General features: G+C 44.3%; 105 protein-coding genes, 4 tRNA genes, 1 pseudogene and 1 riboswitch (1 of these 111 cut by a window edge). Of the genes and pseudogenes, 32 read left to right on the forward strand and 78 right to left on the reverse strand.

What is annotated here, in order from left to right; genetic code table 11:
* Positions 1 to 135 precede the first annotated feature (135 nt).
* The 5 genes from NSQ37_RS04390 (at position 136) to NSQ37_RS04410 (ending at position 3,780) form a co-directional block, all read left to right on the forward strand.
* A complete protein-coding gene (locus tag NSQ37_RS04390; RefSeq protein ID WP_012118837.1) occupies positions 136 to 1,047 on the forward strand; it encodes an ABC transporter ATP-binding protein in 912 nt (303 codons plus the stop codon).
* Complete coding sequence (locus NSQ37_RS04395) at positions 1,044 to 1,802, forward strand: ABC transporter permease (RefSeq protein WP_012118838.1); 759 nt, start codon at positions 1,044 to 1,046, stop codon at positions 1,800 to 1,802. Before NSQ37_RS04390 ends, NSQ37_RS04395 begins: the two co-directional genes overlap by 4 nt.
* 16 nt (positions 1,803 to 1,818) lie before the next feature.
* Positions 1,819 to 2,553 carry an ABC transporter permease gene (locus NSQ37_RS04400; protein WP_012118839.1) on the forward strand — a complete coding sequence of 245 codons (735 nt, stop codon included), beginning with the start codon at positions 1,819 to 1,821 and terminating at the stop codon, positions 2,551 to 2,553.
* A 280-nt stretch (positions 2,554 to 2,833) separates the two neighbouring features.
* Positions 2,834 to 3,040 (forward strand): plantaricin C family lantibiotic, encoded by a 207-nt coding sequence (locus tag NSQ37_RS04405; RefSeq protein WP_029325769.1) that lies wholly within the window; start codon positions 2,834 to 2,836, stop codon positions 3,038 to 3,040.
* Between the two features lie 98 nt (positions 3,041 to 3,138).
* Complete coding sequence (locus tag NSQ37_RS04410; protein WP_007614849.1) at positions 3,139 to 3,780, forward strand: response regulator transcription factor; 642 nt, start codon at positions 3,139 to 3,141, stop codon at positions 3,778 to 3,780.
* A 48-nt stretch (positions 3,781 to 3,828) separates the two neighbouring features.
* Here the strand turns inward: NSQ37_RS04410 and NSQ37_RS04415 are convergent, their stop codons facing one another.
* On the reverse strand, positions 3,829 to 4,413 hold the full coding sequence (locus NSQ37_RS04415) for a flavoprotein (protein WP_042635634.1): 585 nt from the start codon (positions 4,411 to 4,413) through the stop codon (positions 3,829 to 3,831).
* A gap of 210 nt (positions 4,414 to 4,623) precedes the next feature.
* On the opposite strand from NSQ37_RS04415, the gene NSQ37_RS04420 reads away from it, so the two are divergent.
* Positions 4,624 to 7,812, forward strand: coding sequence for a type 2 lanthipeptide synthetase LanM family protein (locus NSQ37_RS04420; RefSeq protein ID WP_341123297.1), 3,189 nt, complete (start codon positions 4,624 to 4,626; stop codon positions 7,810 to 7,812).
* A 51-nt stretch (positions 7,813 to 7,863) separates the two neighbouring features.
* A complete protein-coding gene (locus tag NSQ37_RS04425) occupies positions 7,864 to 10,056 on the forward strand; it encodes a peptidase domain-containing ABC transporter (protein WP_042635636.1) in 2,193 nt (730 codons plus the stop codon).
* 291 nt (positions 10,057 to 10,347) lie between these two features.
* Here the strand turns inward: NSQ37_RS04425 and fba are convergent, their stop codons facing one another.
* The 10 genes from fba to iolA form a co-directional block, all read right to left on the reverse strand.
* Entirely contained in the window at positions 10,348 to 11,220 is an 873-nt protein-coding gene (gene fba / locus NSQ37_RS04430) for a class II fructose-1,6-bisphosphate aldolase (RefSeq protein WP_012118840.1), read from the reverse strand.
* Between the two features lie 2 nt (positions 11,221 to 11,222).
* Complete coding sequence (gene iolI / locus NSQ37_RS04435; protein ID WP_341123300.1) at positions 11,223 to 12,065, reverse strand: 2-keto-myo-inositol isomerase; 843 nt, start codon at positions 12,063 to 12,065, stop codon at positions 11,223 to 11,225.
* An 87-nt stretch (positions 12,066 to 12,152) separates the two neighbouring features.
* Entirely contained in the window at positions 12,153 to 13,022 is an 870-nt protein-coding gene (locus NSQ37_RS04440; RefSeq protein ID WP_032867913.1) for a sugar phosphate isomerase/epimerase family protein, read from the reverse strand.
* A gap of 19 nt (positions 13,023 to 13,041) precedes the next feature.
* Entirely contained in the window at positions 13,042 to 14,076 is a 1,035-nt protein-coding gene (locus NSQ37_RS04445) for a Gfo/Idh/MocA family protein (RefSeq protein ID WP_020958069.1), read from the reverse strand.
* Between the two features lie 22 nt (positions 14,077 to 14,098).
* A complete protein-coding gene (locus NSQ37_RS04450) occupies positions 14,099 to 15,394 on the reverse strand; it encodes an MFS transporter (protein ID WP_060562325.1) in 1,296 nt (431 codons plus the stop codon).
* Positions 15,395 to 15,406: 12 nt separating this feature from the next.
* Complete coding sequence (gene iolE / locus NSQ37_RS04455; RefSeq protein ID WP_012118844.1) at positions 15,407 to 16,303, reverse strand: myo-inosose-2 dehydratase; 897 nt, start codon at positions 16,301 to 16,303, stop codon at positions 15,407 to 15,409.
* Between the two features lie 15 nt (positions 16,304 to 16,318).
* Positions 16,319 to 18,232, reverse strand: a complete 1,914-nt coding sequence (iolD, locus tag NSQ37_RS04460; RefSeq protein WP_326365136.1) for a 3D-(3,5/4)-trihydroxycyclohexane-1,2-dione acylhydrolase (decyclizing) — start codon at positions 18,230 to 18,232, stop codon at positions 16,319 to 16,321.
* A 24-nt stretch (positions 18,233 to 18,256) separates the two neighbouring features.
* Positions 18,257 to 19,249 (reverse strand): 5-dehydro-2-deoxygluconokinase, encoded by a 993-nt coding sequence (gene iolC, locus NSQ37_RS04465; RefSeq protein ID WP_265450983.1) that lies wholly within the window; start codon positions 19,247 to 19,249, stop codon positions 18,257 to 18,259.
* Between the two features lie 23 nt (positions 19,250 to 19,272).
* Positions 19,273 to 20,088 carry a 5-deoxy-glucuronate isomerase gene (gene iolB / locus NSQ37_RS04470; protein WP_012118847.1) on the reverse strand — a complete coding sequence of 272 codons (816 nt, stop codon included), beginning with the start codon at positions 20,086 to 20,088 and terminating at the stop codon, positions 19,273 to 19,275.
* A gap of 73 nt (positions 20,089 to 20,161) precedes the next feature.
* Complete coding sequence (gene iolA / locus NSQ37_RS04475; RefSeq protein WP_124692651.1) at positions 20,162 to 21,625, reverse strand: methylmalonate-semialdehyde dehydrogenase; 1,464 nt, start codon at positions 21,623 to 21,625, stop codon at positions 20,162 to 20,164.
* Between the two features lie 444 nt (positions 21,626 to 22,069).
* Here iolA and NSQ37_RS04480 point away from each other — a divergent pair, with 444 nt between their 5' ends.
* From NSQ37_RS04480 to NSQ37_RS04490, 3 genes are all read left to right on the forward strand, one after another.
* Complete coding sequence (locus NSQ37_RS04480) at positions 22,070 to 22,825, forward strand: DeoR/GlpR family DNA-binding transcription regulator (RefSeq protein ID WP_007614879.1); 756 nt, start codon at positions 22,070 to 22,072, stop codon at positions 22,823 to 22,825.
* 77 nt (positions 22,826 to 22,902) lie between these two features.
* The gene (locus NSQ37_RS04485; RefSeq protein ID WP_007407843.1) at positions 22,903 to 23,835 is read left to right on the forward strand and encodes an aldo/keto reductase; all 933 of its coding nucleotides are present in this window, start codon (positions 22,903 to 22,905) and stop codon (positions 23,833 to 23,835) included.
* A gap of 119 nt (positions 23,836 to 23,954) precedes the next feature.
* Positions 23,955 to 25,343 (forward strand): sugar porter family MFS transporter, encoded by a 1,389-nt coding sequence (locus NSQ37_RS04490; RefSeq protein ID WP_032869301.1) that lies wholly within the window; start codon positions 23,955 to 23,957, stop codon positions 25,341 to 25,343.
* Positions 25,344 to 25,385: 42 nt separating this feature from the next.
* On the opposite strand, the gene htpG is transcribed toward NSQ37_RS04490, so the two are convergent.
* Positions 25,386 to 27,266 (reverse strand): molecular chaperone HtpG, encoded by a 1,881-nt coding sequence (gene htpG, locus NSQ37_RS04495; RefSeq protein WP_025285538.1) that lies wholly within the window; start codon positions 27,264 to 27,266, stop codon positions 25,386 to 25,388.
* A gap of 171 nt (positions 27,267 to 27,437) precedes the next feature.
* A complete protein-coding gene (locus NSQ37_RS04500) occupies positions 27,438 to 27,686 on the reverse strand; it encodes a hypothetical protein (protein WP_327943498.1) in 249 nt (82 codons plus the stop codon).
* 128 nt (positions 27,687 to 27,814) lie between these two features.
* On the opposite strand from NSQ37_RS04500, the gene NSQ37_RS04505 reads away from it, so the two are divergent.
* Positions 27,815 to 28,636 carry an SDR family oxidoreductase gene (locus NSQ37_RS04505; protein ID WP_007407847.1) on the forward strand — a complete coding sequence of 274 codons (822 nt, stop codon included), beginning with the start codon at positions 27,815 to 27,817 and terminating at the stop codon, positions 28,634 to 28,636.
* Between the two features lie 56 nt (positions 28,637 to 28,692).
* Here NSQ37_RS04505 and NSQ37_RS04510 read toward each other — a convergent pair whose 3' ends face one another.
* From NSQ37_RS04510 to NSQ37_RS04525, 4 genes are all read right to left on the reverse strand, one after another.
* Complete coding sequence (locus NSQ37_RS04510) at positions 28,693 to 29,292, reverse strand: response regulator transcription factor (RefSeq protein WP_007614886.1); 600 nt, start codon at positions 29,290 to 29,292, stop codon at positions 28,693 to 28,695.
* Positions 29,289 to 30,425, reverse strand: coding sequence for a sensor histidine kinase (locus NSQ37_RS04515; RefSeq protein ID WP_025285539.1), 1,137 nt, complete (start codon positions 30,423 to 30,425; stop codon positions 29,289 to 29,291). Before NSQ37_RS04515 ends, NSQ37_RS04510 begins: the two co-directional genes overlap by 4 nt.
* Before the next feature lie 118 nt (positions 30,426 to 30,543).
* Positions 30,544 to 31,593, reverse strand: coding sequence for a fatty acid desaturase (locus tag NSQ37_RS04520; protein WP_012118854.1), 1,050 nt, complete (start codon positions 31,591 to 31,593; stop codon positions 30,544 to 30,546).
* A 247-nt stretch (positions 31,594 to 31,840) separates the two neighbouring features.
* Entirely contained in the window at positions 31,841 to 32,998 is a 1,158-nt protein-coding gene (locus tag NSQ37_RS04525) for a TetR/AcrR family transcriptional regulator (protein WP_136396738.1), read from the reverse strand.
* Between the two features lie 141 nt (positions 32,999 to 33,139).
* Here NSQ37_RS04525 and NSQ37_RS04530 point away from each other — a divergent pair, with 141 nt between their 5' ends.
* On the forward strand, positions 33,140 to 34,477 hold the full coding sequence (locus NSQ37_RS04530; RefSeq protein WP_341123307.1) for an aldehyde dehydrogenase family protein: 1,338 nt from the start codon (positions 33,140 to 33,142) through the stop codon (positions 34,475 to 34,477).
* Between the two features lie 37 nt (positions 34,478 to 34,514).
* On the opposite strand, the gene NSQ37_RS04535 is transcribed toward NSQ37_RS04530, so the two are convergent.
* Together NSQ37_RS04535 and NSQ37_RS04540 are read right to left on the reverse strand one after the other, a co-directional pair.
* Positions 34,515 to 35,735, reverse strand: coding sequence for an outer membrane protein assembly factor BamB family protein (locus NSQ37_RS04535; protein ID WP_341124659.1), 1,221 nt, complete (start codon positions 35,733 to 35,735; stop codon positions 34,515 to 34,517).
* 130 nt (positions 35,736 to 35,865) lie between these two features.
* Complete coding sequence (locus NSQ37_RS04540; RefSeq protein WP_015240917.1) at positions 35,866 to 36,285, reverse strand: DUF5391 family protein; 420 nt, start codon at positions 36,283 to 36,285, stop codon at positions 35,866 to 35,868.
* A gap of 142 nt (positions 36,286 to 36,427) precedes the next feature.
* Here NSQ37_RS04540 and NSQ37_RS04545 point away from each other — a divergent pair, with 142 nt between their 5' ends.
* The 3 genes from NSQ37_RS04545 (at position 36,428) to NSQ37_RS04555 (ending at position 38,509) form a co-directional block, all read left to right on the forward strand.
* A complete protein-coding gene (locus tag NSQ37_RS04545; RefSeq protein ID WP_015240918.1) occupies positions 36,428 to 36,739 on the forward strand; it encodes an ArsR/SmtB family transcription factor in 312 nt (103 codons plus the stop codon).
* 78 nt (positions 36,740 to 36,817) lie between these two features.
* Positions 36,818 to 37,984, forward strand: a complete 1,167-nt coding sequence (locus tag NSQ37_RS04550; RefSeq protein ID WP_053573879.1) for an MFS transporter — start codon at positions 36,818 to 36,820, stop codon at positions 37,982 to 37,984.
* A 69-nt stretch (positions 37,985 to 38,053) separates the two neighbouring features.
* Positions 38,054 to 38,509, forward strand: coding sequence for an RDD family protein (locus NSQ37_RS04555; RefSeq protein WP_014419310.1), 456 nt, complete (start codon positions 38,054 to 38,056; stop codon positions 38,507 to 38,509).
* A 36-nt stretch (positions 38,510 to 38,545) separates the two neighbouring features.
* On the opposite strand, the gene NSQ37_RS04560 is transcribed toward NSQ37_RS04555, so the two are convergent.
* Positions 38,546 to 39,232, reverse strand: coding sequence for a VOC family protein (locus tag NSQ37_RS04560; protein ID WP_038460492.1), 687 nt, complete (start codon positions 39,230 to 39,232; stop codon positions 38,546 to 38,548).
* A gap of 298 nt (positions 39,233 to 39,530) precedes the next feature.
* Here NSQ37_RS04560 and ahpC point away from each other — a divergent pair, with 298 nt between their 5' ends.
* Together ahpC and ahpF are read left to right on the forward strand one after the other, a co-directional pair.
* On the forward strand, positions 39,531 to 40,094 hold the full coding sequence (ahpC, locus tag NSQ37_RS04565; protein ID WP_004393188.1) for an alkyl hydroperoxide reductase subunit C: 564 nt from the start codon (positions 39,531 to 39,533) through the stop codon (positions 40,092 to 40,094).
* Positions 40,095 to 40,107: 13 nt separating this feature from the next.
* Positions 40,108 to 41,637 carry an alkyl hydroperoxide reductase subunit F gene (gene ahpF / locus NSQ37_RS04570; RefSeq protein WP_341123311.1) on the forward strand — a complete coding sequence of 510 codons (1,530 nt, stop codon included), beginning with the start codon at positions 40,108 to 40,110 and terminating at the stop codon, positions 41,635 to 41,637.
* A 44-nt stretch (positions 41,638 to 41,681) separates the two neighbouring features.
* On the opposite strand, the gene NSQ37_RS04575 is transcribed toward ahpF, so the two are convergent.
* A complete protein-coding gene (locus NSQ37_RS04575) occupies positions 41,682 to 42,914 on the reverse strand; it encodes a Fic family protein (protein ID WP_341123312.1) in 1,233 nt (410 codons plus the stop codon).
* A gap of 139 nt (positions 42,915 to 43,053) precedes the next feature.
* Positions 43,054 to 44,400, reverse strand: a complete 1,347-nt coding sequence (locus NSQ37_RS04580) for an amino acid permease (protein WP_007614904.1) — start codon at positions 44,398 to 44,400, stop codon at positions 43,054 to 43,056.
* Between the two features lie 145 nt (positions 44,401 to 44,545).
* A riboswitch (glycine riboswitch) is annotated at positions 44,546 to 44,626 on the reverse strand.
* A gap of 298 nt (positions 44,627 to 44,924) precedes the next feature.
* Between NSQ37_RS04580 and fbp the strand changes: the two genes are divergently transcribed.
* Positions 44,925 to 46,850 carry a fructose-1,6-bisphosphatase gene (gene fbp / locus NSQ37_RS04585; protein ID WP_012118863.1) on the forward strand — a complete coding sequence of 642 codons (1,926 nt, stop codon included), beginning with the start codon at positions 44,925 to 44,927 and terminating at the stop codon, positions 46,848 to 46,850.
* Positions 46,851 to 46,889: 39 nt separating this feature from the next.
* On the opposite strand, the gene NSQ37_RS04590 is transcribed toward fbp, so the two are convergent.
* The 6 genes from NSQ37_RS04590 to NSQ37_RS04615 all read right to left on the reverse strand — a co-directional run bounded on the left by NSQ37_RS04590 (position 46,890) and on the right by NSQ37_RS04615 (position 53,224).
* Positions 46,890 to 47,348 (reverse strand): (2Fe-2S)-binding protein, encoded by a 459-nt coding sequence (locus NSQ37_RS04590; RefSeq protein ID WP_015418586.1) that lies wholly within the window; start codon positions 47,346 to 47,348, stop codon positions 46,890 to 46,892.
* On the reverse strand, positions 47,341 to 48,183 hold the full coding sequence (locus tag NSQ37_RS04595; protein WP_168984713.1) for an FAD binding domain-containing protein: 843 nt from the start codon (positions 48,181 to 48,183) through the stop codon (positions 47,341 to 47,343). The genes NSQ37_RS04590 and NSQ37_RS04595 overlap by 8 nt, the downstream gene beginning before the upstream one ends.
* A complete protein-coding gene (locus NSQ37_RS04600) occupies positions 48,170 to 50,500 on the reverse strand; it encodes a xanthine dehydrogenase family protein molybdopterin-binding subunit (RefSeq protein ID WP_326365134.1) in 2,331 nt (776 codons plus the stop codon). Before NSQ37_RS04600 ends, NSQ37_RS04595 begins: the two co-directional genes overlap by 14 nt.
* A gap of 5 nt (positions 50,501 to 50,505) precedes the next feature.
* Positions 50,506 to 51,126 (reverse strand): NTP transferase domain-containing protein, encoded by a 621-nt coding sequence (locus NSQ37_RS04605; protein WP_326254505.1) that lies wholly within the window; start codon positions 51,124 to 51,126, stop codon positions 50,506 to 50,508.
* Complete coding sequence (locus tag NSQ37_RS04610) at positions 51,123 to 52,139, reverse strand: XdhC family protein (protein ID WP_326365133.1); 1,017 nt, start codon at positions 52,137 to 52,139, stop codon at positions 51,123 to 51,125. The genes NSQ37_RS04605 and NSQ37_RS04610 overlap by 4 nt, the downstream gene beginning before the upstream one ends.
* A gap of 68 nt (positions 52,140 to 52,207) precedes the next feature.
* Positions 52,208 to 53,224, reverse strand: coding sequence for an FUSC family protein (locus NSQ37_RS04615; RefSeq protein WP_043020870.1), 1,017 nt, complete (start codon positions 53,222 to 53,224; stop codon positions 52,208 to 52,210).
* 344 nt (positions 53,225 to 53,568) lie between these two features.
* On the opposite strand from NSQ37_RS04615, the gene NSQ37_RS04620 reads away from it, so the two are divergent.
* Together NSQ37_RS04620 and NSQ37_RS04625 are read left to right on the forward strand one after the other, a co-directional pair.
* On the forward strand, positions 53,569 to 54,123 hold the full coding sequence (locus tag NSQ37_RS04620) for a hypothetical protein (protein WP_059367470.1): 555 nt from the start codon (positions 53,569 to 53,571) through the stop codon (positions 54,121 to 54,123).
* Positions 54,124 to 54,181: 58 nt separating this feature from the next.
* Positions 54,182 to 54,343 (forward strand): hypothetical protein, encoded by a 162-nt coding sequence (locus NSQ37_RS04625; RefSeq protein WP_004393168.1) that lies wholly within the window; start codon positions 54,182 to 54,184, stop codon positions 54,341 to 54,343.
* A gap of 418 nt (positions 54,344 to 54,761) precedes the next feature.
* Here the strand turns inward: NSQ37_RS04625 and NSQ37_RS04630 are convergent, their stop codons facing one another.
* The 3 genes from NSQ37_RS04630 to NSQ37_RS04640 form a co-directional block, all read right to left on the reverse strand.
* On the reverse strand, positions 54,762 to 57,854 hold the full coding sequence (locus tag NSQ37_RS04630) for a DEAD/DEAH box helicase (RefSeq protein WP_341123316.1): 3,093 nt from the start codon (positions 57,852 to 57,854) through the stop codon (positions 54,762 to 54,764).
* A gap of 361 nt (positions 57,855 to 58,215) precedes the next feature.
* The gene (locus NSQ37_RS04635; RefSeq protein WP_253612714.1) at positions 58,216 to 59,751 is read right to left on the reverse strand and encodes a caspase family protein; all 1,536 of its coding nucleotides are present in this window, start codon (positions 59,749 to 59,751) and stop codon (positions 58,216 to 58,218) included.
* Between the two features lie 90 nt (positions 59,752 to 59,841).
* Complete coding sequence (locus tag NSQ37_RS04640) at positions 59,842 to 61,134, reverse strand: reverse transcriptase domain-containing protein (protein ID WP_119001982.1); 1,293 nt, start codon at positions 61,132 to 61,134, stop codon at positions 59,842 to 59,844.
* 484 nt (positions 61,135 to 61,618) lie between these two features.
* Here NSQ37_RS04640 and NSQ37_RS04645 point away from each other — a divergent pair, with 484 nt between their 5' ends.
* Positions 61,619 to 62,656, forward strand: a complete 1,038-nt coding sequence (locus tag NSQ37_RS04645; RefSeq protein WP_253612713.1) for a hypothetical protein — start codon at positions 61,619 to 61,621, stop codon at positions 62,654 to 62,656.
* A 136-nt stretch (positions 62,657 to 62,792) separates the two neighbouring features.
* Here the strand turns inward: NSQ37_RS04645 and rlmH are convergent, their stop codons facing one another.
* From rlmH to NSQ37_RS04670, 5 genes are all read right to left on the reverse strand, one after another.
* Complete coding sequence (gene rlmH / locus NSQ37_RS04650) at positions 62,793 to 63,272, reverse strand: 23S rRNA (pseudouridine(1915)-N(3))-methyltransferase RlmH (RefSeq protein ID WP_013354196.1); 480 nt, start codon at positions 63,270 to 63,272, stop codon at positions 62,793 to 62,795.
* An 80-nt stretch (positions 63,273 to 63,352) separates the two neighbouring features.
* Positions 63,353 to 63,523, reverse strand: a complete 171-nt coding sequence (locus tag NSQ37_RS04655; RefSeq protein ID WP_004393147.1) for a CxxH/CxxC protein — start codon at positions 63,521 to 63,523, stop codon at positions 63,353 to 63,355.
* Between the two features lie 153 nt (positions 63,524 to 63,676).
* Positions 63,677 to 63,847 (reverse strand): hypothetical protein, encoded by a 171-nt coding sequence (locus tag NSQ37_RS04660; protein ID WP_162839609.1) that lies wholly within the window; start codon positions 63,845 to 63,847, stop codon positions 63,677 to 63,679.
* 267 nt (positions 63,848 to 64,114) lie between these two features.
* Positions 64,115 to 65,278 carry a hypothetical protein gene (locus NSQ37_RS04665; RefSeq protein WP_253612712.1) on the reverse strand — a complete coding sequence of 388 codons (1,164 nt, stop codon included), beginning with the start codon at positions 65,276 to 65,278 and terminating at the stop codon, positions 64,115 to 64,117.
* A gap of 10 nt (positions 65,279 to 65,288) precedes the next feature.
* Positions 65,289 to 66,038 (reverse strand): YiiX/YebB-like N1pC/P60 family cysteine hydrolase, encoded by a 750-nt coding sequence (locus tag NSQ37_RS04670; protein ID WP_015240940.1) that lies wholly within the window; start codon positions 66,036 to 66,038, stop codon positions 65,289 to 65,291.
* A gap of 182 nt (positions 66,039 to 66,220) precedes the next feature.
* Between NSQ37_RS04670 and NSQ37_RS04675 the strand changes: the two genes are divergently transcribed.
* Positions 66,221 to 67,201, forward strand: a complete 981-nt coding sequence (locus tag NSQ37_RS04675) for an aldo/keto reductase (protein WP_015240941.1) — start codon at positions 66,221 to 66,223, stop codon at positions 67,199 to 67,201.
* Positions 67,202 to 67,230: 29 nt separating this feature from the next.
* Here NSQ37_RS04675 and NSQ37_RS04680 read toward each other — a convergent pair whose 3' ends face one another.
* From NSQ37_RS04680 to NSQ37_RS04715, 8 genes are all read right to left on the reverse strand, one after another.
* Complete coding sequence (locus NSQ37_RS04680) at positions 67,231 to 67,704, reverse strand: GNAT family N-acetyltransferase (protein WP_015418601.1); 474 nt, start codon at positions 67,702 to 67,704, stop codon at positions 67,231 to 67,233.
* Positions 67,705 to 67,751: 47 nt separating this feature from the next.
* Entirely contained in the window at positions 67,752 to 67,886 is a 135-nt protein-coding gene (locus NSQ37_RS04685) for a hypothetical protein (protein WP_007407881.1), read from the reverse strand.
* Positions 67,873 to 68,988 carry a response regulator aspartate phosphatase gene (locus tag NSQ37_RS04690; protein ID WP_341123322.1) on the reverse strand — a complete coding sequence of 372 codons (1,116 nt, stop codon included), beginning with the start codon at positions 68,986 to 68,988 and terminating at the stop codon, positions 67,873 to 67,875. Before NSQ37_RS04690 ends, NSQ37_RS04685 begins: the two co-directional genes overlap by 14 nt.
* Positions 68,989 to 69,118: 130 nt before the next feature.
* A complete protein-coding gene (rocF, locus tag NSQ37_RS04695) occupies positions 69,119 to 70,009 on the reverse strand; it encodes an arginase (protein ID WP_007407883.1) in 891 nt (296 codons plus the stop codon).
* A 73-nt stretch (positions 70,010 to 70,082) separates the two neighbouring features.
* A complete protein-coding gene (locus tag NSQ37_RS04700) occupies positions 70,083 to 71,483 on the reverse strand; it encodes an amino acid permease (RefSeq protein WP_020958097.1) in 1,401 nt (466 codons plus the stop codon).
* Positions 71,484 to 71,706: 223 nt separating this feature from the next.
* A complete protein-coding gene (locus tag NSQ37_RS04705; protein WP_025650081.1) occupies positions 71,707 to 72,912 on the reverse strand; it encodes an ornithine--oxo-acid transaminase in 1,206 nt (401 codons plus the stop codon).
* A 229-nt stretch (positions 72,913 to 73,141) separates the two neighbouring features.
* Positions 73,142 to 73,777, reverse strand: a complete 636-nt coding sequence (locus NSQ37_RS04710) for an SdpI family protein (protein WP_341123327.1) — start codon at positions 73,775 to 73,777, stop codon at positions 73,142 to 73,144.
* Positions 73,774 to 74,061, reverse strand: a complete 288-nt coding sequence (locus NSQ37_RS04715) for an autorepressor SdpR family transcription factor (RefSeq protein ID WP_015240946.1) — start codon at positions 74,059 to 74,061, stop codon at positions 73,774 to 73,776. The genes NSQ37_RS04710 and NSQ37_RS04715 overlap by 4 nt, the downstream gene beginning before the upstream one ends.
* A gap of 175 nt (positions 74,062 to 74,236) precedes the next feature.
* Between NSQ37_RS04715 and NSQ37_RS04720 the strand changes: the two genes are divergently transcribed.
* Positions 74,237 to 75,652 carry a sigma-54 interaction domain-containing protein gene (locus tag NSQ37_RS04720; RefSeq protein ID WP_051483355.1) on the forward strand — a complete coding sequence of 472 codons (1,416 nt, stop codon included), beginning with the start codon at positions 74,237 to 74,239 and terminating at the stop codon, positions 75,650 to 75,652.
* A 41-nt stretch (positions 75,653 to 75,693) separates the two neighbouring features.
* Here NSQ37_RS04720 and NSQ37_RS04725 read toward each other — a convergent pair whose 3' ends face one another.
* The 20 genes from NSQ37_RS04725 to dnaB form a co-directional block, all read right to left on the reverse strand.
* A complete protein-coding gene (locus NSQ37_RS04725) occupies positions 75,694 to 76,413 on the reverse strand; it encodes a cupin-like domain-containing protein (RefSeq protein WP_025285562.1) in 720 nt (239 codons plus the stop codon).
* Positions 76,414 to 76,426: 13 nt separating this feature from the next.
* Positions 76,427 to 78,052 carry an ABC-F family ATP-binding cassette domain-containing protein gene (locus tag NSQ37_RS04730; RefSeq protein ID WP_072589768.1) on the reverse strand — a complete coding sequence of 542 codons (1,626 nt, stop codon included), beginning with the start codon at positions 78,050 to 78,052 and terminating at the stop codon, positions 76,427 to 76,429.
* Positions 78,053 to 78,079: 27 nt separating this feature from the next.
* On the reverse strand, positions 78,080 to 79,270 hold the full coding sequence (locus NSQ37_RS04735) for an MFS transporter (RefSeq protein ID WP_014306161.1): 1,191 nt from the start codon (positions 79,268 to 79,270) through the stop codon (positions 78,080 to 78,082).
* A gap of 18 nt (positions 79,271 to 79,288) precedes the next feature.
* The gene (locus tag NSQ37_RS04740) at positions 79,289 to 80,611 is read right to left on the reverse strand and encodes an ABC transporter substrate-binding protein (protein WP_031379193.1); all 1,323 of its coding nucleotides are present in this window, start codon (positions 80,609 to 80,611) and stop codon (positions 79,289 to 79,291) included.
* A complete protein-coding gene (locus NSQ37_RS04745; protein ID WP_167340962.1) occupies positions 80,608 to 81,615 on the reverse strand; it encodes a ThiF family adenylyltransferase in 1,008 nt (335 codons plus the stop codon). Before NSQ37_RS04745 ends, NSQ37_RS04740 begins: the two co-directional genes overlap by 4 nt.
* A 231-nt stretch (positions 81,616 to 81,846) precedes the next feature.
* The gene (locus NSQ37_RS04750) at positions 81,847 to 83,265 is read right to left on the reverse strand and encodes a sensor histidine kinase (protein WP_326365131.1); all 1,419 of its coding nucleotides are present in this window, start codon (positions 83,263 to 83,265) and stop codon (positions 81,847 to 81,849) included.
* On the reverse strand, positions 83,262 to 83,471 hold the full coding sequence (locus tag NSQ37_RS04755) for a winged helix-turn-helix domain-containing protein (RefSeq protein ID WP_015418611.1): 210 nt from the start codon (positions 83,469 to 83,471) through the stop codon (positions 83,262 to 83,264). Before NSQ37_RS04755 ends, NSQ37_RS04750 begins: the two co-directional genes overlap by 4 nt.
* A 452-nt stretch (positions 83,472 to 83,923) precedes the next feature.
* A complete protein-coding gene (locus NSQ37_RS04760) occupies positions 83,924 to 85,120 on the reverse strand; it encodes a S1C family serine protease (protein ID WP_007614967.1) in 1,197 nt (398 codons plus the stop codon).
* An 86-nt stretch (positions 85,121 to 85,206) separates the two neighbouring features.
* Positions 85,207 to 86,001 (reverse strand): MBL fold metallo-hydrolase, encoded by a 795-nt coding sequence (locus tag NSQ37_RS04765; RefSeq protein ID WP_007407895.1) that lies wholly within the window; start codon positions 85,999 to 86,001, stop codon positions 85,207 to 85,209.
* Positions 86,002 to 86,015: 14 nt separating this feature from the next.
* A complete protein-coding gene (locus NSQ37_RS04770; protein WP_012118893.1) occupies positions 86,016 to 86,855 on the reverse strand; it encodes a two-component system regulatory protein YycI in 840 nt (279 codons plus the stop codon).
* A complete protein-coding gene (gene yycH / locus NSQ37_RS04775) occupies positions 86,842 to 88,200 on the reverse strand; it encodes a two-component system activity regulator YycH (protein WP_160242471.1) in 1,359 nt (452 codons plus the stop codon). Before yycH ends, NSQ37_RS04770 begins: the two co-directional genes overlap by 14 nt.
* Positions 88,190 to 90,025 carry a cell wall metabolism sensor histidine kinase WalK gene (gene walK, locus NSQ37_RS04780; RefSeq protein WP_004393106.1) on the reverse strand — a complete coding sequence of 612 codons (1,836 nt, stop codon included), beginning with the start codon at positions 90,023 to 90,025 and terminating at the stop codon, positions 88,190 to 88,192. The genes yycH and walK overlap by 11 nt, the downstream gene beginning before the upstream one ends.
* A 6-nt stretch (positions 90,026 to 90,031) precedes the next feature.
* Positions 90,032 to 90,739, reverse strand: coding sequence for a cell wall metabolism DNA-binding response regulator WalR (walR, locus tag NSQ37_RS04785; protein ID WP_004393104.1), 708 nt, complete (start codon positions 90,737 to 90,739; stop codon positions 90,032 to 90,034).
* 337 nt (positions 90,740 to 91,076) lie between these two features.
* Positions 91,077 to 91,149: transfer RNA gene (locus NSQ37_RS04790), tRNA-Phe, on the reverse strand.
* A 36-nt stretch (positions 91,150 to 91,185) separates the two neighbouring features.
* Positions 91,186 to 91,262: transfer RNA gene (locus NSQ37_RS04795), tRNA-Asp, on the reverse strand.
* Positions 91,263 to 91,346: 84 nt separating this feature from the next.
* Positions 91,347 to 91,418, reverse strand: a tRNA-Glu gene (locus NSQ37_RS04800).
* Positions 91,419 to 91,426: 8 nt separating this feature from the next.
* Positions 91,427 to 91,502 (reverse strand) — tRNA-Lys (locus NSQ37_RS04805).
* A 202-nt stretch (positions 91,503 to 91,704) separates the two neighbouring features.
* Positions 91,705 to 92,997: an adenylosuccinate synthase gene (purA, locus tag NSQ37_RS04810; RefSeq protein WP_012118894.1), complete on the reverse strand. Its 1,293-nt coding sequence runs from the start codon at positions 92,995 to 92,997 to the stop codon at positions 91,705 to 91,707.
* A 238-nt stretch (positions 92,998 to 93,235) separates the two neighbouring features.
* Positions 93,236 to 93,649: a VOC family protein gene (locus NSQ37_RS04815; RefSeq protein ID WP_099567238.1), complete on the reverse strand. Its 414-nt coding sequence runs from the start codon at positions 93,647 to 93,649 to the stop codon at positions 93,236 to 93,238.
* Positions 93,650 to 93,766: 117 nt separating this feature from the next.
* On the reverse strand, positions 93,767 to 95,131 hold the full coding sequence (dnaB, locus tag NSQ37_RS04820; RefSeq protein ID WP_004393100.1) for a replicative DNA helicase: 1,365 nt from the start codon (positions 95,129 to 95,131) through the stop codon (positions 93,767 to 93,769).
* Positions 95,132 to 95,301: 170 nt separating this feature from the next.
* Between dnaB and NSQ37_RS04825 the strand changes: the two genes are divergently transcribed.
* Positions 95,302 to 95,499, forward strand: a complete 198-nt coding sequence (locus NSQ37_RS04825) for a DUF2188 domain-containing protein (RefSeq protein WP_025285570.1) — start codon at positions 95,302 to 95,304, stop codon at positions 95,497 to 95,499.
* 30 nt (positions 95,500 to 95,529) lie between these two features.
* Here NSQ37_RS04825 and NSQ37_RS04830 read toward each other — a convergent pair whose 3' ends face one another.
* A complete protein-coding gene (locus tag NSQ37_RS04830; protein ID WP_015418617.1) occupies positions 95,530 to 95,739 on the reverse strand; it encodes a hypothetical protein in 210 nt (69 codons plus the stop codon).
* 118 nt (positions 95,740 to 95,857) lie between these two features.
* Here NSQ37_RS04830 and NSQ37_RS04835 point away from each other — a divergent pair, with 118 nt between their 5' ends.
* The gene (locus NSQ37_RS04835) at positions 95,858 to 96,001 is read left to right on the forward strand and encodes a YycC family protein (protein ID WP_007407902.1); all 144 of its coding nucleotides are present in this window, start codon (positions 95,858 to 95,860) and stop codon (positions 95,999 to 96,001) included.
* Positions 96,002 to 96,086: 85 nt separating this feature from the next.
* Positions 96,087 to 96,338 (forward strand): annotated as a pseudogene (locus NSQ37_RS04840) (hypothetical protein); the annotation flags it as partial.
* Between the two features lie 79 nt (positions 96,339 to 96,417).
* Here NSQ37_RS04840 and NSQ37_RS04845 read toward each other — a convergent pair.
* The 10 genes from NSQ37_RS04845 to NSQ37_RS04890 form a co-directional block, all read right to left on the reverse strand.
* The gene (locus NSQ37_RS04845) at positions 96,418 to 97,710 is read right to left on the reverse strand and encodes a glycosyltransferase family 4 protein (protein ID WP_099567240.1); all 1,293 of its coding nucleotides are present in this window, start codon (positions 97,708 to 97,710) and stop codon (positions 96,418 to 96,420) included.
* A 22-nt stretch (positions 97,711 to 97,732) separates the two neighbouring features.
* Entirely contained in the window at positions 97,733 to 98,788 is a 1,056-nt protein-coding gene (locus NSQ37_RS04850) for a phosphotransferase (RefSeq protein WP_099567241.1), read from the reverse strand.
* Positions 98,781 to 99,968 carry a carboxylate--amine ligase gene (locus tag NSQ37_RS04855; RefSeq protein WP_007614989.1) on the reverse strand — a complete coding sequence of 396 codons (1,188 nt, stop codon included), beginning with the start codon at positions 99,966 to 99,968 and terminating at the stop codon, positions 98,781 to 98,783. The genes NSQ37_RS04850 and NSQ37_RS04855 overlap by 8 nt, the downstream gene beginning before the upstream one ends.
* Positions 99,958 to 101,292 carry a glycosyltransferase family 4 protein gene (locus tag NSQ37_RS04860; RefSeq protein WP_099567242.1) on the reverse strand — a complete coding sequence of 445 codons (1,335 nt, stop codon included), beginning with the start codon at positions 101,290 to 101,292 and terminating at the stop codon, positions 99,958 to 99,960. Before NSQ37_RS04860 ends, NSQ37_RS04855 begins: the two co-directional genes overlap by 11 nt.
* Positions 101,289 to 101,945: a PIG-L deacetylase family protein gene (locus tag NSQ37_RS04865; RefSeq protein ID WP_341123334.1), complete on the reverse strand. Its 657-nt coding sequence runs from the start codon at positions 101,943 to 101,945 to the stop codon at positions 101,289 to 101,291. Before NSQ37_RS04865 ends, NSQ37_RS04860 begins: the two co-directional genes overlap by 4 nt.
* Before the next feature lie 87 nt (positions 101,946 to 102,032).
* The gene (locus NSQ37_RS04870; protein WP_341123335.1) at positions 102,033 to 102,731 is read right to left on the reverse strand and encodes a kinase; all 699 of its coding nucleotides are present in this window, start codon (positions 102,729 to 102,731) and stop codon (positions 102,033 to 102,035) included.
* Positions 102,732 to 102,737: 6 nt separating this feature from the next.
* Positions 102,738 to 103,187 carry a 50S ribosomal protein L9 gene (gene rplI / locus NSQ37_RS04875; RefSeq protein WP_004393063.1) on the reverse strand — a complete coding sequence of 150 codons (450 nt, stop codon included), beginning with the start codon at positions 103,185 to 103,187 and terminating at the stop codon, positions 102,738 to 102,740.
* On the reverse strand, positions 103,184 to 105,163 hold the full coding sequence (locus NSQ37_RS04880; protein WP_012118906.1) for a DHH family phosphoesterase: 1,980 nt from the start codon (positions 105,161 to 105,163) through the stop codon (positions 103,184 to 103,186). Before NSQ37_RS04880 ends, rplI begins: the two co-directional genes overlap by 4 nt.
* Before the next feature lie 30 nt (positions 105,164 to 105,193).
* Positions 105,194 to 106,129 carry a YybS family protein gene (locus NSQ37_RS04885; protein WP_138093482.1) on the reverse strand — a complete coding sequence of 312 codons (936 nt, stop codon included), beginning with the start codon at positions 106,127 to 106,129 and terminating at the stop codon, positions 105,194 to 105,196.
* Positions 106,130 to 106,372: 243 nt separating this feature from the next.
* A complete protein-coding gene (locus NSQ37_RS04890) occupies positions 106,373 to 106,525 on the reverse strand; it encodes a hypothetical protein (protein WP_004393059.1) in 153 nt (50 codons plus the stop codon).
* 133 nt (positions 106,526 to 106,658) lie between these two features.
* Here NSQ37_RS04890 and NSQ37_RS04895 point away from each other — a divergent pair, with 133 nt between their 5' ends.
* Complete coding sequence (locus NSQ37_RS04895; protein WP_007407913.1) at positions 106,659 to 107,144, forward strand: spore coat protein; 486 nt, start codon at positions 106,659 to 106,661, stop codon at positions 107,142 to 107,144.
* Positions 107,145 to 107,180: 36 nt separating this feature from the next.
* Here NSQ37_RS04895 and NSQ37_RS04900 read toward each other — a convergent pair whose 3' ends face one another.
* Positions 107,181 to 107,552, reverse strand: coding sequence for a winged helix-turn-helix transcriptional regulator (locus NSQ37_RS04900; protein WP_007615010.1), 372 nt, complete (start codon positions 107,550 to 107,552; stop codon positions 107,181 to 107,183).
* A gap of 206 nt (positions 107,553 to 107,758) precedes the next feature.
* On the opposite strand from NSQ37_RS04900, the gene NSQ37_RS04905 reads away from it, so the two are divergent.
* The 5 genes from NSQ37_RS04905 (at position 107,759) to NSQ37_RS04925 (ending at position 113,916) form a co-directional block, all read left to right on the forward strand.
* Complete coding sequence (locus tag NSQ37_RS04905; RefSeq protein WP_004393053.1) at positions 107,759 to 108,688, forward strand: manganese-dependent inorganic pyrophosphatase; 930 nt, start codon at positions 107,759 to 107,761, stop codon at positions 108,686 to 108,688.
* A gap of 182 nt (positions 108,689 to 108,870) precedes the next feature.
* Positions 108,871 to 109,788, forward strand: coding sequence for a DMT family transporter (locus tag NSQ37_RS04910; protein WP_282996349.1), 918 nt, complete (start codon positions 108,871 to 108,873; stop codon positions 109,786 to 109,788).
* A gap of 346 nt (positions 109,789 to 110,134) precedes the next feature.
* The gene (locus NSQ37_RS04915; RefSeq protein WP_039063877.1) at positions 110,135 to 111,556 is read left to right on the forward strand and encodes a glycoside hydrolase family 68 protein; all 1,422 of its coding nucleotides are present in this window, start codon (positions 110,135 to 110,137) and stop codon (positions 111,554 to 111,556) included.
* A 61-nt stretch (positions 111,557 to 111,617) separates the two neighbouring features.
* Positions 111,618 to 113,174 carry a glycoside hydrolase family 32 protein gene (locus NSQ37_RS04920; RefSeq protein WP_151280997.1) on the forward strand — a complete coding sequence of 519 codons (1,557 nt, stop codon included), beginning with the start codon at positions 111,618 to 111,620 and terminating at the stop codon, positions 113,172 to 113,174.
* Positions 113,175 to 113,253: 79 nt separating this feature from the next.
* Entirely contained in the window at positions 113,254 to 113,916 is a 663-nt protein-coding gene (locus NSQ37_RS04925) for a GntR family transcriptional regulator (RefSeq protein WP_007409865.1), read from the forward strand.
* Between the two features lie 77 nt (positions 113,917 to 113,993).
* On the opposite strand, the gene NSQ37_RS04930 is transcribed toward NSQ37_RS04925, so the two are convergent.
* Both NSQ37_RS04930 and NSQ37_RS04935 read right to left on the reverse strand, forming a co-directional pair.
* Positions 113,994 to 114,503, reverse strand: coding sequence for a DinB family protein (locus NSQ37_RS04930; protein WP_012118912.1), 510 nt, complete (start codon positions 114,501 to 114,503; stop codon positions 113,994 to 113,996).
* Positions 114,504 to 114,553: 50 nt separating this feature from the next.
* A protein-coding gene (locus tag NSQ37_RS04935; RefSeq protein ID WP_069006968.1) for an MFS transporter crosses the window boundary here: on the reverse strand, positions 114,554 to 115,343 show its 3' portion. Its footprint extends 428 nt past the window's final position; only the last 790 of its 1,218 coding nucleotides appear in the window; its start codon lies beyond the right edge, outside the window — the gene reads right to left on this strand; it ends in the stop codon at positions 114,554 to 114,556.

The raw sequence follows: 115,343 nt of genomic DNA on the forward strand, positions 1-115,343 counted from the left end.
TTCGACCTTGATATTCAGGTATCAATATAACTACATACAGAAAATAAACCAGGGATGTCGTTAAGTGAATGTTTAGGAAGAGTTTCGTTTGTGTTTAAAGAACATCGCTTATGATAAAAGTGAGGTGAGAGACAAATGAATGATCAAATAGTGGTAACACACGATCTAACTAAAAAGTATAAAAAGCATACTTCAGTTGATGGATTAAACTTAAGGATTAGGCGCGGCGAAATTTATGGTTTTCTTGGACCGAATGGTGCTGGTAAAACAACAACCATCCGAATGTTATTAGGTTTAATTAAACCAACAAAAGGAAACATCGAAATCTTTGGCCAAAACCTAAACAAGAATCGTTTGCAGATATTGCAAAGAATCGGGTCACTGGTAGAATCTCCAACTTATTATGGTAATTTAACAGCTTACGAAAACTTAGAAGCTGTTAGGAGGTTACGAGGACTTCCGGAACAACGAGTCAATGAAGTATTGGAAACTGTAAGGTTATCTAAAGTAGCAAATCGACTGACTAAGGAGTATTCCCTTGGAATGAAACAACGTTTGGGAATTGCAGTTGCCCTGTTAAGCAGTCCTGATTTATTAATTCTGGATGAACCGACAAACGGTTTAGATCCATCCGGTATCCAAGAAATAAGAGAGCTAATTAAAGAATTGCCTAAATCGGGAATGAGTGTTATTGTATCCAGCCACTTATTGAGTGAAATAGATCAAATGGCTACTCAGGTGGGGATTATTAACAATGGAAGGATGATTTTCCAGGACTCGATTGCAAGTTTACATCAAAAACGAAAACCACTATTAAAAGTCGGTGTTAGTGACGTAATCGAAGCAAAAACAATACTAAACAGGAAAGGATTAAAGGTTGATTTACAAAAAAATTATTTGTGGCTGTCTCAAACAGAACCGGAATTTGTTTCAGAAATCAATTCCATACTTCTTCATTCAGGGCTGTCTGTATTTCGACTTGAAGAAAAGACACGATCGCTTGAGGATATTTTTTTAGAATTAACTGGTACAGAGGGAAGTCTATGAAAAAGTTATTATGGGCAGATCAATTAAAACTGAAACGTTCGTCGTTATTGATTGTAGTCTTATTGGTTCCCTTACTCATTATAGCATATGAGTTGGTAAATCTTACTTATCGATCTGAATACGTGGAAAAACAAGCTGAAATGTTCCATGCTGGATCAATGTGGATGTATTTACTGTATGATAACAGTTTGTTATTTGGTCTGGGTTTTCCATTAGCCGCAACACTTTCTGCGTCAATAATAGCAAATATAGAACATCAAGCAAACGGATGGAAGCAAACCCTTTCTTTTCCCGTATCTAGAATGCGAATTTATGTAAGTAAATTTATTTGCTTAGTAGTCAGTTTATTTATTTCGTCAACAATCTTCTTGCTCGGCATGGTACTGCTAGGCAAACTGGTAGGATTCGAAGGTAGTGTACCTTGGGGACTTTTGTTTGGAGATAGTTACAGCATGTTAGTTACAGTACTGCCTATAATGGCATTCCAGATATGGTTATCTATGGTGTTTAGCAACCAAGCATTCTCAATTCTTGTAGGATCAATATCATCTATAATGGGTTTGTTTTTGGCAGCTGCTCAATCAACGAGATGGTTTCCGCTGGCTTATCCTAGTCAATCTTCGACAGTCATTCTGCAGTATGAAGGTATAGGATATAACCCAGATCTTTCATCTTACCTTTGCATTAGCCTTTTCTTAGGGATAATTATATTATTTCTAGGCTCTATTCATTTTGCTAAACGGGATGCTTTGTAAAAAGGAGGCGAAATACTTGAAAAACATTTTATTTGTAGAACGTTTAAAGCTTAAGCGATCAAAGTTATGGATCATCTATTTATTAGGGCCTTTGTTAGGTGTATCCCTGGCATACACGAACTTTATTAAAAACTATAACCTTTTTATGAATCCTGGAGACAATCCCTGGGTAGAGGCTTGGACACAAGTTGCCTTATTTATGGGCCCTTTTGTATTGCCTATCGTAGTGGGAATTTTCGCCGCCCTTGTTTGCAGGGGGGAACATGTAGGAGGCGGTTGGAAACAGCTTCTAGCCTTACCAGTCAAACACTCAGATATCTTTCTGGGAAAGTTTCTAACAGTGGTCCGCATGATATTCATTAGTATGTTCATTTTAATCCTCTTATTTATTGGATTCGGTTATATGTTAGGCATAAGCGGGAGTCTTCCTTTACTTACAATTCTAGGTTATGGAATTAGAGGGATCTTAGCTTGTTTACCATTAATTTTATTGCAGCTTATTGTTTCAATTAGGTCTAAAACATTTGGCATACCACTCGCTGTTAGCATTGTTTTTACATTACCGGCCATTATTATTGCCAGTACACCATTAGGTCAAGTATATCCATGGACACAACCTATGTTAGCAATGTCACCCGAAGATGAATCACCGATTCAATCAAACTTCCTATTTTACTCAATTATGGTAATAACATGTCTCGGTCTCCTGGTTTACGGAATAAGAAATTTTACTAAACGCGACCTTACGTAGGGTATATGCGGTACTTATGAGAATTCGAGACAAGGTAAACTAATTTGACTAGCGCTATGTAAAACAGAAATTTATATGAAGGTAAGACTAAATCTTTTTGGTTGTATTCTTTGAAACTAAACGACTAATGGGAAAGGTGATGTTTCAAAGCATAAGACATAAGAAATATAAAGATATCTTAAGACTCTTTATTTAAACATTTTTTACATTTAATAATATCTCTTCCATTTTTTTGATTATGAGTTAATATAATACTATACTTAGTAAGGGGGTGAATACAATGAGTCAAGAAGCTATCATTCGTTCATGGAAAGATCCTTTTTCCCGTGAAAATTCTACACAAAATCCAGCTGGTAACCCATTCAGTGAGCTGAAAGAAGCACAAATGGATAAGTTAGTAGGTGCGGGAGACATGGAAGCAGCATGTACTTTTACATTGCCTGGTGGCGGCGGTGTTTGTACTCTAACTTCTGAATGTATTTGCTAATTTGATTTATATAGGCTGTTTCCCTTCAGAAGGAACAGCCTATATTTTATTATAATATGAACTATTAGAAAATTCTTAAAAAACAGGAGGGTAAATCATTGGGGAAAACTCTCGTTTGTTCAGAAAATAGCTATTTCCAAGCATATATGAATCATTTATTAACGCCAGATAGTAATGAAATAATAAATGTTAACACATTGGATGAATTAAAACAAATAATATCCAAAGAAAATTTTTCCTCTGTAATCATCGATACTTGCCACCCTAATGATCTAGTGTTGCAACTGATAAAATCGATATCTTGCCCAGTCATAATACTTAACTCCTTAGAAACTAACGTTTCCGATTATAACCCTGGTCCAATATTAAATCAAATAAATAATGTTTCAACCCTAAAACATAATGTTTTTCAATTGTCTTTCACAACTTTTTTCGACGTTGGAAAGCATTGTATTTGGAAAAAGAATGAATATATCCCTCTAGCAATACAAGAATTTAAAATTTTATATTTGCTTTATTTAAATTCAAATAAAATAGTATGTTCTGAAGAACTTATTGAATATGCTGACCTTACTGGTAGGTCAAGTCTTTATGTACACATTAGTTCTCTTAGAGAAAAAGTAGAGGATAACCCTGGAGATCCAAAGATTCTTCAAACAAAGTTTGGAAAAGGGTACCTCTTATCAGACAGTACATATATTTGTCTTGAAAAAAAAGCAGACTCAAAAAATGTCGTGTGAAAAGGATGACCCAAAAATCATTTTAAAATGACTTTTGAGTCATCCCATTTATGTTAGTGAGGGGTGTTTTGTTCTTTCTTTAAACCCTTTTTCTAATGCTAATAAAGCTTTGTCGGGTGTAATTAGACCACGATTAGGTTTTCTTGTACCCGTCGCAATCTCAAACGCCATAATTTCAACTGGGTCAATAACAATATGCCCATCTTTTCTTAATTGTTCAATATTCCTGGAAACAACTGTTTTATTCCACATTAAATCGTTCATATTTGGAAAGAAAATAGTGTTATGTGGATGAGCTAATACAGTAGTTGCAACTAAATTCATTGCTACACCATTAGCAGTTTGTCCTAAGATGTTCGCCGTAGCTGGAATAATGCAATATATGTCCGCCCAACGGCCAATTTCTACGTGGCTATGTCTTTTTCCGTTTTCCCCATGTTCTGAGTATACATGGTCACAAAAATAAGAAACAGTATGAGCTGGAATAAGGTCTTCCGCTGTTTTTGTCATAACAACCCTTATTTCCTTAAAGAAGCTTTTAAAATATAAGAGATACGAGGAGATGCCGACAGATGAGATTGATCCGCAAATCCCGATCAATAACTTTTTATCTTTTAATATTGAAATACTCATTTTTTCTCCCCCTGTAAATTTTAAACAATCATACTACATAATTATTCTTTTTGTGGTGTTTATTCCAAATATTAAATATTCTTAATAAACACATATAAAATAAACCTAAACTTCTTTTAAAATTCTTTTAACTTTTAAATGGCCCTGCTATATTTATGGATAATTAAGGAATCTTAATTGTTCAAATTTATTAAAAATGAGGTGTTCAATATGCATACAAAATTCAAACGGAATTCGGTATGGAATAGGTCTTCTTCGTTAAGTGAAAGAAAAGTAAGGCGTTCACTCAATACTAATTGGGATGAACTAACAAACAGACGCTTCGAAAGATGGAAAAGCCTTGTTGAAAGTGATGAGGGGATTCGAATTGAGGATGTATTAGCCACTCAAAATATTGACGAAGAAACTCTAAGGCATACTATCAATGCAAAAGAAGTGGAATTTATTAATGAAGGTGATCATCAAGGATGGCTTGAAATTATTCAGCTAGTTGATGAACAATCCTATAAAGATGTAAATATAGAAGTTAGAAAAGATATTCTCTTCTTTAGTTTTATAGAACCATTTTTAAAAATAGCAAGAGGCAAATTAGAGGAAGTATTATATTCTCACTCTAATAAATCTCTGATAAAGGAAGAACTTAGTCCGTCGGTAATTGATGATTTACTTAATAATCTTGGTGAAACTTTATCAGCTATAAGTAGTCGGATATTAATATTGGAGTTAAATGTAGCAAGGGTATCAGGAAAGCTGAGGGGTGAAACTTCTGAAGAACGAGCCTCTTATTTCAATCAAGCCCTTTTAAATGACCCGACATATGTTCGATCAATTCGAGAAGAATACATAGTTTTAACAAGGCTGTTAGCAACAAAAACAATGTATTGGATTCAAAATACTTCTGATCTCCTTGTAAGATTTCATCAGGATAAAGGGATATTAGAGTCTGAGTTTAGTAATGGTCAAAAATTAGGGAAAATTATTTCCATCGATACAGGAAGTGGCGTCTCAGACACTCATAACAAAGGAAAAACAGTCGCCATTTTAAACTTTGAAACTGGAATTAAAATTGTGTATAAGCCTCGTTCATTAGAAATAGACGTAAAATTTAATAAGTTTGTAAATTATCTAAATGGTAAAAATTTAAGTTTTGACTTGAAAACTGTACACACACTTAACAAAAAATCTTATGGATGGACGCAATTTATCTCTTATAAAGAATGTCAGGAAGAGCTGCAAATTGGAAAGTTTTATTGGCGTATTGGAAGTTATTTGGCTATCTTATATGCAATGAATGCGGTAGATTTTCATATGCAAAATTTAATTGCTGATGGAGAATATCCTATTTTAGTTGATTTAGAATCTTTATTTCATAATAATTCTACGTATACAGATACCAGTGCTTTTAGTCGCGCACAAGAACATATTGAACGGTCAGTTTTGCGAATTGGGTTATTACCGAGAAAAATAAATAGTAAAGCTGGATTTGAAGGAATTGACCTTAGTGCATTAGGTGCACAAGAAGGACAAGTATCTCCGCATAAAACCAGTACAATAGTTGATCGAGATAAAGATACAGTCAGGATAGAAGAAAAAAACTTTCCAATTCCAGTTAGTCAGCATAGACCTATGCTGCATGGACAAATCATTAATACTGTTGCTTACGAAGGAGATATTATAAAAGGATTTGAAGAAACCTACTTCCTTTTCATGAAATATAAACAAGACATGCTCGAACAAATAGATTCTTTTAAAGGGGTTACTGTAAGACAAATATTGCGTGGTACATCTCGCTATGCAAACCTTCTGAAAATAAGTTTACATCCAGATTTCATGAGAGACGGCTTAGATCGTGAAATGATTTTGGATAAATTGTGGCTAGATACAAAATTGAATCCACGATTGAACCAAGTTGTAAATAGTGAAAAGGAAGGCTTATTCCTTGGGGATATCCCATATTTCACAAGTAATCCTGAATCTACAAATATGTGGGATTCCAACGGTCGAAAAATCAACAATTTTTTTAAAACATCTGCCTTAAATGAGACAAAGGAAAAAATAAATGAAATGAATGAAAGTGACTGTCATGAACAAGTAAGCTTTATAAAAACAGCTATTTTAGTAATTAAGGATTCTTATCGTAAACATAAAGTATTTGATATAAATCCTCGATTACACGTTTTTAACCCAAAAGATTTTTTTCAAGAAGCTATTAAAATCGGAGACTTTCTTGCTAGTAGGGCGATTGAAGGTGAACAGTTAGATGGACAAGAGGATGTATCTTGGATCGGATCGTTTGTTGACAATCAACGAGAGGATCAATTCAAGATTTCGGCTGCAAATAGTTCATTATACGAGGGTGTAGGAGGTATTTCTCTCTTCCTTGCTTATTTAGGTCGCCTCTCTAACAATGAAAAATACACCAAACTATCTAAAAAAGCTTTAGTGGCAGTACATAAAAATATGTCTGCATCTAGTGATTTAGGTGCCTTTGGGGGAATTGCTTCTTACCTTTATTTGTTGGATCATTTATCAAAGTTATGGAATGATGAACAACTATTGAAAAACGAACTTCATTCTGCCCTCAACAAATTAGATTCTTTGATCGAAAGGGATGAAAACAACGATATTTTAACAGGGGTGGCTGGGACAGCAGTTATTTTAATAAATTTGTTTAAACGGTATAAAGAAGAACAAATCTTAAACTTGATTACAAAATGCGGAAATCGTCTTATTCAAAATATAAACGTTATGGAAAAGGGGGTTGGATGGAAAGTCCCGGCAAACCCAACGCCAGCCTCCGGATTTGCTCATGGTGCCTCAGGAATTATATGGGCTCTTTATGAGATTTACGCAATTACTGAGCAAACTGTATTTAAAAAGGTAGCTGAAAAAGCGTTAGAATTTGAAAGAACTTTGTTTATTCCAGAAAAAAACAATTGGGCAGATATTAAACTTGAAAACGGACAGTTTCGAAATGATAATTTTGTTGCTTGGTGTAATGGCGCAGCAGGCATAGGATTAAGTAGGATATTGATCCTGCCACACAATCAAAATGAATTGATAAAAGATGAAGCACATGTCGCAATTAATACAACCCTAAAATATGGTTTTGAACATGATCATTCTTTATGCCATGGTGATTTAGGTAATCTGGACATCCTTATGTACGCAGCGGAAAACTTTAATAAAAAGTTAAGCGTAAATGTAACAGAACTAAGCCATAAAATTTTAAATGACATAAAGCTCAGAGGATGGTTAACTGGATTTGAAAAAAATAACGAATCCCCATCCTTAATGATGGGGTATGCAGGTATAGGACTTGGATTGCTTAAGATTTTTGCACCGACTGAAGTACCATCAGTTTTGAGACTCCAATCACCTTTAGAGCTAAAATTGTAAAATTAAAATGAGCCTTACTTTGTTAAGGCTCTATTTCTGAGGAGTGATCCAATGAGAAGAAGAGTTCCTCTAGTAAGACAAATGGGACAATATGAGTGCGGGCCCGCCTGCCTCACCATGATTTTAAGTTATTATGGGAGTACTATATCTCTAAATAAAATAAGTGAACAATGTGATGCCCAAAGAAATGGCGTATCTGTATCCATTTTAAAATCAGTATCAGAATATTATGGGCTTAACTGCAAAGTATACCAAGTTTCATTTAAAGATTTAAAAAAACATATCAATTCATATCTTCCCTGCATCATATTTTGGGATGAACGGCACTTTGTGGTTTTAGAACAGATTAAAAAAGGTCTTTTTCATATAATTGACCCCAACAGAGGAAAATTGAAATTATCCGAAGCAGAATTTAAAAGACATTATAGCAAGGTAATCTTGACTTTTAAAAAGTCAGATAAATTTAAAGAGACGATGCCATCACCCGCAGCAAAGTATTATTTACGTTATATAGTTAAAAGCCGTACTATTGTTTCACTTATCATTCTCTTTTCACTGATCACACAAGTAGTCTTCTTAGCCGTTCCTTTTTTAATTAAATATTTAGTGGATCATTCTTTAATAAGTAAATCAACAAATTCTTTTCTATTTTTAGGAATTGTAGTCATCATAGCAGTTTTTATATTGGGACTTGTTATGTTTATCCGCAATTATTTCACAATTAAACTTCAAGCTATTATAAGTAAAAGCATCTCAAACGATTTTGTGGAACATTTATTAAAATTACCTCTCGATTTTTATGAAAATCGAACAACCGGTGATATTGCAATGAGAGTAAGTAACATTTCCATGATAAGGGAGATTATAGCTAAGAATGGAGCAACAATAGTACTAGATATTATTACTTTGATTTCATTTTTTATTGCTATGTTAACTCAATCATTTAAACTTGCATTTTTTGCTATTGGATTGGCAATTATTCAATTCTTACTAATGATGATTTTGATTCCAAGAATAAAAATTTTAATCCATAATGACTTATCAATTCAAACAACTACACAAAGTTTTTTGGTGGAAGCTCTAAGAGCTATCACTTTTATTAAATCAAATGGTTTAGATCATTCTATCCTAACAAAGTGGTCAAATTACTATGATAAACAAATCGAAGCATTTTCAAAGCGTTACCACTTAGACGCTATAATGGATAGCATAAGTGTAAGCATCCGATATTGTGCACCCCTACTCTTATTATGGTTTGGATCAAAAGAAGTTATCACCGGAAATTTAACACTCGGAAGCTTATTAGGGTTTAGCAGCTTAGGAACATCTTTCTTGTTGCCGATTGCTTCTTTAATAACAAGCATGCAACAATTTCAATTGGTCGGTGACACTTTTGAACGAATGCAAGATGTTATGGAAACTGAGCCCGAACAAATCAACCAAACTTCAATAATTGAAACTGAACTATCAAAACAAGATATAAAACTTGAAAATGTCACATTTACACATCATAGCTTACATATTCTTGAAGAAGTTTCATTAAACATTAAGTCAGGTACTAAATTAGCTCTCGTAGGCCGTACAGGTAGTGGAAAGACAACTTTATCAAGAATTATACTGGGGTTATACAAACCCACTAAGGGAAAAGTATTTTATGGTGAACACGACTTGAAGAATTTAAACCTTTACGAGCTCCGAAAACAAATGGGTGTCGTATTACAAGAAAGCTTTCTTTTCAATGATACTATTGCAAACAATATAGCTGGATTTAAAAGCTTATCTCAAGATAAAATTGAACAAGCAGCAAAGAGAGTGCAGTTACATGAAGATATAATAAGAATGCCAATGGGATATAACACAATTATCGGGGAAAATGGCAGTATGTTATCAGGAGGGCAGCGTCAGCGCATAGCAATAGCAAGAGCTATCGTCGATAACCCTTCTGTAGTCATTTTAGATGAAATAACAAGTAACTTGGATACATTGACAGAGCATAAAATTGACGAATACTTTGCAAAATCAAATATTACCCGTATTGTAATAACTCATCGTCTTTTAAGCAGCCAAGACTCTGATTTAATAGTGGTATTAGATCAAGGAAAAATAGTCGAAAAAGGAACACATCAAGAGTTATTAGAGAAAAAGGGATATTATTATGACTTATGGATAAAACAAGTAGGGGATAGACAGAAAGCTACGCTGCAAAAGCCCTTTTTCCTCAATGAGCCAACTGGCAAAACTTGAGGCCGCTGACTTTATTTTATTTCAATAACGCGTGCTATACCCTTTATCTCCATGTCCGCAGATTATAATTTGAAAGACTGAAACAAAACAAGCCAGAGCAATCCCCCATTTAGAAAAAATCTTGCCGCTGTCGAACATAATCATGTGTTTATCAATGACTTTGACACCATCTATCTTTACAAATCCGCTCTCAGTCAGCAACAGGTTGATTTGATTGTGATACTTTGGTGAAACGCGAGAAGGACATAAACGGAAAGACGAAAGCACTCACGATGTTGTGAGTGCTTTTCATCAGCCGACCTGCTGTTTTACGGCTTTACCGGCTGATCCGAACTCTCTCATTTTGCTTCGCACTGTCTCTTCCACGGCTTCAATGCCGGGTGTCATGTAGCCGCGCGGTTCGTACAGATCACCGTTTTTCTGAAACATGCGGCGTGTTTCGTCTGTCCAGGCGACCATACATTCCGTGTTGATATTGATTTTCGCGTGGCCGAGCGTGATGGCTTTTTTGATCTGTTCCTGCGGAATCCCGGATGCTCCGTGAAGAACGAGAGGAATATCAGTCATGCGGGAGATAGCCTCCATTTCTTTAAATCCGAGATTCGGTTCACCTTGATATTTGCCGTGGACGGAGCCGAGGGCGGCGGCCAGCGCGTCGATATTGGTTTCTTTGACGATCCGCTCACATTCGGCGACATCGGCATAGCGGACCCCGCCGACCAGCCCGTCTTCCATGCCGCCGACCGTGCCGACTTCTGCTTCTACTGAGACGCCGTGCTTAGCGGCATAATCGGCGACTTCTTTTGTCATCGCGATGTTCTCATCAATCGGATGATGGGAGCCGTCAATCATCACTGAGCTGAATCCGGCGTCAATGGCCTGTCTGCAGCGTTCCGCACTGCTTCCGTGATCAAGATGGAGCACGACGGGAACGGTAATCGCCATTTCTTCCATTAACGCGCCGACCATGGCGGAAATCGTTTTAAATCCGCCTAAATAGTCGACCAGACGATCGGAAGCCGCGGCGATGACCGGCGATTGCTCCTTTTGCGCCGCCTGCAGAATCGCCTTCGTCCATTGGAGGCCGTTGATATTAAATTGGCCGACTGCATAATGCTCCCGTTTCGCTTCTGCAAGAAGATGTTTCATGGTAACAAAAGCCATGTTCACGCCTCCTTCATGAAGTATTTTGATACGACGGCTTCCGTTGTTTCCTTTGCCTTTTTGATCGTTTCCTCCGCAGTCAACTTATAATATTCAGGTCTGAACAGCTCTACGGAGACAACATCATTGAATCCGATTTCTTTTAACGCTGACAGATGGGCGTCTAAGTCAATCGCACCCTGCCCAGGCCAGACGCGGTCTTCATCCGTTAAAAAGCCGATCGGGAAGTCTTCTGTATCGTCGATATGATAGATGAAAATTTTCTTTCCGTCCGCCTGCTTCAAACTCTCAATATTGGAGCCCATCGCGTGGAAATGGAAGCTGTCAAACACCAGTCCGACATTATCGCGGCCGACAGCGTTCACGATGTCATACGCCTGTTCAAATGTATTGACCGTACATTGCGGGTGGCCGACAAATTCAAGGGCAATGTTTATGCCGTACGGCTCCGCGATGTCCGAAAGCTCAGTCAGCACCTCTATGCTGCTCTTTTTGATCTCTTCTTTCAAGATTTTCCGCTCTGTCACAAGCGGCACGGCCACTACATATTTCACGCCGAGCGTCCTGCAGGTTTCCATCATGCTTTTGAATTCCGAAATGATCTCCCTATAGCCCTTCTCATCACGGTTGTTGAAGAAAACCAGTGCGTTCAGGGCAAGCGGTTTAATGTGATGGGTTCGAAAATATTCCGCCAGATCGGCCAGTGAATGGTCTTTTAAGTATTCCGGCAGCTTATCCATTGTGCGGATTTCAATATAATCATAGCCGTGCTTTTCGCACAGTTCTAAATCCTGTTTCAGGTTTGAATTCTCCAGCGTAGTCGCTTCATTAAAGCAAAGTTTCATGTCAGCCTCTCCCATCCGCGTTTTCGATATGAAGGGAGTCCGGCTGAAGGGCTTGTTTGCCCCGCTCCGCCGAACTCCATACTCAGCTTATGCCATGCCTAATTCTTCCTTTAATTTCTTAAGCGTGGTCCGGCTTGATTCATCCGCTCTTTCGCCGACCCAAGCAAAAACGGCGTTCGTCGCAATTCCGTCGAATTTCATCTCTCTCATCTTTCTGAAAATCGTCTCAAAATCAACCTCGCCTTGCCCGATGTCCAAATGCTGGTGAACCGTTACTTTCGCGTCAGGCGGGTTGACGATGTAGCGCAGGCCATGCGCCGCTTTATGATTAAAAGTATCTGCAAATAAAACATGTGTGAGGCGGTCGCCGGCTTCATCAAACATGGTCGCAATATCGCCTTTTCCGTCATCATAGAAGAACGTATGCGCAGTCGAGTAGACAAGATTGATCCAATCCTTGTCAAGCGCGCGGATCATATCCATCGCCCCTTTGTGCGTTTCGATAAAATCGTATGGATGAGCCTGCAGATTGAGTTTAACGCCTTCTCTTTCAAAGACGGGCAGCAGTTCATCCATGGATTTGATAAATTTTTCTTCACTTGTCAACGGATCATATTTTGAACCGCTGAATTCACTGTTCATCAAATCCACTTCAAGTTCAACCGCAATTTCGATCGCCCGTTTCCAGTTGCGCACGGCGGCCTGACGACGGTCTTCATCAGGACCCGCCCAGTGGTAAAGCGGAAGAAGAGAAGACAGCTTCACACCTGTATCTTTTAAAAGGCGCTTCAATTGTTTGATTTTTGCTGAATCGACTTTCGGATATTTATAGAAAGGACAAAAATCCTCGCGCGGAGACAGTTCGATATATTCGTATCCGAGTTCCGCCGTTTTATAGACCATTTCTTCTAACGTTAAATCATCGCGGTACATGGATGGATCTAAGGCCAGTTTCATTTCTCTCACTCCCGATCTATTATTTGTTCACAGTCGTAAATGATTGGTAGAATGCCGGTTTCTCTTGCAGCGCCACAGGCTCTTTCTGCCCGGATTCCTGAGCTTTTACGCACGCATCAGTTGTCACCGCGGCAATATAACCGTCCCATGCCGTCGGACCGCTGACTTCGCCTTTATTCCGGATCGAATCAATGAAGTCTTGAATTTCCACATCATACGCAGCCACAAATCGGCGCTGCCAGTCCATCAGGATATCGGTGCTGAATTTCCCTTCTTTTCTCAAGCTGATGCTTGACGGTTCCGGAAGCTTGATAACGCCGTCTTCCCCGACGATTTCACATTGAATGTCGTAGCCGTATTTACAGTTCACGTAGATTTCGGCATTGATAACGATGCCGCCTTTTGTTTCGATGATGACCATCTGCGGATCTTTCAGATGCGGCAGCGCATTTTTTGATTTCTTCGGATAGATCACCTGTACGGATTCATAGTCGTCATTGACGAGCCAGTGGAGGACATCAATTTCATGAACGAGCGTATCGACGACTGCCATGTCCGTTGAATAATTGGATGCGACTGTCGGGTTGCGGTGCGCACAGTGAATCATCAGCGGCTCGCCGACCACGCGGTTGTCAATCGCTTCTTTCAGCTGAACGTAACCGCTGTCATACCTGCGCATGAAACCTACCTGCACCAATCGTTTTCCCGTCTTCATTTCTTCCTCGACAATGCGCATACAGCCTTCTGCCGTTGTCGCAAGCGGCTTTTCACAAAACACGTGCTTGCCGTGCTGAATCGCTTTCAAAACGCTGGACTCGTGAGCCGGGCCCCAGCTTGTCACTAAGACGGCATCCACATTTTCAGCAGCGAGGAGGCTGTCGTCATCAGGATAAACGGAGGCGTTCAAATTGAAATCCTGAACGGTCTGCTGCGCGGCCTCCTGATTCACATCTGTGACAGCGGTAATTTCCGCTCCGGACAGCTTATTTGTGATGCGGTTGATGTGCTCTTTTCCGATAGCACCAGTTCCGATAACACCTATACGTAAATTCATTGATCGCCACTCCTTCTGATAATCAAATAATGGTTCTCGTCTTTCTTTTCTCGCTGCCGTCCTGAGGAGCGCCGTACAGTTCCTCCTGTATTTGTTCAAGCGACTTGCCGGACGTATTCGGTGCGAAAACAAGCCCGATGATCATACTGGCCGTCACACATATGAGCAGAATACCGGCCATAAAACCGATGCCGAATTGTGACATGATGACCGGCACAAATAAACTCCAAATTCCGATTGAAATACGGACGAGAAAGAACATGAGCCCTTGTGCTGACGCTCTGTGTTCTGTCGGGAACAGCTCGCTTGCCCACAGCTGGTAGTTCGCCTGCTGGCCGGCTCCGTTATTGATGCCGATCGCTAAAACAAACAAAAGCAGCATCGGGAGCCCCTGAAACGGCAGTAAAAACAGCGACCAGCCGACAACGGCCATACATGCGCAGATTCCGAACACCGTTTTCCGATATTTATCTGCGAAAGGCATGAAGATACAGGCGACGCCGAGCCCGGTGAAGATAAACAGGGCCATCTGCAGAATGTTGGCCGTATTTGCGGATACGCCGCCGACCTGCTGGTAGATGTACGGCATGAAGAATCCCATGACGCCCGCGGCGAGATTCCATACGAGAAACACACCCATTAAAAACAAAATGTTCTTGAAAAATTTCGGCTGAAGCAGGTCAAAATAAGATGTTTTTTTCACGGCGGCAGGCCGATCTTCACTGTTTTTCCAGGCATCCGACTCAGGTAAACGCTTTCTTATCACATATGTGATCAGGGCGATCACCAATAGATGCGCAAAGACAATTTTATTTCCTAAAAGCCCGAGGTCACCGACCAAAACGGATAACAGCAGAACCACAACGGCTCCTGCGGCCCACGCCACCTGCGCCACTCCGCAATGCCTCGCCCGGTTTTTCTCAGGGGCGTTTTCCGCGATAATGGTCCAGGAAGCCGTAATATCCGCGCCTACAGAAATCCCGATAATCATGTATCCGCATAACAGCATGGGAAAGTTGAATCCAAACAAAACCAAACAAATTCCTAAGGCGTAGACGAGCATACTGTTTGTGTATACAGCTTTTCGGCCGACCTTATCAGCCAAATACCCGCCGAGCAGCGCTCCGATGGCCGCTGATATCGCGTTTGCGCTGAAGGCGCCGAGCAATCCGATCTGGCTGTCGGACAGCTTCAAGTAGCTGACCCACATAGATAAACCCGCTGATCCTGCCACGATGGAACCTGCATCAATGTAATTTGCTAATGCTGCGGCGATGGTCCTTTTGCTGAAAGCTGATTCCGCCTTGGCACTATTCATATAAGTCCCCCTCTAATTTGCAGGATCAAGCAGTTCACTGTCGATGTACTTTCTTGCAATCAGCGCGTACTCAAGCGGATTGGCGACTGCCGGGTCTTGTTCGGCTTCGATGACGATCCAGCCTGAATAATCATGACGGACGAGCGTTCGGTATACTTCGGTAAAATCGATGCATCCGTCGCCGGGAACCGTAAAAATGCCCTGTAAAAACGACTGCCTGAATGACTTGCCTTCCTGTCTGCACCGCTCCATAATGTCAAACCGCGCGTCCTTGAAATGAACGTGTCTGATCCGATCCATATGCTTGTTGAGAATCGTCATATAGTCTCCGTCCGAGATATAGGCATGGCCGGTATCATAAAGTAAATGGACATACCGCGGGTCCGTTCCATCCATCAGCCGGTCAACTTCTTCCGCCGTCTGGACGCCTGTGCCGAGATGATGATGAAACGTGAGGTCCAGCCCGTATTCGCCAGCGATTTTCCCGAGACGGTTCAAGCCTTGGCACAGCGTATCCCATTCTTCATCTGAGAAGTGCGGTTTTTCCTTAAATACATCAATGTCCAAGCCCTGAACGCTGTACGTCTGTTCAGAAACGATGGCGACATCCGCTCCGACTTTCTGCAAATAATCACAGTGTTCTGTAAATTGTTCAGCCATTTTTTCAATACCGTCTTGTATGATAAAGCTGCTGAACCATTTCCCCGCAATCCGCAAGTTTCGGAGAGCCAGCTCTTTATTGAGGACGGAGGGTTCAGGGAAAAACCCTCCCACTTCCGTACCTTGAAAGCCGGCGACAACAATATCGCTTAACAAATGCTGCAGCGTATTCCCGGCTCCGATTTCCGGCATATCGTCATTGCGCCACCCAATGGGAGCGATGCCCCACAGAATATCTTGTTTGCCCATCGTGATGCCTCCCCTCTAGTACTGCTTTGCAGACTTCAGCTTCGTCTCTTTCGCTTCGTATGCCCGCTGAACGCTTTCCTGCTCCGACACTTCCGCCACGCCGACATGCCACCAGCTGTCATAGCCGTCCGTCATCGTTTTCGGCAGAACCTTCATTTCAATTAAAGTGGATACGTCTTGCGTTTTCGCATCTTCAAGCGCCGCTTTCAGTTCTTCAACCGTATTGGCTCTGTATGTTTTAGTGCCGTAGCCCTCTGCCACCTTCGCGTAATCAACGTTTAAAATCTGATTGTCCTCTGTGCGGAACTCGCAGAAATAACTGCCGCTCCCGTGATCCATCTGCAGGTTGTTGATACAGCCGAATCCGGAGTTGTCAAAAAGCAGGACATTGATTTTTTTGTTATATTGAAGCGCGGTAATCAGCTCTGAGTGCAGCATCAGAAAGCTTCCGTCGCCGACGAGTGAATAGACTTCTTTGTCGGGATGGGCCAGCTTGAGGCCGAGCGTGCCTGATACTTCATACCCCATGCAGGAATAGCCGTACTCGAGGTGGTACGTATTCGGGACATTGGAATGCCACAGCCGCTGCAGATCCCCCGGAAGAGATCCCGCCGAGCTGATGACGACGCTGTCTTCAGGAATCGTGTCATTGATGGTCAACAGCGCCGTTGTCTGCGGCAGCTCAGTCTCGAGCGCGTCGGCATACTCGTTTAACACATCCTGTGAGAAATGGTTTTTAATTTCCGGTTTGAACGCGTCACGTGTAAAAGTGACCTTTCCGAGCCGGTCCCGTTCAGCAAGCCATTCATCTTTCCAGTCTTTAATCGCCGTGCCGAATGCACTTTTATATCCGTCTAATAAGCCGTGCAGCCTGCCGAGCGTCACTTTCGCATCGGCTACGACCTGAAACGCGTCAAGCTTGTAAGCCTGCATGCGGCTGACGTTGATATTCAAAAATTTTGCTTTGTCAAAATCAAACGCCGTTTTCGAGGATGTCGCAAAGTCCGTGTACCGTGTGCCGACACCGATGATCAGATCAGCCTGGCGGGCGGCTTTGTTTGCGGCGAGTGTGCCCGTGATGCCCATGCCGCCCAGATTGTTGGCGAAATCGGCTTCAACCGTTGACTTGCCGGCCTGCGTTTCGACAAGCGGAATGCCGTATGTTTCAGAAAGCGCGATTAATTCCTCACGCGCGCCGGAGTACTTCGCGCCGCCGCCCACTAAAATGACGGGACGGCTGCTCTCCTTAATTCTTTCCGCGGCGCCTTTCAGTTCACGCTCGCTCGGCTGCATCCGGTCAATGTAATGAACGCGTTTTTCAAAGAAGCTTTCATCAAAATCAAATGCTTCTCCCTCTACATCCTGAGAAATGCAGATGGTCGCCGGACCCGCTTTTGCCGGATCTGTCATCACTTCAAACGCCCGGATTAAGCTGCTCATCAGCTGCTCGGGGCGGGTGATGCGATCCCAATAGCGGGACACGGGCTTTAACGCATCGTTTGTTGTGACGGCGGCACTGTATTCCTGCTCCACCTGCTGAAGCACCGGGTCAGGCTGCCTCGTCGCAAAGGTATCGGCCGGAAGCAGCAGCACCGGGATATTATTGGCCAGCGCCGTACCCGCGGCAGCCGTCAAGTTAGCGGCACCCGGACCGACCGATGTCGATACCGCGTAAATTTTTCTTCTCAGCATCTGCTTGCTGTATGCCATCGCGGCATGCGCCATGCCTTGTTCGTTTTTGCCTTGATAGACTTTCAGGTGCCCGGCGTCCTGCTCAAGCGCCTGCCCGATCCCCAACACATTTCCGTGGCCGAAAATCGTGAAGATGCCCTCAACGAACGGCTCTTCTTTTCCGTCAACATGAATGTACTGCCGGTTCAAGAATTGAATCAGCGCTTGTGCTGTCGTTAAGCGAATTGTCTTACCCACAAACGATCCCACCTTTTATACGTTCTATTTACCGTTAAGACTGTGCTGCGCTTCAATCAGTTCGATGATTTCACCGGCAGCCGGCATTGCTTCTGAGGAGCTGTGTTTGCTGACGACGATGGAAGCGGAAGCGCTCCCGTATTTTAAAGCCGTTTCAATATCCCGGCCGCTGACAAGTCCGTAGATGAAGGCTGACGCATAGGAATCACCCGCTCCGAAGGTCTTCAGCACCTTTGTTTTATAGGCATGCGCCCGGAAAACTTCTCCCGATCTGCTGTATGCGTATGATCCGTCAACGCCGTGCTTAATGACGACAAGATCGGCGGAATGCGCAAACAAATGGCGGACCGTTTCATCGTTATTTCCGCCGCTACGGTTTTCCATTACGTCAAATTCGTCACGCGTACCGATGATGATATCGGATTGTTCCGCCACCAGCGTGTAGTACACGGCTGTTTCTTCTGCCGATTGCCATGTATACGGACGGTAGTCGAGCTCAAACACGACTTTTACGTCATGTTTTTTTGCGATATGCACCGCTTTTAAGACGGCTTCGCGCGACGGGCTTTTCGCAAGCGCCGTGCCTGATACGAGCAGCATTTTCGCGTTTGCGATGTAGCCTTCATTGACTTCGGACGGCTCAAGATACAAATCCGCCACGTCATCCCGGTACATCAGAATGCTGCACTCTTCGGGACTGAGAATTTCGGTAAAAGCGAGCCCGGCTTTGCGCCCTTCTCTGTCAACGGTCATTTGTGACGTATCAACGCCCTTTCCCTGCATATAAGAAACGATGAATCTGCCGTGCTGATCGTCCGGGATTTTGCCGATAAAACCGGCTTTTAATCCGAGCTTGGCGCTGCCGATCGCAATATTTGCCGGGGAGCCGCCGACATATTTAGAAAACGTCATCGTTTCTTCCATCGGCCGGTTGTATTCCGCAGCGTTCAAATCAATACACGCGCGTCCGATCGCGACAATATCAAACTCTTTTTCTTCATTAAATGTATATTTCATCGTTATCTGCCACTCCTCACTTGTTAGCGTTCCAGGATCCATTCATGGGCCGGATCATTATGAAACTTCCATTTTCGTGTCGGTCCCGCCATTACATTCAGGTAGTAAGAGGTATACCCGTCCGGAACACCAACCGGGTGATAGCCCGCCGGCACGATGACAACGTTTTCATTTTCTGCGGTCATCGTCTCGTCAATCGAGCGGTCGTCCGTGTACACACGCTGGAAGACAAAACCCTGCGGCGGGTCTGTTTCATGGTAATAGGTTTCTTCTAAAAAGGATTCAGCCGGCAGATTGTCTTGGTCATGTTTATGAGGCGGATAGCTCGACCAGTTGCCGCTGTCCGTGTATACTTCAACAACGAGAAGGCTGTTTGCCGATGGATCTGAATCGGGGAGAATATTATGAACGGTTCGTTTGTTTGCCAGCTTGCCGCGATGTTCCACACCGTTGTCTTCCGCTTTAATCAGCTTTGTCGGAAGCTGGTGTTCGGACGGAGAATAGCACAGCGCGACCCTCGCCCCGCTGACCGCTGTGATTTCAAAAGAGCGGTCATTGGACACATAAACGCTGTCCGTCGGTTTTCTTTCAAATACGCTTTCACGGGTGCCGATGCTTTCAAATGTCTGATCATAATCAGTGACGGTGATTTTTCCCGTTACCGCAACGATGCAGCACTCCGTCTTTTTCAAATCTTCTGTATATGCGGAACCGGGAGTGAGGTCAACGACTTTAAATCCGACGTATTTGAGGTCTGAATTGGCTGAAGTGACGTCATGTATGATGTTCACGCCTTGAGAAATCTCATCGGCCTGCGGTTTGCGCAGCAAATGACTCATGTTTATTCCTCCTTAATGGATGGTAAAAGAAAACCCGGACGGAATCACAAAGCCGTCCGGGCCGGCTGTCAGATCAATTGAAGTCAGGAGACGGGTATCGTGCCGTCACGACTTTTTTACGTGTATAGAAGTCGACGCTGTCTTTTCCGTTTGCGTGCAATGTGCCGAAGAAAGAAGACTTCCAGCCAGAGAACGGGAAGAATGCCATCGGCGCCGGCACGCCAAGGTTGATGCCGAGCATTCCCGCGTCAATATTCTCACGGAAGTAGCGGATCGCATTCGCATTTGAAGTGAACAGACACGCGCCGTTCGCAAATTCAGACTGGTTGGCGATGTCCACCGCTTCTTTTAAGTTTTTCACGCGGATGACCGACAGAACGGGCGCAAAGATTTCATCTTTCCAGATCGTCATATCCGTCGTCACGTTGTCAAAAATCGTCGGTCCGACGAAATAGCCGTCTTCCGTAGCGTTTTCACGCCCGTCACAAAGAAGTCTCGCTCCTTCTTCGATGCCTTTTTCAATATAGCTGTGCGTGCGTTTTTTGTTGTCCTCGCGGATGACCGGGCCCAAGAATACGCCGTCATCCAGTCCGTTTCCGATCTTGATGTCCGCTGCTTTTTCCTGTAATTTCGAAATAAACTCATCGGCGATTCCCTCTTCAACCGTCACAACCGCGCATGCCATGCAGCGCTCTCCTGCCGAACCGAATGCCGCGCCGATAATGTTTGTCACCGTATCTTCAAGGTGGGCGTCATTCAGCACGATCGTGTGGTTTTTCGCGCCCGTTAACGCTTGCACGCGCTTCAAATGTTCGCTGCCTTTTTTGAAAACATACTCGCCGACAGGTTTTGAACCGACGAATGAGATGGCTTTAATCTCCGGATGTTCAAGAACGCCGTTTACGACGTCATGCGCGCCGTGCACGACATTGAAGACGCCCTTCGGAAGGCCGGCCTGTTCAAACAGCTCTGCCAGTTTTTCCGTTAACAGCGGCGTGCGCTCAGACGGCTTCAGAATGAACGTATTTCCTAACGAAATCGCCATCGGGAACATCCAGCACGGGACCATCATCGGGAAGTTGAACGGTGCGATACCGCCGACCACCCCGATCGGATAGCGGTAGTTCGCCGCCTCTACATCCGTCGCGATGGAGGCAAGTGAATCGCCCATCATGAGTGACGGCGCGCCCGCTGCGAATTCGACGTTTTCAATTCCGCGTCCCACTTCACCGAGTGCTTCCGTCGTGTTTTTACCGTTTTCCAAAGTAATCAGACGGGCAAGCTCTTCTTTGTTCTGCTGGAGAAGCTGCTGATAGTTAAATAGAATTCTCGCACGGCGCGGCACTGCCGTCTTTGACCATGTTTGAAATGCCTCTGACGCTGAGCGGACGGCGTATTCCACATCCTCCCGCGTAGAAATCGGAACCTGGCACATCACTTCTTTTGTAGCCGGATTGATAACGTCTTCATATTGATCTGTCTTACTTTCAACCCATTCACCATTGATGTAGTTTTTCAGTTTTCTGATCTCTGCCATTCTCATTGCCTCCTTAAATAGTAAACATCCTGTTCAGCTGGATAATAACGGATGAATATATTCATCTTTTACATATAAAAGACATGAATTAAACGCTTACAAATGCTAAAATGATGGTGACTCCCAATCTTTCCATGTAAAAGTTGGTCATGTGCCGGAAAAAGCAAACGGTTACATCTTTCACTTTTGATTTTACAGGTTATGTTTTGGTCATTTCTTGGTTACATTGTAAGCCCAACACCTCTTCAAGTCAATCTAAAAAATCAAAATTTTTTCATTATTTTTATCATACTTTTTTTGATCGGGAAAACAGGAACTTGGAGAACCGTGTCGAATCGGAGGGGATGATCCCTCTTTTTTATCATTTGTTAAGTAACTATTGATTAACTTCTGGTGTTTATTATATATTTTAATTACTTTAAGAATTCTAGAAGGAGTTTTTTTATGAAACTGATGCGGATTCAGGAGATGGAAGAATACATTCTCAAACACGGAGCCACTTCGCTGGATGAGCTGTGCGAGGTATTCAACGTCTCTAAAAACACGGTCAGACGCGATATTAATAAGCTTGCGGAAAAAGGGGTTATCAAAAAGGTATACGGCGGCGTGACGTCAGCCGAAAAATCTGTGCTCGTCCCTTTTGAAAACCGCACCATTCAACATCAGGATGAAAAAATCAAAATCGCCCGCTATGCGTCACGGTTTATCGAGGATCACGATCTTGTATTTATTGATTCCGGCACGACGACCAAATCGATGCTGGAGACGCTTGATCCCGATAAGAATGTAACGGTTTTGACGAACAGCCTTGATATTATTAACGCCGCTTCATCCATGAAAAATATCGACCTGATCATCATCGGCAATAACTACAAACGGAAGACAAGGTCGTTTGTCGGCATTGATGATCCGAGCACACTCAATAAATACAACATTAACAAGGCGTTCATGTCCGCTACCGGGACAACGATCACCCACGGCCTGACGAATTCCGACTTACTGGAATACGAGGTGAAAAAGAGAATTTCCGAAAAGGCGAACGAAGTGTATCTGCTCGCGGATCATTCCAAATTCGGCAAATCCACGCTTTTGACATACGCGCCTTTCGACCGGCTTCACAGCATTGTCACTTCTCAGCAGCTCGATGAGGAATATACGAAGTATTGCCAAGAGCATCAAATCGACATTCACTTGGCATAGCGTTATAGTTAATAGAGAACGCTGCCGTATTTTTCCGGCAGCCGCTATGATATCCAATTTTTTCAGGGGGCGAAAACATGAGCAAAGTAACAATCGGCAAAACTGACCTAAAGGTATTTCCGATCGGTTTGGGAACAAATGCGGTCGGCGGACACAATCTCTATCCGAATCTGAATGAAGAAACGGGAAAAGAATTGGTTCGGGAAGCGATTAAAAGCGGCGTTACCATGTTAGATACCGCCTATATTTACGGTGTGGGCCGTTCTGAAGAATTAATCGGCGAGGTGCTGAAAGAATGTAACCGCGAGGATGTCTTCATCGCCACAAAAGCCGCTCACAGAAAAGAAGGCGATGACTTTGTTTTCGACAATTCACCGGCCTTTTTGAAACAATCGGTCGAAGACAGCCTGAAACGCCTGCAGACTGATTACATCGATTTATTCTACATCCATTTCCCGGATGAGCACACGCCGAAGGACGAAGCCGTTCAAGCGTTGAATGAGCTGAAAAAAGAAGGAAAAATCCGTTCCATCGGCGTATCCAATTTCTCTTTGGAACAGCTGAAAGAAGCCAATAAAGACGGCTTAGTCGACGTGATTCAAGGAGAATACAACCTGCTGAACCGTGAGGCGGAAAAGACTTTCTTCCCTTATACGACAGAACACGGCATCTCATTCATTCCGTACTTCCCGCTCGTATCCGGACTGCTGGCCGGCAAATACGACGAGAACACAACCTTCCCTGAAGGCGACCTGCGCAATGATCAGGCGCATTTCCAAGGGGAGCAGTTTAAAGAAAACATCAAAAAAGTCAACCAGCTCAAACCGATTGCCGAAAAGCACAATGCCGATACGGCGCATATCGTGCTTGCCTGGTACTTGGCGAGACCTGAAATCGATATCCTGATTCCGGGCGCCAAACGCGCGGATCAATTAAAAGACAACATGAAAGCAGCCTCCATTACGCTATCTGCTGAAGAAATCGCGTTTATCGACAAGCTGTTTTCCTAAGAAAAAAACACGCCTTTTAAATGGGGCGTGTTTTTTTATGTTTATATTTTTCTCTTCGGGGAATGAAATAGTTATCTAAATAAACTATTATGCGTTCCAAAAGATGAGGAGGATCATCTGTGAAGAAAAACACCAAAAAATACCTGATTTACTTTTTCGGAGCATTAGGCGGGCTGCTTTACGGCTATGACACCGGTGTGATTTCAGGGGCTTTGTTATTTATTAACAATGATATTCCTTTAAACACGCTGACCGAGGGATTGGTCGTCAGCATGCTGCTGCTCGGTGCGATTTTCGGGTCCGCATTAAGCGGGACATGCTCTGACCGATGGGGCCGGAGAAAAGTGGTTTTCGTCCTTTCACTCATTTTTATTATCGGCGCGCTTGCCTGTGCGGCTTCGCAAACCGTCACTATGCTGATTATCTCCCGTGTCATTCTCGGGTTAGCCGTCGGGGGCTCAACGGCGCTGGTTCCCGTTTATCTATCTGAGATGGCGCCGACGAAAATACGCGGAACGCTCGGCACATTGAATAACTTAATGATTGTAACCGGAATTTTACTCGCATATATTGTGAATTACATATTCACCCCGTTTGAAGCTTGGCGCTGGATGGTCGGTCTCGCCGCAGTACCGGCGGCGCTTTTATTAATCGGAATCGCGTTTATGCCGGAATCTCCGAGATGGCTCGTCAAACGCGGCCGTGAGAAGGAAGCCAGACAAGTCATGGAAATGACCCACGACAAAGAGGATATCGCCGTTGAATTGGCGGAAATGAAACAAGGTGAAGCCGAGAAAAAAGAATCTACACTCGGCTTGCTGAAAGCCAAATGGATCCGCCCTATGCTGCTGATCGGGATCGGCCTCGCCATCTTCCAGCAGGCGGTCGGTATCAACACGGTGATTTACTATGCGCCGACCATCTTTACAAAGGCCGGACTCGGCACTTCGGCGTCCGTTCTCGGCACGATGGGCATCGGTGTCTTAAACGTCATCATGTGTATCACCGCCATGATCTTAATTGACCGGATCGGCCGGAAAAAACTGCTGATGTGGGGAAGTGTCGGCATTACCTTGAGCCTGGCGTCACTATCAGCCATTCTCCTTCTGGCCGGCCTGTCAGCTTCAACAGCATGGCTGACCGTGCTGTTTCTCGGCATCTATATCGTCTTCTACCAGGCGACATGGGGTCCCGTCGTATGGGTTCTGATGCCGGAGCTATTCCCGTCAAACGCACGCGGAGCCGCAACCGGATTTACGACATTGATCCTGTCGGCAACCAACCTGATCGTTTCACTGGTATTCCCGCTTATGCTGAGCGCCATGGGCATCGGCTGGGTATTCGGAATATTCTCAGTCATTTGCCTCTCATCCTTCTTCTTCGCCGCTTACATCGTTCCTGAAACGAAGGGCAGAAGTTTAGAAGAAATCGAAACGCACTTGAAAAAACGGTTCTCCTTAAAGAAGCGCAGCAAACAAAATCAAATTCTTAAACAGCGCACACTGTAACAAAAAAAGGAATCGCCCCCGCTGGGCGATTCCTTTTTGGCGTCATACCATAACTTTGCAGATGTCATTCGTAAATTCGACCGGATCATGGATCGGCAGCCCTTCAATCAGAAGCGCCTGATTGTAGAGAAGATTTGTGTATAATGCCAGCTTTTCCCGATCTTGTCCGTGCGCGTTCTTTAACGTCTCAAACACTTCGTGATTCGGGTTGATTTCCAGCACTTTTTCCGCTTTGACCTGCTGGCTGTCAGGCATGGCGTTTAATACTTTTTCCATTTCGATCGTCACTTCGCCGTCTGTCGCAAAGCATACCGGATGGGATTTTAAACGTTTCGACGCTCTGACGTTCTTTACTTTATCCGCAAGAATCTCTTTCATGCTTTCGAACAGGTCTTTATATTCGTTCTCTTCGGCTTCAGTCTGCTTTTCATCCTCATCACTGTCGATGCCTAAGTCGGCGCTTGATACGGATTTGAATTCTTTTTCCTCATAGCTTGTCAGCATTTTGATCGCGAATTCATCAATATCTTCCGTGAAGTATAAAATTTCGTAGCCTTTGTCCGCCACCATTTCAGTTTGCGGCAGCTTTTCAATCCGCTCATATGAATCGCCGGACGCGTAATAGATATATTTTTGATCCTCAGGCATTCTGGACACATATTCGTCCAGAGTGACGAGCTTTTTCTCCTTAGATGAATAGAAGAGAAGCAGATCTTTTAAGACATCTTTATTCGCGCCGAAATCATTATAGACGCCGAATTTGAGCTGTCTGCCGAAAGATTCATAGAAAGATTCGTATTTTTCTCTTTTGTTCTTCAGCAGGCTCTTCAGCTCGGCTTTGATTTTTTTATTGATGTTTTTCGCAATCAGCTTCAGCTGGCGGTCGTGCTGCAGCATCTCTCTGGAAATGTTCAGCGACAGATCCTCAGAATCGACCATGCCTTTTACAAAACTGAAATGGTCCGGAAGCAGGTCGGCGCATTTGTTCATGATCAGCACGCCGTTGGAATACAGCTCCAATCCTTTTTCGAATTCCTTCGTATAATAGTCAAACGGCATGTTTTCCGGAATAAACAAAATCGAATTGTAGCGCACCGCTCCATCGACGCTGATATGCACATGGGTCAGCGGTTTATCAAAGCCGTAATGCTTCTCGGCGTAAAAAGCCTCGTAATCTTCATCCGTCAGCTCGCTTTTATTTTTTCTCCAGATCGGCACCATGCTGTTGACCGTCTGTTCTTCCTGAACTTCTTCAAATTCGTTCTCGCTGCCCTCTTTCGGCTTGTTGACCGTCTCTTCCATTTTGATCGGGTAGCGGATAAAATCAGAGTACTTTTTCACGATCGCTTTGATGCGGTAGTTTTCTAAAAACTCATCATAGCTTTCATCTTCTGTGTTTTCTTTTATTTGCAGGGTGATTTCCGTACCGACGGTTTCTTTGTCACACGGCGCGATCGTGTAGCCGGCAGCCCCTTCCGACTCCCATACATACGCCTCGTCACTGCCGAGCGCCTTACTTTTCACCGTGACTTTATCAGCCACCATAAACGCCGCATAAAATCCGACGCCGAACTGGCCGATAATGTCATGGCCATCTTTCGTGTCATTTTCTTGCTTGAAAGCGAGTGAACCGCTTTTCGCAATCGTGCCGAGATGCTGTTCAAGCTCGTCTTTTGTCATCCCGATACCGGTGTCTGTGACGGTGAGCGTTCTCGCTTCTTTGTCCGCCGTCACTTTTATGTAGTAATTGTCTTGATCAAACGTTAATGAATCATCGGTTAACGCCTTGTAATAGATTTTGTCAATCGCATCGCTCGCGTTGGAAATTAACTCGCGGAGAAAAATTTCCTTCTGCGTGTAAATGGAGTTAATCATCATGTCCAGCAATCGCTTGGATTCTGCTTTAAACTTTTTTTTCCGCACTTCAGATCTCTCCTTTAATTATGCTTTGATGTTATGTAAAATCTTTTCAGCATCTATTTATCATATACAGTGACAATTGTCAACTAGGATTAGCAGATGCATATATTGTAAATTTAACATGTTAATGGATTCATTTCACCCATTTTATCAATAAAAAAGAGAGAATGTTGATCATCCTCTCCTCTCTGCTTCTTTCCGGCGGCCGAATTCCTTCTTCATCCATATGTATGACGGGTAGAAATACAAACTAAATAAGATAAGAGATCCCAAGTTTCGCAAAGACTCATGCAGAACATTTCTTACAGTGAGAGGAAATATGATGTCCTGAAATAGAATAGAGATAACGGTGTAAATCACAAATCCCATAGGAACAATGGCATAACAATAAAACGCTATCTCCTTCTTATGCTGTATCTTCAAAATATGTAAACCTCCCAATGATGTATATACATAATATTAACATATTTAATAGGTATTTAGAAACAGACCTCCGTATGTTTATCCCCCTATTCAGCGGGAACAGATATAAAAAAAGGAGGAATCGCAATATGGGAAGATTAACAGACAAAACCGCAATCATCACAGGGGCCGCGACAGGCATCGGACAAGCGACGGCACGGGTTTTCGCCGATGAAGGCGCCCGCGTGATCTGCGGTGACATCAATGAAAGCGAACTGAATGAAACCGTCAGCGCCATCAGAAAAAACGGCGGAGAAGCAGAAGCCTTTCACCTTGATGTATCAGACGAAGAAAACGTAAAGTCTTTTGCGGACGGCATTCAGCAAAAGTACGGAACAATTGATATTCTGTTTAACAATGCCGGTGTTGACCAAGAGGGCGGAAAAGTCCATGAATACCCGGTCGACCTGTTTGACCGGATCATCGCCGTCGATCTGCGCGGCACATTTCTTTGCAGCAAATACCTGATTCCGCTCATGCTCGAAAAAGGAGGCTCCATCATCAACACCTCCTCCATGTCCGGCCGGGCCGCAGACCTTGACCGCTCCGGCTATAACGCCGCAAAAGGCGGAATCACGAACCTGACGAGAGCGATGGCCATTGATTACGCCAGAAGCGGAATCCGCGTCAATTCCTTATCGCCGGGGACGATTGAAACGCCGCTCATTGATAAATTGGCAGGCACGACAGAAGACGAAATGGGCGAAGCGTTCCGTGAAGCCAACAAATGGATCACGCCGCTCGGCCGGCTCGGAAAACCGGAAGAAATGGCAGCCGTCGCGCTCTTCCTCGCTTCAGACGACAGCTCTTACGTCACGGGAGAAGACATCACCGCAGACGGCGGCATCATGGCATACACTTGGCCGGGAAAAATGCTGATTGATAAGAAGTGGAAGGAAGAGACGGAGTGACGGCGAAAAAGAAACAAGCCAGTGCAAAAACACTGGCTGAACAAGCTGAGGGCGGGTTACTTAAACCAGCCCTTTTCTTTTGATCGGGTAATGGCTTCAATTCGATTTTTCACTTCTAATTTATCCAGGATCATCGAAACGTAATTGCGGACTGTGCCGCTTTTGATGCTGAGGGCGTTTGCGATTTCTTTCGTGTTTTTTCCGTCTGCGACAAGCTCGAGCACCTCTTTTTCCCGTTCGGTCAGCGGGTTTTCTTCACTATAGATGTCCTCCATTAATTCAGGTGCGTAGACGCGTCTTCCTTTCATGACGCTGCGGATGGCGCTGACGAGCTCATCGCTCGGGCTGTCCTTGAGCATGTACCCGCTGACGCCTGCTTTTAGCGCCCGCTGAAAATAGCCGGAGCGGGCAAAGGTCGTCAAAATGATGATTTTCACACCGCTGTCCTTGAGCTCTTCTGCCGCTTCAAGACCTGATTTCCCGGGCATTTCGATATCCATCAGACAGATGTCGGGCGCATGTTTTTCCACGAAATCGATGGCATCCTGGCCGCTTGTGCCTTGGCCGACAACCGTCATATCCTCTTCTAAATTCAACAGTGAACCGAGTGCGCCGAGCAGCATTTGCTGATCCTCGGCAATGAAGATGTTGATCATCTGCTACCATCCTTTTCTTTTGATTTTGAATCATTCGGGATTCTCATGGTCAGCTTTGTTCCGGCGGCTGTATCGATGGCTAAACTGCCGTTTGCGAATTCAAGACGTTCCCTCATTCCAAGCAGGCCGTGCCCCTTTGAAAAAAAGCGATCTTCTTTGCATTGAAAGCTGCCGTCATCTTCCACCGTAATGACAACCTCTTTCCAAAGCTGCTGAATGGTGATGCGGCATACTTTGGCGCCGCTGTGCTTCACGACATTGGTGACGGCTTCTTTTATGCACATGCTGACGATGTTTTCGTTCAGCAGAGAGATATGTTTTGGCGCTTCTTTTTCTTCATACACAAATTCAATTCCTGCCGCTTCAAGAATTTGCCGAACATTGCCGAGCTCATCCTTCAATCGGATGCCTTTCATCGATGAAACGATTTTTCTGACCTCATTTAAGGAGGTGCGGGCCGTCTGCTGCACGCTTTTCAGCTCAGTGCGGGCCTGTTCGGGGTCCTTGTAAATCAGCTTTCGGGCGAGGTCGCTTTTCAGTCCGATTAAGGAGAGCTTTTGTCCAAGTGTATCGTGAAGGTCCCGGGCGATTCGCTGCCTTTCTTCCAGCTTCACAAGATCGGCGATTCGCTCATTTGCATATTCTAATTTCTCTTCAAGGCGCTCCCGTGCCTTTCTGCTTCGAATGCTGAGCGGGAGCAGGATGGCACTGATCAGTGTAATGACGATAAACGGTATTTGTGTCAAAAACCACCCTTTTTTCAGAACAAGGCTGAAGTTGACGGCAACCGCCGCACTAATGATATGAATGTAATATAAGATGTAAAATGGAACTTTGTCTCGGATATGGCCGATGAAGTAGGCGATAAAGAAGGCGAAGTAAATATAGCTGAACAGCATAACTGAGCCGGTCGAAATGCCGATCAGAAGAAGCGCCCATAAGTAAAGCGGCCAGCCTTTTGCAACAAATGCGAAGCGGTATGCGCCAAAGAAAACAAGTGTGAAAATGATGCCGGCCACGATGACAAAGGTAGAAGAGCTTTTAAAAATAAAATAAAAAGGCAAGATGAAAAAAATCATCCATATATAAGGAGAAATCCCATTCAGTTTTTGAAATTTAAAATACTTCTTCATCTTTGTTCCACCTTCTGCTGCTTGTGTCTACCATCACTTTATCAAAACACCGCCTTCATTGCATCCTCACGCATGAAGAGAAGGCCCTTTCTGATAAGAGAAAGAGCCGCGCGCCATATCAGGCATTTTTCTTTAAAGGTTCTTTCGGCACCGGATGGGGCGCCGGTTTTTTCCGCGCCTCCCGAAAGGTGACAAATTGCTTTTCGTCCTCATCCCACAGACGGAATTTCATGGATTCAAGACTTGTTTTAAGCGTAATGGTCGGTACGTTTTTTAAAGGCTCGTGCCCCTCATGAGCGGCTTCCAGCTTGTAGTTCGGCACTTTCGGGCTTAAGTGGTGGACATGATGGTAGCCGATATTGCCTGTCAGCCATTGCAAAAGCTTCGGAAGCTTGTAAAAGGAGCTTCCTTCTACCGCAGCCTGCACATAATCCCAATGCTCATCGGCTTCAAAATAAGAATCCTCAAACGTGTGCTGAACATAAAAGAGCCAGACGCCGATTGACCCCGAAATAAGGAAAATCGGACCTTGAACAAGCAAAAAGTTTTCCCAGCCGACAAGCAGGCACGTCGCAGCAGCCAATAAGACAATCGCCGCGTTCGTGAAATAGGTGTTCCAGCGCTCCTTGCGGCGGGCGCCTTTTACATTGAAACGGTTTTGAATCAGAAATACGTAAATCGGGCCGAGAATAAACATAATAAACGGATTGCGATAAAGTCTGTAGCGTACTTTTGTCCAAGCTGACGCTTCGTTGTATTCCTTGACGGTCATCATCCAAATATCGCCGGTGCCCCGTTTATCTAAGTTGCTGCTTGTCGCATGATGAATGGAGTGGCTGCGCTGCCATTGAAGGAACGGAAACAGTGTCAGCACACCTGAAATAAACCCGAACAGCCGGTTCAGCTTCTTTTGTTTGAAAAAGGATTGGTGGCAGCAGTCGTGGAAAATAATAAAGATTCTTGTCAAAAATCCCGCTGCTATAACAGTAAAGGCGAGGGTCAGAAGATAGGAGACATTGAGGCTGAAGTAAGCAAGAAACCAAAGGGCAAAAAACGGCACAAACGTGTTGAAAAGCTGATTGACACTATGCTTTGTATCGGCACCGGAAAATGCAGCAACCTGCTTTTTTAAAGATGCTTGTTTTTGAGTTGCGGCGTGATTGGTCATGAATGTCATATCCCCTTTTTTTTATTATGATTCCAAGTATACCGAGGCGCTCGCGGCGGTTGTAGTAGCAGCCATCATGCCCCGAATATGACATTTGTCATGTTTGGCGGCAGAATGCTGATCAGGCGGCATATGGAAGGTATCTTTTTTATGAGGGATAAAGCCGGACACTTCATATCGGCACTTCTCAATGAAAACAGCAAAAAAGAACCCGGCCTGTTTTCGGCTGAGTTCTTTTTCATCATCCTCACAGCAAAATCACCCGATACTTCTTTACATCCAAAAACTGCAGAAACTCCCGGGCCAGCATGTCCGGCGCGTGGTCTTTTCCTTCATGAAGACGATATTGAATCAAGCCGGCGAGCATGGACGCGACATAATATGCATAGAGTTTTTTGCCCGCCTGAATGTGCAGGGGCTGATGAAGATAAAACGATTGCAGCGCTCTGAACATTTCCGGAATGACGTCAGGCACTCCGGAGCCCTCTCTCAGAAAATGGACGAGCGGCAGGCCTTCCGACAGTGCCGAAAAGAGACGGACGAGCGCGGCTTCCGCTTCTTCCATGGAGCAATCGGCAGGCTCTCCTTTTACCGTCAATAATCCGATCAGATCCCGGCATGATTGATGGATGATCGTTTTCAGCAATGCTTCTTTGTTGGCGTAATGGTCATAAAAAGTGGCACGGCGGAGGTTGCTTTGACGGGCAATATCGGAAATCGTAATCGCCGCGTACTCTTTTTTTTCCGCCATTAAGCCGATCATGGCTTCTTGCAAGGCCTGCCTCGTTCGGGTCACCCGGCGGTCGGCGGGCTTTTTTTCTTCTTGTTCCGGCACCCGGCGGCCAAACAGCCAGTAAAACCGTTTTTGAGAAATCAAATCCCACACCTGTCCGCTGATCGCTTCCGGGGATGCCCCGGGCTCCTCATTCAGCCAGTACAACACAATGGCATACGTGTATAAAGCGCGGTAATGAATGTACATATCCTGTTCAGTCGGTGAGAAATCCGCATTGACCGGTGACAGCAGCACATCATGCCGGAACACATCTTTTAAAAAAGCATGAAAGTGAAAATAGGGCATTTTATTGCGGTCCATCATCGTTTGAAAAAACACCCGATGCCGATCAACAAAAGACAGGGTCGGATGCACTTTTTGCCATCCGCCATGTAAATGAAGCACATCTTTATTCTTTAGCGAATCATACAGCGCTTCGCTCAGCCCGTCTTTCATTTCTTCCTCTATATCCTCTAAAATCGCATATTTATCTTCGTAATAAAGGTACAGTGTCCCCCGGCTCACATGCGCCCGTTCGGCGATGTCCTTCATGGTCACACGGCGGATATCCCGCTCTCCAAGCATGGCCAAAAGCGCTTGTTTGATGTCAGTTGTCACAGAATCCGGCATAAGAGACACTCCTTCCATTAGACAGATCACCGCAATTTGTACGGTAACGTATAGATGTGTTTACGCTGTCTTTGCCGCAAAAACACATCACATTATAATAGGCCCTGAAGAAACAAAAAAGCAACCAGAGGAGGAAGACCGATGGATCAGCATATAAAAGCAGAAATCAAACGCGTCTTTGAGCTTCAGAAAAAAAATCAAAAAACGCTGCGTGCTTCAACAGCCGGGCAGCGCAGAGAAAAGCTTCAGCGCTTTTTAGATGCCGTCACCGCACATGAAGAAGAAATCATCGAGGCGATCAGACGGGACGTCCGCAAGCCTTATCATGAGGTGAAAAGAGCGGAAACGCAGGGAACGATCAAGGCGATTAAAGATAATATGAACAATCTCGACACCTGGATGGCGCCGAAACGCGTCGGCTCATCCGTCAGCCCCGACGCTGACGGCGTATTAATGTATGAGCCAAAAGGCGTCACCTTAATTCTCGGCCCATGGAATTATCCGTTTATGCTGACGATGGCTCCGCTTGCGGCTGCCATTGCGGCCGGCAACAGCGCGATTGTGAAGCTGTCCGATTTTACGATGGAGACGAGCCATATCGCCGCGACAGTTATTCGCGAGGCATTTCACGAAGAAGAAGTCGCCATTTTTGAAGGTGAGGTCGATGTCGCCACAGAACTGCTCGACCAGCCGTTTGACCACATTTTCTTCACCGGAAGCACGAATGTCGGTAAAATCGTCATGACGGCAGCAGCGAAGCACTTGTCGTCCGTCACGCTTGAGCTTGGCGGAAAAAGCCCGACGATCATCGACAGCGACTATGATTTGATGGACGCGGCGAAAAAAATCGCCGTCGGCAAATTTGTCAATGCGGGGCAAACATGTATCGCACCTGACTATCTCCTTATGAAGAAAGAAGTGCAGAGCACCTTTACAGATCTCCTGCAAACCATTGTCAATGCAGGTTTTATGGAGGATGATCATACGGTTGACCGCAACAAATTCACGCAGATTGTCAACGACCGCAACTTTAACCGTGTCAAAGCCCTGTATGATGACGCCATTGAAAAAGGGGCGAAAACGGCGTTCGGCGGCGTATTCGATGCGCATGACCGCACGATTTCTCCGACCGTACTGACAAACGTCACGCCTGATATGAAGATCATGCAGGAAGAAATCTTCGCACCGATTCTGCCGATTATGAATTACGAAGATATCAGTGAAGCCGTTGATTACATCACTGAACGGGACAAGCCGCTTGCCTTGTATGTATTCAGCCATAATCAGGAGCTGATCGATTATGTGCTGCAGCATACGACATCCGGCAATGCTTCTGTCAATGATGTCGTCGTTCATTTCACTGACGTCAACCTTCCGTTCGGCGGTGTCAATACGAGCGGGATCGGTTCATATCACGGTGTGTACGGCTTTAAAGAATTTTCTCATGAAAAAGGCGTATTTATTCAAGCCTCTAAATAAAAAAAGAATCCGCGCAGATGACGCGGATTCTTTTTTATTATTTTTTTGCCCCGAATGCGAGCAGTTTCGTATAAGTGCCGACATAGAGCGTGCCGTCTTCAGCCAGAACCGGGGAGGAAATGACATTGCTGTCTGTTTGATAGCGCCATTTTTCATTACCGTCAGCGTCAACCGCATAGACATTTTTATCGTCAGAACCGAAGTACACATTGCCGTCCGCATCAATCAGCGGCGCCGTTCTCACAGGCCCGTCCGTATAGAAAGACCAGTTCATATTGCCGGTTTTGCTGATGGAAAACAGCTCGCCGCTTCCGGAACCGATATACACATTGCCGTTATGGTCGATCGCTAATGAAGAGCTGGAGAAACCGTTTAACGGGAACGTCCACTTTACAGCACCCGTTGATGTATAGGCGTATAAATTGCCGTCCTGGTTTCCGGCGTAAACGGTGCCGTCTCTATCAATAACCGGATAGCCTTTAAACCCGTTGGACGTCGTTTTTGACCATTTCACTTGGCCTGTTCCGTAATTGATCGCGTAAAAGATATTATTGTACGTTGCCGTATACAGCGTGCCGTTTGACGCTAACACGGGAGCGGAGCCGACCACGCCGTTTGTTTTAAACTTCCACTTTTGCGTCCATGTCGAAGGCGACGTCGGTTTAATCGCATAGATATAGTTATCCAGCGTCGACACATACAGCGTGCCGTCAGAGCCGATAGCCGCATCGGAACTAGGCGCTCCGCTCAACGGAACCGATGTTAAAATGTTTCCGGTTTCTTTGTCGATGAAATATAGTTTTTTATCGTGAGAAGGAAGATAAATGACACCGTTTGTTCCGAGCACCGGAGTCAGCGTATAGGTCGTCCCGAGGTTTTCCGTCACCCATTTCACAGTACCGTCCGGATGATACGCCGTCAGCTTCCCGTCTTTTGATTGAATAAATACGGTGCCGTCCCCATCAACCGCGGCTCCCGCACCGTTTTGAGGATTGGCCGGAACATTCTTTTCCCATTTTAATGCGCCATCGGCAGTGCTTGTAAACCGGCTTTCTCTTGACCAGTTGAACATCGTCGGAGACATCGCCTGCGCGTCATACCGTCCCGCCAAGAAACCGGATGCCGCATGATTTTGTTTAAATACCGTTTCCGCGGCTTGAGCAGCCGCCGGATGCAGCCATTTTGCCCCCGGCAGATCAGTAACCGCTCCCATAGATAAAGCCGCAGCAACCGCAGCGCCGGCCGCCAATGTTTTCATTCGCAATGAAGCTGTCTTTTTTTTCAATGTCAGTTCCTCCCGTTTCTATTAAAAGCTGCTATATCACTTCGATCATACCATAATTAACCTATGAAATATTTGTATTTTCGGTAGATTTATAGAACAAATGTCACATAGCCTGCTGATGCTTCGGGGATGATCGAAACGCGGCAATATACCACACCACATTGACGATGAAAGCCGCGCCTGACCAAACGAAAAGGCCGTAATAAAGAGACAGCTCCTGCCCTAAGGAAATTGCGGTCAATAACGTCACCAACAAGACAGCCGCGCAAATGATAAGCCCGATTCCGCAAAAAACGGCCATGATGATTTTCATGACACGAATACCGAGAATATACAAAATGAGCGGGACCGCATATATAACAAAGATCTGGCCGACGGCGGCCCACATGCCCGCGGAATTAAAACGATTCGCGTTCGGCCCCGTTTCCGCAAGCGGAGAAAGCGAGACGAGGACCGGCAATAAACAAAACAGCAGAGCGGAAAGCAAGGTCACCGCAACCGCACCTTTTTTCTTTTGATTCATGTGAATATCCTCCTGACAATAACCCGGCTTTTTTACCGGTAATCTGATAATATGTTATATTTTAGCACGATTTTTACTTAATTTGAGAATGTTTTGTCAAAAACAAATTTACAAATCCAGAAAAATAGATATAATAAACGTTATGGAACCGATATTGATTCATAAAGCGTTATCTAACAAAACACGAAGTGATATTATGACGTGGCTTAAACACCCGGAAGACCATTTTGATGAAAGACCTTATCTTGAGCAGGGACTCAGTTTCCGCACCGGAATTTGCGTCGGTGATATTCAGGCAAAGTCGGGGCTTGCGCAGTCCGTCATCTCCAGCTACCTGCTGACCATGCAAAAAGCCGGCCTGCTGGAATCCGAACGAATCGGAAAGTGGACCTATTACAGAAGGAATGAAAAACAAATTAAAGCCTTTGCTGACTATGTTCAGCACCAGCTATAACCATGAAAGGAGGGCTTTTTTTGTTCTAACATATCTATTTTTCTGTATATGTAGTTATAAAAGGAGGCATACATAACAATGAAAAAAAGCAGTTCCATCTTCATTCTGTTTTTGGCATTAGGGGTTTTCGGGATTATCACGACCGAAATGGGCATTATCGGCGTTCTTCCGCAAGTGGCGGACAGATTTCATATTTCTGCTTCAAAAGCGGGGTGGCTTGTCAGTATTTTCGCGTTCATCGTCGCTGTGTCGGGACCGTTTTTGACCTTGCTTGCTTCAGGCATAAACCGGAAAGTCATTCTGCTTTTGGCGGTGCTGATGTTTGCCGTTTCAAATGCGGTCTACGCGTATACGGCGCATTTCAGTGTCATGCTGGCGTTTCGGATCATTCCGGCTTTATGCCACCCGGTGTTCTTTTCTGTAGCGCTTGCGGCCGCTGCCCGGCTTGTCCCCGCCGGCCAATCCGGAAAAGCCGTAACGAAAGTCTTTTCAGGCATCACCGCCGGCTTTGCGTTCGGCGTGCCTTTCACGTCTTATCTGGCGGATCGTCTCTCCCTTGAAGCCGCCTTCTTATTCGGCGCTATCATCAGTCTCATCGCATTCACGGGCATTCTTCTCTTTTTGCCATCCATGCCGGTCACAGAAAAAATGTCTTTCAGAAGTCAGCTCGGCATCCTTCGCAAACCGGCTTTGTGGCTCAATATCGCTGCCGTCACCTGTCTCTTTGCGGCCATGTTTTCTGTCTACAGCTATTTTGCGGAGTACCTCGGACGAGTGTCCCATATGAACGGCACATGGGTCAGCTTCATGCTGATGAGCTTCGGAGTGATTATGATAGCCGGGAATTTCGTCTTCGGCGCTTTGTTATATAAAAATATGAAAAAGACCGTCATCCTGTTTCCGCTTCTTTATACAGCCGCCTACTTGCTCATATACGGGTTTGGGACGTCTTTCGCGCCGATGGCCGTCCTCGTCTTCGTATGGGGCGCCGTTCATTCCGGCGGTCTCATTGTCAGCCAGACATGGCTTACTGCGGAAGCAAAGGAGGCGCCCGAATTCGGCAACAGCCTGTTTGTCTCTTTTTCCAACCTCGGCATCACCATCGGAACGGCGGCGGGCGGCTGGTTTATTTCACACTTGGGAATCCATCAGCTGATGTGGTGCGGCATCATGTTTGCCCTTCTGGCTTTCGGGCTGATCATGGGACGCTTGGCATGGGGAAAGAGGCTGCTCGCAGAAGCTTAAGCTCCGTTGCAAAATCCGGAATGATTACGTATAATATTCCAGATTAAAGCAAGGGAGAGAAAAAGATACATGGAAAGACCGGCAGGATTTTGGATTCGGTTTCTGGCTTACGTCATTGATCAAATCATCATAGGAATTCCGATTTTTATCATTCAATTTATGGTCTCTTTTTTATTTGCGGCAGGCGTTGCGGCGGCTGACCCCTTCATGACCGAAAATCAGTTTAACATCTCTTTTCTGGTGTTCGGCGTCATCCCGATTCTTGCGAGCTCTTTTGTGATCAGTATCTTATATTTCAGCCTGCTCACGGCCTCAAAGATGCAGGGGACACTGGGAAAAGCATTGCTCGGCCTTAAGGTCGTCAATGAGGATGGCGGACGGATATCCATCGGCCAGGCCTTCGGACGCGCTTTCGCATATATCATATCTAAGCTCATTCTTTATATCGGATTCATCATGGGCGCCTTCGGAGAGAAAAAAACGCTGCACGACATCATGTGCAGCACCCGTGTTGTCTATAAATAATGACCTCAAGTCCGGGCCTTTTGAGCCCGGGCTTTTTTATGACGGCTGTGCCCGCCTGATGTCAATGCCGCCCTTTCCGTCAGCCTCAATGCGGATCGTCCCGTTCACAATAACAGACAGCGGATGGAACTCCGCATGCTGATCAGAAAAAATCCAGCGGCGGCCGCTCGGCCCTAAAAGCAAAAACGCACCATCATTGTAATCACCCATAAAATGAAACCCATTTTCACTAAGAGGCGCATGCTTTCTCACCGGAATGCCGAAACGCTGCAGCTCCCTCCCGGTTGATACGACTTCGGCAGCCGTCAGATTCACCTCACCGATATTCAGAACGGACTCAATCGAAAAATGTTTCGCGCTTGGCGGCGATGTTTCTCTCGCGATGAATTCCGCCAGATTGTTGGACGGATCTTTGAAATAAAAGGAACGCGCCTGAATATGAGAGAAATACACCTCATCCTCCCCATCTTCCGTTTGAAAAACGACTTTATCCTTTATCCACTCCTTCGCCTCATCAAAACGATTATTCGGAATGTTAAACGCGAAATGATACGTAGGATGAGAGTGAGAATCGGCGCGCCTGAATTCCAACTCACTTTCTCCCGCCTTGATGGTAAACGAATCACCGGACTCATCAATTAAAGAAAAACCTAACACCCGTCCATAGAAGTGTTTCGTCTCCTCCAACGCACAACTGTACAAAGTAATGTTATTTATTTGCATGATCATACCCCCTTTGGTTTATACTGCCATATAGAAGGGTTGATTCCTACTGTTTCGATTCACCAATTGAGAATCCTCCTTTCGCCCGGCGCTAAACATGACAAACAGCGCCAAACCGCTTATACCAGGCGTTTTTAAACATCTAAAGCAAAAAAAGCAGAAAATAATACCCCATATAGCTTGACAAAAAATAAATGTTATTTAATAATCTATATATAATTAGAATTATTATTGAAAGATAAAGTGAATGCTTTGTCTTTTTAATATATTTCAAATCACATTTCAGGAGGAAGATATTATGTCTTTAATCGGAAAAGAAGTACTGCCATTCGAAGCAAAAGCTTTCAAAAACGGTGAATTCATCGATGTAACAAACGAAGATTTGAAAGGTCAATGGAGCGTTTTCTGCTTCTACCCAGCGGATTTCTCTTTCGTTTGCCCGACTGAACTTGAAGATCTTCAAGGACAATACGCTGCACTGAAAGAATTAGGTGTTGAAGTATACTCTGTTTCTACAGATACTCACTTCGTACACAAAGGCTGGCATGACAGCTCTGAAAAAATCGGCAAAATCACTTACGCAATGATCGGTGACCCATCTCAAACGATCTCCCGCAACTTCGACGTTCTTGACGAAGAAACTGGTCTTGCTGACCGCGGAACATTCATCATCGACCCTGATGGCGTTATCCAAACAGTTGAAATCAATGCAGGCGGTATCGGCCGTGACGCAAGCAACCTAGTAAACAAAGTAAAAGCAGCTCAATACGTTCGTCAAAACCCAGGTGAAGTCTGCCCGGCTAAATGGGAAGAAGGCGGCGAAACACTTACACCTAGCCTTGATTTGGTAGGTAAAATCTAAGGAGTGCATTCCATTGGTACTTGATGCAAATATCAAAGCACAATTAAATCAATACATGCAGCTAATTGAGAACGACATTGTTCTCAAAGTAAGCGCCGGTGACGATGACACTTCTAAGGACATGCTGGCTCTCGTTGACGAGCTGGCTTCCATGTCATCTAAAATTTCAGTTGAAAAAACTGAATTAAACAGAACACCGAGCTTCAGCGTTAATCGTACCGGAGAAGACACAGGCGTTACATTCGCCGGTGTTCCTCTCGGCCACGAATTTACATCATTAGTGCTGGCATTGCTTCAAGTCAGCGGCAGAGCGCCTAAGGCTGATCAAAAGGTTATTGACCAGATTAAGAACATCAGCGGAGAATACCGCTTTGAGTCTTATATCAGCCTGACGTGCCACAACTGCCCTGATGTCGTCCAAGCATTAAACATGATGAGCGTGCTCAACCCGAATATCACTCATACAATGATTGACGGCGCGGCATTCAAAGAAGAAGTGGAAAGCAAAAACATCATGGCTGTTCCGACTGTATTCTTAAACGGTGAATCTTTCGGAAGCGGCCGTATGACCATCGAAGAGATTCTCGCAAAAATGGGCAGCGGCGCAGATGCGTCTGAGTTTGCCGACAAAGAGCCGTTTGACGTTCTTGTTGTCGGCGGCGGACCTGCCGGCGCAAGCGCGGCGATCTATACGGCGCGTAAAGGCATCCGCACCGGTGTCGTCGCTGAACGCTTCGGCGGCCAGGTACTCGACACCATGAGCATCGAAAACTTCATCAGCGTCAAAGCGACTGAAGGACCGAAGCTCGCTGCAAGCCTTGAAGAGCACGTGAAAGATTATGATATTGAGGTCATGAACCTTCAGCGCGCGAAACGCCTTGAGAAAAAAGACCTCTTCGAACTTGAACTCGAAAACGGCGCTGTACTGAAAAGTAAAACAGTGATCCTTTCAACAGGTGCCCGCTGGCGCAATGTCAACGTACCTGGTGAGCAAGAGTTCAAAAACAAAGGTGTCGCATACTGCCCGCACTGTGACGGACCATTGTTTGAAGGCAAAGACGTAGCCGTTATCGGCGGCGGAAACTCCGGAATCGAAGCGGCGATTGACCTTGCAGGTATCGTCAATCACGTGACTGTGCTGGAGTTCGCGCCTGAACTGAAAGCAGACGAAGTCCTGCAAAAACGTCTTTACAGCCTGCCAAACGTCACTGTGCACAAAAATGCACAAACGAAAGAAATCACAGGCGACCAAAACGTAAACGGCATTACGTTCGTTGACCGCGAAACAGGCGAAGAAAAACACGTTGAACTCCAAGGTGTATTCGTCCAAATCGGTCTCGTGCCTAATACAGAATGGTTAGACGAAACGGTCGAACGCAACCGTATCGGCGAAATCATCGTTGATAAGAGCGGCGCGACAAGCGTTCCCGGCCTATTTGCCGCAGGGGACTGCACAGACGGCCCGTACAACCAAATCATTATCTCCATGGGGTCAGGTGCAACTGCCGCTTTAGGCGCATTTGATTATTTGATCCGGAATTAATGTGAAAGCCGCCATATGAATGGCGGCTTTTTTACATATACTAATTAAGAAGGCAGTATTTCCTCTAAACAATCCTCGCTGATTTTATAAGATTTTGGCCTTCTGCTTACCAGCTCAACAAATCCTTGCTGTTCTAAATAATCCATTACTCTGTTAATTTTATGTCTCGATTTATTTGAGAGCTCCATTAAATCTTGCACCGACAGCGTAACCTGATCATTTACAAATACATTAATCGTGATAATGATATTAAAAATATCACGTTCATCTTTATAATCAGCCCATTGATCGCTATCAATATAGTTCCTAATTCGTTTCAGTTTCATTAAATTAAATTCAAGATCCTCAATAATTCCTTTTTGTCCTGACAGAAGCAACTCCAGCATATCCATTAAATAAAAAGTCAGCTCTCCCCGGTTTAAAGGTGCGGGAATTTCCTCTAATGCCTTATAATACTTATCTTTGTTCTTATTAACTGCGTAAGAAAAAGTGATGGCTGAATATTTTTCTAAGTATCGGGACAAATAACTCCCAACGATAAGGCGTCCTGTTCTTCCATTGCCGTCATAAAAAGGATGAATGTATTCATAGTAGTAATGAGCTGTCATGTAACGATACAGCTGGGGATGTGTTTCATCGTGAAGATAAGCAATTAAAGCCTCAAGCGCTTCTGTTATCTTCTGTTCAGAATTAACGCCGATATGGGTGGTCATGTTCCCATCGTTCACTTCAACATAGCCTTTTCTGAATAGCTCACCATCCGGCGCATCTTCTGTTCCGATTTCATCTGCGACCAGCTCGTCATATAATTCCCTAAAGTCATGAATGCTTGTAAACGACGGAATTCGGTCTATAAATTGATATGTTTTCATCAATCCGACAAACCGCTTATGTGAGGGCTCGGATTGTGCTAATGCTTTAAGTGCCTCTTTCAATTCTTTTTTTGTACTGCGGATTCCTTCAATTTCATTATTACTCTGTGCTTCATTAATAATTAATTTATCAAAATAAGGTTTGACGGCAAATTCGGGGAGCTGACTGATAAGGGATGAAATTTTGGAACTGTTTAACAACACTTCATTATTCAGCTTCATGAGTTTATGTATATTCACATAAAATAGCTCAAATGAATCGTCCGTGGGTCGGCCTTTTCGGAACCCCCGTATGTTTAATGATGTTGAATAACTGCCATAGCTGCTTGTTCTCTTTTTAAATTCTTTCTCATATGAATCAGCATCCATTTTATAAAAAAGCTTAGATAACTTCTCATACTTCATATCATCACCTCGCTTAATTTAAAATTATACACTTTTTTAAATTATACAATCATTATAGCCTGATTTCTAACAAATATTCTCGCTTTCCAATCAAAACAAAAAACGGCATACTGCATGGCAGTACACCGTCTGAAGCAATTCAATCTGTCTTTCTCCCTCTCGCCCGATAGATGAGAAATAATCCAATAAACCACAGCGGCGTCAGCAGCAAAGCCGGGCGCGTTGCATCCGCAAACAGCATAATCACCAGAATGACGGCAAACAGCGCCAGCACGGCGTAATTGATAAACGGCGCAAACGGCGCCTTGAAAGACGAGCTTGCATGTAAGTCCGGACGGGTTTTCCTGTATCTGATATGACAGACCAGAATCACGCCCCACACCCAAATGAAACAAATCGCGCTGATGGTGGTCACGATGCCAAAAGCCGCTTCCGGTATCAATTTGCTTAAAAGAGCGCCAGCTGACAGCACAATAACCGATATCCATAATGCGCGGCTCGGCACATGATTTTTATTCAGCTTCGCAAAACTTGCCGGCGCTTGTTTCGTTTTGCTTAAGTTATACAAAATCCGGCTTGTTGAAAACATCCCGCTGTTACAAGCAGAAGCGGCAGACGTTAATACGACAAAATTAATGATTCCCGCGGCTAACGGGATGCCGACCAGACTGAAGGTCTTTACAAAAGGACTTTCCGCCGCATTCAGCTGCATCCACGGATTAATACATAAAAGAATGAGCAATGCCCCGACGTAGAAAAATAAAATCCGCAATGGAATTTTATTGATAGCGGACGGAATATTTTTTTTCGGATTTGACGTTTCCGCCGCCGACACACCCACTAATTCCACACCGACATAGGCGAAGATCACCATCTGGAACGAAAGCAAAAAGCCTGAAAATCCGTTCGGAAACAAGCCGCCGTGCTCCCACAGATTCGCCGCTGAAACCGTTCCGGTATGCGTTTTGAACCCAATCACCAGCAGAACCACACCGATGACAATTAACGCGAGAATCGTGACTACCTTAATTAAGGCGAACCAAAACTCCAATTCTCCAAAAATCTTAACCGTTAACAGATTAAGCCCTAATAAAATGAGCAAACAGATAAGTGCCGGAATCCACTGCGGAATATCAAACCAATATTTCACATACACACCGACGGCGATCACATCCGCCATAGCCGTCATAATCCAGCAAAACCAGTAGGTCCAGCCGGTGACAAACGCTGCACGCGGCCCTAAATACGCCTCGGCAATATCCGTTAATGATTGGTAGCCCGCTTTAGATAACAGCAGTTCTCCCAGCGCCCGCATGACGAAAAAAAGCGCAATACCTACAATAAAATACGCAAAGATGATAGAAGGACCCGCCAGCTGAATCGCCTTACCGGACCCTAAAAACAATCCGGTGCCGATCGTGCCGCCAATGGCGATCAGCTGCACGTGCCGATTCGATAAGTCCCTCTTTAGCTCTCGCTGCTCCACATCTGACTCCTCCTTACCTCTCTAGTGAACGACGAGCAAAAAAAGCCAATAAAAAAAGAGATTGGATGCCCTCCAATCTCATGGTCATAAGAATATCAAATTATATCTGCGCCGCTGACAATCAACAGCATGACAAATACATATTCGGTACTCTTCTGTCCTTTTGCCTGAGATTGTGAACCCTTCGGCGCCGCGGAAAACCCGCGGTCTCTCCAGAAGCCGCTCCTGCTGTAGTTCGACCCACAGCAATCATAGCCTGCTACGTATTGAGTTTCTGATAGAAACACCTATCAGCTAACTTTTTATTTTAATGGAACTTGAATGCATTGTCAATAGAGGGATGAGTTGCACGGCGTTATCCCGGTCCAATTTTTGATGCCTGAAGCGCGTATTTTCCGTTTTCATTGTCTCAAAAAGGCGTTATGCGGTACTATCATATAAGGTCTAATCATTTAAACATTATGTCATACTTTAAATTCACTTTATCATACAATTGCTCGTAAATAAAAAGGGGATGGACGAGATTGGAAACGAAATATTTAGATCTGCTCGCACAAAAATACGATTGTGAAGAAAAAGTGGTCACGGAAATCATTAATCTGAAAGCGATACTGAACCTGCCGAAAGGAACCGAGCATTTCGTCAGTGATCTGCATGGGGAGTATCAGGCATTCCAGCACGTGCTGCGGAACGGTTCAGGAAGGGTAAAAGAGAAGATCCGCGATATTTTCAGCGGCGTCATTTACGATAGAGAAATTGATGAACTGGCGGCTTTGGTCTATTATCCGGAAGACAAACTGAAGCTGATCAAACATGACTTTGATACGAAAGAGGCATTAAACGAGTGGTATAAAGAAACGATTCACCGGATGATTAAGCTCGTTTCTTATTGTTCTTCCAAGTACACCCGCTCCAAATTGCGCAAAGCACTGCCCGCCCAATTTGCTTATATTTCTGAAGAGCTGCTGTACAAAACAGAACAAGCCGCCAACAAAGAACAATACTATTCCGAAATCATAGAACAGATCATTGCGCTCGGCCAGGCCGATAAGCTGATCACCGGCCTTGCCTACAGCACGCAGCGTTTGGTGGTCGACCATCTGCATGTTGTCGGCGATATTTATGACCGCGGACCGCAGCCGGATAAGATCATGGAAGAACTGATCAACTATCATTCAGTGGATATTCAATGGGGGAATCATGATGTTCTCTGGATAGGCGCTTATTCCGGCTCAAAAGTATGCCTGGCAAACATTATCCGCATCTGTGCCCGCTATGACAATCTGGATATTATTGAAGACGTTTACGGCATCAATCTGAGACCGCTATTGAACCTTGCCGAAAAATATTACGATGATAACCCGTCTTTCCGCCCGAAAGCGGACGAAAACAGACCGGAAGATGAGATTAAACAAATCACAAAAATTCATCAGGCGATCGCGATGATCCAATTCAAGCTTGAGAGCCCGATTATTAAGAGACGGCCGAACTTTAATATGGAGGAACGGCTGTTACTGGAAAAGATTGATTATGACCGCAATGAAATCACGCTGAACGGAAAAACATATCAACTGGAAAACACCTGCTTTGCGACGGTGAATCCCAAACAGCCTGATGAGCTGTTAGAAGAAGAAGCAGAAGTCATGGACAAGCTGCTGTTCTCTGTTCAGAACTCCGAAAAGCTGGGCCGCCATATGAATTTTATGATGAAAAAAGGCAGCCTTTATTTAAAATATAACGGCAACCTGCTGATTCACGGCTGTATTCCCGTCGATGAAAACGGCAGCATGGAAACGATGATGATAGAGGATAAAGCTTATGCGGGCCGAGAGCTGCTCGATGTATTTGAACGGTTCTTACGGGAAGCGTTTGCCCATCCGGAAGAAACCGATGATCTGGCGACAGATATGACTTGGTACTTATGGACAGGCGAATACTCCTCCCTCTTCGGAAAACGCGCCATGACAACCTTTGAGCGGTATTTCATTAAAGAGAAGGAAACGCATAAAGAAAAGAAAAACCCGTATTACTATTTGCGTGAAGACGAAGCAGCCTGCCGAAACATCCTGATGGAATTCGGTCTCAACCCGGATCACGGCCATATCATCAACGGCCATACACCGGTAAAAGAAATCGAAGGCGAAGATCCGATCAAGGCAAACGGAAAAATGATCGTCATCGACGGCGGCTTCTCCAAAGCCTACCAATCCACAACAGGCATCGCCGGCTACACGCTCTTATACAACTCCTACGGCATGCAGCTCGTCGCCCATAAACACTTTAACTCTAAGGCCGAAGTGCTGAGCACCGGAACCGACGTCTTAACAGTGAAACGATTAGTCGACAAAGAGCTGGAGCGGAAGAAAGTAAAAGAAACAAACGTCGGTGAAGAACTGATGAAAGAAGTGGCGATTTTGGAGAAGCTGCGGGAGTATCGGTATATGAAGTGAAGAATATGGAGTTCAGGGATGATTCTCTGGGCTCTTTTTTTACGGTTTCCCTGTATGTAAAACGGATTTAACCGCTTCTTCAATCTCCCTATAACCCGTACATCTGCAAATATTGGACTCCAGCCAATTTTTTATCGTGTCATCACTTGCATTCGGCTCAGTATTCACTAAAGCATGACAATTCATGAGAAAACCCGGTGTGCAATAACCGCATTGAAACGCGAATTTTTCAATAAAAGCCTTTTGAATCGGCGTATTGATCAGTCCTTCAATTGTCGTAATGTCCTTTCCTTCCCCTTCTGCCGCAAGCATTAAGCAAGATTTCATCGGCACCCCGTCCGTTAATACCGTACAGGCGCCGCAATCCCCATTTAAGCAGCCCGGTTTTGCACCAGTTAATCCGAGACGAAGACGAAGAGCAAATAACAAAGTATCAGCCGGCCTGACCGTAATCTGTCTTTCCTCGCCATTTACTTTCAACGTAATAGGATCAGACATTTGGACCTCCTTCTAATTCCCGTAAGGCATCTAAAATTGTATTTTGCAAGACAAATATTCGGTATTCACTTGAGCCTTCTGCGTCATCAAGAACGGGTTTGGGTACATACTGTAAAGACCTGCGCACCCTATCTTCTAATGAATAACTTTTATCGTTAAGCACAGCCTCCATTTCAGCAGAACGAAACGGAAATGGACATACGCCGCTGAAGGCCATTCTGATCTCATCATCTTTTTTCAGCGCACAGACTGTCACCAATGGATACCCGACATTCCACTGCTGTCTTCTTTTGATACTGACAAATGGCAGGTCAACGTACGCTCGATCGACAACGACATGAAATAAAAAATCACCTTTTTGCAACTGTATTTCCTTGTTAAATACTTTATTTATGGGACGGTAATGAATCCCCGCTCTCCCTGCAATCCCTATCAAACTATCAGAAATCAACAACGGCAGCACGGCCTCACGGTAATAGATGCCCCCGCAAATGTTTCCGCCCAGGCTGATCTTATTTCGAGTCGTCCGATCGGCTATTTCACTTACTGTTTTACTTAATAGCGGAAATGGATTTTCTTCCTCCAGTTTCGTTAATGACACGCCCGCTCCGATCACCAGATCATTTTCATAAAAGCGGATGGTTTGAAATTCCGGAAGCTCGTTCATATCTATCACCGCATCCGTATAGATGATATTCAGCCTTCCTAACGTGATAATTTCCGTGCCGCCGGAATAATACATTGGTGTTTTCTTTTCGGCCGCAAGCGAGTGAAATAGATTGATTGTTTCTTGAATGGTCTTCGGTTTAAAATAGTCGAAATCAAACGGTATCATCTTTCCACCCCTCTTGCGTCCTCCATAATCGTTCGGGAATGAGAGGAAGTTGATTCAATTGGACACCTAAAGCGGCGGAAAGGCAATTTCCCAATGCTGCCGGCATCCCCAGCAGTCCGTGTTCCCCGCCTCCGCGCGCTCCATAAGGCGCAATCACATGCGGGGTTTCAACAAATTCAATGATATATTCAGGCTGCTCTCCATAGTGAAGGGGGCGGTATGTTCTAAGCTGAGGATTTAATACTCTGCCATATGAATCAAATACAAAGGTTTCTCTTCCTCCAAATGCGATTCCCATACTCATCCCCCCCATTACTTGACCCCTAGCAGCTTTTTCATTCAGTACAGTTCCTATATCCACAACAGAATAGGCTTTTGTAATTCGATACGTATAATCCCGTTTATCCAACTCAACTTCAATTCCCTGAGCACCGACAGCCCACTCGGGTCCCGGCTTTCCTCTTCCCGTTTCCCGGTCTAAATTCGTCATCCGGGTTAATGTGTAATTGCCGCTCGCAATGATTTGGCCGCCAATGGTATTTCCATTTGGAAACGTATATCCGTAAGCAATGTCTTTTATTTCAACATGTACAGAAGGATGATCTATAAAATAAACCTTTCCGTCGGCCACTTCCAATTCCTCGACAGGAACCCGCAACACACATGATGCCACGTCTTTAAGCTTTCGAATGGCTTCCTCCGCTGCATTCAGTACGGCTCTTCCGGCCATTAACGTCCCTCTGCTCCCCACGGTTTTCCAATGCTCGGGTGTTGTTTGTGTATCTATAAGCATTTTCACGTGAATTTTGCTTATATCCATTTTCATTCGTTCCGCCAGGATTTGGGCTAGCACCGTTTTTGTCCCTGTGCCAATTTCCACTACCCCTGACATCAAATTAATGCTTCCATCGGGATTAAAGGTTAAAATCACCCCGGACGTTGCATTTGTATCAAATGTTGAGGTTTTCCAAATGCAGCTGATTCCCTTCGCCCGTATCTTCCGGCCATCGATTTCAATTCGCTGTCCCTCGTCCCAATTCATTAATTCCTTTAATCTTTCAATGCATTTCGGCACATTTCCGACCGTGCTTGAATTGAGAAGAACTTGAGTCGGTGTGGTGTCACCGGGGCGAATGGCATTTTTATAGCGGAGTTCTAATGGGTCCATGTTCAGCTTTTCCGCCAATACATCCATCGTCCGCTCAAAGGCAAATAACACTTCAGCATGGCTGTAGCCCCTGAATGCGCTTGGATATGGATGATTCGTATACATACAATATGAATCACACCGTATATGATCGATCGCGTACGGACCCGTACAATCAACCACCGCAGCCCGGCTGATGTCCACTCCTTTATCAGAATACGCTCCGCCATCAAATAAAAGCTGAATGTCCGCCGCCTTTAAGATTCCATCCTTTGCAGCCCCTAATTTGACAATGGCATCCAATCCTACATGAACGGGAGATGTGATCATATCCTCTTCTCTCGTATTAAACAATTTGACGGGCCGGCCTCCAACCGCTTTTGATGCCAAATAGGCAATCACCTCTAACTGAACGGCCGCTTTTCCCCCGTACGCCCCGCCTACTAAAGGCGTTTTGACGATCACCTTTCCGGGTTCAATTCCAAAATACCACTGCATTAATTTTTTAATGGCAAAAGGGGCTTGAGAGGATGTGGTAATGATAATCTCCTCATCCGCTCGAATTTCAGCGATCGAGCATCTTGTCTCCATCGCAGCGTGATCAGAAGGGTTAAAGGAAATCTGGAATTCTGCTGTCACATCACTTTCCCTAAACCCGTCTTCAATATTTCCTTTTCTAACCTTATCCAGGTTTGCGATATTGGTCTTCGGAACCGGGAATACACCTTTTGTCTTCTCATAGCGGTCCGCATGTTCATGAACGAGTGGCGCATCCTTTTGAAAGGCCTCACGGGGGGAATTGACGACGGGAAGAGATTTATAGGATACTTTGATGGCATCCGCGGCCTTTTTAGCTGTAATCGGATTTTCCGCAACAACAACAGCAACCGGCTCACCATGGTATCTGACCCTTTTATAGGCAATCGGCGATCTGTCTTTAATTTCTTCACCTGCAAGCGGAAAAGGTTCATCACCCAATATCGCTCTCACGCCGGGAATCTTCCAAGCTTCTGAAAAGTCCATAGACACAATATCGGCATGAGCATATGGACTGACCAGCATTTTTGCGTGTAATATGCCTGTTTCTTGAAAATCATCCGTATATTTCGCTTTACCCGTCACTTTTTCAAGGGCCTCTTTTCGAATGACACTCTTCCCGATATACTCCAACTCATTCACTCCCCGAATTTATTCAGCAGCAGCGTATAATCTTCAACTGTATCGACGTCATAAAAAAGCAAAGGGTCTTGAAAGCTGATCATTTTTCCCGTATTGATCATACTTTCACGGATGACATGCCGGGCGCCCTGATCTCCCTCTAACTGATGCAATACCGGAAAACATTGATTTGAGAATAAAATGGGGGGCATAGGAAGATGATGATTTTCAGCGGCGATAAATGAATAGCGGCGCTCCTTGTGATAGGAATCAATTAACGTATTGATGATATCTGCGGTGACAAACGGCTGATCTGCAAGGAGAATGATAACGGCGTCAGCCTCATACTCTGCCGCTTTTTGTAAACCGCATTGTATGGAATGGCCTTGGCCCTTATCCGCTTGCTCACATTCTGCCTGACTCCACTTATTTGATATGGGATCTAAAAAGAAAAAATCCGAAAGCCAATGCAGTGGATCTCCCTTTCCCGTTATAACGAAAATATGATCTAATTCAGATAACAAGGCATTTTTAAGAGCCATACTTCCGAGGGAGACTCCATTCAGAAATAAACTTCGCTTATCCGTCCCCATGCGTCTGCTTGTACCGGCTGCCAGGTAAATGGCTGCTGTTTTCATAAGCGAGACCTTTGTGTTCGCATTTCTTTAATCATCTCGCCGACAATACTTACAGCAATCTCTTCAGGGCCTTGTGCCCCGATGGGAAGGCCGATAGGGGAATGAATATCTGCCGGAATCTCTGCCCCGCCTAACAGCCGCTCCGTGCGCCTTCTGGGGCCTAAAACGCCTTTATAAAACACATTCTCGTTTTTTATTGTATGTAAAATGATCTGATCTTTTTGAAAGCTGTGCGTCATAATGACAACAAAATCCCTTTTTGTCATGCTCAGGCCTTCCATGACTTCTTCCGGTGCCCCTGTTATCAAATGGCCGGCTTCAGGAAAATGGCCGTGATGACATAAAGCGGGACGCCAGTCAATCACCGTCACATGAAAGCCCGCATGAGCTGCCAACGAAACTAACGGCTTCGCATCTTCCCCTGCTCCGAAGACATATAAACAAGGTTTTGGCACCATCTGATGGATAAAAAATAAATCAGAGGTATGTTCATCCCTCTTGATTCCCTTTTCCGTCTGTCTCAGTTTTTGAATACGGCCTTGTTCCATAACATCCCCGGTTCCAAACACGCTGCCGTCTTCCACTATGTACAGATCTTCCTTCAGCTCTAACGTTTTAGTGAATCGTTTCATTTGGGTCACAGACTTTTTTTCATCTAAGCATGTCTTCACTGTCATCAGATTTCGTTCCAATTCCCCTTTTACAGGCTCAAGTAAAACCGTCAAAACACCATTACAGCCAATGCCCTGTCCCCAGGATAAATCGTCTTCCGCGCTCATATCAAAGCGGACAATCACCGGCTCTCCTGCAGCCCAGACCTGTTCCGACCGTTCAACGAGGTCTTCTTCCAGACAACCGGCGGATAACATTCCGACTCTTGTTTTATCCCCTAAAATCAACATCGAAGCCCCTTCTTTCTTATAAGCGGACCCCTCTGTTTTAATAATGGTAGCCAGTACCTTAGCTTTTTTAGAAGTGGCGATGACATCCAAAATCCGGTGTATATCATCCATTTCATGTCCCCCGTTTTACCTGATCATATCTGCATCTGTATATCCGTATTCTATAATTCCAGAAAACATTACAAACGCTTCAGCAATTTCTTCGTTTCTAAAAAAAAAGAGTCTTTATAGACCTTATGACCGGGCGGCGGATGCGACAGCATGTCGGAGCGGAGAGATTCCAATAACATGTTCTGTTCCTTCTGTTTCCAATTGTCTGTTTCACCCTGCTGTATGCCTTTAAAACCCGCAAAGTATTCACTTAACACTTGTAAATCATTCCCCAGCTCTATTTTGTCACTTGAAGATAACTCCCCCTCTTTTTCCCATTCTTTTAACGTTTTCACTATATTTGATAGATACTCAAATCCGGCGTTCAACTTTTGCATCTCAATTTGATAGCTTGAAATGATATTTTTATGTTTTTTTCTGACGGGGTTGAATTTTAAGCTGTCAGAGGCTGTTTGCAGCATCTCTTTTGTCATATGCAGCTCTTGCATAAGATTGTTCATTCTATACGCCATAAGGTTCCCTTTTCCTTGCCCCCACTCTGATTGCACCCATTTGGAAAGGTCTGAAAGTGTGCCGGAAAGCTGACGAGCCAATGTTTGAAAAGAGTCCGCCGCCTTTTTTGTGTAGTCCGGCGGAAAAAGGAACATGTGAACCAGAATGGCGATGATGACGCCGATCACCGTATCGATGATTCGGTCGAATGCATAATCTTTAGCGTTTCGTTCAAACGTAAAGACCAACAAAATGGTGAGCGCTACCTGATGTAAAACCGTTACATCTATTCGCAACCACTTGGCAATATAGGTTCCGCCTAATAGCAATAGCCCCAGCATCCAGCCATTCATTGGCAAGTGACTGACAAGAAAGGATGTTAGCATGATCCCAATCGCAGTTCCCGCAATACGATGAAAAGAAAAGCGAATCGACTGATCTATCGTTGGCTGCAAACATAAAATAACAGAAAGAGGCGCTAAATAGGGGTGATCAGAGCCGACCAGTTTTGCCGCTTCCCACGAAACAGCAGATGCAATCGCCATCTTCCAAACCAAAGATGTTTTGTTTTGAATTTTTTCACTTTTCATCATACGCCCCCTCCTTTCAGAAACCTTTTCCACTAGGTTTCCGTGACGCAAAGGGATTTATACTGTTGTAGGGAAAATGCGAAAGAAGCTGTTGTTCAGAGGGGGATTCTTGCATGACGGCTTCTTTTTGGGGTTGGGGAAAGAGTAGTAAAAGGTCTGGTTTCTGCCCTCCTTGATAACTTCGCATCAGATATGAACCCTGCTCCCCTATGACTTTCGAAGGGAAACATACAAACCGTGTTAGTTAATGTGATGAAATTGGGTGAATTTTTTATCATTTTATATGGTAAGGGTTTAAGAAGCAGAATGCCTTTGTTAGTATGGCAACCAAAGGAGGAGGATCAATTATGCAAAGCAAAATGAAGCTAACCGCAGTGAAACTGGCAGCCTTGGTATTCCTAGCAGGTGCCTTTGCCCTCCCGGTTTTACCCCATGCTGCGGCTGCCGCAGAATCCCAAGCTACATACAAAGTTGAAAACCTCAACGACAGTGAGCTGAAGATGACGTTCAATCATGCAGATGTTCATATTGACGCTAAAGGCAAGGCAACCCTAAAAGACAACATAACGGGCGAGGAGCAGGCTCTTCCGAAAAGCTCCACTGACAAAAATGGTGAACCTGTTACACTGAAATACGAAAAAATCAAAAATGGCGTTTTAGTCAAAGTCGTAAACAAAGACGCTGGAAAAACGAGCGGTTCAATCAGCACCCAATCAGTCGGGAAATGTATTTTAGGTACTGGCGGCGGTGCGGTAACTGGCGGCGGCACACTGGGTCTTGCAGGAGCTGCTGTAGGAACAGTCACAATACCCGGCATCGGAACAGTAGGAGCGGGTGCCGTTGGAGCAATTACCGGCGCTGTTGGCGGCGCAATGACAGGAGCTGCCGCATCTTGCTTTTAACCATGAAGAAAAAGGGGCCCGCGCCCCTTTCTCTTACTAACTATGGAAGGTGGTAGACATGTACAAAATCATCATTCCTTCAATACTAGCCATCTTCATTCTCTGGATACTCTTACAGATTTCACTGGAGATAAGCATCGTTAAGAATCCATTGAATTATTTTATCGTATTCATTGTCTTCTTTCTCTTTATAAAGATGGTGAAAGAGAAGCAACAGTAGGTTGCTTCTTTTACCATGTGTAGAAAATAAAATCATATCTTAATGAATTCTATAAGCAGAAACCAGGCTATTATTCTCTATTGTACCTTGAGAGCAGGTAAAGGAAGCTTAGGTTTTGAACATTATATTTGAGCGGAAGTTTAGTTTAAGCGAAAATAATCCTATTTAATACAGTAATGATCGGATTCACGGTTAATTAAAAGTGTATGTTTACCTTTATGGAGATAAATATACGTCAGTGCTTAATTAGACAAACACTGACGTATTATTTATGATTTAAAGTGGTTCAACAATAGAGTTTATTCTATTCTTGGTTAGTATTAGAAATGATATTTTCTCCGAACTTTTCAATATCACTATAAAAAGGGTATTATAAGGACTTTAGGTCAGTTACATTCCACTAGAATACTAACGCTGATTACCTGTTATAGTCTTCAATAATCGAAATCGTTTTATTTGCCACTTCACTTCCAAGTGAGGCATACAATTTCTTGTCACCAATAATATAAAATTCTTCTTTAGCTCGTGTAGCTGCAACATTCATCATATTTGGATCAGAAACAGCCCATCTTGCTGCCCCACTGCTATTAGTGTCCGCTCCAAGAACAAAATAGACAATTTTTGCTTCTTTCCCTTGAAAAGTATGGACAGTTCCGATATTTGTTGTTTTCCCATTTTCTCGTTTCGTAAAATTAATTTCGTCTAAAACTTGTGCAAGTTTATAAGCTGCATTTCTAAATGGAGATATAACATAGATTTCTTCCGCTAAGTCTGGATTTTCCTGCAAACGCTTATCAATCAGACTTTTCAGTAAGTCAGCTTGTTCTTTAACAAATTTGTCATTTGCTTTTCCGGTTGAATCATACCATTGTGATTTTCCTTGTGACTCATCTTCTGATTTACCTTGTACCATCAACCCATCATACGAGATTTCATTTGAAATCGTAAACATCGGATAGTTTGAACGTCTGTGCACCCAAAGTGGTATGCCAATCCATTCATCCTCATTTTTTTGGAAACCATACTGACTTGCAGCATCCACAATCGTTTGAGTAGAAGCATCAGCAGAGACAAACTTTTCATCAACTTTATAATACCTTCCAATCAATGTCAGGACTTTTGAATCTAACGTCAACACTGGTTTTATTTGTGATGGATCCCCAACCACCATAACCTTTTTACTTCTAAAAATTGCGCCAACACTTGCCTGCGGTAGTGCTTGGCCTGCCTCATCTATGAATAGGTTACCTATTGAATTTTCATTAAGGTTTTTAAACATCCTGCCAAAACTAGCAAAAGTAGTACTGACAACAGGGATAGCAAAATTCAACCATTGCCATGATTCTGAAATTAACTGATGTCCATTCTCTTTTCCAATGTATTCGGACTGTTTATTCCAAATAATTCTTGCCGCTCTCAAATTCTTTCTGTTTTCATACAGGAATTGCTTTCTAACCTTTAAGGCTGAAATGAATAATTCTGATTGTAAAATACGAAAGCGCTTGGTAAACCATGGATTAGACTTTTGAAGTTCATCATATGATAGTGAGAAATCTAGTTCTTCTATTCCACTTTGAAATTTGAGTTTTTCCAATAACACAATTTCTTGTTCCAATTTCTGCAAATCATTTTGTTGAGTAGTCATCCATTGTTCGAAATCAGCTTTTGTGTCCTGAATTTGTTGCCGAGTATATTCAATTTTAACGGAATTTACCTTTAGTTCATTTTCGAATTTCATGCGTTCATTTAACAATTTAATCTTTTGTTGAGAAAGATGATTTAAATGGGCATTCGTATTATTGAGATTTTTGAAATACTGCTCAACTTTTGATTTATTAAATATTTTCTGGAACCATAAAAAACTTGGCTTTTGTGAAGTAACTACATCATAATTCCGTTCAGCTTGAGCTTGTAAATCATTCAAATTTTTGATTTCAATGGAACAATCCGATAACTTTTTTTGGAGATTTACGCTTTCTTGTCTCAGCCTTTCAAGTTCACGCTGCGCTTCTTCCTCCTGTGAAATCAAATTTGCTCGTTTCTCTGTTACTTCTTGTTCAAAAGCAATGGTTTGCTCCTTATGCTTGGTTTTAAATTTTTGAAGAGAATACATTTTCTCGCTATATTCTTGATTTTTTTCTCTTTCAGTTTTTAATTCATCATAGAGACGTGAGAATTCTTGATATACACTTACATCTGTATTCGCTTGATAATTTTCTTCTAAATCTTTTTCAATTACTTCAATGGTTAAAAGTAACTTGTTAATGTTTGTTGACGCTCCGCCTTCCAACGAAAATGTACCCCAATTATCCTCATTTAAAAGCTCACTTTTTATCTTGCGATTCTTTCCGAAACCTTCACCAGTTAATTTAGAATTAGAAACATCTTTAAAATAATTTGCTTCCTCTATTTGCTTTTGAAAATCGTCAGCAATCTTTTCTTTCTTTGGTAACTCCTTAACAATATTTTGGACTGCCCCATTGTTTGAACTTGCTACAATAATATTCTTATCTGAAATGGAATCCGGTAAAACACCAAGTTTGGCACTCTGCCAATAAACTAGACTACCTTGAATATTTTTATCAGACAGCTGTAAAATTTCCGCTGCCTGTTGCACTACTAAATCAGCGAAAATATCTTTTAACAGTGTTGTTTTCCCTGTTCCTGGCGGTCCATTGACACTACGAATATCATTTTCATCATTTAAAGCAAGATTTACCGCAACCTGTTGCATGAATGAAAGCGCAAACTTAGGATTACTGGGGAAACGTCCCAACGGATAAAATTTAGGTTGCAAAATCATCTCGAAAACATGTGAATTAAAATGAGTTGATTCTTTTTTACCATCTAAATTTTTTCTGTATCCAGAAAAGCCATTAAAATATCTATCCAAATTTTTATTAGTGATTGTCTTTGCCTTGTTCAGATCTCCAATAAAAAACGAATGTAGATTCACATCTCCATTATCCAAGTTTTTCACAAATGCATAGCGGAAATTTTCTGTAGTAACATTATAATTTTGTAAGAGTTCAGAAAATGCGGTATTAAAATCCTCATCAAATTTTCTGTTCAAGTCTTCTCTAAATGAGTTTTCAACTTTTAAAATATCTTTCGGTAAATCGCCATGTCGGCGGATATAACCGCTCATCGTATAGAACAATTTGTCTGCTATGAAATTTAATTGGTTATCAAAATATACAGAGAAGGTGAATTTGTCAGAGTTACTAACTTCTTCGCAGGTCTTAGCGATCTTATATTTCTCCCTCAATATGTCAACAATCTCTTGAAAATTGAATATATCAAAATATAATACTAAGCCCGACTTCTTAAAGAACTTATCTGATACATTTTGCTGTTCTTTTTGTTTAGTTAAAAAGTCTAAAAAAAACTTATTCCAGTCCTCCTCCACTGTATGTAAAGGCTTTAGAGCTTTATCTTTTTTATTAATAGAACCTTCTGATAGTTGCTCTATCGTAATCCAAGCATTTAAAATGTCTTTCCTTCCGTTCATACTATCCCCCGTCATCATCCATATATAGAAAACTTGAATTATATGTTGCATTTGTGTATTTCATTTTAAAAATGCAGAGTTTTTCATGGACAAAATTAGATTTACTAGAAGCTTTTCAACAAATGATAATGTTTGGATTTAATGAGGCTGATCTATTTCATTAACTTTATATCAACATTTTACATTTTTCAATATTTTCACTACATTCTTTATCAAAGAAAAAATTTACTATGCTAAAGAAAATGCTTCTTAGCTTAATTTGTATCAAAAGGCTTGACTTAAATTTGTTTTTCTTTTATCAATTGTAAAACCTCACTCACTTATGATAAGGCTCTCCGTAGTGTACCTAAATGAGGTTTTTTCACCTCTTTTGTTCTAGTTCTTTTAGAACCTTTAAGTCTTCATAATACCTTAACACCGTACTTTGCATTACTAACTTTCTATTAGCAGAATCTCTAGTGTTGCGAAATTTCTCATTATAAAACAGAGTAAAATCATGTATTGTGCTAAATAAGATTATGTTAGCTTGTACCCATTCTGATAATGTCTCATCAGAAAAAGGTAAGTCATTTGATTCAAAAAATAAACTGTCCAGCACTGACGAATAAGGTGTTACACTTGCAAATAACTCATCTTCAAAAATAGTCTCATTTTGATACTCATTAAATAATGAAATTATAGATTCAGCATATGTTATCATTTGATACCTAATTTCTTTAACTTTATATAGTACTTCATCGTTAGACTTGGTATTATCCAAAATAAAATTACTCATTATCTTATATTGGGGATAAAACTCAAAATGAACACTTTTTATTAAACGTTTATTAGAGCCTTCTAAACTATACCAATAAGTCTTATCTTGATTATCACTTACCCAAGTAGTTTTACAATAATAATTTCCTCGCAAAATATCACTATCATAAAAAGTGAAATAAATCCATATTATATCTGATGGAAAGCCTTTATATCTGTCTTCTTGTATTTTGTTATTATATACATCACAAAACAGTAATCTTTTTTTAATTTTTGTTGAGACGTCCGCTATTTCTGCATCCGAGAATGGTTTCTTAAGAAGTATTTTTGCCGCGTACCTTTTTTTAGAACCATGATGAACAGGTTCCACACTCTTAATAATGTAATCTTCGTTTTCAAAGTAAATATTACCTTTTTCATAAGGAGTATACTCTGAAACTTTAAAATAAATTGTACCTCCTGTATTAGCTCTATATATAGCATGCTGAGGTGTATCCGGATTATTTAAAGTATGAATCTCAAGTAACCTCTTTACCCACAACTGCAAATCATAAAGTGAAAGTTCTCCCTTTTTTATTAAAAATTTATTCGTCAGTCCATCACATAAAATATTTGTAAATATACTTCCATTTCTCCCTCCATAAGAAGGTTCAATAGCGTTACTACCACTTAATATCGCATAACCGCTACCTTGAAAAGATTCTATAGATTCTTCTAAATTAGTGCTTTTTGTACCTTCAACTCTAAAATTACCTGAATAGCAGCAGTCTATAAGCAGTACTTTGCTTTTAGCTAATGACTCGCCTATTTTATTAATTATGTCCTGAGTACATAATAATCCATCACTAAAAACAATATTATGAATTTCGCTAGAAGTCCCATGACCTGAGAAATAAAAAATAAATATGTCATCTTTTTGTAAATTGCTAATAAAAAGCTCAAGGGCATGTACAAAATCGACGGTTGCTACATGACCGTTATTTGTCATACCCATTTGAAAAATATCCATATCATCCAGCTGTAGTCCTTCTCTTAACGCTTTATTAACATTAATTATGTCTGTTTTACAAAATGGTAAGTCAGGTGCACCAATACCTGAATAATCACTAACTCCTACTAAAAATGCCTTTATCCTTCCCATATAGATCACTCCAGCTTCACTTGTTTATCTGATTAAGATTGTAATAACCATATAAATAGACAAGCCCAATTTTAATTGGGCTTGTCTGTATTATTCTGGCTGTTCTAATCGTGATTGAATGTTTTTCCAGTGTTTCTTCACTTGTGTTTCCATAAGATTTATAGTTTTTGAATCTTCATCAAATATCTTCTGTGCTCTTTCGACGTAACTAATAAAGTTTCCGTGTCCTTTTTTATTTTTGCCTAAATGCGAATAAGTCTTATATAACTCTCTCCGATAAGATTTACGACCAAACTCTTTTGATTTACTATTGCAAATCCTTACTTTACGATATGTTCTAGTATAATACTTAAAAAGACTTTTTTCTCTAATTCGAACTTCTTTACCATTAAAACTGAACCCTAAATAGTCTAATTTTGTTTCATTAAAGTCTAAATCAGTAATCTGATTATCAATATAAAAATAATTCCCTGTCTTTTCAGGTTGTATTTCTAAATTTGGAATTTGTCCTTTTATATCATCCATATTTTTTTGGTGAATTTGATAGTTATAGTCCTGGGCGTCCCCTTCAATAGGAATAACTATAATTAAATCATCACAATACCTGCGATATAGGCCCTTTTGTTCTTTTACATATTTTTTCAATTTTTCATCAAAGTCTAGCAAGTAAATATTAGAACAGACTGAACTGATACCTGCACCTTGAGGAATTCCATAGCTCTTAGAATTCTTGTATATATTTTTATGCTTAAAGGCTCTAAATTCCTCTTCTGTGAAATACTTATAACTATTTTTAATTTCACTTTCAGAGTACTTAGTTTCTAATTCCGATTCTATTGTATCTTTAATAAAGTAACTAAACCTTGTTATATTCTTGAAAACATTATAATAATCGTTAGGTAGTGTATCCTTTTTTAGAACATAGCGGATTTTCTCTTTAAGATACCTATGATCCAATGTATCAAAGAAATTAGTAAAGTCAGCAACAAAAATATATGCACTTTGCTGTACTTTTATAAAATCAATAACTTCTTTAGCGAAGTTAATATTACTTTTTCCAGATAAGTTATTCCGATATGCAGTTGCAACTTCATTAATACCTAGTTCATTTACAACAGAATTATAGTGGTTATTTAGCTTGTCCCCATAGTACTTATAGATATATCTATCCATATGAGACGCATAGAAAATTTTACGAACTTTTTCTTTTCGCTTTTTTTCTTTTCTGCTATATTTTTGAAACTTAATTTCAAAATGCATAAACGGGTAAAAACCATGTTTAGCAACCCATCGAGGGTTCTGGATTTTACTCTTAACTTTTTCAATTGATTTTTTATTATCAAGGTGCTTATAACCCTTTACACGATACTTTTTTTCATTCATATTTGGCAGAGCTAGCAGGGGTATGTAATCGTAGCCTATTACTCTCTATCAAAAACCCTGCTAGCATACTCTCCTTTCGAATTATAGACCATTGCTAGCCTATAAAGAGGCTACTGAATGCACTAATAGCTTATACTATAATCAGTATATTAAATTGGTTGTTTATGACGATTGGAGGTATCCAAATGCCAAGTTATTCAGAAGCGTTATCGATTGTAATCGACTGGGTAAGTATTATGATTATAATTGAGATAAAGCTTGACAGAAATTCACCAATTTCCCTCATAACTACTTTTATGAGGCGTTAACCAGATTAATATTACCATCTGAAATTAAAATAGTCAAAAAAGTCAATCAAAAGCCATTATGTTTTGACCAAAGATCTGAAATTAGGTATCTTGAAAAATATAAAATAAATTTTGTGGTTTGAGGGTAATATTAACTACTGAGAAGCTGTTTCCTAATAATTAAAAGGAGTAAATATATGAATTTTTTATTTTTAGAAGATGATGATCTTCAACTGATTTGGGATTCAATTAATGATACTCAACTAGTTTTCCACCCAATATATGCATCAACAGGATCGATTGATTACTCTGAAATTAGAACATTAAACGAAGAAAAAGAAGTTTCTTTAATTCTTGATAGAAACCTTTTTAGTAGTTTATTGTCTCTTGCTAAAAATGGTGATCTAAAAGACACTACAGAAAAAAGGATGATTGCTTTTTTAATGTTATGGGCTCAATTGAATCAGGTTCCAATCAGTGCTGGATTAGCAATAATGGAAAATGCATCAGGATACAACGATTCTTACAATGCTAAAATAGAGCTAAATAATTTTAATGATATTTTCGATTTTTATCCACCTCATATATGGTTAAATTTGGCTCGTGGCACAATAGACCAGATTCCAAAGTGTGACTTTTTCAATATTCCATATGAAAACTCAATCACTTATCATGACACTAATGATCACTTCCTAATGAATTATGCAAGCATGTTGCATTTAGTTAATATATATCGAGACTCTGACATGGATCCTGTAGAAAAATTATTAGAATTCCTAAGTTGGAACTTTGACAATTTACTCATCTCTCAATATATCAATACATATCTTGTTATGTTATTTTCCAATCAAAATGGTATCAAAGCACCTAAACACGCTAATAGCGATATATTAGAAAGAATTGAAAAAGGTTGTATGAATCAAGCATGGGATTTAACCTATCTATCATGTTGGAGTACACTTTACTGGAATGAATCAAAAACGCATGAGGTTTTTTTATTTGCTACCGCCGATAATCTGTTAAAGAAAATTTTTATTAACACACATAATGGTAGAGATTTATTTAATTTAATTAGAATTGCTTTCCCTAAAAGAAATGCTGATAAAATCATTCAATTCTATGTTGAAAAAACAAGAAACCGAACAAAACCTGATTTTGGGGATAATCCAACTCAATATTTCAAGTCTTTAATTGAGAAAGAAAAAAAGCATTTGAAACAATCTGTGGGTTTATAATCTTTCAACTGTATTACCTAATGTCATTCCCTTTGTTGTAAATTCAAATATACAATACAAACTTTAATATAACCAAAACAGTCTCTCCCCCATTTGTTGGGGAAGAGACTGTTTTGGTATACAGGTAAAACCTCATCTATTTATGATAAGGCTCCCCACGATTAATCCGAAACGCCCGATAAATCTGCTCCACTAAAATCAGACGCATGAGCTGATGAGGAAATGTCATTTTCGAAAATGACAGTTTGTCGTCTGCCCGTTTCATGACGGCGTCGCTTAGTCCGAGTGAGCCGCCGATGACGAAGGTGATTTTGCTTTTTCCATAAGTCGCCAGCTTATCTATTGTATCGGCTAGTTCTTCGGATGTTTTCATTTTTCCTTCGATGGCGAGGGCGATGACGTGGGTGTCCGGGCTGATTTTGGCCAGGATGCGTTCGCCTTCTTTGTCTTTGACGATTTTCATGTCTTGGTCGCTCAGGTTTTCCGGGGCTTTTTCGTCCGGGAGTTCGATGATGTCGATTTTTGCGTAGGCTGAAAGTCGTTTTTTGTATTCTTCAATGCCTTGCTTGAGGTATTTTTCTTTTAGTTTTCCAATTGTCACGATATTGATATTCACAGGTCATCCCCACTTTAGAAACAAGTTATTCATATATATTGTCCACAATTGTGGATATCTTTTCTGTATTTTGTGTAGGATCATTCGTTCCCTACTAGATATGTTGCAGTGTCCCCACATAATTCACAGGCTGTGGATAAACTGTTAGTATGTTCGATTTTTCTGATTTCGGGCGGAAGCTCATGATCATCTATGTACATGTCCAGCACGGTTTCGATATGTTCTTCACAAGAATAATAAGCGGTTTTCATTGTTACATCCTCCGATTTTCTTTTGCGCGCGGCAATTGTTCTCTTTTCAATATAACCTATTTATACACATGTTAGTAGTGCTTCGGGCTGAGTTTTATCCACAATTCGGCAAATCACGCGCAAAAAGAGCCGGCGTTTGCAGCATCCGGCTCTTTACGTGTTTTCTCTTTTTTCTAAGCGAAGGACGAACAGAATTCCTAATAGACACGCCAGCAGCGTAAAGCATACATCAATCCAGTCCGGCTTTCCGCCGTTTAAAAAAGAGTTGGTTATTACGGAAACCAGGAGAATGGTGACGGTCACCGCGGCAAGCTTTTTCTTCATCGGCTCCCTCCTTCACCGACTGTCTTCTTGTTATATAGCCTGATTAAGAGGGTCACAACGATATATACAATCATCATCATGCCCCGTTACTCACATCAGGGTATCCAATCAACATATTCATTATGACAAAAACAATGGTTATACAAATGACGGACAACAATAAGAAGATACTGAATGATTTCAAATGACCACCTTCTTTCTTGCAGTAACGTTTCATTATAAAAAGCTTACCAAAAGCGGCAAGCTCTTCCGAAATGTTTATACTCTTCAAAGCCCACCCATCACCTGCACATCATACAGCTTGAGATGGCTTTTCGGCGTGACGATGTTTTTTAAGTTTGGGATGGTCAGGTCGTTCAGCTTTTTGCCCGTTTTCAGGTCGAAGGATTCGATTTTGGCGGGCTTTTTGTAGCTGTACGTAAACAGATACAGCTTTCCGTTTTGATGCGTCAGCTCTTTGAAGTCGGCTTTCATTCGTGATGCGGGGAGCTTGAAGGCTTTTTTGCTTTTTCCGGTCTCAGGGTTGATGCGGTACACGTTTCCGAAGCCGTCAACGAAATAGAAGCTGCGCTGCTCCATGAAAAAGCTTTTTTTGAAGCTGAACGGCATGGAGTCATAGATAGTCTGTTCGTAATTTTTATAAGCGGCGATGTCATACGTTTTGATGGCGCCGCTGTTTTTCATGACTTTCACCATTTGATAGATGTGATCTGCTTTTTCCCCTCTGGTGACAAAGCAGACGGCGCTGTCGTCCGCGGTGAGCTGGGATTCGACAGACGTGCCTTCTTTATACGTCCATGTCGCGATTGATGTTGTATGGAGCTTCTCTTTATCAGCCTGAATGTCTTGGACGTGATAGCCTTTTTCGTCATCTGTCGGCGTGAGCGCGAAAAGATGATCTTTAAAAAAGCCTGAAGCGCGGATATAGTGCGGGATGACGTCTTGCTTCCACTTGCCGTCAATCTGGCGGTACAGCTCTGAGCGATAGCTGCCGCCGCTCTTGTCGTAGCCCGAATTATACAGCGTGTAAAAGCCTTTCGCCCGCTCGATATATCCCGCGCTGTCTCCCGTATGCTGGTACGCTCTTTTATACGTGTGAAGGCCGTGCTGAACGGTGTAGATTCCTTTTTTGTCCTCCAGCAGCACGCTGCCGTCATGCACTTTGGCCGATCCGAGCTCAAGCCCCTTCATTTGATAAGAAGAGATCCGCCCTTTTTCATCGGCGAAGAGGGCGTAGCTTTTTCCGCCGCCGAACGTGTCTTGGTCAGCCGCAGTGGAGAAATACAGCAGCGCCTCTTTATCTTTCAGAAAATCAGGGTCATTTAATGTGTCTCTCGCAACCTCCGCAGGATCTTCCGTGCGGAAATAGAAGAAGCATAAGACCGCTGCGGCGGCGATGATCACTAAGGGTATCCAGATGATTTTTTTCACGTTGTTCTCCTTAGTGAATGGTCAGAATCGTGGTTGTGTAGGACGAGCTTGTGATGTCGCGCGGATATACGCCTAAGCCGCCGTTAGAGTCGATATCAATCCCGGCTTTTAAGAGGAATGCCGACCACAGCAGTTTTGAGCAGTTTTTGGCGCCTTCATGGCCCGTATTTCTGTTATTGACGAAGTTGAAGGAGTACTCATCACCCACTCTTGATACAGCCCAGTCAGCGGCGGCTTGTTTTTGGGCATCGGTAACTTTCACGGTCTGAACGATTGAATTGTCTTCGACTTCTCTGCCGTTATAAGCAATCTGGCGGACGCCGTCTCCCGGCACGGATTCAACAATTTTATCAGCGGATGAATACATGCCGACATGCCCGTGGTTGTAATAAGCGGTGTATGAGTTCGTGTAATAAATATTGCCTTTTGTGCTTTTCGGAAGTTTTTTGGTTCCTGACGATCCGCCCATCGCAGAGAGCCCTTCTTTGGAAGCGATTACATTTCCCTGCACCTTGTCTGCCGTGATTTCTTGATGAAACTGCTTGAGAATTGCTTCTGTTGAAACGTGCTTCTGTTTGGCAAGCTCTTTTGCGGATTGGAGAACGTCTTGAGGGGTCGTGCCCTGCTGAAGGTCTGCGATTTCTTTTGCGTAGCGGGCTGTTTCTGTTTCTTTCGCTTTTACATTCAAACCGGAGAACGACAGAACCATGGTGAATGACAGGGCAAACGGGAGGACGGCTTTGAACAGCTTTTTACACATATTACTTCGCCTCTTTTCTTTGAGTATAATTTTTCCACATTTGTATTATATGACGGAATTGCGATAAAAAAATAGATAATTTACAGATTTTTAAAAATTTTATAACAATATGTAAATCATATGCATAAACCATTTTCAAATATCAGGAAATCCGGTTATCATACAAGAAAGGGGGAGGACATATGAAGGACAGAACGATCGGTTCGATGCGGGTTTCCGCAATGGGGTTAGGGTGCATGGGCATGTCGGAATACTACGGCAGCCAGAGTGAGGTTGAGTCGATTTCCACCCTGCATCATGCCGTTCATCTCGGCGTGAATTTGTTTGATACGGCTGATCAATATGGATTGGGTGCAAATGAAGAGCTTGTCGGCAGAGCACTCGCCCCATTCAGAAAGGAGCTGTGCCTCGCGACGAAATTCGGTTATGTCCGAAGCGAAAAGGGTGAGTTTATCGAAATTAACGGACGGCCCGATTATGTGAAAAAAGCGTGTGACGCCAGTCTGAAACGCCTTGGGACGGATTATATCGACCTTTATTATCTGCACCGGGTTGATCCGCGGGTGCCGATTGAAGAAACCGTCGGCGCCATGAAGGAGCTGATAGACGAAGGAAAGGTGAGATATATCGGATTGTCAGAGGCTTCCGCAGAAACGATCAGGCGCGCCGTCCGCATTCACCCGATTGCCGCGCTTCAATCGGAATATTCTTTATGGAGCAGGGAAGCAGAGGAGCATGTGCTGCCCGCCTGCCGTGAGCTCGGCATTTCATTTGTGCCTTACAGTCCGCTCGGCAGAGGTTTTCTTTCCGGAAAGATGACGTCGACCGAGCAGCTGGATGCCGATGATTACAGAAGAAGAACGCCGAGATTCCAGGGAGACAATTTGGCGGTGAATATAGGGCTCGTCCAAAAACTTAACGCCATTGCCCGGGAAATGAATATCACCGCGCCTCAGCTTGCGCTCGCATGGGTTCTTGCAAACGGCGATGATCTCATTCCGATCCCGGGCACAAAAAAGAAACACTACTTGGAAGAGAACCTCGCCGCTCTCGATATTGTGCTTCCCGAGGATGTGAAGGCGCGTTTGGATGAGATGTTTCCGATCGGCACCGCGGCCGGCGAGCGTTATCCGGAACACATGATGACATTGTTAGATGAATAACAAAAGAGGCCCATCGTGCGGGCCTCTTTTCATGACAGCTTTTTGCTCATGATGACATCCGTCTCCAGAAATCCGGTCTTCTCATACAGCTTCCGCGCCGTTTCGTTATGAGCGAACACATGGAGAGAAATCTTGCGGACACCCAGGTCTTTGGCTTTGTCCTCCAGCCTTGCGAGCGCCTCTTTTGCATAGCCTTTGCCGCGGAAAGGCGGATGAAGGCCGAAATCATAAATAAATGCGTCCTGCTGCGGGTGGTCCGGATCGGCGTGCAGCCACAGCCAGCCGGCATTTTCCTTTCCGTCCAATGTCAGCGTCCATAAATAGTGATCGGCCGTCTCCAAGCCTTCAGGAAGCAGGTCATTAAACGCCAGCTCCGCTAATTCCGGCGCTTCGTCAGGCAGCCACGTTCCCGCTTTTACCTTTTCTTCAGCGTAATGCTTGGTTGAATGAGCGAGATAGGACTGAAATTCTTGTTCTGTCATCGGCTGCAGCGTGATAGCCATTGAATCACTCCTTACGAAACACAGACTGAAAGCGGTATCATGAAGTATTATCCGAAGGCTCCGTTTTCCGCCGGTTTTATGATTTGTTCGGCTTGTGCCGTTGAACCAGTTTGCGCAAATAATCCAATCGAAATGAGACTTGCCAAGGCTGCTGAGAGTACAATGAATTTACATGTTTTCATTACGAATCCCCTCCGTTAATCTCAAAATTTGGTCATTGGCATCAATTGATTCTTGAAAATACTTCGCCGCCAGTTTGTAATTCTCCTGTTTTTTAAAATGCGCAGCGGCCTGATACGATAAGTCGGAAACGTCACTCCACAGCTCTTTCCTTCTTAACTCGGCGAAAGCTGATTCAAGCGCTTCTTCATTGTTGTCAATAAAGACATGCTGTAAGATGCGCAGCTTTTGGGTGTATACGGGCTCGTTTTTCTCTTCAGCGGCATTCAGCGCTTTATGCAGCCAAAACCGGCCCTCATCCGCCTGTTCCTGTTTCAATAACACTCTGGCCAGCATGTACAGACTCCGCACCGAATACGCTGATCGCAAATGCTCCTTTTGATCGAGAGCCGTTTCAAACTCGACCCGCGCCTCCTCAAGCTTTTCCTGTCTTTCATAGCAAATGCCTGCGTTAAAGTGGGCGAGCGCCTCAATATGCGGATCGCCCGCTTTGGCGGCTTGATGAACCGCCGTCTGCAGGAGCTCTTCGGCTTTCTGATAGTGAAACAAGTCCATTCTGTTACAGCCGATCACCATTAAACACTGTGCTTCTCTGACCGCGTACATTTCATTGGCTTTGTAGATCTCCAACGCTTTTTCCGCGTGGTTCATCGCAAAGTAGTTTTGGCGGATTTCATAGTAGGCAATCGCCACTTGATAATTAAACTCGGCTCTTTCAATCTCATTCGGTATGTGCCGGAGCCTGCTTTCAGCAATCCGGTAAAAATTAATGGCGTTCATAAACCGTTTACGGTAAAACTCGTGCATTCCGGAAAAGAAATAATAATAGTATTGAATCATCTGGTCTGTTTTTTCTTTATCGGCGTTCAGCTGGATCGTTTTTAATATGCCGTCTGTTTTCTCATACTCTTCCATCAAAAGCTTATAGCGGGAATCAATTAAATTAAAATAAAGGAGCACCGTTTGATTTTGTGTCATATTTTGCAGATCCGTAAGCAGTTGTTCTCTTAACGCCTCAGCCGATTCAGTGTTGTGCTTTTTGATTTCCTCATACCAGTCACTGATTTTTTTCGCAACTGTTTCGTGGGCCATCACTTCAGCCATCTGTCAGGACACCTCCCTTTCCCATTTTGTGTAATAAATATATCATATTTACAGGTTCAAAAAGAGGGTGGCAGCCCGCTAGTTTCCTCGTGGCAACAAAAAAACCTCCGCAGGTGCGGAGGCGCATATTTTATAACAGTTTTTTTCCTAACAGAGATTCCACCAGCTCGACCGCTGTTTTGCCGGTTTTATTTTTGTGATCGAGGATCGGGTTGACTTCGACAAATTCAGCTGAAGTGATGATGTCGGCATCGTACAGCATCTCCATTGCCAAATGGCTTTCACGGTAGCTGATGCCGCCGACGACAGGTGTGCCTACGCCGGGTGCGTCGCTCGGATCAAGGCCGTCGAGGTCAAGGCTGAGGTGAACGCCGTCACAGTCTGACAAGTAGTCAATTGTTTCTTCAATGACCTTTGTCATGCCGAGGCGGTCAATCTCATGCATCGTATAGACCTTCATGCCTGTTTCCTTAATGTATTCACGCTCGCCTTCATCAAGCGATCTCGCGCCGATGATGACGACGTTCTCCGGCTTGATTTTCGGGGCATACCCGCCCAGGTTCACCAGCGTGTCGTGTCCGACGCCGAGACTGACGGCCAGCGGCATTCCATGAATATTGCCTGACGGCGATGTTTCCAGGGTGTTTAAGTCGCCGTGCGCGTCGTACCAGATGACGCCGAGCTGTTTATAGTGCTTTGCCGTTCCTGTCAGCGTTCCGATCGCGATGCTGTGATCGCCGCCCAAGACGAGAGGGAACCGCTCATTCTCAATGACGCTGTCCACCTTTTGGGCAAGCTGCTCGTTCCCCGAAAGCACGGAGTTCAGATTTTTCAGCTCTTCATCATTTTTGAGTTTTTCACGATTGACGGGGATGTCGCCTAAGTCTTCCACCGCATACCCCATGTCAGATAACCGTTCAATGAGATGCGCGTAGCGGATGGCGCTCGGGCCCATGTCCACTCCGCGTCGTGCTTGTCCTAAATCCATCGGCATTCCAATAACTGAGATATTCTTGTTCATCCGTTTTTCCACCTCAACATGTTGTATGTTGTCCTGTGCGGGTTTCTCAAAGATGACTTGGACACGAAAAGATTTAAAGCTCTATCTGTTTTTCTGACTGCTTATGCTTTTTTACATACAGATGATAGACGATAACGCACACCGCCATGAACGGGATGCCGCAATAAAGGGCGAGCCGCTGCTCTGAATCAAATGCGAGGCTGATCAGAACAACCGTGTTTAACGTCAGCCCGATAATAGGCAGCACCGGGTACAGCGGTGTTTTAAACTTCAGGTCTTCCACTTTGCCGCCTTCCCGGATGTATTTCCGTCTGAACATCAGCTGCGACAGGGAAATCGTAATCCAGCCGACCTGCGCGCTTAGTCCGGCTAATGATAAGAGAAACATATAAACGGTTTCCGGCGCTGCCACTTTAGACAGCAGTGACAGGCAGGCGACGGCCAGCGTCACGATCAGAGCGTTCATCGGCACGCCGCGTTTATTTATTTTGCCTAGCGATTTAAAGGCTTGTCCTTCGTTCGCCATAGCATATAAGATACGCGTCGATGCAAACAGGCCTGAGTTGGCCACTGAGAGCAGCGCAATTAAGATAACAAAGTTCATAATATCGGCGGCATATGGAATACCGATTTGTTCAAACACCACGACAAACGGGCTTTCGACCACTCCTGCCTGCCTCCACGGAATCATCCCGGCAATGACGATGATGGAGAGAACGAAAAAGACAAGCGTTCTCCATACCGTCTGCCGGATAGAGCGCGGAATCGTTTTCTCGGGATTTTCACTTTCTCCCGCGGCAACCCCGATCAGCTCCGTTCCCTGGAACGCGAAGTTTACGGTAATCATCGTAATAAGCATAGCCTTAATGCCGTTCGGAAACAATCCATCCTCATAAAAATGAGAGAAGAAAGGAGCCTGCTCGCCGTGTTTCATGTCAATCAGGCCGAACATGGCGGCGCCGCCCAAAATAATAAACAGCAGAATGACTAAAATTTTAATACCGGAAAACCAAAATTCCGACTCAGCGAACGCTTTTGTGGTAATAGCGTTCAAAAGAAACATCAGTCCGACAAACACGAGGCACCACACCCATACGGGAACATGCGGAAACCAGCGGAGCATCAATTGTCCCGCAGATAAAAACTCAATGGCGCATGTCACCGCCCAGCCGAGCCAGTACAGCCAGCCGAATGCGAAACCGAAAGCGGGGCTGATGAATTTGGTTGCGTACGTCTGAAACGACCCTGATACGGGAAGGGCAACCGCAAGCTCGCCTAAGCAGAGCATTGTCAAAAACATTATAAAACCGCCGACCAGATAAGACAGAACCGCGCCCAGCGGTCCCGCCTGGTTAATTGTAAATCCGGTACTCAGGAAAAACCCGGTGCCGATCACTCCGCCCAAAGAAATCATAAACAAATGGCGTGATTTCATTGTGCGCTGAAGCTGATTCTCTTTTTGATTTGTATTCACTATTCTGCACCCCTTCAGCAACTTGTATTGGAACCAAGCCGGTGCTTTGAAACCGATTTGCTGTCCAAAGAGCCTCTATTTGTATATGAATGTTATATGAAATTCATTTTCGTACATAAAGATACATTATACTAAAATACTGTCGCCGCGCAAATAGAGTGTGCTGAATTTTTTATTTGTAAATTCCATACAAGCCGAGGGAAAGCATTGCCGCATCAAAGTTTTACGCGTTTTGAAGCACGTTTGTGATCTTTTGGACCGCCCAGTCCAAGTCTTCCTTGGAAATCATTAACGGCGGTGCAAAACGGATCACGGTATCATGTGTTTCTTTGCATAAAAGCCCTTCGCCTTTCAGCTTTTCACAGTACGGGCGGGCCGCTTCTGTCAGTTCAACGCCGATAAACAGGCCGCGTCCGCGCACGTCTTTTATGATCGGGTTATCGATTTTCTCAAGCTCTTCTTTAAAATAACGGCCAAGCTGAAGGGAACGCTCTGCCAGCCCTTCTTCCTCAAGGACTTCAAGAGATGCGAGCGATACCGCGCAAGCGAGCGGGTTTCCGCCGAATGTCGAGCCGTGGGAACCCGGGTTAAACACGCCGAGAATGTCACGGTTCGCCGCGATGCACGAAATCGGGAAGACGCCCCCGCCGAGCGCTTTGCCTAAGATGAACATATCCGGTACGATATTTTCCCAGTCAACCGCGAATGTTTTCCCTGTGCGGCCGAGTCCCGTCTGAATTTCATCAGCGATCAGAAGCACATTTTCTTCCTTACAAATGGCGGCCGCTTCTTGTAAAAATCCTTCCGGCGGAATGACGATGCCCGCTTCTCCCTGAATCGGTTCGAATAAGAAAGCGGCTGTGTTCGGCGTGATCGCCCGGCGCAGCGCTTCTGCGTCTCCGTATGGAATTAATTTTATACCCGGAAGCATAGGTCCGAAACCGCGTTTATACTCATCTTCTGAAGAAAGGGATACCGCAAGCATCGTTCTGCCGTGGAAGTTGCCGATACACGCAATGATTTCCGCCTGATTATCCGCTACTCCTTTGACCTCATATGCCCAGCGTCTCGCCGCTTTGACAGCGGATTCAACGGCTTCCGCCCCCGTATTCATCGGCAGAATCATATCTTTTCCGGTCAGCTTGGCTGTTTTCTCATAAAACGGACCGAGCTGATCATTATGGAACGCGCGTGACGTCAGAGTGATTTTATCCGCCTGATCCTTCAGCGCCTGAATGATCTTCGGATGTCTGTGCCCCTGGTTCACCGCAGAATAAGCACTCAGCATATCCATATATTGATTACCTTCAGGGTCTTTTACCCAAACACCCTGCGCTTCCGAAATAACAATCGGCAGAGGATGATAGTTGTTCGCGCCGTAATGTGAAGTTTGGCTGATAATTTCTTGAGATTTTGTGAAAGCTGACATAATCTGATTCCCCCTTGTTTTGTAATCATTCAACATTAGATCTTGCTTTCCCTTTTTATAAAGCAAGTTCCGTGCCAATCCGAAAAAACGGGATGTTTCGCCAACATTCTTTCTTTTCCCGCAAAATTTTCCGGCAGTTTGTGTGCAAACTTCAGCCAAGCGCAAAATTTTTTTGCGTTTCCCGCTGACAAAATAGGAGCAATCCAATTAGATTGCTCCTACTCAACAGTTATTTATTCAATTGTCTCTGATATACAATGTAAGAATATAGTAAAGATAATATGATACAGCCGATCGCAGACATGAAAATGACTGACACTCTATACACCGGCGGCAAAAAAGCTGCAAGCATCATGAGCATGCCCGCTAAGACAAAAAGTTTCGAACTAACCCTGTGTGTATCCTTCCAAACTCTTTCACTGCTCAGCGTCCAAGGTGTTCTTATCCCTAAAAAGAAATTAGGCTTAACGATCTGAATGAAGTTTCCAAGCACCATAAATAATGCTCCCACTGCAAGGGTTACTAAATGAGTAATCGGGAGATCATATCCCAGGCCGGTAAAGATGGTAATCAGATTAATGACAAACAGAACCGCAAACATTGTATTAAATATAGCCATATATGGCCGGATAAATGTTTTGTAGTTATTTTTAGGATCAATCTTAGGGATGATAACCATTAAAATATATAGAATAATCATGATGCCAATAAGCATCATCATCGCATTAGCTTTCGTTTGGTAATCATTTGCACTTCCGTTTAATCCCCAGTGTGTCGCCAAATTGTCCGGTAAAGATGAATATGTGCAAACCCATGTGAAAACAGTTAAAACTATGATTCCTGCTGAAAAGAGATATTTTTTCATGATTCCCCGCCTTTCTTATTATCATGTTCTGAATCAGTCAGAGAAAAGAACCAGCCTATAAGATCCTGTAATACAGTGGTATTTAATGAATACATAATAAATTGGCCTTTCCTCTCATCGTGAACCAAATCAGTATTTTTCAATATGGTAAGGTGATGAGAAATACTGGGTTTTGACATGTCGAAGTGTTCCGCAATTTCTCCAGCCGTCATGTCTTGTTTCTTTAATAAATCCAAAATTCTTCTCCTTGTAGGATCGGCCAGTGCTTTAAAAGCTTTATTCAAAAACTTTCCCCCTCTCATACATACATGATTTAGATATTTAAGTATATATCTAAATATCAACCCATTTTCCTAAAAAAGTCAATGGTTTTATTACCTCAATTTCCATTTATTTTTAAACATCGTCCAAGCGCAAAATTTTTTTGCGTTTCCTGTTCGATTTATTTTAAAATAATGAATGTTAAGACGATTGAGAGGAGGAATTGACCTGCACACAACCAGCGAATTTTACACACTCGTGTTACAAAGCATTCTGGAAGAGATTGATGTCGGGCTGCATGTGGTGGACGAGAAGGGCAGCACCGTCATTTACAATAAGAAAATGATGCAGATTGAAGATATGGATGAACGGGACGTCCTGCATAAAAACCTGACTGATGTATTTATGTTTTCCAATCAGCAGGACAGCACGCTCGTTCAGGCCCTTCAAGAAGGCAAAACGATTAAAAATGTGAAGCAAAGCTATTTCAATAACAAAGGCCAGGAAATCACGACGATCAACCACACCTTCCCGATTGTGCAAAACGGCGAGATCAAGGGCGCCGTGGAAATCGCCAAGGACGTCACCAAGCTCGAACGGCTGATCAGGGAGAACATGCACAGGAAAGAACAGAACAGCTACACGTTTGACAGTATTCTCGGCAACAGCTCGGTTATTCGGGAAGTCATCGAAAACGCAAAACGGGCAACCCGCACATCATCATCGGTGCTTTTGGCCGGCGAGACGGGAACGGGCAAGGAACTGTTCGCCCAAAGCATTCACAACGGCAGCCAGCGCTCAGGCGCCCCGTTCATCTCACAAAACTGCGCCGCCCTGCCGGACAGCCTGGTCGAAAGTATTTTATTCGGCACGAAAAAAGGCGCCTTTACCGGAGCCATCGACCAGCCCGGCTTATTTGAGCAGGCGCAGGGAGGCACCCTGCTCCTTGATGAGATCAACTCGCTCAATCTCAGCCTGCAGGCAAAACTGCTCCGCGCCCTTCAGGAAAAGAAAATCAGGCGCATCGGATCAGCTCAGGACAAACCGATTGACGTCCGCATCATCGCCACGATGAATGAAGACCCGATCACCGCCATTTCAGAAGAGCGGCTGCGCAAAGATTTATACTACCGCTTAAGCGTTGTCACACTGATCATTCCGCCGCTCCGGGAGCGCAAGGAGGACATTCTGCCTCTGGCCGAAGTCTTTATCCAGAAAAACAATCACCTGTTCCAAATGCATGTCGATTCGATCAGTGACGATGTGCAGCGATTCTTCCTGGAATATGACTGGCCGGGCAACATCCGCGAGCTTGAACATATGATTGAAGGCGCCATGAACTTTATGACGGATGAAACGACGATTACGGCGGCCCACCTGCCTTACCAATACCGGATGAAAATCAAACCGGCTGACACGGAAACCAAAGCCGCCGCAAGCACCCAGCCCGGCACCGATTTAAAAGACAAAATGGAAAACTTCGAAAAATACATGATCGAAAAAACCCTGAGAAAACACGGCAATAACATATCCAAAACGGCAAACGAGCTCGGAATCAGCAGACAGAGCCTGCAATACCGCCTGAAAAAATTCGGTCTGGACCGGATGAAATGAATCCATACAAAAAAAGGCTGAGATGCTCCTCAGCCTTTCGTTTATATCTGATTGGCAAGCCGCTCTCCGGTAAACCAAAAGTTCTCACTCACTGCCAATGTATGTTCCGTATTCTCGACTTGATGCCACCAATGGCGCGGCGCGTAAATGATTTCTCCCGCCTTTTGTCTGAAGCGGATCGGAGACGCCTTTTTCACCAGCGGTTTTTGCTCAATGTCTTTTTCATCAAAGACATTGATATTTCCTTCGTACAAATACGGAGAGTCGTCCGGATGATAGAAGATCCATTCCTTCTCCCCAAAAATGACGCCGTTCCACGCGTGCGTGTTGTTAAAATCCTGATGCAGCGGTGTGCCTGTCTGCTTAGAACCGAGAAAGAACCATTTCCAGTCCCGTCCCGTTTCTTCATCCGCTCTCAATGTGTCTTTTGTAAAATACTCGGGTGCGGAATAGACAAGGTCTAAGTCATTTTGGTTCAGCTGCGTAAAATTCCAGTCACAGTACCATTTGTCATCATTCTGATCAATGTACTCGATATAGTTGGAAAGCTTTACCTGTTTAAACGTTTTGACCCCTTCGATATCTGATTTCCGGATGGTGACCATTCTGTCCCCATAGTGTTCGTCAATGTATTCAAGCGTCCACGGCCTGCATTCCCAGTGATCCATTGCCCCCGTCAAAATAAAAGGTTTCTTATCAGCATACTCGCTTACAAAAAGATCGTACGATAACTCATTGATTGTCAGTCTGTCAATGGTCATATCCATTCCCCTTTTATTCGGCAATCTGCCGTTTTTTTTGTTTGGCGTAACTGTATGGACCTGAAAAGATGGTGACGTTTTGATTCTCAAGCCAGAAAATCTTGTTGAACTTCTCCAGCAGGTTTCTGTCGTGAGAAACGCAGATGATGGTGCCTTGAAACTGCATCAGGCTGTTTTCGAGAATTTCCTGAGATTCAATATCCAAGTGGTTGGTCGGCTCATCCAGGATCAGGACATTCAGCTTTTTTTCCATTAAGATGGACAGCTTCAGCCTGATTCTCTCACCGCCCGACAGGACGGAAAGTTTTTTAAAGACAGACGACCCGTAAAATCCGTACTTGGCCAGCATATTCCGGGCCATGCCCTCTTCAGTCAGCAGATTTTCTTTAAAAAATTGCAGAATCGTCTGACTCGAATCTCCTACATGGCTCTTTTGATCAATGTAGCCTATCTTAAGATTTTCTCCCACTTTAATGGTGCCGTCCGACAGTTCTCTTTCCCCGATGATGCAGCGGATCAGCGTTGTTTTGCCGACGCCGTTTCTGCCGACGATGCCGATTCTGTCTTTATGCTTTATTCGCAGATTCACATTTTGATATAAAAGGGAAGATCCGTTGGTCACCTTTCCGTTTTCAATGAACACAATATCTTTTGAACCGGCGCCCGCTTCCTGAAATGCGTTTTTTAATTTTTGCTCTGTCCGGACCGGCTTATTGATCAGCTCGATCCTTTTCAGCGCCTTTTCCATATTATTCGCGCGTCTGTGCAGGCCGACAGACGGCGGATTTGAGCGGTTGGCCCAATCTCTCAGCTGGGCGATGGATTCCTTCATCTTCTGTATTTTTCTCTGCTGTTCTTCATATTTCTCAAACTGGGCGATGATGAATTCTTCCCGCTTTTTCAGGTATTCGCTGAAGCCGTAAGGCCAAATCTTCACCTCGGTATCGTCAATCTCGAGCACCTTCATCGCCGTTTGGTCGGCAAACGTTTTATCGTGGGTCGTAAACAGAATGGTTTTGTTCGATTTTTTAATAAACCCTTCAAGCCACTCAATCGCATGGACATCCAAATGGTTGGTCGGCTCGTCCAGCAGTATAACGTCGTCGTTGCGGATTAAAATTTCGGCAAGGCCGGCTTTTGTTTTTTCGCCGCCGCTCAGCTTTGAAAACGGCTGATCCTTTAATTCGCTGAGGCTGAGCCCGTTGCATACCTCGTCAATCATCGCATGCATCTGGTAGCCGTTGTTCCGCTCAAATGTTTCCGTGTATTGACTGTATTTTTCCAATAAAGCAGTCAGCTCGTCATCACTCATCGGTTCCGAAAGCTTCAGCTCAATGGCCTTCATCTCATTCTGGATCGCCGCGAGAGCTTCAAACGATTTTTCCAGATATTGATACAACGTCAGATCCTCATGGGGATCAGCGATCTGCTTCAGCAAACCGACCTTCGCCCCTTTGTTGATCGCAATTGTTCCTTCATCTGCCTCAAGCTCCCCGGAAAGCACCCTGAACAGCGTGCTTTTGCCGGAACCGTTCGGCCCGGCCACAAGCACTTTCTCGCCTTCATTGATGAAAAAAGAAACTTGTTTGAAAATGGTATCTCCCGCTAAATTTACCGTAAGATTATGAATATTCAGCAACTCACATCATCCCTTTGTCATTCTGGTTCAAAGCTCGACTTTATTCTGGATGGCGACGCTCGCTTTCAGTTTGTAAAAGCTGAGCATCATAAACAGCGACAATAAGATGGATAATACCCCGATTGCGGTCAGCAGCAAAGCTGAATCAAAATAGTCCGTTAAGAATCCGATAAACGGAAAGGCAATGAACATGAAGAGCGAGGTCATCAAACTGATAATGGACAGCAGCGTGGCTCTCGTTCTGGACGGAATCTCATTATTCACCACCTGACTGGATACGGGTTCTATCACATCATAGAGCGCGTTAATGACGACAAAAGCTGCAATCGTCACGTACAGACTGCCCGAAGGTATAAACAGGTAGGCCGCCCCGATGATGCAGAATGTCAGCAGAAGCACGCGCCTCGGCGTGAATTTTTCCGCCGGCTTGGAAGAAAAGATGGAGCACAGCGCCTGCAAGATGGACAGTCCCGCAAAAATAATGGATATATTGCGCACGGACAGCCCTTCCTGACTTAACAGATCTTGTCCGTACATATAAAAAACCGATGTAATCGCAAAGAAAACGGAGAGTGACAGCACCAGATATTTAAAGGCTTTGTTCAGCCTGAAGAAATCTTTGACTTCTTTTAAGATGTCACCGACCGTCTGCGTTTCGTGTTCACTGTTTTCAAATTTAATTTCCGTCAGCTGTGTAATGACCGCCATTGCAATCAGCTGAGTGACAATCCCGGCGATAAACACATACGACCATGATATTTCCTGCAAGTAGCCGCCGATGCCCATGGCGATCGCAAGACCGAGTATGACAAGTCCGTTATAATTTCCGATGGATTTGCCGTACCACTTTTCTTTCCCTTGTTCTTTCAGTGAATCAAACAAAAAGGCATGATCCGTTCCTGATATAAACGTCAGCCCGATACCGTATATAATATGGGCGATGAAGAGGGCGATGAAGTTATGGAAGCTCAGGAACATCACCAAATAGACAATGACCATAAAATGGCCGAGCAAGAGCGATTTTTTTCTCCCGATTCTGTCCGAGATGACGCCGCTCGGCACTTCCGCCAGAAACATCGCCAAATTCAGGACCGATTGCAGGATGCCCACAAGAAACAATGAATAATTCATACTTGTTAAATATAAAATCCAAATTCCCCGTTCGAAAAAGAAGTTTCCGAAAAAACCGGAGAAGTAAAGCAAATTTCGATTCCGCAAATGAATACCCCTTTCCAGCTATCTGCATTTAACATCATGAACAGAAAGGAGCCCGTCAGTCTTTACACTAAAACCCTCTATACATGGATCTTGCAGATACAGACTTTTCCCAAAACAAATTGGGCAATAATGAGTTGTATTCTCGAATAACCCAAAAAGTTCCTTCTTTTTTTCAGATCCTATGGCATCAATGATCGTTTTTTTCTTCTCTGGATCGCTGATGTCGCGGATAAAATATTTGATATAGCTCAGCTCATGCATGTAAGCCGGCAGGAACAAATGGAGCTCAATATCAAACCCGCTTTTATCCATATGGTAATAATCATTGAAATGACTGACGCGGGAGACGGACACGTCCGCTCCGGCCCGCCGAAACAAATCAGCCAGCCTTTCAATGATCTCTCCGTTGGGATAATAATCGGCATAAACGATTCGGATCGGTTCTTCTCTTGTCAAAAGAGGCGGATCTTTCTGCGGTGTCCTCCCGCTTTCCCATATACCGATCAGTGAATCAGTCGGTGTGATGATATGCCCCAAATCCCCGGCCAGCTTTTGTTTATCAAAATAATGCTGAATAAAAGTTCTCAGCATGTCGTCCTTTACCTTGAAGGTAAATAACATCGGCAAATGATTTTCTTTAAAATCAGCATACTGCCGATACCTCATGTTTGAATGATGAAACTGGGTGTGGCAGGTCACGTCCGTTTGATTCGCTTCGTACAGCCCGATGCTTTTTTCCAGATCATCATTCAAAATAAATTGGATGGTCTGAACCGTGCGGTGATCCGCGGGCGTCATTTTATATTGCGGATTCCGCTCAAATTCCAGCCCCTTCTCAAACGTACGCTTGAATCGGTACGGGCCGTTTTCCGGCACATCGCCCCCGGCGGTCCCCGGAATCAGAAAGCTGCTCTGCAAAACGGCTTCTATTTCATCAGACGGCTCGTCCAAGGTGACTTCAAAGCGTTTTTCGCCTGTTACGTTCACCCCGAGCTGATCGGATGAGACGAGGCCTTTTACATACGGAACGGCCTGTTTTATGTTCAGGAAACTGCCGAGATGGGGGCTTTGATTTTCTTTCGTCAGATGATAGATGATCGTTTGAACCACACCCTCGGCGTCGCCTAAATAGTCCGGGTGAATGTCCACCTGACAGGTGCGGGGATCTTTGCGGATGATCCGGCAGTTATAGCCGTCCTGCAGGCTTTCATACATAATGCTGCAAATCATCTTGCTTGTGTAATCCTGCGTATCTAATGGGTTCAAGCGTATCGGGCTTGTGTCGATTTCTATTTTTAGAGGGTCGCCCGGTTTTCTCGCCGTACGATGCATCGTCTTCATAAAGCGCTTTCCTTTTGAGAAAGCTTCGTTTCTGTAATATGAAGGCCGTCAAAGTCCAGGCCGATGCGGGTATTCAGGGATTTCGGGCTTCCGCCTGCAAGGTATGTGATAATGTCATGAGACATAAACGAGGATATAATACCGTTTGTCGCTCCTAAGGAACCTTTGATCGGTTCATCGGGGTAACAGTTCAGAAGTCCGGCCGGCATGTTTTTTTCATAGGTGACGCCGGATTGATAGGATTCAGGCGTGAGCAGAGGCCCCCATTGGCCGCTGAAGCTGCCGACACCCCCGGTCATAAACGCGATATTCCGCTCCTTACAATACCGGTAAACCCATTCAGAAATGTTATGGGGTTTGTCAGCGGCATTTATGACGATATCAATTTCATACGGATCTAACACACGCAGATCCTGCGGCTGTGTCATTTCCTTATGGTAAAGTGCTGCGTCCGCATTGGGATTGATACCCGCAATATAATCTCTGCATTCTGAGATCTTTAATTTGCCTACAGAAGATTGATTATAGACGAATTGTCTGTTCAGGTTATGTACTGATACGGCATCGAAATCAATGAGAATAAAATGCTGCATGCCCGCCGCCAAAAGATTTTGAAGAATGATCGTTCCTACGCCCCCCAGACCCACGATCGCTGCCCTGCTGCCGTCTAATCTCTTTTGGATCAGATTAGGGTTTTGGTTGTATTTCTCAAAATGGTACAGCTGCTTTTCAGTGATGCGGCCTTCACGGCCGTTTTGCCATGGCTCTATTAAAGCATCCAATTTCATTAACGCATCGAAAAACTGGTTTCCCGCTTCTTCTCCCAGAAGATCAGAAAGCTCTTGTTTTTCACAGCCGATGGTCAGCCGTTCAACCGCCTCTTTGATCTCACTCGTATGCGCAAGCTTAATCGCCTTTCGATATTGAATGATAATATGCGCCGTGTAGGTCAGCACCTGCACGCTGTCTTTAAACTTCCAGCGCTTACAGTCCGTTGACATCATGACATACCCCCTGAAAGATAATAACTCCCCAATGAGGGGAGTCACGGCTTTACTAGCAACGATGCACCAAGCTTGCTGTTTCTGTATCAAGATCAAGTTCTTCAATCTTCATCAGTACACACCCCCTTTACCAATAACTAGATATTATCACCAATATTGGAAAAGGACAAGTTATTTTTTGAAAATTTAGAATTCACATATAAATTGTGATTTTTCTTCCTTCTGCCCGGTTTATCCCGGCAGCCGGATGATGAACACGGAGCCTTTTCCCTGCTCACTTTTCACTTCAATTGTTCCGTTATGGCTGTCGATTATGGTTTTTGTAATGGCAAGACCCAGCCCCGCGCCGCCGGATTGACGGGATCGGGAGGTTTCCGCCCTGTAAAAACGGTCAAACAAATGAGGCACATGCTCCGGAGCGATTCCCGTTCCGTTATCTGCAATCATAAGCATGATTCCTCCGTCTTTCTGCAGGGAGACGGTGATGACACCCTTGTCTTCATCCGTATGCTGCACCGCATTGTAAAAGAGGTTGAGAATGACCTGCTTCATTTTGTCTTTGTCAAAAACGGCTTCTATCTTTTGATCGACAAAGAACTCGAGCTTCCGGTTTCTCGCGAGCAGCTTCAGCTGAGCCTCCATTTCCAAAATGACGTCTCCCAATGCGCCTTTTTTCATTTCAAAGCTCGGCACCCGGTCAATCTTCGCGAGAAACAGAAGATCCTCTATCAGCTTATTCGCCCTGGCGGATTCCGCGTACATGCTTTGAAGCGCTTTTTCTTTCTGCTCCGGCTTCTCCGCCGCTCCGCGCATTAACATTTCGATACAGCCGTGAATGGAGATAAGCGGCGTTCTCAGCTCATGTGATGCGTCTGATACAAACTGCCGGATGCGCTCCTTCGCTTCTTTTTCCGCCTGAAAAGAGGATTCAATCCGTTCCAGCATCTGATTGATGGAGATACCCAATGACTCAATTTCGGCCTGCCTTTTATCAATCGGCAGCCGTTTATCGAGACTGCCGGCATGAATGTCACCCATCATACGCACAATGCGGGACAGCGGCTTGAGTGTGAGCCGGATCACCGGCAAGAAAACAAACAGGCCGATGACCAAAGCCGCAAAGGAAAGCACCGCGAAAATGCTGATCTGGCGGAAAAGCGAATCATTCAAAGGCTGGGTCAGCGTGCTCATCTGCACAACTCCCGCCTGCCTTCCGTCAACGGAAATCGCCTGAAACACGACGATGATTTCCTCACCCGCCTTATTGTGAGCCACCTGATAGTGAAGCGCCATTGTATCTGTCAGCGCATCCCGGTACACTTTTTTCGGGAAAGAAGGAGCAGCCCCCGCGTGCGGGTCTTCTGATAAAACAGACATCTTGTATGATTGATTGATAAAAGCAACCGTCACCCCGGGGTAAATCAAATTCGGATGAGCCGGTGTTTCGGAACGGGCAAGGGTTTTGATTGACCTCCATACGCTTTGATCCATTGAATTGATATCACTCTGAATGCTGATCGCCTGATTTTCATACATCGTCCGTGTCATAAACATGTACTGAGTGCCGCCGATGAAACATAACAGCAAAGCCAAAATCGCCAGTGACCTGAACAGGAGCTGGAATCGCAGGGTTCTGTACAGCCGTTTCATGCCAGATCCACCCTGTACCCGGCGCCCCGAACCGTGCGAATCACCTTGTGTTCTTTGTCCTTCAGCTTTTCGCGCAAAGAACGGGTGTACACCTCGACGATATTGTCTTCCCCGAGGACCGTTCCGTAATGAAGCCCCATCGTTAAAGAATCAATGAGTGCAGACTCGCCGTCTGCACTCAGCTTGATGCCTTTCAACTTTTCCATGATGCAGTCTCTCCTTAGATGTATCAGCCTGTGTTTATTTTTTTCGCTTCCCCTTCTATTATTCGCTTTTATCTGAAACAAAACGGAATCTAAGCTGAATTGGTGAAAGGAAACGCTGAAAACGGAGCAATCTGCACATAACAATAATTTCACCTGCCGCTTCAATTTTGCAGCATCAGTCTTTTCTGCCCATTTCAACTGAGCGTGTTGCGGCCCGCCTTCAGGAAAAAACGGCATAAAAAAAGCGCCCTGAAAAAGGACGTTTAATATAACATGTTTCATGTTCTTAAATTCTGCATTCTAAAATAATTCTTCCTTCACATTCACCTTCAATTTCATTCAATACGATGATCACATCAGCCGTTTTCATGTGTGTCACCTCCCGTTTTCATAATAGTATAATATTAACAAATAAATCAATAAAAAACAGCCCGGTTGTCCGGGCTGTTTTTTTATTTCTGTAATCGATCCGCTTCTGTCAGTTTGACTTCCGCTGTTTTTTTCTTTCCCGAACGGTAGAACGTGATGTTCACACGGTCGCCGATCTTTTTGCGATACAGGCGCTCACGGAGATCCACAACGTCATTGACCTTATGTCCGTCGAACCCGGTGATCACGTCGAGCTTTTTCAAACCCGCTTTTCCGGCCGGTGAAAACGCGTCGACACCCATAATGACCGCCCCGGTTTTAACGCCTTTCGGAAGTTTCAGCGTCTGGCTCCAATGATAGCTCGCAATATCCGTTAAGGATTTCATCTCAATACCGAGGAAAGGCCGTCTGACTTCTCCGTATTTTTCTAAATCCTGAATAACGGGAATGACAAGCTTTGACGGGATGGACAGGCCGATGCCTTCAACGGCGGATTCAGCGATCTTCATTGAGTTGATGCCGACCACCTTGCCCGATATATCCATCAAAGCGCCGCCGCTGTTGCCGGGGTTAATCGCGGCATCGGTCTGCAGCACTTCCGCATTCCAATCCGGCTGTCCGTCGCCGTTTGAGTCAACGGGCACCGCCCTTTCCGTGCCTGAAATGATCCCCTGTGTCACTGATCCCGCAAATTCAAGCCCGAGCGGATTTCCGATCGCAATGACCGGTTCTCCGACTTTGACCTGATCGGAATTGCCGAACTGGGCGGCCGATTTGATTTTATCAGACTTCACCTTCAGCACGGCGAGATCCATCAGACGGTCGCTCCCGATCAGCTCAGCAGGCACGCGTGAGCCATCCTTCAGGCTGATCTCAATTTCAGTCGCACCTTCAATGACATGGTGATTGGTTACGATATAAGAAGTGTTTCCGTTCTTTTTGTAAATGACGCCCGACCCGCTTCCCGCTTCGCCGCCCTCTCCCCAAATATCGGTCTTTTGGATATTGAGAACGCCGACTACCGAATCTGATACACGGCTGACCATATTCGTGACAGCGTCATTGACATTTACGTTGACTGTTTTCACCTGTTCGCTGCCGAGACGCTGGCTGGTGCTTTTGCTGCTTTCTCCATGGTCTCCGCCTGTCCAGTACGGCAGCAGGAAAGCCATGAGCGCGGCCCCGACGATGACGCCGATCAGACTTGATAGAAAGTACCCTCTCTTGCTGCGGCGGGGCTGTTCGGAGGCGTACTGTTCATCATCGCGATTATAATCCACCCTATCTCAAATCCTTTCAAGAGTACTCGATTTGCTTATAGTGTGGGTCAGATCGCGGATTAATAATCATGATTCATTTGGAAAAATTACACGGCGCACAGCGGCGTCGGGATTTTCGGATCGGTATCAAATAACTGAAACGTTTCCCCGGCGACAAATCCTTTCGCAGCCAATGTCTGCTGCACGGACATTCTCGCCAGTTCCTTCATATTGTTGTCTTGGCTCAGATGCGCCAAATAGATGCGCGATGTGCCGTCGCCGATGACATCAGTCATGGCGAGCGCCGCGTCTTCATTGGAGACGTGGCCGACATCGCTTAAAATCCGCCGCTTAATGCTCCATGGGTATCTCCCCATTTGCAGCATGCCGACATCATGGTTGCTTTCAAACACAAACACATTGGCCGAACGGATAATGCCTTTCATTCTGTCGCTCACATACCCGGTGTCCGTCATCAGCGCGAGCTTTCTGCCTTGGTAGTGGAAAACATAAAACATCGGCTCGGCCGCGTCATGAGAGACGCCGAATGACTCAACATCAAGCCCGCCGAAGGATTTCACGCTTTCCATCGGGAACAAAAACTTTTGTCCGGTATCCAGCTTGCCGATCTGATTCTCCATCGCTTTCCACGTCTTTTCATTGGCGTAGACGGGAAGTCCGTACTTTCTCGCAATGACGCCGAGCCCTTTAATATGGTCGCTGTGCTCGTGAGTGACAAAGATGCCGTCGACGTCGTCTATCTTGCGGCCGATTTTCTCCATCAGCCCGTCCATCGCTTTACCGCTCAGGCCGGCATCCACCAGAAAAGAGTGCTCCTCTGTCTCCAGATAAAACGCGTTTCCGGTACTCCCGCTCGCAAGCACGCTAAATTGCAAGCCCATTGTGTCTCACTCCATTATTTATTTTGATTGTTATCAATGACTGTGCTTTCCAATGCATTCACAGTGTACGTTTGCTGTGTCTTTTTCTTCGTCCCTTTTGACTTATCTTCAATTGTAATTCTCCATACCGGCGCCAGCACCTGCGTACTTGTCAGCGGATATTGGGCAATATAGCCGAACTTAACGCTTTTAACGGCGCAATTCGCTTTTAAGTAATTTTGAGAATACAATAATTCGACCGCATCAAGCTCAGGAATCAGGCTCTCCGTCTGGATTCGCTTGAATGACTCCAGCATGGTCTGCTCGTAAGATACGACCTCGTTTTTATCGTTCAAATGCAGAATCACCTGTCCGATCGCATCCGTGGACGAGTCAAAATCCTGATAAATCAACTGGCCGTCATACATCTGGTAAAAAATGATCTGTTTTTTATCCTTGTCGACTTTCCACAGTTTATATTTTTCACCGCCGGTTATTTTAGAGCTGACGAGCGATTCCGCATCCTCTTGCGGTTTTTGCTTCGATAAACCGACCGGATCGGTAAATTTCATTTTCAGTGTGGTAACCTTGTGATCATCCGCCGGCATCTCCATTAAAGGCTTTTGATCTTTCAAAGCATCAATATCTTCGGCGGTAAATACCTTTTGGCCCGCCGTCAGCCGGTAGCCCGTCGCGGAATCAGAAGACAGGTTGCCGAAAGTGATATGATCCATCTCCATGTCTTTTTCCACATTTGAATTTTTAATCACTTCGTATTCACTGCTCGAGCGTTTTTCAAAAAACTGATAGCCGAGAAAAATATCAAGGATGAGGAAGGCAATGATGAAGATCGTTTTTGTCTTATTCCACTCCATTATCGTCCTCCTCCTTCCCCAGCAGATCTTTCGTAATCGGAACGATCTTCCCGTTGATTTTCATACTCCAGACGGGTTCCAGTTCAACGAGATCATTCGTTGATGAAGAGACCATTTGATAGGCCAGGAAGATCTGGTCAATTTTATTCACGTCGTATTTATCCTGCTGCTCCAGCAGAGACACAACCTCATTGCCGTTCATCATTTTTACGTCTTTTGTTTTAATCGGATTCGGTCCGAGAACATAGTTCGGCCGCTTGTAGCTGAGAACCTCGTCATTGGCCCATTGCAGGGTCAAAACAGGTCCGGATCCGAAAGGCTTAGACGTGCTGTTAATTACAGGCATTTGGTCTTTAAACATGTAGAAACTCAGCTGCTGGTTATCACTCACATTGAAAAATTGATAATGATCCGTCCAGCTTCCCGTATCCTCTAAATATTTATAGCTTTTCTTAATCAGCTCCCCTGTTTGATAAGAAGCGCTTTGTGCCAGGTTCCGATGCTGGAATTGAATCTGCCGCTGTGTCGAATTGATTTCCAGACGGCTGATTCCGTCAGTCAGCACATTCCGATTGTAATTCGGGTCTTCTCTGACCGTGCTCGGATCATTAAAAAGCGTCTGCTTAAACAGGTTCGTCTTAATGGTTTCAGTGATAAATTCTTTTTCCTTCATATTAAATCGCGCATTCGGCATGAGAAATTCTTTGCTTTTTCCGACCGAATAGAGGTGGTATAACGGCATACTCGACTTTTTGCTGTACAGCTCATTCATCAGATTGCGGTAATTCGCCGATTCCACAGTCACTTCCAAAATCAGCTGCTTGCTGTATGAGACCATGTAAATCTTTTTATTTGTCTTATTCTCATTAAACGGAATGACAATATGGTCAAATGAGCTGTATTCCATTGACGGATTCGACCATTTAAACATTGTTTGGAAGAAATCAATCGGAATGGTGTCATTGAATTGCAGATCGAGCTTTGCCGAATTGCCGTTTCTGCCGTAAAGCCAATTTTTAAAACCGAGCTTGTCGTATTGATCGGAAATATCCTTCATCCCTTTTACTTCCCATTGCGGCAAATCCGCCCACAGGTCATTAAAGAGCGTCTCATCATCCACTTTATAATGAGAGCCGTTTGTATGAATAAACATATCCCGGGGTTTTACCGTTTGCGACACTTTTTGGCTCGTTTTATCAATTTTATGCTTTTCCCGGACAGTCGATTTGGTTGAGGCCGTGCCTTCTGAAAAATTGGGCTGGAATGTCCAAATTCCCCATGTTAAAACAAGACTAATGACGACCAGCACTGACAGTATGACTGTTTTTATATTTTCACGCCTCATCCCAATCATCCTCTTGCTCTTCTTTATATGGAAGAGTAAATGTAATCTTCGTTCCTTTGCCTTCTACACTGTCGGCCCAAATGTCTCCGCCGTGCGCCTGAACCATCTCTTTTGCAATCGCAAGGCCGAGCCCGGTGCCGCCGAGTTTTCTCGTGCGCGCTTTATCCACTCTGTAGAAACGGTCAAAGACTTTTTCCACATCTTTTTTCGGAATGCCGATACCTTCATCTTTTACGCTGATATAAAGCAGCTCTTCTTTCTCATTCACATCGACTGAGAAAGTGACATGTCCGCCTTCCGGTGAGTATTTCAGTGCGTTAGAAATGATATTATCGAGAACCTGCGTCACTTTATCCTGATCAATCTCCACGTACAGATTTCTGTCCGGCAGCTCGCGGATAAATTCGACATGCTGTTCTTTTGTCATTTCAAAACGATCGATAATCAGTGACATAAAGCGGATCATATGAATCCACTCCCGATTAAACTGATAATCTTTGCTGTCGAATTTAGAAAGCTGAAGCAGGTCGTTCACCAATCTGATCATGCGCTCAGTCTCATTTTGGGTCACCATTAGGAAACGCGGAGCGATATCTTTGTTTTCCCACGCGCCTTCTGCAAGCGCCTCTAAATAGCTCCGCATGGTCGTCAGCGGTGTCCGCAGCTCATGAGACACGTTGGCAACGAACTCTCTGCGTTCCCGATCGAGTTTTTCCTGTTCGGTGACATCATAAAGAACCGCGATTAAACCGTCGATTTTTCCGTGCTCTCTCTGAATAACGGAAAAATTCACCCGCAGTACAGTCGTTTCATCGTCACGTTCGATCTCCAGCAGCATGGAATCCTGCTGTTCTACTAAATCCTCAAATGTAAAGTTCTCTTTTATGCCTAATAAAGACGTAATCGGCATCTCTAAAGCCGTTTCACGTGAAACATTCAGCAGCTCAAGCGCAGGGCTGTTTAAAAGAATAATAGCTCCATTGCGATTCGTTGCGATGACGCCGTCCGTCATATACGCGATAACGGATGAAAGCTTTCTTCTCTCCCCTTCCGTCATGGCTTGGGCATCTTCAAGCTCTCTCGTCAGATGGTTGAACGTCGTTGCGAGCTGACCGATTTCATCATGCCCGTATTTCCGCACCTTTCTGGAGAAATTCCCTTTTGCCAGTTCCATCGCCTGCTTACGCATATCCGACAGCGGATGGGTAATGGTGCGGGCGAGAAATATACCGAGAAGAGCCGTCAGAACAAGGGCTAAGCCTGTTCCTGAAGCAAGAATCGAGTTGACGGTTTTCATCTGGTTAAAGGTATCTTCCATACTGGCCACGACATATATCGCGCCGACAACTTCCTGATTCTCTGTGACGACAGGTTTTGCTGAAATCAGCACTCTGTTTTTGCTTTTAGGATCATAATATTTTTTTGAATAGGCCTGTTTTGTTGAGAAAATCCGTTTAAAAATCGGGTCCGTCGTCTGTTTTCCCGCTATTTCCTCACCATAAGGCCTGGAGGAACCGACGACCTCATAGCTTTTATCAACAAATGTAATCTCCCGTATTTCATTATTCTTCGTAAAATCATTCAAAATCCGTTTGACGTCATCTTTAATGACGGTGCTGTCATTATCTCCTTTATATTCCTGCTCAATATAATAGGATAGATTGTCAATGCGCTGATTTAACGATAATTCATAGGACTTGAGAAGAGAATTCTCCACCTGTTTCACAAAGTACACGCCGATAATCTGCATGGCGATGATAATGAGAAGCACATAGATCAGCGTGATCTTAAACTGAATCGACCGAAAAAAACCAACCTTATTCATCGCCGGTTAGTCCTGTTCAGGGTTTCTCAAGTAATAACCGACACCCCGTCTTGTGACGATCCAGTTCGGATGGCTCGGATTATCCTCGATTTTCTCGCGAAGGCGGCGCACTGTTACATCCACCGTTCTCACGTCACCGAAATAGTCATAGCCCCACACAGTCTGCAGCAGATGCTCACGGGTCATAACCTGTCCGATATGTTTGGCTAAGTAATGAAGCAATTCAAACTCACGATGAGTCAGCTCGATCGTTTCTTCTCTTTTTGATACGACATAAGCGTCAGGGAAGATGACGAGAGAACCGATATGAATGTCATTAGAAGCTGATTCTTCCTCAGCCGGCGCAACCGTAAGCTGGCGGCGCAGGTTCGCTTTGACGCGGGCCAGAAGCTCACGCGTGCTGAAAGGCTTCGTGACATAGTCATCCGCTCCGATTTCAAGCCCGATGACCTTGTCAATCTCCGAGTCTTTTGCCGTCAGCATAATAATCGGCATATCATATTTTTTCCGGACTTCCCGGCACACTTCAACTCCGTCTTTATTCGGAAGCATAATATCTAAAAGAATTAAATCAGGCTGAAGCTCCTCCACCATTTCCACGGCTTCGTTTCCGTCGTACGCACAATGCACGTCATAGCCTTCTTTTCTTAAATTAAACTCTAATATATCTGCAATCGGTTTTTCATCATCGACTACAAGGATTTTCTTATCCATCATCTTGATTTTCCTCCTGCCAGAATGACTTCATTTCATCTATTGATGTTTCATGATGATCACAATTCGGATCGTGAAAAACGTTCCCCGTCTATTATAACGGTTTCAGGTCAAAAGATAAAAAAATTAAAGAGAACAGCGCAAAAACGTATTGAACTGCCATCCTTTTGTCATGTTTTTTATTTTCTTTTAAAAAATAATATTTTTTTGAAACCTCACGAAAAAAAACGCCGTCTAGTGTTTGACGTCTTCTTCTGGGCCGGCTGAAAAGCCGGCTCTCCCTTTTTTTATAACAAAAGAAAAAACGCACCTACTATTGCAGATGCGTTTGGGTAAGTGGCTCGGGACGGAATCGAACCGCCGACACACGGATTTTCAGTCCGTTGCTCTACCAACTGAGCTACCGAGCCAGATGTTTCTTTTCTATACTATAAAGTAAAGTAAAATGGCGGTCCGGACGGGACTCGAACCCGCGACCTCCTGCGTGACAGGCAGGCATTCTAACCAACTGAACTACCGGACCTTACAGTAATTTGTCCGGAGAGCCGTATCGTGGCGGCCCTCCGAGGACAAATAAGGAGTTAGCAATAACGCTAAAGTAAATCAATGACCCGTACGGGATTCGAACCCGTGTTACCGCCGTGAAAGGGCGGTGTCTTAACCGCTTGACCAACGGGCCATAAAAAGTGGTGAGCCATGAAGGACTCGAACCTTCGACCCTCTGATTAAAAGTCAGATGCTCTACCAACTGAGCTAATGGCTCCTGATGTGTCGGATTATGTATCATAGAGCATTCAGACAAAAGCTTTCTTGCAGTACTCTATTGAAGCTGTTCCGTAACAACGAGATTTATAATATCATAGAACATTCGAAAGTGGCAACTACTTTTTTGAAAAAAATCTATTATTTTTTTCCTACATAAAAAAACAAGCCTCCGTGACCGGAGGCTTGTTTGCTGCAAATTCTTAGTTAGCGCGGTATACACTGCGGATGACGTTCGTTTGTGAACGGTCGGGACCGACAGAGAAAATAGAAAGCGGAATACCTGTCAGCTGAGATACGCGTTCCAGATAATGGCGCGCATTTTCAGGAAGATCGCTTAATGTTTTTGCGCCTGTGATATCTTCCGTCCAGCCAGGCATTTCTTCATATACCGGTTCACACTCTGCGAGAGCTTTCAGACTTGCCGGGAATTCTTCAATCACTTCACCTTTGTAGCGGTAAGCGACACAGATTTTCAATGTTTCAATGCCAGTCAGCACATCGATTGAGTTCAGAGAAAGATCTGTGATTCCGCTGACGCGGCGGGCGTGGCGGACAACAACGCTGTCAAACCAGCCGACACGGCGCGGACGGCCTGTCGTTGTGCCGTATTCGCGTCCGACTTCACGGATTTGATCCCCGATTTCATCTTTCAGCTCAGTCGGGAAAGGACCGTCACCGACACGGGTTGTGTACGCTTTAGATACACCGACGACGTGCTGGATTTTTGTCGGGCCTACGCCTGAACCGATCGTCACCCCTCCGGCGACCGGGTTGGATGAAGTGACAAACGGGTATGTCCCTTGGTCAATATCAAGCATAACCCCTTGAGCGCCTTCAAATAAAACGCGGCGGCCTTCATCCAGCGCGTCATTTAAGACGACGGATGTATCGCATACATACTTTTTAATCTGCTGGCCGTATTCATAATACTCATCCAGAATATCTTCAATTTTGAAGCCTTCTGTTTCATACATTTTTTCAAGCAGACGGTTTTTCTCTTCAAGGTTCCGTTCAAGCTTTTCAGCAAACACGTCACGATCTAGCAGGTCTGCGATCCGGATGCCGATCCGCGCCGCTTTGTCCATATAAGCAGGTCCGATGCCTTTTTTCGTTGTGCCGATCTTATTGGCCCCTTTGCGTTCTTCCTCTACTTCATCCAGTTTCAGATGGTATGGAAGAATGACGTGGGCTCTGTTGCTGATTCTCAAGTTATCCGTGCTCACATTGCGTTCATGAAGATACGCAAGCTCTGTTATGAGCGCTTTCGGATCAACAACCATTCCGTTCCCGATGACACACGCTTTTTCTTTATAAAAAATTCCTGATGGGATTAAATGAAGCTTGTACGTGACGCCATCAAACTTGATGGTATGTCCTGCATTGTTTCCGCCTTGATAACGTGCGATCACTTCTGCATTTTCTGATAGGAAATCTGTAATTTTACCTTTTCCTTCATCGCCCCACTGCGTACCTACTACGACTACTGAAGACATATATCCGTGCACCTCCGTTAACCTTTCAAAACGATATCTCATTCAAACAAATTAAGTGTATCAGTGCCGAAACAGAAAGTCAATCGTAAATCCGAACATTTAAATCTTATCAATCTATATTTGTTCGCCTTAAACATGATTAAAAGCGTTTTCTCTTTCATTTGCTATCTATTACTCCCGAAACTTTCATGCTTTAACAAGAAAAAGAACCCGTAATCAGGGTTCTTCAGACAGTCACTTATATGCCGCTTGTATTCATCAGGACGACCCGCCAGCCGTCAGGATCTTCGATGGTCACGCCTTTTTCTTCCCAGTACGGGTTTTCGGGTGCTTTCTCCTCATATCCCATCTGCTTTAATGTCGTGCTGATGCGGATGACCTCCTGCTGATCCTGGATGTAAAAGACAAGCAGGCTGTCGCCGTGCGGAACGGGCGCCGGCTGAGACGCGCCGGTTTCTTCGGTGAATTCTAAGTGATATTGCGTATGGGGCAGGCCGAACATGACGCCGCTGTAGCCCTCATGTCCGGAAAAACTGCTGACCCTCTTCAGCCCGAGGCCCTCTTCATAAAACCTGATGATTTCTTTGAGCTGTCCGGTCGGCCGGGCAATCCGGATTTGCGCCGCTTGAAATTGAGGAAATTCAATTGTCATCATCATCCCTCCCTTAATGCCATTATATAAAAGCGCTTTCTTTTTTTCGTCTGCCGAACGGACGGCATTCTCTCATTCTTTCGGATGAAAAAAAGCCTCAAGACATTGCTTGAGGCTTTACGCACCTGCCGGAACACCGCCGTCATCAAAGCGCCTTTCCAGGTTTACGAACTTATTGTATTCTTTCACAAAAGCCAGTGAGACGGTGCCCACCGGGCCGTTACGCTGTTTGGCAATAATGATTTCGATGATGTTTTTGTTTTCGGATTCTTTATCATAGTAATCATCACGATACAGGAAGGCGACGATGTCGGCATCCTGCTCAATACTTCCCGACTCACGGATATCTGACATCATCGGACGTTTATCCTGCCGCTGCTCAACACCCCGGGAGAGCTGAGACAGGGCGATGACCGGGACTTCAAGCTCCCGCGCCAGCGCTTTTAGCGCCCGTGAAATTTCCGATACCTCTTGCTGGCGGTTGTCGCTTGAACGGCCGCTTCCCTGAATGAGCTGCAAGTAGTCAATTAAAATCATGCCCAATCCGTTTTCCTGCTTCAGCCTGCGGCATTTTGAACGGATTTCGCTGACGCGGATGCCGGGGGTGTCATCTATAAAGATACCGCTGTTTGACAGACTTCCCATCGCCATCGTCAGCTTGCCCCAATCTTCTTCCGTCAGATTTCCCGTTCTGAGATTTTGGGCATTAATATTCCCTTCAGCGCAGAGCATACGCATGACAAGCTGCTCGGCACCCATCTCAAGACTGAATATCGCGACGCTCTCATCCGTTTTGGTGGCCACGTTTTGCGCAATATTTAAGGCGAACGCCGTTTTCCCCACAGACGGACGGGCCGCGACAATGATCAAATCATTCCGCTGAAAACCCGCCGTCATCCGGTCAAGCTCAATAAAACCAGTCGGAATCCCGGTAATATCGCCTTTCCGGTTGTGAAGCTGCTCAATGTTGTCGTATGTTTGCACAAGCACGTCTTTGATATTTTGGAAGGCGCCCGAATTTTTTCGCTGCGCGACCTCCATAATCGTTTTTTCCGCATCGCTTAATAAATCTTCAACTTCATCCTCGCGCGTATACCCGTCTTGAGCGATCGAGGTCGCCGTTCTGATTAAACGGCGGAGAATCGATTTTTCCTCAACGATTTTCGCGTAATATTCTATATTAGCCGCTGTCGGAACGGAATTCGCGATGTCCGTCAGGTAAGAGACGCCTCCCACCTCTTCTAACAAATCGGTATTCGCAAGCTCTGACGTTACCGTGACCAAATCAACCGGTTCACCGCGGTCTCCGAGCACGAGCATGGCATTGTAAATTTTTTGATGTGACATTCTGTAGAAATCATCCGGAATCAACACTTCAGAAGCCAGTGTTAACGCAGACGGCTGTAAAAAAACAGCACCTAACACGGCCTGCTCAGCTTCTATGTTTTGCGGCGGCAGCCGATCATTCAGAAGGTCTGTCATGCTAAGCACCGTCCTCTCCTTAAAAAATATCCAAACTCCATTTTACCATTTCTCAAGAAAAAGAATAGAAAAACATCACTTTCCCTGTATTTGTCAAACAGCGGCTGCGTGTTTCACCATTCCGAATGCTGGGAAACAAATAAATAAATCGAAACCAGGAGGTAAGAAGGATGAAAACATATGCAGTAACACCCAGTATTGATGCGGACGGATGGTTTGTGAAGGTGGAAAATGTGGCGCCGACGGCTCTTTATACATCAAAGGACGCGGCGATCGAGAAAGCGGAGCAGACGGCTAAAGAGAACAGCCCGTCTAAGCTTGTCATTTATGATCAGCATAAAAACATTGAAGAAGAACGGTCCTTTTAAGAAAAGCCTTCGCCCGAGCGAGGGCTTTTCTTATTCGATGAAACGGATGTGCAGCACCGTCTGCGCCATGAGATCGGCCGTTTTTTGATACAGCTCCCATTCTTCACAGGCGGCGAATACTTTCATCATGTCCTGCAATGTCTGTTTCAGTATGATAAATTCGTCAATTGTCCGCAGTTCTGCGGCTTTTTTCTGATAATCAGCCAGCTTCAGCTGTAATAACATCAATGGCGATTGCATAAAAAACCTCCCCCATTCTGTTATAAAGCCCCGCTTTTCAAACCTCCATTCCTTTGTCATATCCTCTTACGATAGATTTCTGATTTTAGTACAATAAAGAAACGGAAGGAGTGATCACATGAAACCGCTGCAAATTTCCGCCGAAACGGCGCAAAAGCTCGCAGAATCACTGAATATGCCGCTTGAGAGAATCATGCACATGCCTCAGCACATTCTGCTTGCCAAATTAGCTGAAGTCCAAAAAGAGAACGATCACAAATAAAGGCTGCTCTCTCATATATATGTGCGGGAGGCGGAAGCGATGGCTTTCCGCCTCTTTTTTTGTGAAGAAAATTTTGGCAAAACATTCTTTGAACGGAACCGCTCCGATTTTAACCGTCTCACAGCTGAAAAAACTTGTTGACGAAGGAAAAGTGAAATATTTCTTATTATCCGGAAACAATTCAGGCAACACGAAGCTTGTCTCATGGATGAAAAAGAACGGCACAAAAATCTCAGCTGACCAATACAGCACCGGAAAAACAAGCTCAGCCCGGCAAGGAATGACGGGCGGCCCGGGCGGACAAAGTCAGCAGACTCTGTATGAGATGAAAAAATAGCTCGGAAAGAGGCTGGATAGTTAAACACCGGCCTCTTTATTTTGCTCTTGAAGCACCTTCCATGCGGCGCCGGTATCATTCAGAAAAATGATTGATAAATCCTTTCTATTTTTGAAACCATCAGTTCCTGACGCAGATGCCGGCCGGCATAGGAGCGCGCTTCTTTTCCAAGCCGTTCCCTGAGAGACTGATCCGTAATCAGCATTACGAGAGCATCAGCAAGTTCGCGGCTGTTGCCGGGCTGACAAATAAGCCCTGTGGCCTCATGCCGGATCATCTCAGGGATTCCTCCGCAGTCAGTTGCGACAATGGCTTGACCTGAGAACATCGCTTCGATGATCGCTATAGGGAAATTATCATTCAATGTCGGCAGGACAAATATAGATGATTCAGCCAAAAGCGCCGGCACATCACGTCGTTTTCCGAGGAAAAACACATTTGAGAGGCCCAGTTTCCGTCTCTTCTCTTCCAGAAACCCTCTCATGTTTCCGTCTCCGATGATCCATATATCAACTCCGGATAAATGGTGCCGGATGCGGGCGAGAGCGTCCAGCAGCACATCATGTCCTTTTCGCTCGGTCAGACGGGAAACGCACGCAATCACGAGCTTTTCAGCACGTTTTGACTCAGGGGCATCCTGAATATCAATGCCGGTATGAACAGTCGTCAGCTGAGCCTCCTTCGCTCCGTACTCCAGCAAGGGCTCGTGAAAGGAGTCGCTGATTGTAATGATTTTATCCGAAGCCCGAATACCCTGCCTTTCTATTTCACTGAAATATGCCTCTTCTATTGAACCCTTTTGGATTTTATGAAACTTCATCCGGCTTTTCGTAAAATGTCCGTGCGGCGTGAAAAAAAGAGGACGCTGGTACGTTTGATTAAGGTATCCCAGCAAAAATACCGCAAATAAATCCTGCGCGTGAAACAGGTCATATTGTTCTAAGTCTTTCTCCTTCAAAAATCTTTGAAAGACATGTAAATAGCTGAGATTCTTCACAAACTTTTCGTTTGCGGCGCCGTTTCTGCCAACAAGAAACGCTCTGATCTCGTCAGCGGCCCGCGGGATATCTTCCTGAAAAAAAGATGGCGGCATTTGAAGCGGCGAGATGACATCCGCCTGATGACCGATGCGCTCAAAACCCGTCTTAATTGATGTGATATAACTCGCCAACCCTCCGACATTCGGGTAACGGAGAAAGGTTGCGTACAGAATACGCAATGGCTTTTTTCGTTTGGGGGAGCTTTTTCCTTCCGCACAGAACGAATACAGCATCTCTGGCTCACTTTGATGTTCGATCCCGTAAAATTGATCCATGACGCGCAATAAGGCTGGAGGCACCAGACCGTTCGGCTTGCCGATCTCTTCTTTCACATCCGCTCCCCCTCTCTCAAACTTATAATCCTAATTCCCGTCCCCATTTTGACACTTTGTCAACATGATACGGCAGCAGTTCCCCTCCCCGATTGTCGAAGATTCTCCGCAATTGGGTATGAAGCCCTTTCTCAAGTGTTCTCTGCAAATAAGCCATTTTATAAAGCGTCATAGGAGGGGTCTGAAAATGAATGCCCCGCTTTTTCATTTCTTTCGTATACACTTTTACGCAATACGTCCGAATATCTTCTGCGTGCCGGCTCCAATCTTTTCTGAAGCCAAGCAGAATTTCAACCAGCACCGTCATATCAAACCAAACCGGCGCGTATTTTGCGGATTCCCAATCGATGAATTGAATATCCCACGGTTCATGTCCGGACGCATCGTGGGTGCAGATATTCTGCATATGAAGATCACCGTGTGTGATGGCTGAGCCGTTTTGTATCAATTCAGGGAAAAAATCCGGCTCCTCCTGCTCAAGCAAGTTTGTGATTTGCCGATAATGAGGCTTCACGATATCTTTTGTGCGCTCATCTTTAAGAGCCCTATCCAATAATTCCGCTGTCTTTTTGATCTGCTTTTTACGCCCTTTTCTCACGGTTTCCGATTCGTATACCGGCAGCCACGACCGCCATTTACCGTCAAAAATATTCTTGTTTTCAAAGGTGCGGCTGTGCAATTCTGCGACAGTCGGAATAATATACTTGAAATGCTTCGGGTGAAATGTAAGCTGTCCCCTGATCTGGCTGACAAACTCCATAAATATCCACGTTTCATGGTCACTTTCTTCTATAAGATAGATATCCGGCAGCAAATCCCCTAAAACAGAACGGGCTTTCCCGTATATATTAATCTCGACCTTGTTTTTTTCACGGGAAGATTTATATACCTTCAATATCAGCGGAACAGTGCCGGATTTTTTCTTTACAAACAGTTTATAAATGGCGCTTCTGTCCGTCGATTTCAGGCATGTGATGTCATCCGGATTCACCGCAGCCCTTTCACCGAACGAATACGACAGTTTTTCGTCAATTCTCAGTTTTTGAAATGCGCCATACAAAATCTCCTTTTCATACATGCCGATCTTCCTTCCGCTTCCGTTTCCAGCTGTTTTTGAGATGAGACCAAGTGTTTCTGATAAATGGCATCGGGTCATTCCAAGCAAAAAGAGCGTACTCTTTTTTTCCTTTACACCCTTTCCAAAAATCCCGGAACGTCATTTCTCCTCTTTTTCGTTTCTTCAAAAACGTTAAGAAATAACGCACCTCATAAATCCAGTTGATTCCGTCTTTTTGTTCGAGCTGGGGCTTCACATGTTGTCCGGTCAAATATAGATAGTACATGTAAACGAAATGAACGCCTGCCGGTTCTGTCAGGCTATGGCTGAGCCAAAAGCGCGGATTAATTTCGATAAACTTGTAAACATTGTCCCGGGGATCCTTTTTAAATTCCGCCATGCCTACTCCCTTCAGCTGAATCGCTTCAAAAAACGGCAGGGTCTTCTCGATTAAATCAGGAAGCCGTTTGCTGACGACGTGGGCCCCCGCGCCAAAATCTGCAGGGAATTGATGGTTCTTTTGCAGAGAGAATAGGCCCATTAATTTCATTTGGTCATCATAAAAAGTGGCGACTTTATAAAAACACTGGTTGTCTCCGGGGATGATCTCCTGCACGAGCAGTTCTCCATTTTCTCTGTAGGAGCTGAACTCCTTGCGCAATTGTGCGGCATCCTTCATTACAATTGCTTTTTTGTTTACTTTTTTTCTGTATTCATGGCCGGCCACCGGTTTTAAAATACACGGGAAGTCAATATTGGCGATGGCCTCTTCCAGCTCATCCTGATTGTTCGGAAAAAAGGTTTTCGGGCAGGGGATGTTATGCTTGACCGCTAATTCATATGCTTTGCTTTTATCTAAGACCGTTTCTAACAGAGAGTGGCTCGGGAGCAAAAATAAAAAAAAACCGGCTAATGTCTCGCGGAATTTAGATATAAATCCCGCATAATCATCAGATCCTGCGTACAGAACCGGCTTTGCTTGGAATCGCTTCCCGAAATCAGTCAGAAATGTCAGCAGTTCTTCCTCTTGTGTTAAAGGGCTGGGACATATCCCGCAATCTGCCAATCTTGATTTTCCGATACGATAAGGTCCCTCCGTGTCAAACGCGTAAACATCGATTCCTCTTCGGGCCAGGCTGCGAATGATCCCAATCCCGTTTGCACTGAAATCAAGTACAACGGCTGCATGTTCATGTTTCATGATCTCCCTCCGAGCTGTTGGTATTTTGATAAATCGATTCGATATTTTTTATCATCGTCTCACTGCTTAAATATTTCTCCGCGTAGGCCTTTGCGTTTGAAGCAGCTATCTTCCGCGCAGATTTGTTAGTGATAAAAAACGCTAAAGCCCGGGCAAGAACCTTTACATTTCCCGGCTCGACAATAAGCCCCGTTTTGTTATGGCGAATCAGATCCGGAATACCCCCGCAATCGGTCGCGATGATAGCCGAGCCGCTGAACATCGCTTCAATAATCGAAATAGGCAGACTATCATTAATGGTCGGCAGTACGAATATGTCCGTCATATTCAAAATAGCGGGAACATCATCTCTTTTTCCTAAAAAGGAAACCATAGATAGATTCAATTTTCGAGCCTGTTCCTCTAAGGCGCTCCTCATCTCTCCGTCGCCCGCGATCAGCACTTCAACATGCTCAAGTACATCAGATGGAATTCTCGAAAGGGCGTCCAGTAAATATTTGTGACCTTTTCTCGGGCCTAATCTTGCAATACACGAGATGATGATCTTATTTTTCGGTACCGGGGTTTTTCTTTTCCCGCCTGTTTTTGCATCGTAATCGATTCCTGTGATCACCGTTGTCATGTCTTCCTGTTCGGCTCCGAGCTTCATGAGCGGGCTGCGGAACGTATCGCTGATAATAATCAGGCGATCTGCGTATTCAATGGCTTTCATCTCTAATGTTTTATAATAAATCTCTTCTACCGAGCCTTTTTTAAAGATGTGAAATTTAAGTCTGTTGAAAGTAAACATGCCATGCGGTGTGAAAAATAAAGGTTTTTTATAGATTTGATTGAACCTGCCTAACATATTGGCTGTAAATAAATCTTGAGCGTGGAACACATCATATCTTTCCAAATGAATCTTTTGAAGCATTTGCTCGTATATAAACATCAGCCGATTATTTTTCAAAATATGATCGTTATAATCCCCATATCTGTCTTTAAAGAAATCTTTTAATTTCGGAACAACAGCCGCCCGCATTTCTTTTACCTGTGCGGACGGAAACAGATTAGGGGATATGACATCCACCTTATGACCTCTCTTTTTCAGGCCTTCACTAAGCGTTTTAATATAGTTTGATAAACCGCCCGTGTGCGGGTAGTCCCAAAACGTGGCAATCAAAATGGATAACTTCTTTTTTTTCCTGTATACCGGCGGAATTTGATCTGCATGTTTCATCTGTGTCTTTATGGCTTTCTGTTTTTGCAGGCGCGTTTTGACCCCGTAGTAGCGGTCAAGCGTCTGGATCATATACGGATAGGGGACGGAAAATGTCTTGTTCATTTCCAGATCCTCCGCACGATTTCAAAAGCTTCAGCGTATTCCACACCCGCCGTCATCCCTCTGACTTTTCCTAAATGTTTTACGCCTTCATATGAACGGGGATGAGGGTAATCCCTCATTTCTACGTCATAGTGGTGAAGCGCCGCGAGTTTGGCATCCATTGTGTCTGTGATGTTAACGAAGTAATTAGGCTTGAAGAGTTTATCAGCCGTATTCCTCTCCCACTCGCTTGAAGATAGCGTTTCAAACGTAAGCAGTTCGATAGGCTTTTGATTCGGAAGCGGTCTGGCGGCTGTTAAAACTGCTTGGAATGTTCTCTGGTGGTCCATATTGATATCGCCGTAATGATGTGTAAAGATTTTATCAGGCTGATAGACGCGAATGAGCTGCTCTAATTCTTTGACAAGCTTATGAAGAGGGATACATTCCAGCTCTAAATTCGTGTGCTCCAAAAAGATGACTTTCTCAATTCCAAGCTCTTGATTCGCGAGTTCGCCTAATTGTTTAATATGATGAGCTTCTTCTTTTCTTCCTAATGCCGTAATAACGGAAATCACTTTATATCCTTCATTGATCAGCCGTTTTATGGTGCCCGCTGATCCCAATAGTTCATCATCGGGATGAGCGCCGATAACCATAATATATTCTGCCATTTTTTCCACACTCCACCAAACAAATGTTACAAATATCATATGACGACCCTAAAAAAAGGAAACTTACATGTGCGGATTTTCAGAAACTTACATGTGCGGCTGCCATTCCAGGTAACGTGACGGATTTAATTTTTTTATAGTGTTCAAAAACTCATCCGCCAAGCCGTATTTGTCCAGTCCTTTTAATAGTTTTACGGGAAACCGGGTAATGGCGGAAAAAGCTCTTTTATGGTCGATGACTTTAAGATTGCCGTATTCATTGATCAGAATGTGCCTGATTTCGGCATCCCATCTGGTAAAACCGATTTTCTTTAATTCATCCAGCATATTTAAAATATCAGCAGTCAGATTGACGGACAGGGATTTTTCTTGTTTGATATGGCGGGCAAGAGAGGTGCCTTGGACATATTCCATCACAATATAACGATCTCCGTATTCATACAGTCTTGGAATCACCGGGGAACCTTGTCCGGTCTTTAAAGCTGCCAATTCCTTCTTGCATGTCTCTTTTTCAAAGAAGTACTTTACGCATTTGTTGTGTGTTAAACGATAGACTTCCCCGTCTTTTCCGTCACCGATCAGCGGATAGTGCTCCAGCGCCTTTTTATTCTCCGGATGATTAAAATATGTTTCAGAAAAAAATCGTTTCATACCGACACATCCTTCGTTATGATGTAATATAATATGCAATCTGGTAACGATCGGAAATGAAACAATCTCATCATTTTCTTGCGCTGCGCCGTCTGCTGACATGAAAAAAACCCGCCGGATCGGCGGGTTTTTCATTGTGTATTACGCTTCTTCTTTTACGTGAACCTTCAGCACAGCCTGAACTTCAGGGTGCAGCTTTACAGGGACGTTTGTATATCCCAGTGTGCGGATACCGTCTTGGAGCTCCAGTTTCCGTTTATCCACTTTAATCTTATGCGTTTTTTGCAGCGCTTCTGCAATCTGTTTGCTTGTGACAGATCCGAATAGACGGCCGCCTTCACCGGATTTGGCACTCAGCTCAACAGTCAGCTGTTCAAGCGTTTCTTTCAAATCTTTCGCTCTTTCAAGCTCGGCAATCGCTTCTTTTTTCTCTTTTTCTTTCTGTCCTTTCAATGCGCTGATGTTCGTCGCATTTGCTTCGACAGCGAGGCCTTTTTTAATGAGAAAGTTATGTGCATAACCGTCTGCTACGTTTTTCATTTCGCCTTTTTTTCCTTTACCTTTTACATCTTGTAAGAAAATAACCTTCATCTCTGAACGCCTCCCTCAAAATATTCATCAATGGCTTCCTTCAGCCGGACGAGCGCTTCTGAGACAGAAATGCCCGATAACTGGGTTGCCGCATTGGTTAAATGCCCTCCGCCATCCAGCGCCTCCATAATAATCTGCACATTGACCTCGCCCAGCGATCTCGCACTGATGCACACCGTATGCTCATCCCGTCTGGCTACCGCAAATGAAGCTTCCACTTCACTCATCGATAAGAGGGAATCAGCCGCCTGCGCAATCAGCACCTGGTCAAAGTACTCCTCTTCGTTCTCAGGAAGAGAAGCAATCGCGATATGTTCTTTATAAAGAGACGTATGCTGGATCAGCTTCGCCCGCTTGATATAAGAACCGACCGATTCTTTGAGAACTTTCTGCACCAGAACCGTATCTGCGCCTTTCGCTCTCAAATAAGAAGCGGCGTCGAACGTCCGCGAGCCCGTGCGAAGGGAAAAACTCTTTGTATCCACTATTATACCAGCTAACAGGGCCGTCGCTTCAATCATATTGATTTTGAGCCGCTTCGGCTGGTATTCAAGCAGCTCCGTCACGAGTTCTGCGGTGGATGAAGCGTATGGCTCCATATAAACGAGCAGCGGGTCTTTAATAAATTCCTCGCCTCTGCGGTGGTGGTCAATCACAACGATGTGCTCGATTTTGTTCACGAGACGCTCTTCCATCACAAGGGACGGTTTATGTGTATCAACGACGACAAGCAGCGTGTCGTCATTTGAAATTTCCATCGCCTCTTCCGGCGTGATGAACCGCGACCACAGCTCTTCATATTTTTTAATTTCTTCAATCAGACGCTGAACGCTTGATCCGATCTGGTTCGGATCAATGACGATGTAGCCGTCTTTGCCGTTGGCCTGCGCCACCTTCAATATTCCGATTGCGGCTCCGACTGCGTCCATATCAGGAAATTTGTGCCCCATGATAATAACATTGCTGCTTTCTGAGACAATTTCCTTGAGCGCGTGAGAAATCACCCGGGCGCGCACCCTTGTGCGCTTCTCCATCGGATTTGTTTTGCCGCCGTAAAATTTCACCTTGCCGTTCGGCATTTTGATCGCCACTTGGTCGCCTCCGCGGCCGAGAGCCAAATCGAGGCTGGACTGCGCCAGATCTCCAAGCTCCTTCAAGGAAGAAACCGATGCGCCGATCCCGATGCTGAGGGTCAAAGATACAGTGTGAACGGATGTTTTTTCTCGGATTTCATCCAAAATCGAAAATTTCGCGTTTTCAAGCTCCGTTAAAATGTGTTCATTTAACACCGCGATAAACCGCTCCGAGGACGTCCGTTTCAGGAAAATGCCGTACTCCTGCGCCCACGCATTTAATAATGAGGTGACCTGGCTGTTCATCGTGCTTCTCGTTTGGTCATCCAGCCCCTGTGTGACGTCATCATAGTTATCTAAGAAGATATATGCCAGCACGGTTCTCTCATTTTCGTACTGCTTTTCAATCTGAATCTGTTCTGTCACATCAAAGAAATAAAGCAGGCGCTCATCTCTTTTAATCACTACTTTAAACTTCCGCTCATTCAAGGTGATCGTTTCCGAATCGACCTCCTGCTTGATCAGCGGCACGACGGCCTCGCATGTGTCATACAGCGAGCGTCCGACGAGCGTGCTTTCATTAAAACAGGAAGACAAAAACGGATTCGCCCACTCAATGTAATATTGATCATTAAACAGCATAATCCCGATAGGCATTTCCATTAATGCCTCTTCGCCTACTTTTTTCAATCTATACGATAACGTGGAGATATAATCGTCAATTTCTTTTCTGATCAGAGAATCCGCACGCTTAATGAAAAACAAGATCACGGCGAGCAGCACAACGCCGATGGCTCCTATCAGCCAGTTAAAGTAAATGCTGATGAGAATTATGATGATTGACAATGCAATCAATGCATAGATGGGATACCGAAACAACGGTTTTTCATAAAAACTAGGCATTTCTATCAACTCCCCACCTGTAAGTCACACTCAATTTCGCGTCACCTTATTTCTTATGTTAAAGCCTATGTCAATGATGCCTAAGAGGAGATACACGGACAAGATAAGCGGAAAAAGCACCCCCAGCACAATTGCTAATACAGGAACGGCTTTCGGCATCTCCATTTCGCGGCAATAGAAAAAAATAAACGCTAATCCTTGAATACAAATCAGCAAGCTGAGAATAAATCCCCCATTCAATGAAACCGAATACAGCATATGCCCTTTTTCTAAAGGCAGAAACCCTAATATCGTCACAATAAAATACAGAATGACAACGCTTTGCGGGAGTTTGAGCTCTCTAAAAGGCTTCATCTTCGGAAGATCAGGGGAAAATCGCCGTAAAAGCGGCCTTGCCATAGCATAACTGAGGAAAGAAAAAACGATGCCGGTCAATACGAGCACTGTCGGAAAAAGATATTGAACCGTGCTCAGCTGACTTTCCATCAGCTTGATCTGCTTCCCGAACTGGTCTCCATAACCCAGCTGCTTTGACATGGTTTCTGCTAAAGACAGCGACTCCCGAAGCTGGGACATGGTGGTATCAACCACATTCATGTTAAGGAACACGATGCTGACCACAAAAAAAACGACGCCGCACAGCACATACGCCATAGCGCCGGCAGCAACCGCATAGCCGGGCTGTTTCTTTTTAAAATAATATCCCATGGCGATTCCCGTACAGGCCGCCGTAAAAGCGCCTGTAAGCCCGGTAAACGAACTTACAATAAAGCTGACAGGGAGGCTGGCAAGCCCCATCCATATTCCGGGCTTCAGACCGTGCCGAATGGTGTAAAGAATGATCGGCAGCGGCAAAGCAAAGAAAAGAATTGCCCCCAGTAAAGGGAGGTACACGACCAAAAGGGAAATGATTGCAAAAATACTGATCAAAATGGCGCCTTCTATTAGAGCCCTTGTATTTTTCACTTACTCACCTCAAACCTTGTATCATTCGAACATACGAATAGAAAAGAGCAGCTTAGACGACTGCTCTTTTGACGCCGCAATGTCTCTTTCAAGACCTGAATTTTCCATAAACTCTCCAAAATACACGTATATATTTTAACATAAGTCGAAATCGCAAGTAAAATGAGCGCGGACAGCCGCAATGTTCCATGTGAAACATGAAAACAGACAAACGGACATCCCAGTGAAAGAATGCCCGTTGTATCAGTGATCCTGATCATCCATGAAACCAGAAGTATCTCTGTTTTTCTTTTTGGTTTTTCGTACATATAACAAGACGATAACGATAAGTAAGAGAGTGGTCGCCTGCAAAACCCCGCTGCTGAAAAGGAAGAAGTTCTTTATCATGTCCCACATATAGTTTCACCTCTATTTCGTATTTCCTTTACATTGAGTTTCCCTTTCTGGAAACTTCAAAACATCAGGAACAACATCGGGACCGGGGCATATGCTGAAAGTGAAAATGAAGGATAAAGGAGATTCTTACACCATGACTGAGCGGAGAACATTAGCATGGCATGAAACGTTAGAACTGCATGAGTTAGTGGCTTTCCAGGCAAACGGACTTGTGAAATTAAAAAGAACAGAGCGGGACGTAAGCGATGCCAGATTAAAACAGCTTTACAGATTTTCCATCCATTCGCTGGAACAAAATCTGCGTGAACTGCTTCCTTTCTTCCCTGAAGCTCCCGCTTTTCGTGAGGATGAAACAGAAGAGCGCGCTGATTCCTCCTTTTACAGCGGCGGCCTGCTCATTCTGGCCAAAACATCTGTCCGCAATTATGCCGGAGCCATTACAGAGACGGCCACACCTCAATTAAGACACGTCTTCGTCAAGCACTTAAACGCGGCCATCAAGTGGCACCAAATGGTCTTTGAGTATATGGAAGAACGCGGTCAATATCCGGCTTACAACCTGAGCGAATTGCTGAAGAATGATGTGCGCAACGCCAGAAAAGCCATCGCGATGAAATAAAAAAAAGCAGCAAGGAATTTAATCCTTTGCTGCTTCTTATTTTTGAGCGGACTGATCTTGAGGAGACGTTTTTTCCCGGTATGCCTCGAGAAACTCCCTGTTGGCATCTCCCCATTTCTTCATTTGCAAAACGATCGGTTCCAGCGACCTGCCGAATTCGGTAAGAGAATACTCCACCTTTGGAGGCACCTGCTGATAAACCTCGCGATGCACGATGCCGTCCGCCTCAAGCTCGCGAAGCTGAAGCGTCAGCATACGCTGCGTAATGCTGGGGCAAATGCGCCGAAACTCATTAAACCGCTTTTTTCCGCCGATCATATGATAAAACAAAATACCCTTCCACTTTCCGCCGATAACGGAAAGCGTCAGTTCAACCGGACAACCTTCTTTATTCGGATATATGTTCATTTTTCATCCTCCATAGTACCTTTTTTGATACTATATGCTGATTAGCATCTGACTTACCCAGTATTTTACTCGCAATCCTCTCCACCTCTCAACAAAAATGCTTCTTTTTCACATCAATTTTTAAGGTTTTGAAGATTACACCCTCCTCAAGACGTGTTAAACTATAAAAAGATTGTTTACACTACAAAAAAGGACAAGGAGTTATTATGGAAAAAATTCTTATTTTCGGACATCAAAACCCAGACACAGATACCATTTGCTCTGCCATTGCCTACGCTGATCTAAAAAATAAACTCGGCTTCAATGCTGAGCCCGTCCGCCTTGGACAAGTCAACGGCGAAACACAATACGCGCTTGATTATTTCAAGCAGGAAAGCCCGCGTTTGGTGGAAACAGCCGCAAACGAAGTAAACGGCGTCATCCTTGTTGACCACAATGAACGCCAGCAAAGCATCAAGGATATCGAAGACGTTCAGGTTCTTGAAGTTATCGACCACCACCGTATCGCCAACTTCGAAACAGCGGAACCTCTTTACTACCGTGCTGAGCCGGTCGGCTGTACGGCTACGATCTTAAACAAAATGTACAAAGAAAATAACGTGAAAATCGAGAAAGAAATTGCGGGCCTCATGCTGTCAGCAATCATTTCCGACTCTCTGTTATTTAAATCTCCGACTTGCACGGAGCAAGATATCGCAGCGGCAAAAGAGCTTGCTGAAATTGCCGGCGTAGATGCGGAAGAGTACGGCTTAAACATGCTGAAAGCGGGCGCCGACTTAAGCAAAAAAACTGTGGAAGAACTGATTTCTCTTGATGCGAAAGAGTTCACGCTCGGCAGCAAAAAAGTCGAAATCGCCCAAGTCAACACAGTTGATATTGAAGATGTTAAAAAGCGGCAGCCGGAATTAGAAGCGGCTCTTTCAAAAGTAATTGCTGAGAAGAACCTTGACCTGTTCCTTCTCGTGATTACGGATATTCTGGAAAACGATTCCCTTGCGCTTGCCATCGGTGATCAAGCGTCAAAAGTGGAAAAAGCATTCAACGTGACTTTAGAAAACAACACGGCTCTTTTAAAAGGCGTCGTATCCAGAAAGAAACAAGTCGTTCCTGTTTTAACAGACGCGATTGCAGAATAATCAACACACCCCGGAAACCAGCCGGGGTGTTTTTTTATTGCTCAATCATCAGACGGCGTTTCGTAAGCGCTTTCTCCGAAAATCATTTTGACGGAATTTAATATACAATATATAATATATCACATGAAAGACGTTCATTTTCCTAATTGTTGTAAGTTAATATCACAACATCAGAATCGGGGGTGTCTATCCTGGAAAAACACGCTGCTCTTTCTTATTCACGAACAACAGGCATTTGGCTTGTGCTGACAGGAGCTATCTTATGGGGGGTCTCGGGAACGGTTGCCCAGTATCTGTTCCAGCACCGCCATTTTAATACAGAATGGCTGACTTCGGTGCGCCTTCTGGTGTCAGGAGCGCTTCTGCTCGGCATCGCGTACCGCAAAGAAAAAGGACGGATATGGGCTGTTTGGAAAGACAGACGGGACAGAATTCCCCTTCTTTTATTCGGGATTTTCGGAATGTTAGGCGTTCAATACACCTACTTCGCGGCAATTGAGTACGGCAACGCGGCAACTGCTACCGTTCTTCAGTATTTAGGGCCAGCGATCATTACATGCTTTTTAGCGATTCGCGCAAAGAGAATTCCTTCAGCAAAAGAGCTGCTCGCCGTCTTATTGGCGGTTGCCGGCACATTCATTTTGGTCACGCACGGGAATGTCGGAAGCCTGTCCATATCCGGTCTGGCCGTCTTTTGGGGCATCAGTTCGGCGTTTGCACTGGCATTTTACACCCTTCAGCCGCATCGTCTGCTGAAGAAATGGGGATCGGCCATTATTGTCGGATGGGGCATGCTGATCGGCGGAGCCGCCCTCAGCTTGATCCGCCCGCCCTGGAAATTTGAAGGCGAGTGGTCCTTTCCTGCATATGCCGCGATCGTGTTTATCATCATTTTCGGGACGCTCATCGCTTTTTATTGCTACTTGGAAAGCCTGAAATATCTGAGTGCCTCTGAAACCAGCCTGCTCGCCTGTGCAGAGCCGCTGTCGGCAGCTTTTTTAGCTGTGATCTGGCTGCATGTTCCCTTCGGAATATCAGAATGGCTGGGTACTTTGCTGATTTTAGCTACCATCGCTTTATTATCTATCAAGAAAAAATAACCTCTCTTTTTTAGAGAGGTTTTTTCCTAGGCCCAGAGCACCCCTTAGTCTCAATTACCCATATATTAAAAGGCCTTTTTTCATTTTACTATCATCCAAAAGAGGAAAATAGACCAGTTGTCAATAGAATCAGAGTCTAATAGAATGATGTCGACAAGTAAATCATGCAGGATTGTTACTGATAAAGCAGGCAAGACCTAAAATGTGTTAAGGGCAAAGTGTATTCTTTGGCGTCACCCCATACATATTTTAGGTCTTTTTTTCTGTAACAAACCTGCCATCCATGAATGCAGGAGGATCGAATCGGCAGATCGCAAAAAAGGTACATACAAAAGGAGACATGAACATGAACATCAAAAAATTTGCAAAACGAGCCACAGTTCTAACTTTTACGACTGCACTTCTGGCAGGGGGAGCGACTCAAGCCTTCGCGAAAGAAAATACCCAAAAACCTTACAAAGAAACGTACGGCGTCTCTCACATCACACGCCATGATATGCTGCAGATCCCTAAACAGCAGCAAAGTGAAAAATACCAAGTGCCTCAATTCGACCAATCAACAATTAAAAATATCGAGTCCGCAAAAGGACTGGATGTGTGGGACAGCTGGCCGCTCCAAAACGCTGACGGAACAGTAGCTGAATACAACGGCTATCACGTCGTGTTTGCTCTTGCCGGAAGCCCGAAAGACGCTGATGACACATCCATCTACATGTTTTATCAAAAAGTCGGCGACAACTCGATCGACAGCTGGAAAAACGCGGGCCGTGTCTTTAAAGACAGCGATAAGTTCGACGCCAACGATGAAATCCTGAAAGAACAGACACAAGAATGGTCCGGTTCTGCAACCTTTACATCTGACGGAAAAATCCGTTTATTCTACACTGACTTTTCCGGTACACATTACGGCAAACAAAGCCTGACAACGGCGCAGGTAAATGTGTCAAAATCTGATGACACGCTCAAGATCAACGGAGTGGAAGATCATAAAACGATTTTTGACGGTGACGGAAAAACATATCAAAACGTTCAGCAGTTTATCGATGAAGGGAACTATACATCCGGCGACAACCATACGCTGAGAGACCCTCACTACGTTGAAGACAAAGGCCATAAATACCTTGTATTCGAAGCCAACACTGGAACAGATAACGGATACCAAGGCGAAGAATCTTTATTTAACAAAGCGTACTACGGCGGCAGCACAAACTTCTTCCGTAAAGAAAGTCAGAAGCTTCAGCAAAGTGCTAAAAAACGCGATGCTGAATTAGCGAACGGCGCCCTCGGTATCGTAGAATTAAACAATGACTACACATTGAAAAAAGTCATGAAGCCGCTGATCACTTCAAACACGGTAACTGATGAAATCGAGCGCGCGAATGTTTTCAAAATGAACGGCAAATGGTATCTGTTCACTGATTCACGCGGTTCAAAAATGACGATCGACGGTATTAACTCCAACGATATCTACATGCTTGGTTATGTATCAAACTCTTTAACAGGTCCTTACAAGCCGCTGAACAAAACTGGTCTTGTACTGCAAATGGGTCTTGATCCTAACGATGTAACGTTCACTTACTCTCACTTCGCAGTGCCGCAAGCCAAAGGCAACAATGTCGTGATCACAAGCTACATGACAAACAGAGGCTTCTTTGAGGATAAAAAGGCAACATTTGCGCCAAGCTTCTTAATGAACATCAAAGGCAAGAAAACATCCGTTGTTAAAAACAGCATCCTTGAACAAGGACAGCTTACGGTTAACAACTAATAACAACAAAAAGAAAATGCCGATACTTCATTGGCATTTTCTTTTATTTCTCAACAAGATGGTGAACTCAATCATGGCACGAAAATGGCCCGTTGTAATATTGATCTTTTTGGGTGCGTTCCTGTTTGTCGGCTTACTGCCGAACAAAAGCCACAATTCCTCTGACACAAACACGGAGCATAAGAAAGATTACCGTGCGGCGTATCATTTTACGACCCCGGACAAATGGAAAAACGACCCTCAAAAGCCCATTTTTTTCGAGGGGAAATATCATTACTACTATCTTTATAATCGGGATTACCCGAACGGCAACGGCACAGAATGGCGGCACGCCGTATCAGAGGACTTGGTGCACTGGACGGACGAAGGCACGGCTATTCCGAAATACACCAACGAAAACGGCGATATATGGTCCGGTTCTGTCGTCATTGATAAACACAACACCGCGGGCTTCGGCAAAAACGCGCTGGTCGCCGTCACAACGCAGCCGACAGCCAAAACAAAAGCCCAGGAACAATATTTATGGTACAGCACGGACAAAGGAAAAACGTTTACTTCCTATAGTGATCAGCCCGTGATGAAAAATCCGGGAACTAAGGATTTCCGGGACCCGAAAGTGATCTGGGATGAACAGGATGACAAATGGGTGATGGCCATGGCCGAAGGCGAAAAAATCGGTTTTTATGAATCACCCGATTTAAAAAGTTGGAAATACACGGGCGGTTTTATCACTCAGCAGATCGGCCTCGTCGAATGCCCCGACCTTTATATGATGCGTGCAGATGACGGAACAGCCAAGTGGGTTCTGGGCGCAAGCGCAAACGGCAAACCCGCAGGCAAACCGAATACGTACGCGTATTGGACCGGAAACTTTGACGGGAAGGAATTTACCGCCGATCAAGAAGAACCGCAATGGCTCGATTACGGCTTTGACTGGTACGGCGGCGTCACATTTGAGGACGGTAATAGCGAAGATCCGCTGACAAAACGCTATGCGCTGGCATGGATGAACAATTGGGATTATCCGAATGAAACACCGACACTAAAAAACGGCTTTAACGGCACGGATTCTATCGTCCGTGAAATCCGCCTTCAGCAGCAGGACGGCGGCACATACAGCCTAGTGTCAGAGCCGGTTGAAGCATTGAACCAATTAACCTCTTCAACTGACAGCATAGAACACAAACAGGTGAACGGTTCAGAGACACTGCCGATCAAAGGTGATACATATCAGCTTGATATGGATATCGCTTGGTCAGATATCAAAAATGCAGGCGTCAGACTCAGAGAATCAGCAGACCAAAGTCGGCATATTGATGTCGGTATTTCGGCAGAAGACGGCTATGCCTATGTGAACAGATCGTTTACAGACCAGCCTGATAAAACCGGTGCATACGCCGAAAGCAAAGCCCCATTTGACGGAAACAAAGGGCGCGTCCATCTGAAAATTCTCGTAGACAAAACAAGTATTGAAGTATTTGCAGACGACGGAAAAACCGTTTTGACAAATGAAGTGTTCCCAAAACACGAAGATCAGGGAATCACGCTCTTTTCTGAAGGCGGCTCCGCTGACTTTCAGCATATTGAGATGAAGCATCTCGGTTCGATTCATTCTTAGACGTCCCTCTTCATTTCTAACCAGCGCCCGGACTGTGGTAAAATGCAAATATGTATACTACGATTCATGAGGTGTTCCATTGGATAATCAAAACAAAGAACCTGTGCTGAAAAGAACCATCATGCGGGACGAAGTGTATCGCACACTCAGAAACTGGATCATAACGGGCAAGCTCAAACCGGAAACAAAGTTAAAGGACAAGGATTTGTCGGAAACATTGGGAATCAGCCGCACCCCGATACGGGAAGCCTTATTGCGGCTGGAAGATGACGGCTTGGTGATAACAAAAGCGAACAGATGGACGCTTGTCGCTCCGATTGAGTTAAAAGAAGCGGAAAACTTGTATTCCATCGTCTGGACGCTTGAAAAACTGGCATTGCAGCAAGCTCTCCCGCATGTGGACGATGCCGTGATTCAGGAATTGAAACAGCTGAATGAAAATCTTCTTCAAACAATGAAAGACGGCGATAAACTGGCCATCCTGGAAGCGGACAATGCATTTCACCATCGCATCATTCTGCTTGCGGACAACGCCGAACTTCACAAATTGCTTGTAAGCCTGAAAGTCAAAATTCAGAGAATGGAAATCCGCTATTTCAGTGAAAACGGCGCTTTAAACAGATCATATAATGAACACTCTGATATCATTCACGCATTAGAACAGCAAGATGCCGCCGCTGCTTTTACAGCGCTTGAAGCGAATTGGAAAAACAGTTTAGAACGGCTGCAGAACATGGCATAGCAAACGAAACAGCCAAATCACTCATATGATTTGGCTGTTTTACGGATATCACAAGACAGCCGCGTTGGCTGTCTTGTTTACTTTTTGTTTATATATAAATACATACCGTAATCCGTCGGCACAGAAGCATACCCCATCTGTCTGAGCATGGCTGTTATATTCCCGCGATGATACGTTCCGTGGTTCACAACATGGAGGATCATATCGGCCGCTGCGGTTTTCATGATGTCACCTGACGGATGCTCTATTTCAAGGGGGAGACTGATATTTTCTTCCTTTTGCAAAAATAATTGATATCGGTCTGATAATTCCAAAAACATATCTTCCAGCTCTTCTATCTCTTTAGACAAGATGTCCTCTTTTTGCTGTTCAGCTGATTTCAGCGTATCCTCCAGACGCTCTCCGGAGAACACATCAAACCACCCCTTATCCGACAGATACACATGAGTCAATACACCGGCTATCGACGGAAAGACACTTTGAATCTCCTTACGGTACACATCCTCCGGAAGCTCTTTAAGCCGGGTGAATATTTGCTGATTTGCCCAAAGATGATAATCATACAATTGCAGTGCCAGATGTCCCACATTACCCTCTCCTCTCTCGATATAGAACGTACGTTCCTCATTATACTACACTACATGCGGCTTTGTACCATCTTCTTCATTCGCAGCTGAGAAAATCCGATAAAAGCCGAAATTAATAAGAGGAGGCCTGCGCCAATATAAATAAACCGCACGCCGAATACATCCGAGATGACCCCCGTTCCGATAATGGAAAACATAAAAATAAACTGAACTAAAGCTGATCTCGCCGCTAATATATTGACCCGTGTCTTTTCGGTCGTGATGTTTTGAAGCAATGTTTCCTGCGTGAGATCTCGTAATACACAAGCCGGCCCCATACACAGCACCAGAAAAAGGGCCGTAACGGCGCTTGTGATCAACCCATAAATAAACGTGAACATTCCATATGCCAAGGCTCCCGTCAGCATAAGCGGAATGAGATGATGCTGAAACTGACCGGATAACTTATAGATGATCAGTCCGCCGATCATCGTCCCTGCATAATAGACTCCGTTGACATACCCCCACCAAGCCTCTCCTTTATGAAGAACGTCATGCACATAAGTTAAGGACACAGAACCGATCCATATCATGCCTGCCCACGATTCGATCACATCCATCACAATGAGAACCCTCAGCTGCTTTTGCCGAAATAAATACACCCAGCCGCTTGCCGCATCTGCAAAAAGGGAACGTTCCCTGACTGCTGCCGGCGCACACATGCGTACTTGAAGAAACAGAATGATGCCCAAAACCGAAGAAACCAATAACATGACAGTAACGATCATTGTATCGCTCTCTCCCAAGAACGCTATGATGACGCCGCCCAGAGACCACCCCGCAAACTGAACGGTCTGATCC

The sequence above is a fragment of the Bacillus sp. FSL P4-0334 genome (genome assembly GCF_038004825.1).
Taxonomy (GTDB): domain Bacteria; phylum Bacillota; class Bacilli; order Bacillales; family Bacillaceae; genus Bacillus; species Bacillus velezensis.

Bases quoted from the DNA above. Each gene is read 5' to 3' on its own strand.
- NSQ37_RS04390 (WP_012118837.1), top strand. From the start codon at position 136: ATGAATGATCAAATAGTGGTAACACACGATCTAACTAAAAAGTATAAA.
- NSQ37_RS04395 (WP_012118838.1), top strand. From the start codon at position 1,044: ATGAAAAAGTTATTATGGGCAGATCAATTAAAACTGAAACGTTCGTCG.
- NSQ37_RS04405 (WP_029325769.1), top strand. From the start codon at position 2,834: ATGAGTCAAGAAGCTATCATTCGTTCATGGAAAGATCCTTTTTCCCGT.
- NSQ37_RS04415 (WP_042635634.1), bottom strand. From the start codon at position 4,413: ATGAGTATTTCAATATTAAAAGATAAAAAGTTATTGATCGGGATTTGC.
- NSQ37_RS04420 (WP_341123297.1), top strand. From the start codon at position 4,624: ATGCATACAAAATTCAAACGGAATTCGGTATGGAATAGGTCTTCTTCG.
- NSQ37_RS04425 (WP_042635636.1), top strand. From the start codon at position 7,864: ATGAGAAGAAGAGTTCCTCTAGTAAGACAAATGGGACAATATGAGTGC.
- fba (WP_012118840.1), bottom strand. From the start codon at position 11,220: ATGGCTTTTGTTACCATGAAACATCTTCTTGCAGAAGCGAAACGGGAG.
- iolI (WP_341123300.1), bottom strand. From the start codon at position 12,065: ATGAAACTTTGCTTTAATGAAGCGACTACGCTGGAGAATTCAAACCTG.
- NSQ37_RS04440 (WP_032867913.1), bottom strand. From the start codon at position 13,022: ATGAAACTGGCCTTAGATCCATCCATGTACCGCGATGATTTAACGTTA.
- NSQ37_RS04445 (WP_020958069.1), bottom strand. From the start codon at position 14,076: ATGAATTTACGTATAGGTGTTATCGGAACTGGTGCTATCGGAAAAGAG.
- NSQ37_RS04450 (WP_060562325.1), bottom strand. From the start codon at position 15,394: ATGAATAGTGCCAAGGCGGAATCAGCTTTCAGCAAAAGGACCATCGCC.
- iolE (WP_012118844.1), bottom strand. From the start codon at position 16,303: ATGGGCAAACAAGATATTCTGTGGGGCATCGCTCCCATTGGGTGGCGC.
- iolC (WP_265450983.1), bottom strand. From the start codon at position 19,249: ATGAAATATACATTTAATGAAGAAAAAGAGTTTGATATTGTCGCGATC.
- iolB (WP_012118847.1), bottom strand. From the start codon at position 20,088: ATGAGTCATTTGCTGCGCAAACCGCAGGCCGATGAGATTTCTCAAGGC.
- iolA (WP_124692651.1), bottom strand. From the start codon at position 21,625: ATGGCAGAGATCAGAAAACTGAAAAACTACATCAATGGTGAATGGGTT.
- NSQ37_RS04480 (WP_007614879.1), top strand. From the start codon at position 22,070: ATGAAACTGATGCGGATTCAGGAGATGGAAGAATACATTCTCAAACAC.
- NSQ37_RS04485 (WP_007407843.1), top strand. From the start codon at position 22,903: ATGAGCAAAGTAACAATCGGCAAAACTGACCTAAAGGTATTTCCGATC.
- NSQ37_RS04505 (WP_007407847.1), top strand. From the start codon at position 27,815: ATGGGAAGATTAACAGACAAAACCGCAATCATCACAGGGGCCGCGACA.
- NSQ37_RS04510 (WP_007614886.1), bottom strand. From the start codon at position 29,292: ATGATCAACATCTTCATTGCCGAGGATCAGCAAATGCTGCTCGGCGCA.
- NSQ37_RS04515 (WP_025285539.1), bottom strand. From the start codon at position 30,425: ATGAAGAAGTATTTTAAATTTCAAAAACTGAATGGGATTTCTCCTTAT.
- NSQ37_RS04520 (WP_012118854.1), bottom strand. From the start codon at position 31,593: ATGACCAATCACGCCGCAACTCAAAAACAAGCATCTTTAAAAAAGCAG.
- NSQ37_RS04525 (WP_136396738.1), bottom strand. From the start codon at position 32,998: ATGCCGGATTCTGTGACAACTGACATCAAACAAGCGCTTTTGGCCATG.
- NSQ37_RS04530 (WP_341123307.1), top strand. From the start codon at position 33,140: ATGGATCAGCATATAAAAGCAGAAATCAAACGCGTCTTTGAGCTTCAG.
- NSQ37_RS04535 (WP_341124659.1), bottom strand. From the start codon at position 35,735: ATGAAAACATTGGCGGCCGGCGCTGCGGTTGCTGCGGCTTTATCTATG.
- NSQ37_RS04540 (WP_015240917.1), bottom strand. From the start codon at position 36,285: ATGAATCAAAAGAAAAAAGGTGCGGTTGCGGTGACCTTGCTTTCCGCT.
- NSQ37_RS04545 (WP_015240918.1), top strand. From the start codon at position 36,428: ATGGAACCGATATTGATTCATAAAGCGTTATCTAACAAAACACGAAGT.
- NSQ37_RS04550 (WP_053573879.1), top strand. From the start codon at position 36,818: ATGAAAAAAAGCAGTTCCATCTTCATTCTGTTTTTGGCATTAGGGGTT.
- NSQ37_RS04555 (WP_014419310.1), top strand. From the start codon at position 38,054: ATGGAAAGACCGGCAGGATTTTGGATTCGGTTTCTGGCTTACGTCATT.
- NSQ37_RS04560 (WP_038460492.1), bottom strand. From the start codon at position 39,232: ATGCAAATAAATAACATTACTTTGTACAGTTGTGCGTTGGAGGAGACG.
- ahpC (WP_004393188.1), top strand. From the start codon at position 39,531: ATGTCTTTAATCGGAAAAGAAGTACTGCCATTCGAAGCAAAAGCTTTC.
- NSQ37_RS04575 (WP_341123312.1), bottom strand. From the start codon at position 42,914: ATGAAGTATGAGAAGTTATCTAAGCTTTTTTATAAAATGGATGCTGAT.
- NSQ37_RS04590 (WP_015418586.1), bottom strand. From the start codon at position 47,348: ATGTCTGATCCTATTACGTTGAAAGTAAATGGCGAGGAAAGACAGATT.
- NSQ37_RS04595 (WP_168984713.1), bottom strand. From the start codon at position 48,183: ATGATACCGTTTGATTTCGACTATTTTAAACCGAAGACCATTCAAGAA.
- NSQ37_RS04605 (WP_326254505.1), bottom strand. From the start codon at position 51,126: ATGAAAACAGCAGCCATTTACCTGGCAGCCGGTACAAGCAGACGCATG.
- NSQ37_RS04610 (WP_326365133.1), bottom strand. From the start codon at position 52,139: ATGGATGATATACACCGGATTTTGGATGTCATCGCCACTTCTAAAAAA.
- NSQ37_RS04615 (WP_043020870.1), bottom strand. From the start codon at position 53,224: ATGATGAAAAGTGAAAAAATTCAAAACAAAACATCTTTGGTTTGGAAG.
- NSQ37_RS04620 (WP_059367470.1), top strand. From the start codon at position 53,569: ATGCAAAGCAAAATGAAGCTAACCGCAGTGAAACTGGCAGCCTTGGTA.
- NSQ37_RS04625 (WP_004393168.1), top strand. From the start codon at position 54,182: ATGTACAAAATCATCATTCCTTCAATACTAGCCATCTTCATTCTCTGG.
- NSQ37_RS04630 (WP_341123316.1), bottom strand. From the start codon at position 57,854: ATGAACGGAAGGAAAGACATTTTAAATGCTTGGATTACGATAGAGCAA.
- NSQ37_RS04635 (WP_253612714.1), bottom strand. From the start codon at position 59,751: ATGGGAAGGATAAAGGCATTTTTAGTAGGAGTTAGTGATTATTCAGGT.
- NSQ37_RS04640 (WP_119001982.1), bottom strand. From the start codon at position 61,134: ATGAATGAAAAAAAGTATCGTGTAAAGGGTTATAAGCACCTTGATAAT.
- NSQ37_RS04645 (WP_253612713.1), top strand. From the start codon at position 61,619: ATGAATTTTTTATTTTTAGAAGATGATGATCTTCAACTGATTTGGGAT.
- NSQ37_RS04655 (WP_004393147.1), bottom strand. From the start codon at position 63,523: ATGAAAACCGCTTATTATTCTTGTGAAGAACATATCGAAACCGTGCTG.
- NSQ37_RS04660 (WP_162839609.1), bottom strand. From the start codon at position 63,847: ATGAAGAAAAAGCTTGCCGCGGTGACCGTCACCATTCTCCTGGTTTCC.
- NSQ37_RS04670 (WP_015240940.1), bottom strand. From the start codon at position 66,038: ATGTGTAAAAAGCTGTTCAAAGCCGTCCTCCCGTTTGCCCTGTCATTC.
- NSQ37_RS04675 (WP_015240941.1), top strand. From the start codon at position 66,221: ATGAAGGACAGAACGATCGGTTCGATGCGGGTTTCCGCAATGGGGTTA.
- NSQ37_RS04680 (WP_015418601.1), bottom strand. From the start codon at position 67,704: ATGGCTATCACGCTGCAGCCGATGACAGAACAAGAATTTCAGTCCTAT.
- NSQ37_RS04685 (WP_007407881.1), bottom strand. From the start codon at position 67,886: ATGAAAACATGTAAATTCATTGTACTCTCAGCAGCCTTGGCAAGTCTC.
- NSQ37_RS04690 (WP_341123322.1), bottom strand. From the start codon at position 68,988: ATGGCTGAAGTGATGGCCCACGAAACAGTTGCGAAAAAAATCAGTGAC.
- rocF (WP_007407883.1), bottom strand. From the start codon at position 70,009: ATGAACAAGAATATCTCAGTTATTGGAATGCCGATGGATTTAGGACAA.
- NSQ37_RS04705 (WP_025650081.1), bottom strand. From the start codon at position 72,912: ATGTCAGCTTTCACAAAATCTCAAGAAATTATCAGCCAAACTTCACAT.
- NSQ37_RS04710 (WP_341123327.1), bottom strand. From the start codon at position 73,777: ATGAAAAAATATCTCTTTTCAGCAGGAATCATAGTTTTAACTGTTTTC.
- NSQ37_RS04720 (WP_051483355.1), top strand. From the start codon at position 74,237: ATGTTAAGACGATTGAGAGGAGGAATTGACCTGCACACAACCAGCGAA.
- NSQ37_RS04725 (WP_025285562.1), bottom strand. From the start codon at position 76,413: ATGACCATTGACAGACTGACAATCAATGAGTTATCGTACGATCTTTTT.
- NSQ37_RS04740 (WP_031379193.1), bottom strand. From the start codon at position 80,611: ATGAAGACGATGCATCGTACGGCGAGAAAACCGGGCGACCCTCTAAAA.
- NSQ37_RS04745 (WP_167340962.1), bottom strand. From the start codon at position 81,615: ATGATGTCAACGGACTGTAAGCGCTGGAAGTTTAAAGACAGCGTGCAG.
- NSQ37_RS04750 (WP_326365131.1), bottom strand. From the start codon at position 83,265: ATGAAACGGCTGTACAGAACCCTGCGATTCCAGCTCCTGTTCAGGTCA.
- NSQ37_RS04755 (WP_015418611.1), bottom strand. From the start codon at position 83,471: ATGGAAAAGTTGAAAGGCATCAAGCTGAGTGCAGACGGCGAGTCTGCA.
- NSQ37_RS04765 (WP_007407895.1), bottom strand. From the start codon at position 86,001: ATGGGCTTGCAATTTAGCGTGCTTGCGAGCGGGAGTACCGGAAACGCG.
- NSQ37_RS04770 (WP_012118893.1), bottom strand. From the start codon at position 86,855: ATGGAGTGGAATAAGACAAAAACGATCTTCATCATTGCCTTCCTCATC.
- yycH (WP_160242471.1), bottom strand. From the start codon at position 88,200: ATGAGGCGTGAAAATATAAAAACAGTCATACTGTCAGTGCTGGTCGTC.
- walK (WP_004393106.1), bottom strand. From the start codon at position 90,025: ATGAATAAGGTTGGTTTTTTTCGGTCGATTCAGTTTAAGATCACGCTG.
- walR (WP_004393104.1), bottom strand. From the start codon at position 90,739: ATGGATAAGAAAATCCTTGTAGTCGATGATGAAAAACCGATTGCAGAT.
- purA (WP_012118894.1), bottom strand. From the start codon at position 92,997: ATGTCTTCAGTAGTCGTAGTAGGTACGCAGTGGGGCGATGAAGGAAAA.
- NSQ37_RS04815 (WP_099567238.1), bottom strand. From the start codon at position 93,649: ATGACAATTGAATTTCCTCAATTTCAAGCGGCGCAAATCCGGATTGCC.
- dnaB (WP_004393100.1), bottom strand. From the start codon at position 95,131: ATGACAGACCTTCTGAATGATCGGCTGCCGCCGCAAAACATAGAAGCT.
- NSQ37_RS04825 (WP_025285570.1), top strand. From the start codon at position 95,302: ATGAAAACATATGCAGTAACACCCAGTATTGATGCGGACGGATGGTTT.
- NSQ37_RS04830 (WP_015418617.1), bottom strand. From the start codon at position 95,739: ATGCAATCGCCATTGATGTTATTACAGCTGAAGCTGGCTGATTATCAG.
- NSQ37_RS04835 (WP_007407902.1), top strand. From the start codon at position 95,858: ATGAAACCGCTGCAAATTTCCGCCGAAACGGCGCAAAAGCTCGCAGAA.
- NSQ37_RS04850 (WP_099567241.1), bottom strand. From the start codon at position 98,788: ATGTATGAAAAGGAGATTTTGTATGGCGCATTTCAAAAACTGAGAATT.
- NSQ37_RS04855 (WP_007614989.1), bottom strand. From the start codon at position 99,968: ATGAAACATGAACATGCAGCCGTTGTACTTGATTTCAGTGCAAACGGG.
- NSQ37_RS04860 (WP_099567242.1), bottom strand. From the start codon at position 101,292: ATGAACAAGACATTTTCCGTCCCCTATCCGTATATGATCCAGACGCTT.
- NSQ37_RS04865 (WP_341123334.1), bottom strand. From the start codon at position 101,945: ATGGCAGAATATATTATGGTTATCGGCGCTCATCCCGATGATGAACTA.
- NSQ37_RS04870 (WP_341123335.1), bottom strand. From the start codon at position 102,731: ATGAAAAACCCGCCGATCCGGCGGGTTTTTTTCATGTCAGCAGACGGC.
- rplI (WP_004393063.1), bottom strand. From the start codon at position 103,187: ATGAAGGTTATTTTCTTACAAGATGTAAAAGGTAAAGGAAAAAAAGGC.
- NSQ37_RS04880 (WP_012118906.1), bottom strand. From the start codon at position 105,163: ATGCCTAGTTTTTATGAAAAACCGTTGTTTCGGTATCCCATCTATGCA.
- NSQ37_RS04890 (WP_004393059.1), bottom strand. From the start codon at position 106,525: ATGTGGGACATGATAAAGAACTTCTTCCTTTTCAGCAGCGGGGTTTTG.
- NSQ37_RS04895 (WP_007407913.1), top strand. From the start codon at position 106,659: ATGACTGAGCGGAGAACATTAGCATGGCATGAAACGTTAGAACTGCAT.
- NSQ37_RS04900 (WP_007615010.1), bottom strand. From the start codon at position 107,552: ATGAACATATATCCGAATAAAGAAGGTTGTCCGGTTGAACTGACGCTT.
- NSQ37_RS04905 (WP_004393053.1), top strand. From the start codon at position 107,759: ATGGAAAAAATTCTTATTTTCGGACATCAAAACCCAGACACAGATACC.
- NSQ37_RS04915 (WP_039063877.1), top strand. From the start codon at position 110,135: ATGAACATCAAAAAATTTGCAAAACGAGCCACAGTTCTAACTTTTACG.